This is a genomic window from Hymenobacter artigasi (genome assembly GCF_012275535.1).
Taxonomy (GTDB): Bacteria; Bacteroidota; Bacteroidia; order Cytophagales; family Hymenobacteraceae; genus Hymenobacter; species Hymenobacter artigasi.
Genome location: NZ_JAAVTK010000015.1, coordinates 1 through 86,450, shown reverse-complemented (window position 1 = coordinate 86,450; position 86,450 = coordinate 1). Strand labels below are relative to the sequence as shown.

The window sequence follows — 86,450 nt, the reverse complement described above, 5'->3', positions numbered from 1 at the left end:
TGCACGCGCGGGTCCGTTAAATGGGCAAAGGAAGCGAAAGGGTCCATTCCCGAAACTAGCCTACGACCAGCTTACTTTTGGTGCGGAAGCCCTACTTGTTTGAGAAGATGTGAACCCAGAGTGCAGTTGAGCAGGTGGGTATTCCCAGAAAATACACGTGGCGGTTTTTTACAAAAAATGCACGGAGTGGTTTTCGTAGCAGGCCGGCTGTTTGGTGTTTTTGATTGCACTGGCGGCAAGTGAAACGGCTGTTTTCCAGAGGCTGGGCTGGCTGGACTTTCAAGCACAGGAGCCTTCGTGAAAAATGGAAGAGTAGCAGGGTAAGGTGTTTTAGTGGAGACCGGAGAGTTGGGAAAGTAAGGGATAACCGATGTTTGGCGATTCGGGGAAGAGAGAGGGTGGACCGTTTTGTTGGGAGGCCCGGCTTGTGGCATTCTTGCTTTTTTGTTCTTTCTTCTCGTCCTTGATTTGGGGAAGTTTGTCAGAAAATCGTTGGGGCCAAATAGTCTGCTCGGACAGGTTGGTTCAATGGTGTCTTGATTCGATTGAGCGGATTCTGCTTCGGGCTGGTGAAGGGCGTAGCGGATTTTTAAGAAAATCATTGCCGGTTAAATCGTGCAAGATGTTGACTACAGTAAGGTTTGTCCGGAGCGCACATTACAGAACAAACCGAGGAATTCAATGGGGCTGGTGACTCTGGGTGGCGAGATGGGGGATGGGTACGATGGGTAGCGGATTCTATGGCTTAGGTGTTGCGGTCTTGCGGATTTCCCGGACTAGGAAGACATCGTTAAGGAAAACGGGGAAGCCAAAAATGGACTTGGTAGAGCAGAAGAGATGATGCTAGTGCGGGAACTATTTGGAAATTGAGGCAGTGTAGAGTAGCTTTCAAACGATGTGCGTTTTTAGGGCAGCGGGGGAGGAAGCTCTTTCTGGTAGGTCTTAATTTACTTACAGGTAGCCAGACATGTAATTAACGCTCAAAACCCTCTTCTCTTTAATTTCTTTTGGTCGCAAATACCCTTATTCACTTCATCTATGCACCCGCTTCCGGACCCTTCTGCTCAACCTTCTGCTTCGCCCAATGATGTCCCAGCGTCACCGGGAGTTGCGTCTAGTAATCAACCCGAACCGACTGGCAATCCGTTAAAAAAAGCATCCGATAAAAAGGGCGGGCGGCCAGCAAAGGACCCACAGGAAAAGCTAACGAAAGTGACGATGTACGTTTCGCCGCGCGTTTACGTGCGGCTGTATGAGGGCGCGGGCGTCCTCGAAGTAACCATCTCAGAGTTTGCTGGCGGCCTAGTGGAGGGCTTACTGACCCGGCGTAAGGTTAAGTTTCCTAAGCGAAGCCACCTGACCCTGGCGCAGGAAAACCAGTTGACGCAACTGGCCGGGGGAGTAAATAATCTCAATCAACTGGCCCGGGCGGCCAACCGCGATGGCTATGCCGTCGCCGCCCTGGAAGTGGAGAAAGTGTGCGACGAATTGCGGGGTCTCTTGAGCAAAATGGCCCGCTTATGAACACCCGCAACGTCGTCGGTAAACAGTTTCGGGGCCTGCTCCTCTACCTGCACAACGGGCCGCGCGATGCGCCCCGCGACAAGCAGCCGGAAGTGTTGCTCGCGGTTGGCGTTCGCGAAACGAGCGCGTCCGAGATGCTCGAAGACTTCAACCGGCGGCGGCGTCAGAATCCGAGTTTGGGCAACGCCGTCTGGCATACGGCAATCAGTTTCAACCCGGCCGATGCCGCCCGGCTCGACAGTGCGAAGATGCTGGAAATTGCCGAGCGTTGGGTGGAGGAGATGAAGCTGAACAAGACGCAGTACGTTATCATCCGCCACCATGACCGAGAGGATAATCAGCACGTGCACATTGTAGCCAACCGCGTTGGCAACAATGGAAAGACCGTGGCCGATAACTGGAATTTTCTGGAGGCGCGGCGTATCAATCAATTGCTGGAAAAGGAATTTAACCTGACGCCGGCTCGGGGGAGCAGCCAGCCGGAATTGCAACACCCGGAGCGCATCGAGGGGCCGGACCGGGCGCGGGCGGAGATACGCCAGGCCATTGGTCGAGCCGTACACGCGGGAGTGACGGAGCGCGGGGAACTGCAGAAGATACTCCGGGCGCAAGGCATCGAGTCGCGCGAATTCGTCACCAAGGCAGGCGTCGTGGCAGGCATCAGTTTTGAAAAAGACGGGCATCGGTTTAACGGCAGCGAGGTCGCGCGGGACTACGGACTGGCCGGCCTGGAAAAGCTACTGGTCCGGAATCGGGAATTGCACCAGGAGCAGGTGCGCCAGGAGCAGATGCGGGAGGCGGCGCGGCTGGAAACAATGGCGGCCCTTACGCAAACCCGGGACTCGGGCTTGAACTCCCCGGCGCAGTTTTTTTATCGCCTGCGCACGCAGCCCTACGACCTGATAAGCGACCCGCAGATGCACCAGCTGACCCACGTGCGTCACCGGGAAAGCCAGGAACTGTTTGCACTAGCTGCGGTACTGCCCGGCGGGCCGGAGGCTCCGCCCTTGGCCGACCAACTCAAGATTGCCGTCGAATTGGAGCAGCGGCAGGTCACCACTCGGCAACAGGAAGAGGCGGCCCGCAGCTGGGCGCAGGGACGGGCCCATATAGAAACGGTAATCGCGCACGTGCAAGAGGCGCCGCTCTTGTCCAGCCGTGCCGAACTGACCGAGCGGCTGCAACTGGACGGAATAACGTTGCTGCCGCCGCCGGCACTGGGGCAGGTGGAGCTGTTTCGCCTAGAGGTGACCGGGCAGCTTTATCGCGAAAAGGAAGTCCTGCGTCAGGGAACGGTGGCGGACTTGTTGGCGGATGCCGATGCGCGCCGGGCTGCCCGCCGCGAGGCGGCGTGGGAGCAGACGTGTGAGGCGGTTGCCCAGACTCTGTTGGCTCCGAAGACCCCGCTTACCAGTTACGAAGATTACCAGCAACAAGTGGAAACGCGTGGGTGTGCGTTTCGGCAAGAACCTGGTAATGTCCTAAAAATTGAGCACTTGGAAACCGGCGAACGATTTGCTGTGAAAGAGGTGCAGTTGGGTGGCCTAACCGCCCCCGCGCTCGCCACCCAGGTGGGCGCCGTCGTGGCCGACCAACAGCAAGGCCAGGCGCAGGCGCTCCAGCAGTTGGAACAAGTGCTGGCGGCGGGAAACTTTACTAATCGGGCCGAGTACAACGAGCAAGTGCGAAAGCAAGGGTACCAGGAGGTAACAGGGCTGGACGGCACCGCCCGGCTGTTGCATGTGGAAAGCCACCGGCATTTCCCCCGGGTTGACCTGCAACCCAATGGCCGGGATGAGGACACGCAGGTAACCGAAGTTATCGCTGCCCATCAGGCGGAACGGATGCGCCCTCCCATCGAAGCAATGCCTACGCCGGTGGTGCAGCCGGTGGTGCAGTTACCGGAACGGATACAAGGGCAAATAGAAGTGTTTGCTAGCTTGGCGCTAACAGCGGCCCAGCGGGCGAATAACGTACAGGCGGCCCTTGTGGAAGCTGGCGCTTTGGTTACTCTCACGAATCCACCGGCCATCGGAGCAGCAGGAAGCATTATTTTGACCTACACCCACCCATTACACGGAGCGCAATTGGATGAAGTAAACGCAGTGCTGGTGAAGGTTCAAGACTCGAAAGGCATGACAGTGCGGGAACACATCCCTGGCCTCGGCCATTCACCAGCCGAATGGCCGGTGCGAAGCGGAGAATACGCGCAGGCTACGGTCGCCTTTGCCGACTCCGCAGCCATTCAGGCAGCGGCACCCAATGGGTCGGTAACGGTGCTGCTGCAGCAAACCGGAGCCGTTGCCCGGGAGGTGCCCAGTGCGTCTGCCAGGGCGGTGGAGCTGGAAGTAGCCTACCATACGCAACGCGCGGATGTAAAAACCTTGACCGTGCTACTTGATAAATGGACGCACGAGGAACCGGCCATCGAAGTGCGGGAAACAGACCGGTGCCGAGTAGCCCGCGGCGGCAAATCCCCCGCTCCGGAGAAAGGGGTTGAGTACGGGGACTGAGCCGGGTGAGCGCGACGAATGTGACTGACAAGCGCTACATCGGTGGGGAAACACTGTTGCCGCTAGCAATAGGTGGCGGTGCTGGCCACGAAACGAGCGTCTGCTATGAGGGGTGCTTCAGTGGGCTGTAGTGGCTTAAATAAGCCCGCGCCTCCCGATAGCAGGCTTCGTGCTTGCCCGCCTTTTCCACGACCACGGCGTAATAGCGGCAGGCGGCAGCTACATCCTGCTGCTGGGCCGAAAGACGGCCCAGGGCCGCATTTGCGAACACGTAGTAGCCCGTTGTCGCCTGTACCGTTTCGCAGAACACCAGGCAGCGGCGGTAGTAGTCCGCCGCCTGGACTGGGTCATGGTCGCGGGTTTGCATCAAATAACCTAAATGGTAGGCCGCCACGCGCCCACTGGTGGCTTCGTAGCCGGCTCGGCCCTGGTTGAGCTTTTCCAGGATGTCCCGGCTGATTTGCTCGCAGGCGGCAAAATCCCCCTGGGCAAAGGCCTGAGTGGCGTAGCTGCGGGCAAAACAGGCGTTGTCGGGAAAGTCCCGCGCCAGGGACCGCGCCGCAACCAGGGATTCGGCGGGCCGGTGTTCCCGCGCGCTGCCCAAAATGCGCATTTGGAAGTACCGGGCCTCCGTGCCGGTGTAGAAGCCTTGTTGGGCTGCCGTATTGAGTTGGGCCAGGCCCTGCTGCTGGTTGCCCTTGGGAAAGAAGAGCAGCACGGGCCGCAGCCAGGGATACTCGTCGGCAATCCAGACGGCGTAGTAATTGAACAGGCCCTCCCCGAAGGCAAACTCGGGGCTCAGCCCGTTGGCCGCGCGGCTCTTTTGCAGGTAGGTCAGCGAGCGCTTGCTGCTCATCGTGGCCTTGCGCCAGTCGTTGCGCTCGGCGTGCAGGCGGGCATCGAAGCCGTAGGCCGCGGCCAGGAAGAAGGTGGCCTCGTAGTTCTGGTGGTCGGCGTCGTAGAGGCGTTGGGCTTTGACGATGGCCGTGTCCAGGTAGGAAAAGAACACCCGGTCGTACTGGGTGCTCTGCGCGTTGGAGGGCATGATTTTCCACCACGTGCTCAGGCCCAGCAGAAAGTAGGGCATCGGGTGCTGCGGGTAGCGGCGGCGCAGGGAGCGAAACTGCCGCTCGGCCTTGTCGAACTGGAAGTTGTACAGGTTGTGCACGGCCCCGTCCAGCTCGGTCTTGATATCGGGGTTGAGCAGCAGCCAGCCTTTCGTGTCGAGCGCCTGGGGCGCGACCGCGACGCTGTCCAGCGCCACTGTCGCCGGGGGCGGTACCGCCCGGGCCGTGTCTAGCCGTTGCGCCCAGCCCGCCGGAGCAGCGAGGGCCAGCAGGAATAAGCCAAGCGCCAGCCGTAAGGTGGTAAATGCGGCCCGGCCCGGGGAGCGTAGCGGCCGGCTATTTAAGCGTCGTTTCATGGTAAAAATAGGCCTGGTCGTTCGGGTCGCCGCGGTATTGGCGCAGCCACCAGCAGGGGTTGCGGGTGGCGAAGCTACGCCGGACCACGAGACCGGTACGGGACTATTTTAGCAGTTTGGCCTTCTGCGCGTCGTATTCGGCCTTGGTGAGTACTTTCTGGTCGTAGAGCTGCTTGATTTTGAGCAACTCATCGGCCGTGCTTCGGAACGAGGCCACGCTGGCCGGAGCTGCCGCGGCGGAAACGGCGGCCTGGCGGGTGTTGGCGGTGACGATTTCGCCGGCGTCTTCGGCCGCGTTCAGGTCCACGCAGCTGTTGAGGGTGTTGGCCTTGACGACGGCCACGGTTTTGTTGCCGTAGTTTTTGGACGGCTGGAACCGCAGGTCCTTCACCCGCACGGAGAGGTTGCTCATCTGGGAGTTGAAGTTGATTTGCGGGCTGCCCGTGAATACGTTGGCCGGCACAAACACATACTGAAACTCGCCGCTGGGCAGCGAGCCACGGCCCAGGCGCAGCGTGTCGCCCACGTGCACCACGGTGCCGGCCGTGGTTTTGAATTCCGGGACGGACTTGCCCACAATCTGGGCCTGTAAGGGGGTGGATTAGAGGCAAACGGCCACCAGGCCGGGCAGGAAACGTTTCATAAACAAAGGGTAAGGAATGAACCGGAGGGTACCGTGCGGGATGCGGTGGTAGTTTGGTGTGCGGGGGCTTACTGCGCGTTCTCGGCTTTGAGCTTGGCGCTGGCCCGGGCGGCCAGTTCGGCTTCGTAGGGCTTGCTCAGCACGTCCAGGCGGCCTTCCCGCCCAAAGCCGGCGGCTTTTTCCGCGTATACGGCCCGGGCCCGGCTCCCCTCCCAGAAGAGTTGGGCCTGGCCCTGCGCCAGCCCGGGGCCGAACAGGTAGTTCGCCTCCGGCCGCAACACGGCCGGGTCGCCGAGGGCCACGAAGGCGCAGAATTTGCCATTGAGAAAGGAGTAGAGCTGGGTGGGCACCTGTGCCCGGTGCTTGCCGAACCAGCCGGTGGTTCCCTCGCTGGTGTAGGTCTGCGTCGGGCTAACCGGTACGCCCGGGATGGCCGGGAGCAGCCGCAGCTTGGGAAAGGCGCTCAACGGGTCACCAAACTTGTGGCCTGCGATGCCATCTAAGGAATCGATTTTGCCGCCGAAGGGAAAGGCGGGCGAGGGAGAGGCAGGGGCATCCGCGGGCACTGCGGCATCCGAAGCGGTGGTGGGGCTTGGCGACGAGCAACCCGCCAGCAGTCTGCCGGTCAGGAGCAAAAGGGCAGCGGGGCCGAAAACGGAACGAGAGGAAACCGACATGGGCTAAAAAAGGGGAAGGGTGAGGCGGGAAATATAAGGGGGCACGGGACCGGGCGGCGACTGGGAGTACACTCACCTGAGGCCCGGTACGCTGCGCCGAACCAGGAACAGCCGTTACCCGGGACCCGACACGCCGCGGGCGCGGTCCAGCGCCGCCAAGCGCGCAAGTAGGGCGGCGCGGGCCTGTTTCGGGTCCGTGCCGTCGTCCTCGCGCGGGTCCGGGACCTTGGCCCAGTTCAGCTCGTCGGCCTCGGCGCGGGTCCGGAGCAGGCCGGTGACCAGCTGGTAGACTGCCGGGCCGCTGGCCTGCGGGTGGGCTTCCATTTCGGTCAGGGCACGCAGGAGCTCGGCCGGGCAGCTCATCGGCTGCCGGGTAAAAAAGAGCTTGCCCCGTCCATGCCCCGCCCGGGCGTTGACGATGGCCGGCAAGGCATCCAGGTGTTGCACCAGGCGGGCGAGGTCGTGTTCGTCAAGGGAGACGGATGTTGGGGCCACCCACAGGTCGGGTTGCAATGCTCGAATCGCGTTGGCCCACGTTCCCTTCACTAGTGGGGGGAACTGCGGCCCCACTGCTTGCCGGACGGTGTCCAGGGCCTGAGTGACCTGCGCGGGAGAGGCCTGTGAAAAGGGCACGCATACGGCGGTTGGTTCGGCGGAAATAGGGGTGGGGGACTGCATGAAGAGGGAGAGGTGAGGACCCGGGAAGAGCCGCAAGTTACAAGAAAATGTGTGATTGTAATCATATATGATTACAATGGGGTTGGTTTTTGGTTCCAGCTTGCCGGGGTGAAAAACGAGCTGGTTTTGCAGGCCTTCGGCCAGCACCTGCGGCGGTTGCGCGAGGCGCGGGGCTGGAGCCAGCAGGCGCTGGCCGACGTGGCCGACGTGTCCAAACCGACCATCTACCGGCTGGAGACGGCGCGCTATTCCGTGACGCTCGACGTGCTGGCCTCCCTGGCCCAGGGGCTGGAAATCCCGCTCAGCGAGTTGATGCAGTTTCCCGTGCCGCCGCGCTCCAGCGCGGACTAACGGCTGGCTCGCAACAGTGCGTCCCTGGTCAGGCAACTCGGCGGACCATTGGCCCGGGGAACAGCTGCTTCGCAGGGCCAGGACCGGTTCCCGGGACGAGGCCGCCGGGGCTTCCAGGGAATTTGAGGTGGTTCAGCAGGCGTTCGATTTCGGCACTGTCCGGCCAGGGCGGCGCGCCCGGCATGCCCGGTACGAGGGGCGGCGCGCTGGCCAGGTTCCAGCACCAGGCCTGGACCACTTGCTCGGCAAGAGGGCTAGGGTGGGCCAAGCGGCGGAGCAGCGCATCGAGCCGGGGGCCACAGGCCGTGGCACCCGCCGCTACTTCGCCGAGCGCCCAGACGGCCAGTTCGCTGGCCTGCAGGCTGTGCTGGGCCAGGTGCAGGGCCGGTAGCCCGTAGAGCGGTGGGTCCAGTACGGGCAGCTCCGGGCTGGCAGCCAGATGCTGCGCGAGTTGGGTCAGGTCGGTTTCAGCCAGGGCCACGACGGAGCCCCTGAGCCACAGCTCGGGTTGGTAGTTGGCCAGGGCACGGGTCCAGGTACTGGCGCGCAGGGTGGGAAAATGAGCCCCGAGCCGCTGTTGCAGGTAGTTGCCGGCCAGCGTCCGTTGCGCCGCCGTGGCCCGGTGATAGGGGAGGCGCTGGCCGGCTGGCGGGGCGTGAAATGGGAGATAATAGGGCATAGCGAGGTCATTGACGCGTGAATAGCGAAGCTTGTAGTATCATCAAAAGAGGGGGGCGTGTTCGCATCCCTGGTAGGGCGGGCAGCCGGGGGAGGAGCCGAGGGATGCGCTGGGGATTAGGATGCGGTGGGTTCACCGGTTAGGGACTGGTCGGGCCGCGACGGGCTTCGACCCCGCAACGTCTCGCTTTCCTGCCAGTCCTGGCGCAGCTGCCGGGCCTCCGCTTTTAGCACCTGGCGACGTTCGCGCAGGGCTTGGCCGAGCAGGTCGATGACCTGAACCCCTGCCCCCCGCTCGATGGGAACGGTCAGCGTCCGGGTGGTGGAGTGCAGGGTGATGGCCACGAGACCTTCCAATTCAAGATTGAGCAACTGGTGTTGCTGGGCTTGGGCTACTTTGCGGGCCCGGCGGACTTTCCGCAACTGTTTGCTATACCACATGGCCGGCCGGTTAATTGGTGCGCGAAGAGTTGGTTCGCTGGCACTTGCCCGAGGCACTTAGCATATTGGCTAACCAGAGGGCTAGTTGCCCGGCATCCTCACATTCGTGCACGTGGTGGTCAGCCAGTAGTTGCTCTTCGGGCGAGAAGAGCGGGTTGCCGATGATTACGGCAGACAAAGCGTGGCGGAGTTGGCCAAGCACAGGTTGCCCGGTTACATGTGTTTTCATGTAATTTTGTGGTGTGTATGGTGATAGGGCTTGCCGGCCCTGTTACTTGTTTAAAGGTCATCCCTTGCCGGGGATGGCCTTTTTATGTTACAAATGTAAAGACAAATCAATACAAATCAATCTTTGTTCTACAAGCGAGTAAGCGCCGTCTTTATGCCTTAATGGAGTATTGTATATTTGCGGCATGCCAGAGGAAGCGTCATCCAAGACATTAATCAACTTGCGCGTTGACCGCGAGCTAGCGGAAGCTGGCAAAGCGTTAGCCAAGAAGCGCGGTGCAAACCTGTCGACGCTGTTGCGAATGCTATTGATAAGAGAGCTAGAGGCTGATAAAGCTGCAATCAAGTGATATGCCACCCTCTTGCAACGGCTATAGTTGACTCCTCTAGTCGACTGACTTATAATACTTCTTCTTGTCATTTTGCCGCTAGCGTATTCTTGATTGTATTAAAAGTGTCAAGTTTTTACACGTATAAACTTGACACTTTTCATGGGTTTCGCTGTTTCTTTATCGAACCACCCGCTATTCGATGTCAAATACCGCGCAACGTATTCGTGCTAAGCTTGACCAACTGCCGCCAGGCCAGCCCGTGGGCTACGCTGATTTCGTGCGCGAGCCATCGGAGTTCGGCGCGGTGGCCGCTGCCTTGAGCCGGCTGAGCAAGTCCGGCGAGCTGACCCGCTTAGCCAAAGGCCGCTACTACCGGCCCGCCAGGGGGCGCTTTGGTCCCGTAGCTCCTACCCAGGCGGCCGTGGTGGCCGCCGTGGGGGCGGCTCCTGGTCAGCCTGCGCCGTACCCCACCGGCTTGGCTGTTTACAACGCGCTGGGGTTGACCACGCAGGTGCCGGCAACGCTTACGCTGGCCACCACCCGCCCGCGCCGCCGCCTGCCGGCCCGGCTGCGGGCCGTGGTGCGCCCTGCGCCGGAACAGGCCAGCGACGTACCCCTGCTGCAATGGCTCGAAGTACTGCGCGACGTGCGCCGCATCCCCGATACCACGCCCGACTGCGTGGTGGCCCACGTCCTTGATTACCTCCGGGAGCTACCCGCCCCGGCCCGCCGCCGGCTCACCGCGTTGGCGGCCCGCCAGGCCCCACCGCGGGCGCGCGCGCTGCTCGGGGCGCTGCTGGAAACCGTGCCGGATGCCGCCGGGGCTGCCCGTCTGCGGGCCACCCTTAATCCCCTGACTCATTATCGCCTCGGCCTCGGCGCCGCGGCCCTGCCCAACCGCGCCGCATGGAACATCCGATGACCCTGCACCACGACCCATTGGCCTTCGCTGACGCCGTGGCTGCCACCGCCCAAGAGTTGGGCCTGGCTACCGTGCTCGTGGAGAAAGACTATTGGGTGAGCTATGTGCTGCGGGCGCTGGCTGATTCGCCCTACCGCGACCAAGTGGTGTTCAAAGGCGGCACGGCCCTGTCGAAGGCGTACGGGCTGGTGGAGCGATTCTCCGAAGACGTGGACCTGGCCATCGCCGGCACTGAGGGCTGGACGGGTGGGCAAATCAAGAAGCTGATGGACCAAGCCGCCCGCCAATTGACTCAGGGCCTCGAAGCCGACCCCGGGGCCCCCGGCACCGTGCGCGGCAGTCACTTTCGCAAAACGTCGCACCGCTTTGTGACGGCCCATGACCCAACCGCGTTACTGCCGCAGCTGCGGGCCGGGGCCGTGCTGCTCGAAATTAACGCTTTTGCCCGGCCCCACCCCAGCCAGCTCCGGCCCGTGCAGTCCTACATCGGTCAGGCGCTGGCCCGTCGCGGCCAGTTGGCGGCGGTGGCCGAATTCGGTCTGGAGCCATTCGAGGTCCTGACCCTGGCCCTGGAGCGCACGCTCGCGGAGAAAATACTGGCGCTGGTGCGCGCCGGCTACGCGGCCGACCCGCTGGCCGAGCTGCAAGCCAAAATCCGTCATGTCTACGACCTGCATCAATTGCTGCAACAAGCGGAACTGAAGGCGTTTCTAGCCGGCGCGGACTTTGTCGAATTGCTGGCTGAGGCTCGCGCCGACGATGCCCGCAATCAGGAGTTTCAGGGCGATTGGGCGGCCCGGCCGTTGGGCGAAGCCGCGCTGTTTAGCGATGGCGGTCGCACCTGGCAGCGTCTTGTGCCCACCTATCAGGGAGTGTTTCGGCAACTGGTGCACGGGTCGCTGCCCGCGGCCTCTGCGGTTGCCGATACCCTTGCCCTCATCGGGGCCCGGTTGCAACAGGTGTCCTGAAGTCGGCACGCGGGCATACGCATTCCGACCGCATTACCAGGTGGCGTAACGTGCAGCAAAAAGTGCGTTAAACTGAATAGGCCAATTGGATGGAATGAAACTACATCGGGCGCACTTCACCGATGAGCTGCCGCACGAGCTTGAGCCCCACCCGGGTCAGCAGGATGTGGGGCCATGTTTACCCCCGGCCGAACAAGCGACCTGCCGCCTGACCGCGCTATACGGCCGCGCAGTTGCGACGCGCGCTGGTTTACCAGGCATCGGTGAAGGAGCTAGACGAGCTGCTAGAGCACTGGCCATACGAGCGAAACCACATTCTCTATCTGCTGGCCACGCACGAAGCCTTAGTGCAACGCGGCGGCCGATTGCCGACGAATCCCAGTTGCTTGATGGGTATGAGCTGCGCCAGTGTAAAGCGTTATCGGCGGAAATTTACTGAAAATTAGGCTACCCTTCTGCGGCCGCTCCGTCGCGTGGCACCGCGTGCCGAAGCACGGTAACGCCTGCTTGCCCAATTACAGGGTGCTTGGCGCTGTTGACAACGGCAGGTAATACCTCGGGGTCGGAATGGGTGATGGCCGGGTCGTCGACCAGGTCCCGAACTTCGAGGGCCAGGGCGCGACTCAGAGAGATGAGCAAGTCCAGGGTCGGGGCCAGCTGGCGCAGTTCAATGCGCTTGATGGTGGACTGCTCCACGTTGGCGATATCGGCCAGTTTCTGCTGGGAATAGCCGCAGGCCTGGCGCAGCAGCCGGAGCCGGTTGGCAAATACTTGGAGACCGGCTGGATTTTTCACGAAGCAAGGTGTGTCTCCAAACGGGGGCAATTAAGGGCGTATACGCCCTTAATTGCCCCCGCTGTCGTATCATTGCATCCGTTGCAGTCCTTTTCACCACCTTCCTGGTATCTGTCCCCTGTCTCCTGAGGTACCCAGGGCAGCAACCACAGGGGCCAATCCAATGCGTTTCGCCGATGCTACTTCCTGATTTGCCACCGCCCCATTCCGGTCCCCACCGCATTTCCTTTGCGCACACTTCACTGCGGATGGTGGAGCAGGCGCTGATAGATGCCAATGCGCGGCGGGAGCGCCACTTCCCCGCCCTGAGTTCGGCTACCTGGAGCGAGGTGCTGCGGCAGTTGCAACCCGACGTGCTGGTGCACGGGACCGTGGTAATCTTTGATTGGGAAGGCCTCGCGCGCCGGGTCCAGGGCCTGGCCTGGGAACTGCCCTCGCTGGCCCTGCCGATGGACGCGCCGACCGCCATCGCGTCGACCGCCGACGAAGAACTCCAGGCTTACCAACGACAAGCCGTGGCTGCGTTGGCAGAAATGCAGGAGAATGCACAGGCGTACGGCCCGCTTACGTACGCGTTGCTGATGAAACTGGCCCACGGCCACCCACCGGTCGCGACGTCCGGCAAGGCAGTCGAGGAGGTACGCCAGGACCTGGCAAGTACGGGGTGCCCGCCGGTCCCCGAACCGTTCCTGCCGTTGCCGATTCCTGCCGAGCACCCCGTGGATTCGTCAAAGGAGCGGCGGCAGGGGGTTGGTTTGGCACCGCGGCTGTCCAAAGCAGTGCCAAAAGATGCGCGGGGCCCAGCCCTGCGCCGAAAAAAGGCGAAACAACGGACGTTCCGTGACATCGTCGCGCATCACCCGCGGGGAAACGACAAGTTTGGGTTCACGGTGCGCGAGCTATGCCGCATTATGCGCGTCAGTGCTGCCTCGCTCACCGAAGCGCGCAAAAACCCGGGCCACCTTTCGGTCGAAAAGGTCATGGCGTTGGCCGAGGCGATGGGAGAACACCCGCTACGCGTCCTGCTAGACATCGCAACGGAAGCAGCCTCCAAGAAAAGAAGGATGAGGAAGAAACGGGTAACGCCGCTGCAACAGCTCGCGAACAGCCCAGTGAATTAGCCCAAACGCCGTGACTGCCGCCGTCGACGCGGGGGGCGACGTGGTCCAGGGGGGGAGGGCTTTCGGGGCCGTGACTGCGGAACGCACGCTTACTTGCGGCAACGCAGCCCGACTACGTTTGCGCTTACGGCCGGTGAGGCGACCGCTCTTGGTAGAAAGAATGGGCTCTGGAAAAGTCTGCGACCTAAGGCACCCCTATCTGCCGCCAAAAGGGCTTATTTTGCAGCGTGCATTATACCGACTTTGAATCCCGCTGGCAGAAATCCGGCGGCGCGGAGCGGGCCAACTACGGCCTGTTTCTGCAAGACCTCTGCGACCTGATAGGCGTCCCCAAACCCGACCCCACCACCGACCTGCCCGCGCAGGACCAGTACGTGCTGGAGCGCGCGGTGACTTTCAACGACGGGGCTAAAAAAAGCATTGGTCGCATTGACTTGTACAAGCGCGGTTGCTTTGTGCTGGAAACCAAACAGGGCACCGACTCAGCCGACGCCCAGCAAAAGGCCCAGCAGGCCGACCGCGCCGAGCTGGGCCTGCCCGCTGAGAAGCGCCGCAAGGGACACGCCCTGCGCGGTTCCGTGAAGTGGGAGCACAGATGATGCAGGCCGCCCGCCAGCAGGCCCTGGGCTACGTGCGCGCCCTGCCCGCCGAAGAGCCCCAGTCCCTGTTCGTGCTGGTGGTGGACGTGGGCTACTGCATCGACGTGTACTCGAACTTCGCCGGCGTCGGCGACTCCTTCGTGCCCTTCCCCGACCAGGCCCGATTTCGGCTGCCGCTGGCGGCCCTGGCCGACGAGGGCACCCGCCTGCTGCTGCGCCAGGTGTGGCTGGAACCCCGCGAGCTTGACCCCAGCCGCCGCGACGCCCGCGTCACGCGGGAGCTGGCCGGCTACCTGGCCGGCGTGAGTGCCCAGCTGGAGCGGGCCGGGCACCCGGCCGAAACGGTGGCCCAGTTCCTGATGCGCTGCCTGTTCACGATGTTCTCGGAGGACGTGGGCCTCATCCCCAAGGCCAGCTTCACAGGCATGCTGCGCACCTACTCCACGCCCGAGCTGCGCGAGTTTCTGCCCGATGCCCTGCGCGGCCTGTGGGCCACCATGGACACCGGCGGCTTCTCGCCCGACCTGAAGGCCCGCCTGCGCCGCTTCAACGGCAAGCTCTTCCACGACGCCACCGCCCTGCCCCTCACCGCCGACCAAATGGCCCTGCTGCTCAAAACCGCCGAAGCCGACTGGACCGAGGTGGAGCCCGCCATCTTCGGCCTTGGTTAAAAGTTTGGTACAAAGGTTAAACGAGCGGGCCAGCTGGGGGCTGCCCTCGGGAGGCAAAAAGCACCTCCGCATGGGCAGGCAGGATAGAACCGCCCCGGCCGCCCAGCAACAAGGCATTGGTTAAAGCACCAAACCGGGCCAAGGCTGGCTAGCTCCCGCCGGCAGTAGAAGCGCCTTGCTACCGCCACCGCCCGCAGCACTCGGCCTGTCGCTTCACCCATGCTTATCGGGCAAATAATCAGGTCTTTCCGGCATGGCTGTGGGGCGTTGCAAACAACACGGCCCTCGTCCTCGTTGACTAGGCATTAGGGCCGTGTTACCCTATTGCCGCCGTGAAAACCATTAAATTTCATAAAGCTGAGTGTGGCGTAGAGGTATTGCTCCGGGTAGGATTAGGACGTGAGCTTCCGGAAAGCTACTTGAGCAACGAGGTCTACAATACCGACTTCTTTGAAATCCTGCTCTTTAAAAAGGGCCAGGGCTCCGTGCTGCTCAACCAGCAAATGCTCCCCATCACCGATAATACGATTGTCTTTATCTCGCCTTTCCAGAAAAGGCAGTGGCAGATGGATGCGGACCACCTGGAGTTTACCTTTCTTATTTTTCAGGAAGGGTTTCTCAATGATTTCTTTGCCGATAAGCTGTTTGCCTATCGCCTGCTCTTTTTTTACCAGCTTGATTATCCGCTGGCCCTCCCGGTGTCTGCCGAGCAAATGCTGAAATACTGCGGCCTGCTCACCGAAATCAATGCCGAGCTTCGGCCCATGCGGGCCGATGGCGAGCACCTCATCCGCTCGCTGCTCTATTACTTGTTGCTCTCGCTCAATCGGACCTATGCCGAACGCCATGCGTTGCCGCTAGGCAAAGCCGAAAACCATTACGCCTATCATTTCAAGCGCCTGCTGGAACTGCACATCAAGGAAAAACAGCGGGTAGCCGAGTACGCGGCTATGCTGGGCGTCAGTCGGATAACCCTGAACAAGGCCGTGCGGGCCCAGTTCAACGTCACGGCCACGCACCTGCTCAAACAGCGCCTCCTGTTTGAAATCAAAAACGCGCTGCTGCACGCGGGCCAGCCGGTCACCGACATTGCGCACGCGCTGCACTTCTCGGAGCCCAACCACCTCATGCGCTTCTTCAAAACCCAAACGGGCCAGACGACCTCCGAATTTCTGGCTGCTTATCAAGATGGTAGCCAGCGGTAATTGGCTGTTGTTAAACAAATTAGGGGAAAACCTCCGACTCGTACCCAAGTGGTTTTGCTCAGCGGCGTCCAGGGGGTAATGACGCTATGTCAAACGAAGCTTCGGCCGGCAGGGACTAGTTGGAAAAATTGTACTCGCCGTTCAGGCCTGACCGCCCGGATAGGCCGTTACGGTTTGTAGGCCACCCACCCCCGAAACGTGAAGCCCGCGTAGAAGAGGCTGACATCGGCAAAGCCGGCCTCCCGCAGCAGCGCTTCGTCTTGCGTCGGCGAAAGAACCGATAGCCGGGCCGCCATCACGGCCATGCCCGCCTCAGCCTGGGCGCGGTCGGCCCCCGCGGCCACGGTAAAGGCCGCATAGCACGCAAGCCACACGGCCTGCTCTTCCTGCGGGAAGCTGTGATGGGCCACAACGAAGGGAGCTCCCGGTTTGAGCCGGTGCAGAATCTGCTGCAACATGCGGCGACGATCCTCCAGCGGCAGGAAATGGCAGGTGAGCAGGCACGTAGCGGCATCAAAGGGCCCGGCCGGTGCCGTGTCGGTATAGCCTTCGTGAAGCCGCACCCGGGAGGCCAGCGGCCCAAGCGTGGCCTCGGCCAGTCGCAGCATTTCTGCCGAGGGGTCGACGCCATCAAAGTGCCACCCGGGCTGGAATTCGGCAAACGTTTTTAATTCCAGCCCCCCGCCAGCCCCCACCACGAGTACCCGCCCGGCCGCCGGCGTGCGCTCGGCGAGCAGCAGCGCGCTCATGCGGTGTAAGTCCGCGAAGCCCGGTACGATGCGTGCAGGGCGGGCCGCGTAGCCCGCAACGGCCTGGGGGTCAGAAAAAGGCAACATGGCGTGGGGAAAAAGCGAAATGGGAAAGCATAAGCATGGGCGGGGCCGCCCACCGGAGTCCGGCGGCTACGGCCGGTTAGAGCCAGGCATGGCGCACGGGCAATGGGCAGGCCTCAATAGCCAGAATCTCCAGCCCGAGCCGATACGGCGAGGTCCCGAACTCGTCCACCAGCTCGGCCCAAATCACGTTGAACTCATCGGTTTCAAACAGCCGCACGCACGGTGCCACGTAGGAGGCGACTACCTGGCCCTCAAATAATTCTGCCCCGATGAGTTGATAGCTCACCACGTAGCGCCGGGGCCCCGCCGAGGCCGGCCCGGCGGCCCAACCGCCCGCTGCCGCTGCGGGGGGGAAACGCCGGTGCCGCAAAAGGTGGTTGGCCAAGGCCTGGCGTGCGTTGGACCAGGCCACAAAGGCCGTCTTCTGCCTGGGCCAGCAGGCCCGCAAGGGGAGCGAATGGACGCATAAAAAGGAAGTCAGCTAGCAATAAAAATCCTGTCACACGGCGCAGTAGCCCTTACCAGGTGGGTAGTAGTTCGCTGTTGAGGGCAACGCCGGCCAGGGTGCCGCCCGCGGCGGCCATGCCCACCGCCCGCATGGGCGTGGTGGCATCACCGGCCGCGTAGATGCCCGGCACGCTGGTGTTCTGCATGCTGTCTACTTGCAGGTAGCCCGCTTCAGTGTAGGTGCAGCCCAATTCCTGCGGCAGCAGGCAGTGCTGCGCCATGCCCGGCCGCAGGTAAAGGGCCGCCAGGGGCACTTGTCGGCCATCGGCCAACGCGACGTGCGTGAGCTGGCCGGCGTGGTGGCGCAGCTCCCGCACGGGGGTTTCCTCCACCGACACGCCCGCACGGGCTAGCTGTGCCCGCTCTTGCGGGGAGAACGTCGCCGGGCCATCGGTGAAGACGGTCAGCTGCGTGGTCCACTGGCGCAGCAGGCGGGCGTGGTGCAGGGCGGCCTCGCCGTTGAGCAGCGTGCCGATGGGCTGCTGGCGGTACTCGTAGCCGTGGCAATAGGGGCAGTGAATGACTGAGATGCCCCAGCAAGCGGCAAAACCAGGTTGCGCCGGCAGCAGGTCGCGCACGCCGGTGGCGAAGAGCAGCTTGCCGGCCCTGACCACCCGGCCGGTGTCGGTGGTCAGGGTGAAGTCGCCGTCGGTACCAGTGGCGGCCACGGCCGTTTCGGCCAGCAGGCGCACGGTGGGGTAGGCCAGCGCCTGCGCCCGGGCCTGGGCAGCGAGCTCGGCGGGGCTGGCCCCGTCCCGGGTCAGGAAATTATGCGCGTGCGGCGTTGGGCGGTTGCACGGCTGGCCGCTGTCCAGCACCAGTACCTGTCGCAACGCCCGTCCCAGGCACATGGCGGCCGACAACCCGGCGTAGCTGCCGCCAATAATCACTACTTCCACTTGATTTTCCATGGGAGAGGTAAAGATAGTTGTCTCTATTTTGAGACATAGTGAAACAAAAAAACTCACAACCCGATACCCTTGCTGAACGAGAACCAGGCAAACTGCCGCAGGTGGGGCTCTGTCGCGCCTGTCGCCCGGGCTTCGATGGTGGTTTTTACCACCCCGCCTAGCAGCAGCAATACCCATTCGGTCGGGAGGTGGGGGCTAATACGTCCCTCTTGCTGCAAGCGCGCAACGACGGCGCGGCAGCGGGCCTGCAAGTCGTCGTACTCGGCGCAGTCCGCCGCCTGGCCGGGGGCGTGCTGGTGGTCGGGCCGGGTGTGCAGCTTGGTAAAAAAGGCGTACTTGGCGCCGCAGTCGATGCCCGCGTAGAGCATATTTTCGAGTTGAACCACGGGGTCGGTTGAACTGGTCAAGGCCTGTTCCAGTGCCTCGCGGCAGCTGCGCTGCATGTCGCGGGCACAACAGACCAACAATTCCTCCCGACCAGTAAAATAGCGATGCAGCGTGCGGCGGGTAACGCCCGCCCGTTCGGCCACCTTTTCCAGGGGGGCTGAATAATCCTCGTTGAAGACGAGAATAGCGGCTTCCACAATAGTTTGCTCAGTGGGGCGGGTCATCGGGCGTAAAGGTACGCAGTATGTCTCATATATGAGACAGATTAATAAGTTGTGCCGGTAACGATTAGCAAGCGGTCTGCATCGTGGTTGGAAATAAGTGGACTGCTTTTCCCCCTTCGGAGGAAGGCTGCGGGCCTATCGCTAGCCATTATTTGAGATACAGAACGGGCCTCGCTATTGGCCAAGGCGCCATTAGACTTAACATTAATTAACACCTGGCCACCGCTGAGCAAAACCGCTTGGGTAAGATTCGGAGGTTTTCCCCTTTTTGTTTAACAAAACTCTAAATTCGTTGGCAGGCGGCGGCCGCTTCGCCAGCCGGACCGTTGCAGTGGATTGCTTGTTTGCTGGTTGGTTGGAGCACGAAAACAGGAGGCGACGCAAGCCCGGTAACGGCTAAACGGCTGGGCCGATTGACGTAAGCAGGCCAGTACGTGAACGAAGAACGAGCTATAGGGTCCAAAACGGTCCCAGCTACGGGCAGCTCCCAAGCAGAATGGTTATCAAAATGGTAGGGTGTAGTCGTGGTTTGGTAGGCATCCGGCTTTCTCCTCCCGCTAATTTTGTGCTATCCATTCACGCTAACAGGCCAGAAGAAAATGAGCAAAGCCCTAATTGTCGTAGACGTTCAGAATGATTATTTTGAAAATGGTGCCATGGAGCTCGTAGGCCCCCTGCCAGTCAGCGAAAACGTCAAACTGCTATTGGAAAAATTCCGGGCCGAGAAGCTGCCCGTCGTTCACATCCACCATTTGGGCGTCGGTCCCGATGCCACGTTCTTTCTGCCCGGAACGAAAGGGGCTGAAATTCACGCCAATGTGCAGCCGCTGGACGGCGAAAAGGTGATAATGAAATACTACCCGAACAGCTTTCGGGACACGGACCTGCTGGCGCACCTGCAGGGGCTGGGCATCAAAGAGCTGGTGATTACGGGCATGATGACCCACATGTGCATCGATGCCACCACCCGCGCGGCCCGCGACTTCGGCTTCGAATGCACCGTCATCGGGGATGCCTGCGCCACGAAAGACCTGGAAGTGAACGGGGCGCACGTGAAGGCGGCCGAGGTGCAAACCGCCTTTTTAGCCGCGCTGGCCTTCTTCTACGCCAGCATTCAAACCACCAAACAATACCTGGCGGCCTAAGGGGCTACCCCCACCGTGGGAATGGGGCCTAAGGGATTGCGGCTGTTAGCCCAATCCCTTAGGCCCCATGTGGTTTATCGCCGCCCGCCATACCCTGGCAACTCGGGTTACTACCGGCGCCCAGGGCGTTTTTTCGCGCCTGTTGGGCGAGCCCGGCTGGCAGCAGCGAGCGGCCCGGCGCCGGCCGGCCGCAAGCAACCAGCTGGCCTCTTCCGGGCAAGAGCGGGGAGGTGATGGGCCAGCAGCGCCCCCTATCAAGTCACGAAACACCGTATCGTCATGCAACCTATCGCGACTGCCACGGCAGGCAAAATTGCTGGAACCCGGCAGGGCAACGCGCCGGCGCCCCTCTCTATCCTGGACATTGCGGTTACCGGCCGGGGCCACTCGGCCAGCGAAGCGCTGGCGGCCAGTATAGCGCTGGCCCGCCTAGCCGACCGACGCGGCTTCCACCGCTACTGGGTGGCCGAGCACCACGCCATGCCCGGGGTGGCCACCTCCTCGCCCCCCATTCTGTTGGCGCGGCTCATCAGCGAAACCAAGCAGATTCGCCTGGGCGCGGGCGGCATGATGCTGCCCAACTTTCCGCCCTTGGTCATTGCCGAGCAGTTTGGCCTGCTCGAGGCCCTGGCCCCCGACCGGATTGACCTGGGCCTGGGCCGGGCACCCGGCACCAATGGCCACACGGCTCTGGCCCTGCGGCGGGGAGCCATCGGTGCCGAGGACTTTCCCGAGCAGCTGCAGGAAATCCTGCATTTTCTGGCGGATGATTTTCCCGCGGATGACCCTTATCACGGCCGCGTGTTTGCCGTACCGGGCCCCGGCCAGGACCGCGCCAACGGCCTTGCCCGCTCGTCCCAACGCCCTTCGGTCTGGCTGCTGGGCTCGTCCGGCTACTCGGCGGTGCTGGCCGGGCAGCGGGGCCTGCCCTTCGCGTTTGCCGCCCAGCTGGCCCCCGAAAACCTGGCGATGGCCTTCGCGCTGTACCGGCAACACTTCCAGCCTTCGGCGGTGCTCGACAAGCCCTATGCCATGGTGTGCCTGCCCGTTTTGGCCGCCGAGGATGAAAACGAGGCGTATCAGGAGTCGCGGGCCTTCGCGCACAGCATGCTGCGGATGATGCAGCAGCAATCCTACCTCGTCCCGTCTCCGGCGGAGGCGGAAGCCTATCCCTATGATGCGCAGGAACTGCGCACGCTCGAAGCGTGGCACAGCAAAACGCTCTTCGGCACCCCCGAACAGGTGATGGCCAAACTCAACCATTACCAGGCCAGCGTGCAGGCCGATGAGGTGATGCTCGTGAACGTGGGCCATTCCCCGGCGGCGATTCACCGCTCTGCCGAACTCCTTGCCGACGCCTACCAGCTGCCTGATTTAACGGCCCTGGCAGGCGAGCCATCTTCGTCAGGCCGATGAATAACGCAACCGTTCCGCTGCCACCCCCGCCGCTACCCGAGGTGGCCCCGCCGCCGCGGGCGAGTCCCAAAGAGTGGCTGGGCCTAGCCGTGCTCGCCCTACCCTGCCTGGTGTATTCCATGGACCTGACCGTGCTCAACCTGGCCCTGCCGCAAATCGCGGCCGACCTCAACCCCAGCGCCACCCAGCTGCTGTGGATGGTGGACATCTACGGCTTTATGGTGGCCGGCTTCCTGATTATCATGGGCAATCTGGGCGACCAGATTGGCCGGCGCAAGCTCCTGCTGATTGGCGCGTTGGCGTTTGCCCTGGCCTCCGGGTGGGCGGCGTCTACCACGTCTACCTTCCAGCTCATTGCGGCCCGGGGCCTGCTGGGCATTGCCGGGGCCACGCTGGCGCCGTCCACCCTGTCGCTCATCCGCACCATGTTCACGAACCCGCAGCAGCGGGCGGTGGCCATTGGCGTGTGGATGACCAGCTTCTCGGTGGGCGGGGCCCTCGGGCCCCTCGTGGGCGCCGTGGTGCTGGTGCATTTTGGCTGGGGCGCCGTGTTTCTGGTGGCCGTGCCGGTGATGGCGCTGCTGCTGCTGCTGGGTCCGCTGGTGCTGCCCGAGTACAAAAACCCCACGCCCACGCAGCTGGACCTGCTCAGCGGCGTATGGTCGCTGGGGGCCATCCTCGCGTTTGTGTTCAGCATCAAACAGCTCGCCGAGGGCGACCCGGGCTGGCTTTTCGGGCTGAGCCTGCTAACCACGGGCGCGCTGGCCTGGCTTTTCTGGCGGCGGCTGCTCACGGCGCCCACGCCCTTGCTGGACCGGCACTTGTTCCGGCAGCCCGTCTTAACCACCTACGTGCTGCTGTACGCGCTCGGCGCGTTCGTGCTCTACGGCATGCTCGTGTTCGTTTTCCAGTACCTGCAGCTGATAGAGGGCCTGGCGCCCCTGCAGGCTGGCCTCTGGGCGGCGCCCTCCTACGTGGGCCTGCTGCTGGGCTCGACGGTGGCGGCCGGCTTGGTGCGGCGGCTGGGTTCGGGGCCCAGCAGCATCGGCGCCCTGGGGGTGGCGGCCCTCGGCTTCGGCCTGCTCACGCAGGTGGGCGGGGCCTCCGGCTTTGCCTGCCTGATAACGGGCACGTTCCTGTATAATCTGGGGCTGGCCGTCGTCTTCACGCAGGCCACCGACATCGTGGTGGGGGCCGCCCCGCCCGAGCGGGCGGGCGCCGCCGCCGCCATTTCCGAAACCGCCGCCGAGCTGGGCGGGGCCCTGGGCATCGCCCTGCTGGGTAGTGTGGGCGCCTGGGTCTATCGGAGCCAGACGCTGGCCATCAGCGCGCTGCCCCTGCCGACGGAGGTAGTGCAGGCGGCCCGCCAGACGCTGGCCGGGGCTGCGCTGGCGGCCCAGGGGCAAGCGCCCGCCGTGCACGATGCCCTGCTGGGCACGGCGCAGCACGCCTTTGTGGCGGGCATGGAACTGGTGGCCGGCCTTAGCGGGGTGCTCATGCTCGCGCTGATGGCGTTGGCCTGGGCGCAAGCGCGGCGGGTTCAGCCGGTATCAGGGTTGGGTGCCTGGGTTAAGGACCAATAAGGTATAGCTTCCTGGCCCGGGCCCCCGCCGCCCCCCGGGCGGCAAGCCGCCCGAAAACAAAGGGTCAGAAAGTCGGGCCAAAAATAAACGGAGCGTTAGCTTTGTGAACCTGACTTGTTGACCCGTTATGCACCAGACCTTCGGCTACGCCCGCGTCTCTACCCTCGACCAGAACCTGGACACCCAGCTTAACATCTTGACCAAGGCTGGGTGCGACCGTGTTTTTCAGGACAAAATTACCGGTATGAGTGTGCAGCGGCCGGCCCTCGATGAGCTTCTGGGCTTGCTGCGTGAGGGGGACACGGTGCTGGTGGCGCGTTTCTTTCGGCTAGGGCGCAGCCGCGACCACGTCATTCACCTGGTCAACTCGTTTCACCAGCGCGGCATCCACTTCAAGGCCCTGGACCTGGGCATCGACACGACGACGCCAGCGGGCAAATTCATGCTCTCCATCTTCGCCTCGCTGGCCGAGTACGACCGCGAGAGCATCCTGGAGAAAACCAAGGCGGGCCAGCAACTGGCCGCCGCCCAGGGCAAGCACATCGGCCGGCCTAAAGGGCTGGATGCCGAGAACCTGGCCAAAGTGAAAAAGGCGCTGGAGAAGGGGCTATCCGTGACCGAAACCGTGGACCTGACCGGCATCAGCCTCTCCAGCGTCAAGCGTTACCGCAAACACCTGCGGGCGGCGCTGACCACATCACCCCATTGACTGCCAGGGCTTGCCTGATGCTATTTCCCGCCACTACAAAACGACCCTTTTGCCCGCATATGCCGCCTAGGCGGACCCAGGCCCTACCCCCCGAACCCATCCTCGATGAACGAATGCCTGCCCACCTATCAGCTTCAAGCGTTTAGTAGCCCGCAACCGGCCGCCGCGGACGTGTACTTTCCCGATTATGCGGCCCCCCGGCCCAATCTTCCGCTGAACCGCCCGTACCGCGGCGACTATTATAAAATCAGCCTGTGCCTGCGTGGCCGCGCCGAGCTGAAAGCAAACCTGGCGACGTGCGTCGTGGGTCCCGGCTGCCTGGTGCTGGCCACCCCGGATGTGATAAAGGAATGGCTTTCCATCTCGGAGGACTACGAAACGCTGTCTGTTTTTTTTACTCAGGATTTTATCACCACCAACAACGCCGCCACGGGCCGGCTGCGCTTTTTGGTGAACCCGAGCGCCTACGTGCTCCAGCTCCCGGAACCGGTGGCGGAGAACGTGGCCGCCTCGTTTCGTTTTTTGCAGCAGAAATACAATACCCCGCATACGGAGCGGGAGAACATCCTCAAAAACATCCTTAACAGCTTGCTGTATGAGATAGGGCCTTTGTACGACCAGCCCGCCGCGGCCCGGCCGGCCGGCCACCCCCGCCGCCAGCAGTTGGCGGCGGCTTTTCGGCAGTTGGTGCACACCCATTGCACCACCGCCCGCAGCGTGCAATTCTACGCTGATACGCTCTGCATCACGCCGCGGCACCTCACCGAGCTGGTGAAGGCCGTGACCGGCCGCACCGCCAGCGACTGGATAGCCGAAGCCGTGGCACTCGAAGCCAAAGCCTTGCTGCAAAACCCCGCCTTGGCCATCCAGCAGGTCGCGGCGAGCCTGCATTTTGCCGACCAATTCGCCTTTAGCCGGTTTTTCAAAAACAGCACCGGCCTGTCGCCCACGGCCTATCGGCAGGTGCGCTAACCAGCGCGCCTGCCGCGGGTGCCACCGTTTCGCCACAGTTTGCCACCCTTTGGCCATTGCCTGGCTGGGGCGGCGAGGGGAATTTTGCAGCGCCCATCCGGCAAGTACCCGGCGGCCACTACCTGCCACCAGGTACTTGCCGGACCATTCACGCACGCAACATTTCCCCTTATGATTTTAGTAACCGGCGCAACGGGCCACCTGGGCTCGGCCATCCTTGATTTCCTGCTTCCACAACTGCCAGCCTCCCAAATTGCCGGTTTGGTCCGGGATGAACAGAAAGCCGCGGGGCTACAAGCAAAGGGCGTACAGGTGCGCTTCGGCAGCTACGACGACCCGGCCTCCCTGGGCCGGGCCATGTCCGGCATAAAAAAGGTCCTGCTCATCGCCGGCACAGATGAAGCGCGGCGCGTGCAGCAGCACCAAAACGTAGTGGAGGCCGCCCAAAGAGCGGGCGTGCACTGGATTGGCTATACCAGCCGCACGCTGAAAGACCGGGCCACAATGGCCAACCAGTTGATGGAAGGCCACTTTCAGACCGAAGATGCCATCAAAGCGAGCGGGCTGGACTACAGCCTGTTCCGAAACGTTTTGTATATGGATGCCCTGCCGCAGTTCGTGGGCGAGCAGGTGTTCGAAAGGGGCATCTACCTACCCGCCGGGCAGGGCAAAGTGCCCTTCGCCCTGCGCTGCGAAATGGGCGAAGCCATTGCCAACGTCCTGGCCGCCGACGGCCCCGCCAAGCCAGTGTACCACCTCACGGGCAGCGCGTCGTATTCCTTTGCCGACGTGGCGGCGGTCCTCACGGAGCTAGCCGGAAAGGCAGTGCCGTACACGCCGGCCGAGGTTCCCGCCTTCGAGCAGGGCCTGAAAGCCCGCGGGCTGCCCGACGTGGTGGTGGGACGCATCATCGGGTTTATGACCGATATCAAAAACGGGCAGGAAGACGAAGTAAGCCCCGACTTGGCGCAGTTGCTCGGCCGCCAGCCAGCCTCGCTCAGCGAAGGGTTGCGGACGTTATACAAGCTGTAGGCCTGCTTTCTGTTGCCCTTACCGAAGACCAAGGCCGGGGGCTTAGAATAATTTTATCCCCCCGCTGCTATAAGAAGGCCGATTTGTAAGCCAACGTGGCCCACGTGTAGCGGCGTGTTCGCCACAGCCCGTAGGTAGAAGGACCCAAGTAGGTGAATGGAGCCACACTCCCGGGTGCATGGCGAAGGGGTACGGGCCGAGCAGCGGGATGTATTATAGTTCAAGAAAATGGTTGAAGGTCAAGACGGCGAAGCATCGGGCGCTTTACTTTTGAGCCGTTCCTCTTTCGCACCTTTTCCTTGCTACTTATGGGCCTCTTCGATACCTTGTCTCACCTTTCCTCCAGCGGTCATCTCAGCGAAGCCGAGGCCCTGCTTGAACGCTTGGAGGCATCGCCCTTGACAGCGGAACAACGCGCTTGGGTTCTGCGCTTGCGCGAGTTACTTGAAGAGCTGGACCGGAATAACTCGCTGGGCTTATTTTTTTAACCTCCCCCTGAAGGCGTGCAAAAGCTGAGGCTCTGCTACGTAGAAAGGCTCGGACCCGGCACCTGCTGCCGTCTGCTTAAACAGTGTTGCTGTGAACAGGCTCTGTTTGGTGAAAGGAGGGCTATAACTTTCGGATAGCATGAAAAAGTGGTTAGTCCTCGTTTGCGTAGCGCTTCTTTCCGGGGTGTTGTTTTTCCTGTGGGTAGCTGATAAGCAGGAGTTAGGAGGTAGGTACTTCTACTTGCCGAGCGACGAAGCGGTTGACATGGGGTACCCGGGCGGGCCCGTGGTGTACAAATCCGCGCAAAAGCACCTGTTTTCTCACATCCGAATTGACGGTGACCTGAGGGGCGTCAACGCGAACGGCCGGTTTATTCTAGCTGTGAGGCAACCGCCCGCTGCTTCTGCTGCGGGCAATGCTGTTCCCTCGAAACAGCCCGGCTTGCAGTACTTCGTACTGATTAAGGCATCGGATGCGGTGTACGGGCCCTATAACCGGGAAGAATATGCCCAGCAGCGGACACTATTGGGAGTGCCACAGGACTTGCAGGTAGCAGCAGAGTAGCACCACCGCCCATTCCTAGGCTATAGAAGCATCCGTTAGCAGGTCAGGAAAACGGCACGAAGCTAAACACGCTCCGTTTGGTGAAAGGGAAGCACACGCTTTACTGTGAACTACCGTGCGTTGCCAAGTGAGCTTATCCGTTGGGCGGCAGAAATCATTCGCCAACCCTTCCCCGCTGATGGGTGTGCTACCTTCGCCCCATGCGTTTCTTTGAAACCAAGGACTGGATGGATAAGGTGCCGGGCGTGGCTTGGGTGGTGGCCATCGGCGTCGTGACGAGCGTGGTGGTCGCGGTGGGCGTGGCCATCGTGGCGGGCGGCTTGTGGCTAACCGACTGGCTCGGCTGGAGGACGTAACGGCAAGAAACCCCAGCAGCTTGGTTGCGGTCGGGGCTATGCGCAGCTGCACTTTTTCTCCCGTGTTCGCTACCACTTTGGTGCGGGTGAGCAGCGCGGGGCGCAGCTTCTTTTGAGAAAGCAGCGACAGCTGGTCGCCGATGTGCTTGCTCCCCGGTTGGGTGGCGTTGCCGTAGCTAAGCAGGACCTGTGCTTTCACGGTCGGGTCAAATTCGTTGATGGGCACGTAGCTGTCGCCGTGAAACGCGTAGTTCTTGTTGTCGGCGGGGTTCCGCTTGAAGTAAATGGTTCGGGAAAGGCCGTACTCCGCTGAGCCCCCATTGGCCGGAAAGTCGTACCCGCCCACTTTAAGCCGGTTGACGTCTCCCCAGGTCACGTCCAGGGACCCGTACTGCTTTTCGACTCCGGTGGCCGCTTGGACCAGGAGGGCCACGGCGCCTTGCGGGTCTTTCAACTCGTCGGGCGGACGTGGCGACGAGGTGCGTGGGGTCGAACGGAATAGCCATTATGCTGTTGACAAGCGCGTTGTGCTGGGCTGTTATCTTGCCGGCGTTCTGTTTGGGTGGTGTTTTTATGGTGGGTAAGTCGGGATACCGGAAGTCAACCTAGCGTCCTTTTTGTAGCAACCTGAGCTTATAAATTAATGTTAATCAGTGAGTTCTGAGTAGTAAAATACTAAAATTTGAGTTTAAAGATAAATAGTTGGGGAGCTTTCTAAGCGTTTCTTCTGTGGCAATCACGCCCTCTTAAAAGCATAAATAAGTATAAAAAATATTAAAGAATACAACCATTTGTGCTATTTTATACTATATGCTGTTGGCCAGTGAGTTGTGCTGTTTATACTGAGTTGGAATCACTCTTTTTGCATTGAGATTACACTGCCCTGATAAAGTAAAAATGCAATATCAATAGCACTTCAAGGAGCAGCAGCAGCAGGTAGTTGCTTCAACCCACCCGTGGGTACCTAATAGCAGACATCAAACAAAACCCAATAAAGTCGACTTGAGGAGCCACAGCAGGGGAGGGGAGGGGCAGCCACCAAACACGGGTAGCGTATTGCGACTGATGATGAATTAGCCGGGCGAGGTTATTATCTGCACTTGAACTGGATGGGTGGATTCTCAAACTCGGATGCAGTCACTGAAAACCGGGTTTAAGACCGTTTCTGCAACCAACTCCGCGCCGGTTCTACAGTTACAGGGTCAATCTGGCGAGTAACTGCGGGATTTGTTGGAGCAGCGGTTACAACACCAATCCGTTGCAGGGCGCAGGGCTCCGCGTGATGCCATTTGGCCCCGCGAGGGGTACCTAGGCCAAAGGAACCAAACCGAGCGGGAAGGAGTGTATTATGCTGGCCGCCTGGTTCGCCCAGCGGGACTTTTGCGTAGCTTGCCCTCATGACGACCCCGTTGAGGTGATGCACTTCCTGGTAGGTGACCGAGCCCGCCTCGCGTTCGGGCAGCCCGAGCAGGTGTTCAACGATGCGGCGGGCGGTGGTAGTCCAAGGCTGCGGCCTTCCTTGAAGGATTTGCCGGGTGTACGGCTCCAGGGGCTCCGTGCGAAAGCTGGCCGTTTCATCGTTCCACTTGCACCCCATGACCGCCCCGCAGAGCAATAACGCAACAAGACCAGGACGAACAGAAGCCATGCGAGCAAAAATACCGCTCCTTTCCGTGAACGGCAGACATCAGTCCTCAGTACTGAAATAGCTCCTGCAGCCGGTCACAGACGGCCTGCGCCGTGGTCTTGGGCAGCACCCCCAGGCGGCGTACCAAGCGGGTCTTGTCGACGGAGCGGATATGGTCCAGCGCGACCTGGCCCTCTTTGCCTTGGAAGGTGCACTCCACCCGGGAAGGGTAGTCGCGCCGGGTACTGGTCAGGGCTGCAATGGTGACCGTGCGCAGGTGGCGGTTCATTTCGTCGGGGGAGAGCACCACGCAGGGGCGGGTCTTGTTGATTTTGCTGCCCTGGGTCGGGTCGAGGTTGACAAGCCACACCTCGAAACGCTGCACGCCTACCACTGCCATTCCGTTTCCTCAAAGGCCTCGTCCGAAAAGCCCTCCAGCAACTCGCCCTCCGGGGCTTGTCCCTGGGCCAAGGCGTGCTGGAATCGCTCGTCCCAGCCCTGGCGGCGGGTCTTCACCACCGGCTTGATGAGCAAGCCCTCGGGCGTGGGCTGCAGGTCGACCTCGCCGGTGAGGTGGTACTGCTGCAGTAGTTTCTTGGGCAGCACAATTCCCTGGGAATTGCCTATGCGAATCAGGCGCGTGTTCATGAAAGTAAATGTACGTACAATGTAAGTACATTTACCGGGAGCTGTTGGTTTCAATCGCTCGAAAGCAGCAGCTTTAGAACCGCTAGCGGACCATTCTTGGCCCCATCCGGAAGACTGCAGCTATTCAAATCACCGTTTCGGTAAACTGCCCGTTTCATTTCCTGCAGGTGTTTCAGGGACCTTAAGTGGCCTCGCTCACGATGGTTTTACCGAACAGGAAATGGAAAGGAAACCCCTGCGCCGGCACATCGAGCAACACCGGCGACTCTGGGCAGGAATCGAGAACGACCAGCTGTGGGGCGTGGCCAGGTTCTACCAGTAAGTAGACGGTGCACATCGGCCCAAGGGGTTCGGACCACCATTCTGCGCTGTGGGGCAATTCCCGAAACACCCTACGCAAGCACCCCGCGCTTTGCCGCTGCACACACTGGCAGATGCGATGGACGGTGGCGGAGGAAGCGGCCGCATACCCTAGCAAGTACACCTTTTTCGCCGCCAAGCCGTGATGGGCCAAGCTTCGGCGATGAGACCCGCGGTCGGACCAGGAAGCGACCCGGGTGAACGTCAGGCGGTCAACGAAGCTCCGTTGTTTCATGGCGTCGGTCTATGCAGACCCGAGTGAAACACAATAATACCCTCGTTTTACCAAACAGCGCGTTTATGACAGCACCCTTTCGCTGAACTCCGCTTCGCAGTACGGCGGGCTGGTTCAGGAAGCGGCGGGGAGCTTGAGCTATTGGGGCATGTTTGCGACGTCGGCCAAGGTCAGTGCCTTGTATATCACGTGCAGCCGGGCGGCATTTTCCTCCACCGTCGTGGTGAAGCCGGCCTGTTTGCGGCGCTGGTTCACCTGCGCCGGCTGCTGGATGGGCCAGATGAAGTACGTGTTGTGGGGGTCACTGCGGGCCTGCGTGCCGTACACCTGCTCCTTGCCCTCGAACATAAGTTGGCGGTCCAGCATCGTGGCATAGCGCGAAAAGGGCAGTTCTCCGGCTTCAGCGGCGGCCTTCATGAGCGGCAAGTACTGGGGGATGAGCGCTGGGGCGTGCTGAATGACGTACCACGCGGCCTCGTTGGTGGGAATGCCCACCAAGGACCTGCCAGGGTAGCCGTACTGCGTCAGAATGGCCTGCACGCGCGCCAGGTTCGTGGCGTCCGTCCGCACCATATGGGTCATGATGGCCTGGTTGAGCTGGTCCTTCGCAACGCCCAGTACCTTCGCCAGCGAATCCGGCCGACGGGTCAGCCGCGGGTCAAACAGCATGGCCCGGTAAAGCTGGTCGACCTCGCAGAGGCTATCCAACTCGTGCTTGAGCCGAAGGTTGGGGCTGATTTGTGCCGCCGCCGGCCAGGCCAACCCGCTGAGTAAGGCCACATACAGCAAGTTCTTCATGCCAGGAAGGTAAGTAAATCCTCCAATTTATGAACTAAGCGCGTTTAGCGTCTGACCGTTTCGCTGAACTGACTGATTTGGTGAGAGCTCAGCATTAAGTTTGTCTGCGAATCTTCCCCCTACTGTTCCGCCTCCGCTTCTGTCCCGCGTGCTAAAATGCCCTCTCCTTGGCCTGCACTTCCTTGGTTGGCTCCTGCTCGGAGGGACGGCCTGCGTGGCCCAATCCGCGCCTCCCCAACCCTGCGGCTGCACCCAGGACTTTGATTACGTCGTCAATTATCTGGAGCGCAACCTGCCGGCTTACGCGCACGACGTCACTGCCCTGACCCGCCCTGCCTATGAGCGGTTGAAGCGCCGGCTCCGCCGGGCATCGGCACGGGCGAAAAAAGAGTCCCATTGCTTGCCGGTGCTCGTGGCGTACGTGGAGTTCTTCCACGACCAACACACCGACATCAGCGGCGCCACCCGCCCCGGCGTGAACGACCGGGATGCGACGGCCGTCCAGCGGTTTCAAACCGGAGCCGTCTTTCAACAGGCTGAAACACGCCGGCCCCGGCTGGCCCGGACCTATCCCCTCGCCGCTATCGAAGGCCGCTACCAGACGGTTGACAGTACCTATGTCGTACAGATTCAGCCTTCCCGCACCCGCTTTCGGGATTACGTGGGCGTCATCGTCACCTCCCGTACCCCGCTGTGGCGGACGGGGCAGGTGAAGCTGGAACTGCAACGCTTACCCGGGGAATCGCGGTACCGGGTTATCCAGTACAACCGCAACCATTCGGCGAGCTGCCTGGGCGACGTTTTTCAGGAGCAGGGCTACCTGCGCGGCACCAGCTGGCAGAAGGTGGGCCAGCCAACATCCCCGCCCGTCGCCGGTCCCCTGGCCTACCGCGCCCTCACGGCGAAGACCGCGTACCTGCGCCTCCCCTCCTTTGACGGGGGCTTGCGGACACAACTCGATTCTGTCTGCCAGCAAGTCGCGGCCCGACCGCCCCAGAACCTGATTATTGACGTGCGCGGCAACGGAGGCGGTGCCGATGATGCCGTGGTGCCCTTGGTCCCGTTCCTGTACACCGCCCCGTTCCAAGACGACCAGCGGGAAGAATACTACGTGACGCCCGACAACGTGGCGCGGCTGACGGAGTATTACCGCCGCATGCAACACGACTCGGCGGACTACGGCGCGGACGCCTTGCAGCGGGTGCGGACCACACTGCGCTGGTTGCACCACGTGCCGGCGGGCCAGTTCCGGTCCGACCCCACCGTGCCAGTAAAGACCTTCACCGGCATCGTCGGCCGCCCGGAGCGGGTCGTCATTCTTTACGACCGGGGATGTGCCAGCACCTGCGAAACGCTCTTGTTCTGGGCCAAGCACTCCACCAAGACAACGCTGGCGGGTGAGAATTCTGGCGGCTTCGTGGGCTACGGCAACGTTTTCTCGCTCCCCACGCCGTGCTGGGGCTTACAGTTGAGCACCACCACGCTGCGCCTGCCGAATCAGGTTGCCTACGAGGCCGTCGGCGTCGCGCCGGACGTGCGCCTGGCCCGAGACGAGGACTGGCTGGCACAGGCCCTGCGGTTGCTGGAAAACCCCTAGACCCGCTCGGACCGGTCAGACAATCGCTCCTATTTTTGAACGAAGCGTGTTCAAGGCACGACCGTTTGAATATACAGTGCCTTGAAATTGTTTCTATGCAATTAAGGTCTTATTTCGGTCTGTTTCCTTGCTCTTTATCCCATGGCTGTTTTTCGGCATCCTCGTTTCTGGCTTCTCGCGTTCGCCGGGATAGTCGTGGCGTGTGAACCGATAGGCGTCGCCCTGGAGGCAGAACCGGAGCCCGGGACTGTCTACGCGCTGGACAACGACTTGGCCGACAACGCAAATCCTCCCCTCAGCTTGCGGCGGGTGGAGCAGTCTACCGGCGATACCCTGCTGAATGTGCGCGCCTACGACCGGCACGGCCGGCTCGTGTTCAAGTACTACCGGCAGTATGTGGGCCCATACTGGCCGGGGGGGTACCTCACGATGATTACCGGCAACGTGTACGCCGGCAACCGCTTGGTGCGCCGCTACGAGCTGCATTCCAACGTGGGGGTTAAAATCACGGACTACGACTACAGCTGGTGGGGGCGTACCGTGCGCGAATACGTGCGGGAGACACCCGACGACCCCAGTTCCCTCACCGTGAACACCAACCCGTTTCGGTCCATCGTCCGTCTCCAGGACCTGCCGGCCGTCCTGCACTCCCCGCTGGTGCAAGCGGTACAAGCCACCGGCCAGCCGGCGCTGTTTACCAAGCGCCGGTACGGCGTCGGCGTCGTGCTCCAAGAAGTCCTATTCTTCGACGAACACGGCGAAGAGCGTACGCGGGGTGCCTACACCTACAATGCGCGGGGCCACTGCGTCGCGTACGTCACTACGGACCGCGGAAAACGCGACCAACGCACGCGATACGCCTATGACCGGGCCCACCGGCTCGTCCACGCGCTCACGCTCAGTGCCCGCAACGATACGTCTGCCCTACTGGCCTACCGGTATGATGCAAAGGGACGACTCGCGGAAGAATTACGTTTCGCCGGCCATTCGTCCTTTCCGACGCACTCGGCCGAGCCCGAAGACCAGTTCATTCGCCGCCATTTTGCCTACACAGCGGACGGGCGCTTGCGGCAAGTGGAATCGGCCGAAGTCGTGTTCAAGCGCCGGTGCGCGTTTGCCTGTGATGCTTGGCAGGAAGAGAAGCGGGAGCGCACGCGCTTTCGACGCAACGCAGCGGGCTATGTGGCCGAGGAGGTCACGGATTCGAACGATGACAGGAAGCGGACACGTAAGAGTTATCGCTATTGCTATCGATTTGGGGAAAGCAATAATCTCCTTGTCTGCTACTTTGAAGGTTTTCCTAGACCACAAGCAGCTTTCACAGCTGCCATTCCGCCTTCAGAACCGACATCACGATTTTATCGTGGAACAGGCCGTTGCGACAGCAGGCCGCTCGCAGGCGCCCCTCCACCACAAAACCGGCGTTGGTATACGCTTTCACGCCGCCCAGATTCGATTCGGAAACCGTGAGCATAATGCGATTGAGCCGGTGCACGGTAAATCCCAGGGTGAGCACCTGTTTCGTCACCGCCGTGCCCACCCCTTTCCCCCAATAGGCTTTCTCCCCAATCAGGATGAAATATTCGCCCGACTGGTTGGTGGTGGAAAGGTTCGAGAGGCCCGCGTAGCCAATCAAAGCGTTAGTTTCTTGCAGATAGATGCCGAGATTGATGCTTTTCTCATCCTGTAAGGTCGCCGCGAACCAGTGGTCAATCTGCGCCGGCGTCTTCATCGCTTGGAAAGCGGACAGCGAATAGTGAATGACGTCGGGGTCGCCAATCCACGGGTAAAAACAGGCGCCTTCTTCCGGCTGCATGGGGGCTAGTTTAATCATCGCAGGGTTTTCAGCGAAGGTAATATGCTCCTTCCATTGAACGGAGCGCGTTTACGGCAGGACCGTTTAAGTGAACTACCCCAGCCAGCTTGGTTCTTTGTCTGGGGTACCGGCCAACGCTGTTCACGGGTTCGAGGCCTCAACGATTAGGCTCAACATGTCGACCGAAACCGGGCCACAGCACCTTGCTTAACCAACCGTATCCCTGCGGCTTATTTCCGCTCGAACGCTCTTTAGGTTTTGGGAGTTTTTGTGAGCAATCCAACAAGCAAAAAGCAGCAGCATACCCGTCAGGGCAAACCCTTTATGATGGGTCGCAGACCAAACAGCGAGACCAATCACCACCCCAATGACCAGCGCCGTGATGGTTTTTTGCGCTTTCATTTTTTTCTCTTCTGCCTCTAATTCTTCCCGTGTCATTTTAGCGTGGTCTTTACTGGAGGACCTAGCCGCCTGTGTGGCACTGAATAGCTCCTCAGCCCGTAGTTGAGGCTTAAATCGGTTGAAAAACCCCATAATCGTACCTGTTGAGCGTAGACTGAGTGGTCTGGTGGAGCACCAAAATTAGCTTATAGCGTGTTTGGGAATTGGGCAGGGCAAAAAGAAACGAGCCAGTAAGTTGGGGCAGGAGTTCGTAGGCTCCGGTTCGCATTATGGTTGACGGCTATCAACCCCTCACTGACTCGCAGTGGCAAGTTATTGCGCCCTTGCTGCCGCTGCAACGGAAGCGGCGCTTGTGTTTGCGCCAAGTTGTTGACGCCCTGCGCTACGTGTACCGCACCGGCTGCCAGTGGCGCAGCCTGCCAGCTTGTTTTCCGCCCTGGTCGGCCGTGTACCACTATTTTGCCCGATGGCAAATTACCGGCCTGCTGCAACGGCTCAACGAGGCCGCCAACCGCGCCGACCGGCTGGCGTGTAACCGCCGGCCCACCCCGTCCCTGGCGCTGGTCGATGCGCAAAGCGTCAACCAGGCCCCGCGCCTGAACCAGCAGCGGGGCCTCGACGCGCACAAGCGCGTTAACGGGCGCAAACAGCAAGTGCTCTGCGACACGGGCGGGCACATTTGGCGCGTGCTTGTACACGCCGCCAACGGCCACGATAGCCGGGCGGCCCGGCCCTTACTGCCAGCGGCCAAGCGGACCCGTGCTGGCCTATTGTTTTGCCAAAAGTGGGTGCCGGCAGGCAAGCCGCCGGCCGGGGGCCAGCGGTGAGCGAGCTAAGAGTGACATAACCCGTTTTCGTGCTGGTTTGGGTTCCGTAGGCTGCGGGCCTGTAACGAAACCATGTACGAGCCAGGAGCTGCGCATTGGTGCACGGGATGCTGCTGGGTGGCCGTGCCCCCGTCGCCAAACGACCATTGCCACCCTACCGGCGCGTATTGGCTGGTATCGCGGAACTGCACCAGCCCGTTGCACGCGGCTGGCAGGTCTGCCACAAAGCCGGCACGCGGGGCCACCGGTGGCGGCAGAATAACTACCGTATAGTCCTCTGTCTCGCCCAGTACGGACGCACGCACGCAGCCGCCGGCAAAAACCGTGTGTAAGGGCTGATTGATAACGGCCCGCATCCGTGTAGCGCCGGCCATGGCACCGGGTGGGACGCGAACAGGGAGTTGATACGGATGGCTACCCCGGTGCAGAGGCATTCTGCGCCCCCAGGCGCACCTCGTACACGCCCATTGGCCAGCGCGGGCTACCTCTTGAATTAGTAGTGCAGGAGGAATCGTGCATTGGGCACGGCCGGAGCACATAAGCTACTATCCGGAGCCCGGCGAACGGTTGTCCCGTGCGGCCGTATAGTTTATCAGCTGGATTTTTTCAGCGAATACCTCACACTTACTCCTCCGCGTTATGGATAATTTCATTCGTTTAATTGCCTCGCCCGGTGGCCGGGCGGCCCGCATTGCCATCGGTACCGGTCTGATTGGGACGGGCCTGGCCATGGGCCGGAAAGGCTGGGCGTTATCGGTACTGGGCCTGGTGCCGCTTTCCATGGGAGCTTTCGACTGGTGCCTGCTGGCCCCGCTCAACGGGCTGCCTTTTGACGGGCCGCAGGTGCGCGCCATTCTGGGAGCCGGCCCGGCCGATTCGGCCCGGTAGCCTGCGCCTGCGGCCGCTGGTATATCCCGTGGCGGCTGAAACCAACATGCCACCTGCCCGCCCTGCTCTCAACCGGAGCGTTAGGGCGGGCAGGTGGCATGTTGGGTCTGGGGAGAAACAGGCCGGGCCGGCTGAGGCAATGTAGCCGTCAGGCAACCACAAACGTGTCGTGCGGATGCACCACCAGTGGGTGGTGCTGCGCCAGGTAGGCGCGCATGGCCGCTATGGTGTGGTGGCCGGTTTGGTGGCGGTGGCGGCCAAACCGGTGGGGCACGCCCTGCGAGGTAATGAAGGCCGCCGTATAGGTACGGGCCAGGTCCAGGGCCTGGCCTTGCACAAACACCGCTTGCAGGCGGCTGCCCTTGGGATTTTCTGCCTTGTAATAAGCTTTCATGCCCAGGGTCCGCTTCACGTAGCCGCCCATCTGGTGCAGCGGGTTTTGGCTGTAGGTGCCTTCGAGGTTCTGCTCGAGCATCACTTGCAGCTCGGCGCCGGTAAGCTCCACGGTTTCAATTTCGGGGTCCATCGGCACTAGGTCATATAGGTCGCTGAGCAGCACTGGGCCGGGCGCGATGGGCGCGCCGTAGCGCCAGCCGTTGGAAAAATACAGGTCGGCGGGCACCAGGGCCTGCAGGCTGGCCAGCAAAAAATCATCGGCCGGGCACTCGACTGCCGTAAGGCGGTGCAGGCCGGTAGCCGTGGTGCCCACCACTTCATCCAGCGCGGCAAACGGGACCAGGGCCGCGTCGATGCGGGCCTGCAGGGCCGCATCGGGTGCGATGTGCTCGCCGATTTCATGCAGCTCGTGCGTATGAGAAACCACGCGGCCCTGCTCCACCGTGAGGATGAGGCGTCCCAGGAAAGAACCGTGGGCCCCGGATTGAATCACGAGCGCACCGCCGGCTACAAAAGGCGTATACAGGCGGTTGTGGGTGTGGCTGCTCAGGCACACGTCGATGCCGGGACAGCCTTCGAGCAGGGCTACATCCTGTGGGAAGCCGCAGTGCGAGAGCAGGATAATTACGTCGGCGCGCTCTTCGGTGCGCAGGCGCTGCACGTGGCCCGGCAGCTCGACGGCCCCATTCGTGAAGCGGAGGCCGGTGCTGAACTGGGCCGGCATGGTTTTGTCCACAATGGGGCAAGCCAGCCCGATGATGCCCACGCGCAGCCCCGCCGTTTCCAGCAGCAACGTGGGCGCATAGGCCAGCGCGCCGCCTTCCTGCTGGTAGACATTGGCCGCCAGCAGCGGGTAGTTGAGCTGGCTCACCAGCTCATTGAGCCGGGCCGGGCCGTAGGCAAAATCCCAGTGCGCGGTCATGGCGGCGATGCCCAGCTCATTGAGGATGGGGGGCAGGATGCCGCCCTCGGTGGCTACCACCGGCCGGGTGCCGTGGAAGGTGTCGCCGCCATCAAAAAACAGGTGGTGAGGATATTGCTCCCGCAACTCGCGCAGGAGCGTGGCAATGCGGGAGTAGCCGCCGCAGCGGCGGTATTCGAGCCCTGCCGGGCCAAAAAAAGCTTCCTGGTGCAGGTTCAGGTAGCCGTGCACATCGTTTAGCTGAAACAAGGTGAGCGTGGTAGCCATAGCACAACAGAAAGAGGTGATGAAGATGCCGCGTTAGCCGGCGGCCGGCCAAAGTGGCCGGGCAATGGCCGGCTGCCCGGCGAGTGCAGGGTGCCCGCAGTTACCAGCCGCCACGGGTGGGCAGTACATGCGCCGGCGGATAACCAGCGCCGAGAGCACCGTGAGCCCGCCAATGGCCGCCAGCGCCGATGGCAGCCCGAAAGCATCGGCCAGCAGGCCGGTGAGCAGCGCCCCGATGGCATAACCTGCGTCGCGCCAGAGGCGGAAGATGCCTACGCTGCGCGCCCGCTGCGACGCCGGCGCAAACTCGGCCACGGCGGCCAGAAACGTGGGATACACCAATGCCGTGCCCGCGCCGAGCAGCGCCGCCAGCAGCAGGAACACCGGGTAAGTTGAGGCAAATAGCATGGCCAGCAGCACGGCGCCCTGCAGCAGCATGCCCCAGAACAGCAGGTCCTTTTTGCAGAGCCGGTCGGAGAGCGGGCCGGTCAGGAGCTGGCCCAGGCCCCACACGGCCGGGTACACGGCGGCCACGGTGCCAATCTGCGTGAGAGTGAAGCCTTTGGTGGCCAGCAGCAGCGGCAGCAGGCCCCACACCATGCCATCGTTCAGGTTGTTGACCAGCCCGGCCTGGGTCACGGAGCCCAGGTTGGGGTGGCGCCAGGTCACGTCCCAGAACGAGAGGCGGGGGCCCGCCGGCCCGGCTGGGGCCTGCGCCGCTTCCAGGGCTACGTGGGCGCGGGTGTCGCGCACCAGCAGGCTGCCCAGCAGGCCCAGCACCGCCAGCGCGATGCCCAGGTAGAACGGGTAGGGGCGCAGTCCGTATTCGGTGGCCAGCCAGCCCGAAGCGAAGGCAGTAGCCGCTACGGCTAGGTAGCCGGCCGACTCATTCAGGCCCATGGCCAGCCCGCGCTGCTTGGGGCCCACCAGGTCCATCTTCATAACCACGGTGCTCGACCAGGCCAGGCCCTGGTTGAGGCCCAGCAGCACGTTGGCAAAAATCACCCAGCCCCAACTGGGTGCCCAGAGCAGCAGCAGTGGCACGGGCAGCCCGAAAAGCCAGCCGATGAGCAGCAGGTTTTTGCGCCCCACTTTATTGGCCCAGGCCCCCGCGTAGTAGTTGGCCCCGGCCTTGGTGAGGCCGAATACCACGATGAACGCCAGAATGGCCGTGCGCGCCACCAGGTGAAACTCCTGCTCGGCCAGCCGGGGCAGAATGGTGCGCTCCAGCCCCACCATGCCGCCCACAAAGGCATTGACGATAACCAGCAGGGTAAACTGCCGGGCATTTTCGCGCAGGCCAAGCTGGACGGGCATGGTGAGTGGGTTGGGGAGGATTGAAATAGGGGGAGAAAACATCATGCTGAGCATGAAACAGAGCGCTCAGCATGACGGGCTTTTTTCCTTGATATCGGAAGCCGTCTACGGATGCACCAGCACCCAGCCCTCGGTCTGGCGGATAATCAGCTCGCCGTTGCCGGTGGGTACCACGGAGATGTAGGGCAGCATGTCGTCCTTGGTCAGCTTGTAGGCTTTCATCGAGTTCGCGCACTGGGAGAGGATAACGCCGGCCTGTTGCAGGGCCAGCACGTCGGCCTCGTAGGGCTGGTCTTTTTTGAACACCACCGTGCCACCGCTGAACACCACCAGCTCCAACTCCAGCTTATCCTTCAGGCGCGGGTCCTTCAGGGCATTTTGCATATTGTGCAGCGTCTGGTTGATGAGCTTGGGGTCGTTGCTATCGAGCTGATACACGGCGCGATAATGCTTTTTGGTGGCTGGCGCGCCCTCAAATGCCGCCGCCTTGGCCGCTACAGCCGCATTGGGTGGCGTGAGGACCGGAGCCGGGGTTGGGGTGGCAGCGCCCGCAGCCGGCGGAGCAGCGGGTGTGGCCGGCGTCGTCTGGGCCTGGGCGGTGCCCAGGGTGGCCAACAGGGCGGCAGTAGCGAGCAAGCGGGAAAAGGAGTTCATCGGCAGGCGGGTAAGGGGGTTAGAAATCATAGTTCAGTATCAGGTTCAGCTGGTGCATGTCCACCTTGTTCACCACGTAGCGGGTTTCGCCGTGGGTGTCGCCCAGGGAGGCCTTGTAAAGGTAGAGCAGCTGGCCCCGCAGGCCCCTGGCCCAGCCGCGAAACGGGTAGCTCAGCGAGGCGTTGAGTTGGCTGTACGACGGCATACCGTACTTGTTGAGGCGAAAATCCTTTACGTCGGGCGGGTAGTAGTGGCCGTAGCCCACTTCCGCCTTCAGGCCCGGTACGGCCGGCACGGCGTAGCTGGCCAGCAGCGCGGCCGCGTCGAGGCCGCCGAAACCCTCTTCCCGCTCGCGGGGCAGAAAGGTGTAGAACGGCTCGCGGCCCCACTCGCGCGGAAACAGAAAGCGCCCCGTGCGGGTGATGCGGGTGTAGTTGGCGCTAAGGCTCCAGGGGCCGCGCTGCGCGCCCAGACGGGCGCTCAGCGCGTGGGCCTGGCGGCCGGGCGCGCTGTAGGCCAGGCGCGGGTCGGCGTTGCCGCCGGTGCCCACCGTGCGCTGGTAGTGGTACTGCGCGCCCAGCGTGAGCTGGCCCGCCCCTACGGCCCGCCCGGTGGTCAGCTCCGTGAACAAGCTGTTGAAGAGGTTGTCGGCGTAGTAGTTCCAGGCCTGCACGCGGGTGCGGGGGCCCAGCTGCCGGCTGAGGCCCAGCACGCCCAGGCCCAGGCTGCTTTGGTTGCCGGCGTAGTCGGTCCGCTTGCCGGTTTCGTCCACGCCCGCCCGGTAGAGGCCGAGGGAATTGGCCACCGACGTCCATTCCGAAGTGGAGCGCACGGCGATGTGCGTCAGCCAGCCCGCCGTGATGGTAGTGTGGGCAAGCTCATTCACTTCCAGCCACAGGCCTTGCTCGTAGTTGGGGCTCAGGCGGCCATCCTGCGGATTGAGCAGGGGCGTGACCAGCAGCTGCCGGCCAAAGGTGGCCACCGACTTCCGCCAGCGGTAGCGCACGAACAGCTCCTCGGGCCGGCCCGTGAGCTGGCGGCGGGCGGGGTCGCTCACGTCAAACAGGCCCACTTCGTAGCGGCTCACGGCGCCGGTAGTCGCGTCGGGCGTGGCCAGGTCATTGGCGGCCAGGTTCACCCAGAAAAAGCCGCCGGCGCCCACCGAAAATCCGTGCAGCGGGGCCGTTTCGAACCGCGCCCCGGCCCCCAGGCCGTTGGCGTAGTAGTCGGGCAGGCCGCCTTGGTTGCGCGTGGCCATGAAGTAGTTGCGCACCCGGCCGTGCCACTGCCCGCGCCCGAAGGCTTCGGCCAGCGTACGGGCCGGCAGGGTGTCGGCCTTAGCGGGTTGGGGAGGGTGGGCGTAGGGCACCAGCACCGGCCGGCCGGTGGTGGGCAGGGTGGGGGCGGGCTCGGCCTGTTGCGCCCGCGCGGCGAGGGGAACCAGCAGCAGGGCGGCCACGCGGAGACGCAAGAGAAAATTCATCAGCGGGAATTAGTTGCTTTTGCCGGGGTGGGCGGCCTCAATGGGCTGCCACGGTCCGAATTTGTGCTGCTGTACTGAAAACGCATCGGCGTAGGGCCCGAAGGGATGGTCCACCGGCTTCTTGCTGATGTCGGGCCAGTCGTGCGTGGTGCGCAGGTGGGGGCGGGGCTGCGAGTTCACGAACGCCGCCACGTCCCAGGCCTGCTTGTTGGTGAGCTGGGGGTGGTCAAAGGTGGCGCCGTAGGGCATGGCCGCCTTCACGTATTTGGCCAGGTTGGTGACGCGGAACAAGCCCGCGCCGTCGTTGTAGCTGTGCGGCCCCCACAGCGGCGGGTATTGGTAGCCAGAATTGTCAGCCAGCTGCTGGCCCTGGCCGGCGGGACCGTGGCAGCTCTGGCACTTAGCCGCGAACACGGCCTTGCCAATCACCGGGTCGGCGGCCCGGTCAAGATAAGGCAGCTTCATAAAGCCCGTGCCGTACACCTTCTTGCCTTTGGGAATATCCTTCCCCAGCCACTTGATGTAGGCCACCATGGCGCGCATCTCGCGGCTGCTGTCGGCCAGGGGCTGGCCGTTGAGGCTGCGTTCCAGGCAGTCGTTCACGCGCTTCTCGATGCCCTCCACCTGGCCCGAGCGGGCGCGGAGCTTGGGGTAGGTGGCCGCCACAGCCAGGTAGTTGTTGGCGAAGCCTTGCGTGCCGGCCTGCAGGTGGCAGTTCTGGCAGTTCATGCCGTTGGTCAGGTGCAGGACGGAGCCCTGGGGCCCCAGGTAATGCGCCGTGTTCGCAATCAGCTCGCGGCCGTAGCGAATCTGGCGGCCGGCGGCCGTGCGCGGAATCAGGGCCGTGTCGGGGGCCGGGGTGGCGGGGCGGTGGTAGCTGCCGGCCGGCGGCGGGCCCTGGGTGGCCTCGTCCTCCACCGCAACGGGCGTGGACGCGGCCGGCGGCCCGTAAATTTTAGTGAGCACCACCACCAGGACCAGCACCACGGCTGCCGTCAGCAGCATCAGCAGGCGCACCAGGTGGGGCAGCTGTTGCACCCGTTCTTCCGAGGGTTTCATGGTCAGGTCAGTTTAGTGAGGGGGATGCGTTAGTAAGGCAGCTTTTCGCGCAGGGCGCTGTAGGTCCAGGTGCCGGCCAGTGCGGCCACAATCATCACGGCCGCCGCGCCCACGCCACTGCCCAGCTGGGCAAACAGGGGGCCGGGGCAGGCCCCGGTAATGGCCCAGCCCAGGCCGAAGATGAAGCCGCCAATCCAGATGCCGTGGTTGAATTTCTTATCGGCGAGCGTGATTTCTTCGCCGTCAATGCTTTTCAGGCGGTTGCGCTTGATGAGCTGAATCGAAACCATACCCACCACAATGGCCGAGCCGATGACGCCGTACATGTGGAAGGCCTGGAAGCGGAACATCTCCTGAATCCGGAACCAGCTGATGACTTCACTTTTGGTGAGGATGATGCCGAACAAGGTACCCAGCACCAGGTATTTAAAGTATTTCATATCGAGTAAGTGAGTTCAGTGGATGAGGTAGAATTGGTGGTGCGCCGGGCCAGCAAGCGTACTACATTGGCCGGGCCGGCATGGAAGCTGCCTTCATCAAGTACCACCCCCAATTCGTGATTTTCCAGCAGCGTCAGGCCGGCGAAATCGGCGGCCAGTTGGGCCGGCTCGTAGAGCAGCTCCGCCTCACGCGGGCCGCCCGACGAGAGGCCGAGCTGCCGGGGATTGAAGGCCTCCAACAGCAGGTGCCCGCCGGGGGCCAGGCTGGCCACGGCGGCCGCATGCACGGCCTGCCGCTCAGCGGGCGGAAAATGGGCGTAAATCAGCCCGATGGCATCGTAGGCGGCCGGCTGCTGCCAGGCCAGGTTCAGCAGGTCTTCCACGCGGTAGTCGAGGCGCACGCCCTGGCTGGCGGCCAGGCGCTGGGCCTTGGCGCGGGCCTCGTCGCTGAAGTCCACGGCCGTGACCTGCCAGCCCTTGCGGGCGGCGTACACGGCGTTGCGGCCTTCGCCCTCGGCCAGCAGCAGCAGGCGGCCGGGGGGCAGCGCGTCGAGTTGCCGGCGAAAATAGGCGTTGGGTTCGGTGCCGTAGGCATAGGCCTCGGCCTCGTAGCGGGCATCCCAGAAATCAGCGGCGTGCGTCATGGTCGGCAATTAAAACAGCTTCGGGTAAACCACCCAAGTCATCAACAGGCCGCCGGCAAAGAAACCGATAACGGCCACCAGCGACACCCACTGCAAATTCGAGAGGCCCGAAATGGCGTGGCCCGAGGTGCAGCCCCCGGCGTAGCGCGTGCCGAAGCCCACCAGAAAGCCCCCGAATACCAGAAAGAACCAGCCTTTCCAGTTGGCCAGGTTATCAATAGAGAACAGCTCGCGGGGCAGCAGGCCCGAAAAATCGGTGAGGTGCAGCTGCGTTTTGAGGTCGTGCATGGTCTCGGGCGAGATGCCCACCACGTCGGGGTGGCCCATCACCCGGTAGCCGATAAAGCCGCCCAGGGCCACGCCCAGCACGAACACCAGGTTCCAGATTTCGGCCCGCCAGTTGTAGGTCAGAAACGGGATACCGGCCGGCACGCAGGCCGCGCATACGTGGCGCAGCGAGGAGCTGATGCCCAGGGCCTTGTTGCCGATGAGCAGCAGAGCCGGCACCGTCAGGCCAATCAGGGGCCCGGCCACGTACCAGGGCCAGGGCTTTTGCAAAAGTTCAAGCATAAAATTCGAATCGAAATAGCGCGTCCGGCCCGGCTTGGGGCCGGACGCTGAGAAAAATAAAGGGGGCGACTACTTGGTCTTCAACGGCTCGGGCCAGTCGAGCACCCCGCCGAGCAGGTTGCTCACATTGGCGAAGCCAGCTTGCGTGAGCTGCCCGGCCGCGCTGGCCGAGCGGGCGCCGCTACGGCAATACACGTAGGTGGGCGCGTCTTTGTCGAGGCTGGCCACGCGTTGGGCAAAGTCGGGCGCGGTGACTTCGATGTTTACGGCCGAGGGCAAATGGCCCTGGGCGAATTCCTCGGGGCGGCGTACGTCGAGCAGCACCGCGCCGGGCTGGCGCAGGCCCTCGGCGAACTTTGCGGGGGTGAGGTTTTGGAAGGCGGAATCAGCAGATTTATTAAAACCGAACATGGGAGTGGGTTTTGAGTGGGATGAGAAATGAGAAGATAAACTGGCCTGACGAACACCTCACCCCCTGACCCCCTCTCCTTGGGGAGAGGGGGCACCGGTTTTGGGCGGTTCCGGCTCGTCAGGCTCCCCTCTCCCCAAGGAGAGGGGTCGGGGGTGAGGTGCCGGCGGCCGGAGTTAATGCGCCGCCTTGGCCGTCTGAAACTCCTTCACGGCCTCGCCCAGGTCGAGCACCGTGGTGTTGGGCAGGGCCGGGGCCACAATGCTGCTGCCGGCCGCCGAGCGGTAGCCGCCGGCGCAATGCACCACCACGGGCTTGCCGGCCGGAATCTCGCCCACCCGCTCGCGCAGCTCGGGCAGGGGCAGGTTGAGGGCCCCGGCAAACAGCGGCTCCGCTTTCACCTCCGAGGCATTGCGGATGTCCACGATGGTATAGTTCTCGGGGTGCTGGCGGAAGGCCTCCACGTCGATTTCGGGCATGGTTTCCTGGGTGGAAGGCGTGCCCACCAGCGCGCCCTTAATCAGTGGCTCGTAGCCAATTTTGGCCGTTTTTTGAATCAGGTCCGTCAGCGTGGCATCGTCGGCCGCCAGCAGGTAGAACGACTCCTGTGGCCCAACAATGGAACCCAGCCAGGTTTCGAACTTGCCGCCCTGCTGAATGTTGATGGCGCCGGCCGCGTGGCCCTTTTTGAACTCGGCTTCGGGCCGGGTGTCCACTACCACTACTCCGGCGGCCAACGGTGCGTCGGCGGCCAGGCGGGGTACTTTGACGATGCTCGGGGCGAAGTCGGGCGCGCCGGCTTTGTTGAGGTCCACATCGTAGCCGAAGTACTTGGGAATGAAGGGCTGGTCGGCCAGCAGCTCCTTTACGAAGGCTTCCTCCGACTGCGGGCGCAGGGCGTAGTTGCCGGCCTTTTCGGCCCCAATGGTGCTGCTGTTGGCCGAGTTGGTGGCCTTGCTGCAAAGCGAGCCCGCGCCGTGGGCGGGGTAGACCAGCACGTCGTCGGCCAGCGTCATGAGCTTCTCGCGGGTGCTGAGGTACATCTGCTTGGCTAGCTCCTCGCGCTTGGCGGTCAGGTTGCCGGCCTTTTCGCGCAGGTCGGGCCGGCCCACGTCGCCGATGAGCAGCGTGTCGCCCGTGAACACGGCCACGTCTTTGCCCTCGCGGCTAAGCACGGTGCTCACCGAATCGGGCGAGTGGCCGGGCGTGTTCAGCGCCCGGAAAGTGAGCTTGCCCACCGTGAACGAGTCTCCCTCGTCAAATGCCTCGTGGGCATATTCGGCCCCCAGCAGCTTGCTGACGCGAATAACGGCGCCGGTTTGCTGCGCGATTTCCAGGTGCGACGACACGAAGTCGGCGTGGGGGTGGGTTTCGAGCACGGCCACGATTTTGGCGTCGTGCTGCTTCGCGAAATCGTAGTATGGCTGCGGGTCGCGGGCGGGGTCCACCAGCACGATTTCGCGGGCGCAGTCGCTGAGAATGGCGTAGGAATAATGGGCGAGGCCCTTGTCTTCAAATTGCTCGATTTTCATGGTATTCGATGAGAAACGGGTGAGAGAATGGTGGGAAACAGTTCGTTAAGCGTGATGAAACAGCAGCTCCTTAGTGAGAATAAACGTGCCCATGGCCAGCGTGAACCAGCCGAAAGCCGGCTTCAGCTTGGCCCCGGGAATGAAGCGGGCCAGATAGGTGCCCAGCACGATGCCGCCGAGGGCAAAGGCCAGAAAGCCGGTAATAAACGGCCACGCGATGGGCGTGCCGGCGCTCAAATCGCCGCTGAAGCCGATGAGTGAGTTGAGGGCAATAATGGCCAGGGAGGTGCCCACGGCCAGCTTCATGGGCAGGCGCGCGCCCAGCACCAGGGCCGGAATAATGAGGAAGCCTCCCCCCGCGCCCACGAAGCCCGTGAGCAAACCCACTACCAGGCCAATACCCAGAATGAGCGGGTAATTGAAGGTGGACTTCTGGTGCAACTCCTCATCAAGCACCACCTCGGCCTGCTTGCTGCGAATCATGGAAACGGCCGCGCCGACCATGAGCACGGCAAAGGCCACGAGCACCAGCAAATCCTTGGTGAAGACGATGCTGCCCATCGTGAACAGCTCGTGCGGGATGGCCGGCATCAGCACCTTGCGCACCAGGAACACGGCCGCCAGCGAGGGAATCAAAAATACCACGGCCGTTTTCAGCGACACCAGGCCCTTGCGGAAATAGCCCCAGGCACCCACCACCGAGGTGCTGCCCACCACGAACAGCGAATACGCCGTGCTCAGCACCGGGCTCACGCCCATCAGGTACACCAGCACGGGCACCGTGAGGATGGAGCCCCCGCCGCCCATGATGCCGAGCGAAAGGCCGATGAAAATAGCCGCAAAGTAACCGAGGTAGTGAAGCATGAGGGAATTACGTATGAAATTATGAATGGTTGTTCATGTATTGCGGCAAAAAAAGGGTCGGTTCCTTACAAAAAGGTGCAGCCGGCCAGGCACTGAATCACGTCAATCACCTCCCGCATTTTCAGCGAGTAGAAAATGTTTTTGCCTTCGCGGGTGCTGCTCAGAATGCCCTTAAGCTTCATGCCCGAGAGGTGGTGCGAGAGCAGGCTCTGCTCCACATTCAGCTTGTCGCTGATTTCCGTGACCGACAGGCTTTCCTGCGCCGCCAGCAGCTGCACGATGGCAATGCGCGTAGGGTGGGCCGTGGTCTTGAGTATGAAGGCCACTTTCTCCATCTTCTCGATGGAGAGGCCCATGTCAACGGCAGCGGGGGAAACGGAGAGTGTCATCGGGAGTACAAATGTATGAACAACTTGTCATACGTACAATCATAAGCTCCCAATAAGTTCACGACGTTCGATATTTCTGCTTGGCGCGGTTTCCCAAGTTGGTGTACCGGGCCGGACAGTAGCGCGAACCCTGTAATTCGCGCTACTAGTACGCTTATGCTAAATGTGCTGTAAACATGCACTATGACACGTTTATATTCCTGTTTGCTGACGGGGCTTAACGCGGGGGGGCTGCATTGCCCGCCGCTGCCCCGGTCGGCCGCTAATCAGTGGAAATGCCGGGTGTGTTAATGGTTGATAAAAGACTGTCCGATAGTGTGCTAAAGCGAATGCAGGAGGGTCATCTTGTAGCAAGCGCCAAGACAAATCGGCTGGGGACCAACAAATGAAACTTTGTTCATATTAACTTTGTCACCCAATCAACTCCCTCAACTATGAATCGCAAAACCATCACCTCCTGGCTCCCACTGGCCCTGTTTGCCCTCGTTATGTTCTCGCCCCTGCGGCCCATCGTGCTGGGTGGACTGCAGCGCGGCCTGCTGGCCACCGGCCTTATGAAAGCCGACGTGCCCGTCGCGCCCGCCAACGAAATGCCGGTAGTGCTCGCCAGCGGCAGTGCCTACCCGCACAACCTGCCCATGGCCACCCTCGACGGCAAAGCCGTGAACCTGAGCGACCTGAAAGGCAAAGTGGTGTTTGTGAACCTGTGGGCCAGCTGGTGCCCACCCTGCCGCGCCGAAATGCCCGGCATCGAGGCCCTCTATAAGAAAGTCGACCACTCCAAAGTGGCCTTCGTGATGCTTTCGCTCGACGATGACGTGGCCAAGGCCCAGAAGTTTGTGAAGGCCCAGGGCTACACCTTCCCCGTGTACATGCGCACCGGCGAACTGCCCGCGCCGTTTGATTCTAACTCCATCCCCTCCACCGTCATCCTCGGCCCCGATGGGCAGGTCGCGGCCCGCCACGACGGCATGGCCGAGTATGACACGCCCGAGTTCCTGGCCGCGCTGGATAAGCTGGCGAAAGGAGCAACTCGCTAAACATACCCCGAATCCGAAAGCAAAAGCGGGACCCCCAGCTAGTTAGCCGCGCAAAAAAAACGTCATGCAGAGCATTCTGCATGACGTTTTTTTTGTTCAGGCACAAGGTTAATTACGGGGACTTTTCCTGCTTATTATCAGGCCAGTATGGCTATTGGTGGGGGTGGGGCCAGCTCGTTGAGTGTGGGCTGCCCGGCCAGCCAGCAGCTCAGGGTTTCGAGGGAAGTGGTGGCGATGTTGGTGAGCGCGTCGTGGGTCAGGAAGCCCTGGTGGCCGGTTATCAGCACGTTGGGGTGGGCCAGCAGCCGCACCAGCAGCGCATCCTGGAGGGGCTGCTGGGAATGGTCGTTGAAAAACAGGCCTTTTTCGTGCTCGTACACATCGAGCCCCAGGTAGCCCAGCTGGCCCGATTCCAGCGCCGTAAGGGCGGCTTCCGTGTCCAGGAGCGCGCCCCGGCCCGTATTGATGAGCATAACGCCGCGCTTGGTGCGGGCCAGCTGCGCCGCGTTCATCAGGTGCCGGGTAGCGGGCGTGAGCGGGGCGTGTAAGGTGATGACATCGGCCTGCGTGCACAGCTCGTCCAGCGACACGTATTCCAGGCCGTAGCGCCGGGTCAGCTCCGCATCGGGCTGGATATCATAGCCCAGCAGGCGGCAGCCAAAGCCGTGCAGCAGGCCCGCCAGCGTGCCGCCAATGGTGCCGCAGCCGATGATGCCCACCGTTTTGCCGTGCAAATCGAAGCCCACGAGGTTGTCGAGCCGGAAGTCGGCGCGGCGCACCTGGGCATCGGCCTGGCGCAGGTGGCGGTTCAGGGCCAGCATGAGGGCCAGGGTGTGCTCGGCAATGGCGAAAGGGGAATAGTGCGGCACGTTGGCCACGCGCAGGCCCAGCCGGTGGGCGGTGGGCAGGTCCACGTTGTCGTGGCCGGCGGCGCGCACCAGCAGGTAGCGCACGCCCAGCGCCCAGAGTTTTTCGAGCACCGGCGCGGAGGCATCGTCGTTTACGAATACGGCCACGGCGGTGCTGCCGGCGGCCTGGGCCGCGGTGTCCATTGTCAGGGCTGCGTCCAGGAAATGGAAGGTGTGCTGGCCCTGCGCGGCGGCTGTGAGGTAGGGGCGCTCGAAAGGGTAGGCGCTGAAAATGGTGATGGTCATGGTCATGAGATTGGGTTGAAGAAAAGGGTGGGGCAGAAAGTGTCGGGGGAGGAGTGGCGCGCCGGCAGCTGTGCCCAGGGAATAGCGCAAAGTGGTGGAAATACAAGAATACGCCGCGCGCGCAGCCGGCTTATTGATGAAAGTCATGCCCGGGGCCTGACCTTGCGCATGCCGTTTGCCGCCCGCTGCCCGGTTCTTTGCCAGTGCTGTTACCTCCGTCCCAAGCACCGCCCCATGACGCCTTCCCTGCTGATTCTCACCGATTTTTTTCGGGCCGCCAACAAGGCGCTCGACTACGCCACCAACCTGGCCCGGCCCCTGGGGGCCCGGCTGGTGCTGCTGCACGTGCGCCGCGACTCCATCCTCGACCCGGAGATGTTCACCGGCGAGCTGTCCGACCTGAGCAAGGAGGCTACGGCAATGGCCCTGAGCCGGGTAGCCGATGACCTGGCCGTGCCGGTAGTGACCGAAATCGGGCACGGCCGCGTGGCCTTTGCCGTAGCCGATGCCGTGAGCCGGCACCATCCGCTGCTGGTGGTGCTGGGCCGGCCCGACTATTCGGCCACGCCCGATGAGCTGGTGCAAACCACCGCGCTCGACCTGCTGCGCACGGCACCCTACCCCATGCTTATTGTGCCGCACACGCTGGCCAGCAGCGCCTTGCCCCGGCGCGTGCTGCTGGCCGTCGATGGGGAGGACTTCACCATCGGCCCGCACGCCGGGGTTATGCGCTACCTATCGCGCACCCTGGGCGTGGAGCTGACGGTGCTGCACGTAGCCCCTGATGCTGCCGCAGATGTTTCGGAGGACGAGGTAATGGCGTCGGTGCGGCGCACCGGGCTGGGCGTTGATTTGCCGGTGCCGATGCGCTACCGGCACATGGCGGCGGCCCGCCCGGCCGACGGCATTCTGCAGGCTGCCCAGGCCGGCGACACGGACCTGGTGGTGCTGCTGGCGCGGCCCCGCAGCTTCTGGGGACAGCTGTTTCACCAAAGCGTGACGGCTGAAGTACTGCTGCACAGCCCGGTACCGGTGCTGGTGCTCCCCACCATTGCCTGACGCTGCACGTAAAAGAACTAACCCGCCAAGGCCCGGCAATGAAGCCTGGGTGATAATGAGTGCAGAAGTAACCGTATGCTCCGGTCTGACCGCCCTAGGCGGTCTGACCGGTTGAAGCACCCCCGATTTAGTCCTCACGAAAACCGGTTGAAGCACCCCCGATTTCGTCCTCACGACAACCGGTCGGGCCGCCTCCAATTTCGTCCGCACGACAACCGGTCAGACCGCCTAGGGCGGCCAGACCGGAGCATACGGGTGCCCGGCACAGTTTCCTTTTTGCCTCGCCCGGCTTCTCCCTCGCGCACCAGCGGGCATTCGGGCAAATTCAACTTAACATCTTTCTATGGACTACTGCCTGACCCCCGTGACCGACGTGGCTGCCGCGCTGACGACCTCGCCGGCCGGCCTCGACGCGGCCACGGCCGGGCAGCGTTTGGCCGAGCACGGCCCCAACCGGCTGGACGACGCGGAGAAAAAAACCCTCTGGCAGTTGGTGCTGCACCAGCTGGCCGACGTGATGATTCTGGTGCTGCTGTCCGCCGCCGGGGTGTCGGTGCTCATCGGGGAGGCCAAGTCGGCCTACGTCATCCTGGCCATTGTGGTGCTGAACGCCGTTATCGGTTTCGTGCAGGAATACCGGGCCGATAAGGCCATGGAGGCCCTGCAAAAGATGGCCGCCAGCCACGCCCAGGTGCTGCGCGACGGCCAGCCGCAGGAAGTCCTCACCGCCGACCTGGTGCCCGGCGACGTGGTGCTGCTCGAAGCCGGCAACGTGATTCCGGCCGATGTGCGCTTCCTGGAAACCCACGCCCTGAAAGTGGACGAGTCGTCGCTGACCGGCGAATCGGGCGACGTGGAGAAAACGCCCGATGCGCTGCCGCCCGGCGACTACCCCCTCGGCGACCGGCTGAACCTGGGCTACAAGGGCACCTCCGTGACCAACGGCCGGGCCACAGCCTACGTGGTGGGCACCGGCATGGGCACCGAGCTGGGTAAGATTGCCGCCCTCATTCAGACGGCCGAAGTGGTGACACCGCTGCAAAAGCGGCTGGGCACGCTGGGCAAGCGCCTCTCAGTGGCCGCGCTGGTGGTGGGCGGGCTGTTTTTTGGCGTGGGCTGGCTGCGGGGCGAACCCTGGGAAAACCTGCTGCTGGTGTCCATCTCGCTGGCCATCGCGGCATTGCCCGAGGCGCTGCCGGCGCTGGTCACCGTGTCGCTGGCGCTGGGCGCGGGCCGGCTCATGCAGAGCCATGCTCTCATCCGCAAGCTGCCGGCCGTGGAAACGCTGGGCTCGGTTACCTACATCTGCACCGATAAAACCGGCACCCTCACCCTCAACCAGATGACGGTGCAGGACCTCTACGAGGTGCCCGCCGTGACCCTGCCCGGCCTGGCCGACCGCAACGCCCTGCTCACGGCCCTGGCCCTGAACACCGACGCCACCTGCGACCCCGAAAACCAATGGCTAGGCGACTCGACCGAAGTAGCCTTGGCCCGGTACGCCGCCGACCGGGACTATACCCGCCCGGCGCTGGAGCAGCAGTTTCCACGGCTGGCCGAGCTGCCCTTCGACTCGGAGCGCCGGTGCATGACCACGCTGCACCAAACCCCGGCGGGCGTGCTGGTGCTCACCAAAGGCGCGGCGGGGGCGCTCTACGAGCAGCTGGCCGGCAGCCAGCAGGCCAGCATTGCCGACCTCACGCGGCGCGTGGACGAAATGGCCGCCCAGGGCTACCGGGTGCTGGCCTACGGGGCCAAAGTACTACCCGCAATGCCCGCCGACCTCACCCCGGCCGCCGTGGAAACCGGCCTCACCTTCCTCGGCTTCGCCAGCCTGATGGACCCGCCCCGCGAGGAAGCCCGCCAGGCCGTGGCCGAGTGCAAAACGGCCGGCATCATTGCCGTCATGATTACCGGCGACCACAAGCTCACGGCCAAGGCCATTGCCGAGCAGCTGGGCATCATTTCTTCCGAAGAAGAGCTGGTGCTCACTGGCCCCGAGTTGGGGGCGCTGGACGAGGCCGGCTTCGCGGCCGTGGTGGAAAAAGTGCGGGTGTATGCCCGCGTCGACCCCGCCCAGAAGCTGCGCATCATCAGCGCGCTGCAGGCTCGGCACCAGTTTGTGGCCATGACCGGCGACGGCGTGAACGATGCCCCGGCCCTCAAAAATGCCGACATCGGCATTGCCATGGGCATCAACGGCACGGAGGTGGCCAAGGAGGCAGCGGCCATGATTCTGCTTGATGATGACTTCGCGACCATCGTGGAGGCGGTGCGGCACGGGCGGCGCATCTACGCCAACATCCTCAAGTTTATCCGCTACATCCTGGCCGGCAGCGTGGGCGAAATTACGGCCTTGTTCTGCGCGCCGTTTTTCGGCTTGCCCGTGCCGCTGCTGGCCATTCACATTCTGTGGATTAACCTGATAACCGACGGGCTGCCCGGCCTGGCCCTGGCCTACGAGCCGTCGGAAAAGAACAGCATGCAGCGCCCGCCCATCGACCCGCGCCAGACCATTTTCTCCGATGGCCTGGGCTGGTTCATCCTGGGCATCGGGCTGCTGGTGGGCGGCCTCACCATCGGCATGCAGGCCTGGTCCATTCGCCGGGGCCTGCCGCACTGGCAAACGATGGCCTTCACCGTGCTTTGCTTCAGCCAGCTGGGCATGGCGCTGGCCATTCGCTCGCGGCGCGAGTCCATTTTCACCCTCGGGCTGTTTTCCAACAAGGCCATGCTGGGGTCGGTGGTGCTCACCGTGGGCCTGCACCTCACTATCTTGTATGTACCCTTCTGCAACGAGCTGTTCAGCACCCAGCCGCTCACCGTGGCCGAGCTGGGCATCACGGTGGCCGTGGCCAGCGTGGTGTTCTGGGTGGTAGAAATCCAGAAGCTCATCATCCGGCGGCGTGGGGAGGCCGTGGTGCGGTAACCACAGGCCCCCCGTGCCACGTTATCAAGCAGGTAGTCAGTCATCAGCAATCAGACTTCATACATCTAAAAATCAGTCTATTGATTCCGGTCTGACTGCCGATTACGGCAGACTGACTACTTACCTCACCGGACTACCTGAGCCCGGCCTGGTTCGCCCGCCTTTGCAGGCTGGGCGCACGGGCCGGCAACTCGTACTCCTTCACCCTACCGCCATGGCCATCGTCCGATTCATGCGCCCCCTGGTGCGGCCTTTCGCCCAGTTCTTCCACCTCAAGGCGGCCAGCTGCCTGTTGCTGCTGGCCAGCGCGGTGCTGGCCCTGGTGCTGGCCAACATCAGCTGGGGGCTGGGGCTGCACTTCCCGGCGGTGTGGCACCAGCACCTGCGCATCACGGTGCACCAGCTTGTGCTCGACCACTCGCTGCTGGACTGGATAAACGACGGGCTGATGACCCTGTTTTTTCTGATGGTTGGCCTGGAAATCAAGCGCGAAGTGCTGGGTGGCGGGCTTGCCACGCTGCACCAGGCGGCCCTGCCGCTGGCCGGGGCGCTGGGGGGCATGGTGGTGCCGGCGCTGCTGTTCATCTTCTTCAACCACGGCACGCCCACGGCCAACGGCTGGGGCATTCCCATGGCCACCGACATTGCCTTTGCCCTGGCCGTGCTGCAGTTGCTGGGGCCGCGCGTGCCGCTGGGCCTCAAGGTGTTTCTCACGGCCCTGGCCGTGGTCGATGACATGGGGGCCATGGTCATCATTGCCGGCTTCTACACCAAAAAACTGTATCTGAGCTACCTATACCTGGCCATCGGTACCTGGGCTTTGCTACTGGCTTTCAACTACCTGCGCGTAAGTAGTTTATGGGCCTACCTGCCGCTGGGGGTGCTGCTTACGTACTTCATGCTCGAATCGGGCATTCATACCACGCTGGCCGGGGTGCTGCTGGCGGTGGCCATTCCCTTCCGCGACGCCTGCCCGCGCCCCGAAATGCTGGAGCGGCTGCACCGGCAGTTGGGCCGGCTGCAAGACCGAACGCAGCACAAAAGCGCCGACCCGCACGGCATCGGGGCGGAGTTGGAGGCGCTGGGCCGCCGCAGCAGCTCGCCGGCCCAACGCCTGGAGAGCCAGCTCTACGTCGTGGTCGGCTTCGTGGTCATCCCCCTGTTTGCCTTCGCCAATAGCAGCCTGGTGATTGCGCCGGCGGCCGTGCGCGGCCTGCTCTCGCCGCTGGGCTTGGGCATTGTGGTGGGGCTGCTGGTGGGCAAGCCCTTGGGCGTTGGGGCCGTGTGCTGGCTCACGGTGCGCCTGGGCTGGGCCAAGCTGCCGCCCGGCGTGAGCTGGCCGCAGATATGGGCCGTGGGCGTGCTGGCCGGCATTGGCTTCACCATGTCCATTTTCATCACCTTGCTGGCCCTGGGGCCCCACTCGCCCGATACCGACACGGCCAAGCTGGCGGTGCTGGTGGCCTCCGTGTGCGCCAGTGGGCTGGGCTACGCGCTGCTACGGCGTACGCTAACCGCGCCAGCGTAATCTGAGGGGTGTGTTATCTGTTGGTGCGGAGTTGCTGTTGCGGCTGCGGCCTTGTTTCTTAGGGCTATTATGTGTCTGATTATAAGTGGTTAAATAGCAGCCTGCAATAAGAGCCCAGCAAACTGGTTAGTTGACAAAGCTCATGCCCCGGGGATAAGCTTCGTCAACCAATGCCGGAAGCGCCGCCCGTAAGTTTGAATAATTAAGCCGGGCCCGACAAGCGTTTGATGCTCATTCGGTTTGGGAGACTTCCCTGCTGCCCGACGTCACTTTTAGACTTATTAGCCATGACTAATATCCTTTTTGAACGCCTCGGAGGTACAACTGGTATCAAGTCGATTGTTGATGATGTTGTCGAAGCACACATGTATAATCAAGCAATCAGCGCCCGGTTTTTGCCTTATAAAGAGCAACCGGAGAAGTTGGCCATCATAAAAAAACACACCGTTGATTTTTTCAGTGCCGGGAGTGGTGGTCCGGTCACTTACTCAGGCAGAGACATGGTTACCACCCATACAGGAATGAACATAAGCCCTGCGGAATACATCAACGTGGTTGATGATATATTGACGGTTTTGAGTAAGCATAAAATTGACGACCAGTCCAGAAATGGTGTTCTAGCCATCCTTTGGTCGTTAAAAGACATGATTATTGCCAGATAAAACGGGCGCGGCGGCGTGGCGGTCTCGGCTTCGAACGCGGTATTGCGCGTACTCTTGTACTGAATCCTCCTCCTGGCATCCATACTACTCAATGAAGCCCACAAACACTGCTATTCGCCGCAAACCCCGGCCACATTTCCGGGACATTGTGGTCATCGGCGCTTCGGCTGGCGGCGTCACCGCTTTGCTGGCGCTGGCCAAAGTCCTGCCGGCCGACTTTCCGGCCCCCATTTTCATCGTGCAGCACGTAGCCCCGGATTCGCCGAGTATTCTGCCCCAGCTGCTCAGCTCCGTGTCGGCTTTGAAGGCCCGGCACCCCCGGAATGGCGAAACCGTGGAGCTTGGCGTCATGTACGTGGCTCCGCCCGACCACCACCTGCTGCTCGAAGACGACAAGGTGCTGGTGACGCGCGGACCGAAGGAAAACCGCTTCCGGCCGTCCATCGACGCATTATTTCGCTCGGCGGCCTACACGTTTGGGCCCCGCGTGATTGGAGTGGTGCTCACGGGCTATCTCGACGATGGCACCTCCGGCCTGTGGAGCGTTCAGCGCATGGGCGGGGTAGCCATTGTGCAGGACCCCTACGATGCCGAGCAGCCGGCCATGCCCACCAATGCGCTCCAGTTCGTCGAAGCCGATTATGTGGTTCCCCTGGCCGAGCTGGGGGCCTTGCTGGTGCGGCTGACGCAGGAGCCGGCGCCCGCCCGGCCGCACCTGCCCGCCGAGCAGCTCGACCTGCTCAAAATCGAGCTCACCATTGCCAAGCAGGGCGGGGGCTTCGAGCTGGGCATCATCGAGAAAGGGCTGCTCACGCCCTTCACCTGCCCCGAATGCCACGGGGCGCTCACCCAGCTCATCGAAGGCAACCTGATTCGGTACCGTTGCCACACGGGCCACGCCTACACGGTCAGCTCCCTGCTCAGCGAAGTCACTTCCTCGGTCGAAAGCCTGCTCTACCAGTCCATGCGCGGGCTCGAAGAAACCAAGATGCTGCTCCACAACCTGGGCATGCACTTCACCAAAAATCAACAAACCGATGTTGCCGAGCTGTTTTTTCGCAAAGCCGATGAAACCGGCCTGCAGGCCCGCATCGTGCACCAATCCATCCTCACGCAGGAAGCCCTGAGCGGGGACCTGCAGTTCCGCCAAAACAAGCTGCCCGTTTCCTGACCAGCCCGGCATCCCGCCCGCGTCTGCAGGCTCGGGAACACGGGTAAATGCACGTTGGCTGTGCCCGGCTGGGGCCCATGGCAGCCGGCCGGATTGCGTTTTGGCCGGGGCCCGCAGCATCTTGCATTGCCTGGCCGCTCGTCAGGTGCGGCCCGTAGGTTTCCGTAGTCCTGCTTCGTGCCTTCCCACTCTTTGCGCTGGTTACTGCCTGATTACGTGCTGATTCCATAATCATTCCTTTCGAGCCCGGTCCGGCCTGATAAGCCAACCCAGTTACGACAATACACAAAAAAAGGCTCCTCAGCAGTTGCTGAGGAGCCTTTTGCTGCGCTGCGGGGCGGCCGGTTATATCGGGTTGTCGGCATCGCCGATTTTGCCGCCGTCGTTGGCTGAGCTGGGGGAAGCATTGCCCACGGTGTTATCGGTGTTGTAGGCCGTGGTGTTCTTGGCTTGGTTCTTCCGCTCCTGGTCGGAGCCGCCGCCGCTATTGCGCTGCTCGGCGCTGAGCTGGGAGCCTTTGTTGCTGCTGCCCTTGGCGGTGTAGGCCGGCTGGCCATCGTCGTTCACGTCGTTGCCGTGGTTGCCGCCGTGGTGGCCTTCGCTGCTCGCCGTTTTGGTCAGTTTGTGCGCGCCTTGCTGCTGCACGCCCGCGCCGTGCACGTTTGCGTCGGTGGGGGCATCGCTGCCGTCGTTGGCCACCTGGGCCTGCGTCCGGTGGTGTTCGTTCTTCACTTTAGTAGCCATGATTGAAAAAGGAAATGGTGAGAATGGGAATTGCGGGACCCTGCCCGAAACGGGCTTAGGCATAGGGCTGGTGGTCGTTGTCGGGCTTGTCGAGGTTGCGGTTGGGGTGGCTCAGGGGGGCGTTGGCACCGGGCTCGTCGGGGCCGTCGGTGTACTCCTGGCTCAGGTCCAGCGTATCGGCCAGCTCCTCCAGGTCAGGAATGGTTTTCACGCTGGCTTTCGAGAGGCCCTCGCCGGCCGGAATGCCTTTGGCGCTGCGCGTAGTCGAGCGGGGCAGCACGGGTTGTTTGCTATCGGGATTGATGGGGGGCTTCGACATGGTGGAGGGGGTTTAAAAAGAATGAAACTCAGTTGACACCGCCCAGATTGCTCCGGGGCTGGCTGTATCAAAAGTACCGGCCCCACCAGGCCCCGGAAATGCAAAAGCTCATCCCCAAGGATGAGCTTTGTTAACGAAAGCGTGAGCTGCCCCCCCGCCGCGCGGTGCCGTGGCCTACCAATGCGCCCGGCGCAGCTTTTCGGGTTCCAGCACCCGGATGGTGTTGGGAGTGAGCGCAATCAGGCCGTCGTGCTTGAATTCGTTGAGGGTGCGGCTCAGCGACTCCGGGGCGGTGCCCACCATGGCGGCCATGTCGTCGCGGGTGAGCTGGATGCCCACGTCGGCGACATCGGTGCTGGCCTGCTGCTGGTGCAGCTGCACCAGCGTATCGGCCACGCGCCGGCGGATGGAGCTGTAGGCCAGGGCCAGCAGCTGCTCGGCCTGCCCGCTCACCTGGCCGGCCAGCAGGCGCACAAACTGCTGGCCCACGTCGGGGTTGCGCAGCAGCAACGCCATGAAATCATCCTTCGGAATGTAGAGCAGCTCGGCCTCGTCCACGGCAATGGCCGAGTCGCAGTGGGGCGTGTGCTGCAGCAGCGGCAGGTAGCCGAAGAACTCGCCGGGGCCGTAGAGGCCCACAATCAACTCCTTGCCGGTATCGGTGGTTTTCACGGTTTTCACCCGGCCGCTCTGCACGTAGTAGAGCCGGATAGCTTCGTCGCCTTCGAGGTAAATATCCTGTTTCTTGCGAATCAGGTGGGCTTTGCGGTCCAGCGAGAGGCTGGCCAGGTCGCCGGCCTGCTGCGCCTCGTCCAGAAACCGGTGCAGGCGCTCCCCGTCGGGGTTTGGTTCCGGCTTCAGGTGCTGAAAGCGGCTGAGCCGCCCGCTCACGGCACTCAGCAAATCGGCTTTTTCGAAGGGCTTGCTCAGGTAGTCGTCGGCCCCCAGGGCCATGCCGCGCCGGCGGTCGGCCCGGTCGGTTTTGGCGGTGAGAAAGATGAACGGGATGCCCGTGAGCTGCGGGTGCTGGTTGAAAATCTGGAGCACCCCGTAGCCGTCGAGCACAGGCATCATGATGTCGCAGATAACCAGGTCGGGCCGGGCACTCAGGGCCAGCTGCACGCCCGCTTCCCCGTTTTCGGCCGTTTGCATGGTGTAGCCGGCCAGCTCCAGTAGCTGCGCCGTGTTTTCCCGGATGATTTGATGGTCTTCAATGAGCAGAATGGTGGGCATGACAGGGGAGGTTAAGGGTGGAAGGGAGGGTTCTGGGGCTTGTTCAACGGGTGGCCTCACCGCCCCTAATCGGGCGTGGAGAGGGGCAGCCTGATGGTGACCAACGTGCCCTCGTCGAGGACGCTGTGCAGGTCGATGGTGCCGCCCATCAGCTCCAGGTATTTGGCAATGATGTAGAGCCCCAGGCCGGTGCCGGGCACGCCCACGACGTTGGGAGCCCGGAAAAACTGCTCGAACAGGTGCGCCTGGTCTTCCGTCGAAATGCCCACGCCCTGGTCCTGCACGGTTATCGTCAGCTCCCGGGGCTGGCAGCTGGCCCGCACGGTAATAACCGAGTTTTCGGCCGAGTACTTGAGGGAATTGGAGAGCAGGTTCATCAGGATTTTGCGCAGCAGCGAGGCATCCAGGCGCACCGGAATGGGGCAATGCACCTGCCAGTCGATGGTTTGGCCGGTTTTGAGCAGGCCCTGCACATCGGCCACCGTGTCGCGCACCAGGCTGGTCAGGTTCAGGTTGCCGGGGTGGGCCTCAATTTTGCCTTCCTCGATGCGGCCCACCGACAGGAATTCTTCCAGAATGGTGTTCAGATGCTGCACCGAGGTACGGATGTGGGCCACGTACTTCAGCCGCTGGGCCTGCTGGTGGCCGCCGGGAAACTCGGCAATCAAATCGGCGGAGGTGAGCACGGCGGTGAGGGGCGTGCGGAACTCGTGCGAAGCCATGCTTACGAAGCGCGATTTCAGCTCGCCCAACTCCTGCTCGGCCTGCAGGGCCAGGGCCAGCTCGTCGCCGCGCTTTTCCAGCTGCTCCAGCGTGACCATCAGGGCGTTGGTGCGGTCGATGACCTTTTGCTCCAGCTCGGCGTTGAGGCGGGCCACGCGCTGGTGCTGGGTGCGCAGCTCCTGCTCGGCGGCCTGCTTGGCGGTCAGGTCCAGGATGTAGGCCACCACGTAAAGCTCCTCGTCGAGATAAAAGTAGCTCAGGCTGGCCTCGACGGGAAAAGTGGAGCCGTCGCGGCGCTGGCCGGCCAGCGGGCGGTCGTGGCCCATGTTTCGCACCTGCGGGTCGGCATTGTAGGATTCGCGCAGCTGCGCGTGGTGCCGGCTGGCGGCATCGGGCACCAGCATTTCAATCTGCTGGCCCAGCAGCTCGGCCGGGGAGTAGCCGAACAGCTGCCCGGCCCGCGCATTGACGGACACCATGCGGCCCGGCCGGTCGCAGACGATGATGCCCAGTGTGGCGTTGGTAAACACGGCCTCGAAACGGCGCACGCTGTGGGCCAGGGCGCGCTCGGCCTGCTGCAAGCGGCTGTGCTCGGTGAGGTTGACCAGAAACAGGGACCGGCCGTTGAGCTCGAAATACGTTAGCTTGACGTAGGCCCGAAACGGCGCGCCGACGTGGCGCCGAATGTCGGCTTCGAGCTCGTGGTGGCCCTCGCGGCGGGTAATTTCGCACAGGCGCAGCCACTGCTCGGGCGTCCAGGGCGGCGTGCGCAGCGAGTGGTTGGGGTCGGTGAGCAGGGCTTCCTCCGAAGGGTAGCCGAGCAGGTGCACGCCGGCCGGGTTTACGTGCGTGAACCAGCGCAGGTCCAGGTCGTAAATGCCGGCCATTTCCTCAGAATGGGTATATAGTAGCTCGGCCACCACGTCCGTGTAGGCACCTGGAAGCATGGGCATAATGACAAAATGAGCCGCGCGGAGGCCCGGGGGGCGGCAGGTACGCGCGGGCTTATGCTACCGGGCTTGACAAACGTCACCACGGCTCCCTGATATCCATCATACGGCCCAGCGGAAGCCTCGGGTAATTTTGCGGCTACTTATTCTGTAGCGCTTACGGTCTGTCACGGTGCAGCTTACTTTTCCCTGGCCTATGTTCTCTTCTGCTATTGTTCCGTTTCTGCCCGCCCACGCGGCCATGCTGCTCGTGATGCTGCCCACCGTGGGCCCCGGCAACCGGCAGGAAAGCCCACTCGCCCGCACCACCACCAATCAGCTGCTGAAAGGCTTGCAGCTCCAGCTCGGCACCGCTATTCACGTGCTGAAAGTAGACGAAGGCAGCCACCCTGCCGTGGTGCACGCCTTCGATGGCCGGGGCGTGCCCGCCTTCGTCCTGCTGCGCGACGGCGCGGAGCTTTGGCGGCAGCAGGGCCTGCCCGAAGGTGCCCCCATGGCCGCCTTGCTGCTAAGCAAGCTGGCCGAGGCCGGGGGATAAGTAATCTGTGCCGGCAGGGCCTGCCGCCCTTCCTGAATTATTCGGAGCGAATCAAGCCGTTTTCCAGTTTGCGCCGCCATCCAACTTTCACAGGCACCTGGCAGGGGGTGTCGTACGCTTGTAACGGACTTTGCTTAGTCCATTTAATTGCTGATTATATGGATGTTAACCTGCAATTTCTGGGGGCCGCGCACTGCGTCACCGGCTCCAAATACCTGCTCACGCTCGACGACCATGCCAGCCGGCCCCACCAGGTGATGGTGGACTGCGGCCTGTTTCAGGGCCTAAAGGAGCTACGCCTGCGCAACCGCGAGCCCCTGCCGCTCCCGGTGGCCGATGTGGAGCTGGTCATCCTCACTCACGCCCACATCGACCACAGCGGCTACCTGCCCAAGCTGGTGCGCGACGGCTTCCGGGGCCGCATCCTGTGCACCGAGGCCACCGCCGACCTGCTCAGCATCATGCTGTTAGATTCGGCCAAGCTCCAGAAAGAAGAAGCCGCCTATGCCAATAAAAAAGGCTACTCGAAACACCACCCCGCCGAACCGCTCTACACCCAGACCGACGTGGAGCACATGCTGCCGCTGGTAGAAACCGTGGCCTATGACGCCCCCGTTACCCTGCTCGATGGCCTGCTCACGCTCACCTTCCGCGATGCCGGCCACATCCTCGGCTCGGCCATAGTGGAGCTGGCCGTGCAGGGCGCGCAGCAGCGCAAGCAGCTGGTGTTCTCCGGCGACCTGGGCCGCTACGACAACCCGGTACTCTTCGACCCCACGCCCATAGCCACGGCCGACGTGCTGCTGGTGGAGTCCACCTACGGCGACCGCGACGCGCGCATCGAAGACCCCGAGGCCGAGCTGGTACGGGTGGTGACAGAGGCCATGGCCCGGGGCGGCGTGCTGCTCATCGCTGCCTTCGCCGTGGGCCGCACCCAGACCCTGCTCTATTACCTCAAAAAGCTCATTGCCGAAGGCCGCCTGCCGCAGGTGCCGGTGTACGTGGACAGCCCGATGGGCATTCGCGTGTCTGACCTGTACCCGCGCCACCCGGCTGCCCACCGCCTCGGACACGGCAACGTGTTCGACTTTCCGGGCGTGCGCTTCATCACCGAAGCCCGCGAATCGAAGGGGCTGAACTCGAAAACCGGGCCGGCCATCATCATCTCCTCCAGCGGCATGTGCACCGGCGGGCGCATCGTGCACCACCTCTTCAATCGCCTGACCCGGCCCCAGGATACGCTGCTGCTCGTGGGCTACCAGGCCGAGGGCACCCGGGGGCGCCGCCTGCAAAACGGCGAAACGGAAATCAAAATGTTCGGCGAAATGGTGCCCGTGCGCTGCCAGGTCAAGCAGCTCGAAGGCTTCTCGGCCCATGCCGACCGCTCGGAGCTGCTGCGCTGGCTCGGCCAGTTTCAGGCCCCGCCCAAGCGCACCTTTATCGTGCACGGCGAACCCGCGCCCGCCGAGGCTCTGGCGAAAACCCTGCGCGAAGCCCACGGCTGGCCCAACGTGGAGGTGCCCGACTATCTGGACCGTAAAGTGCTGTTCGAAGGCATTTAGAGCAGTTTTCAGGTTCGTGTACACGTAGCGCGAACTTTGTCGTTCGCGTCCCCGCGCCGTTAGAACTACTCTGACGGCGCGGGGACGCGAACGACAAAGTTCGCGCTACTGCCTGCTGGCCTCCTAAGCTGTACACAATCCCGAAAACTGCTTTAGCGCGGGAATAAACCCCGGCCACCAGCAGCGCGAAAGGCTTATTCGCCCAGCCACCACCAGCGCCGGGGCCGCCGCCGGGCCGCCAGCTGGTACTTAACCACGGCGTACTGCTCGATGTGGGCCAGGGCCTCTTCCACCGAATCGGTGTAGGTGAGCAGCCGCAAATCGGCCGGCGCTACCATGCCCTGCGCCTCCAGGTGGGTGAGCAGCTCGCGCAACGACTGCCAATAGTCGCGGCCCACCACTACCACCGGGAAGTCGCGGATTTTTCGGGTCTGAATCAGCGTGAGGGCCTCAAACAGCTCGTCGAGGGTGCCAATGCCGCCGGGCATGATTACGAATGCGTAGGAGTATTTGACCAGCAGCACCTTGCGCACAAAAAAGTGCCGGCAGGCCAGCCAGTGGTCCAGGTACGGGTTGGGATGCTGCTCCTTCGGCAGCACGATGTTGCAGCCCACCGAAAGCCCGCCCACGTCGTGGGCCCCGCGGTTGGCGGCTTCCATAATCCCCGGCCCGCCGCCGGTGAGCACCGTGAAGCCCTGCCGGCTCAGGCCGGCGCCCAGCTGCCGGGCCAGGGCATAAAACGGCGAGTCTTCGGTGACCCGCGCCGAGCCGAATACCGACACGCACGGCCCCACAAAGTGCAGCATCCGAAACCCGCGCAGAAACTCGCGCAGCACCGTCCACAGAAAGCGCAGCTCCCCCCGGCGAGTGCCCGGCCCGGCCATAAAGCGCCGCTCGGCCCGCTGGCTGGGTGGGGACGCGCCGTGCGCCGGGGGTAGGTTTGAAAAGCCCGCGTTGCCTCCGAAGCCGGCACGGTGGTCATGGGGTACAGGCACAGGAATATTCTGTTAGGTAGGTAGTCCGTAATAAGTAGTCAGCAATCAGACCTCATCTATTTAATAATCAGTCAATTAATTCCGGTCTGACTACCGATTACGGAGGACTGACTACTTAATGAGCGAGGCGGGCGCTGTCGCGGGCCCGGCGCGCCTTTTCGCAGGCGGCTTTGCGGGCCTGGCGGCGGAAGTAGCCGCGCAGCAGGAAGTTGTGCTGCAGGGCCGTCATGCTTTGGTTGAGCTTGGCGGTGCTTTGCGCCACGCTGCCCATGGTCTGGCGCAGCTGGCGGGCGGCGGTGGTGTCGGTGAGCAGCGTTTGCACCGGGCCGCCGCCGCTTTGCACCTGCCGTTGCAGGCCGTTGAGGGTGGCGGCCAGCGTGTCGGAAGTGCCGGCCAGCTGCCGGGCGGCGTGCCCGATTTGGCCGGCAAATGCCTCATCGGTAAGCAGGTAGCCCAGCGGACCCCGGCCCCGCCGCACGCCGCTGGTGAGCTGGCGCACATCGGTGGCAGCGGCGTTGAGCTGGGCCGAAGCGGCGGCGGCGTTGCGCACGCTCCGGCTCACATCGGCCGGGAGCTGCTCGTTGCCCAGCAACTCCCACAGTGCCTTGCTGTCGTTGAGCTTGTCCGTGACCTGGCGCAGGCCGGCGGTGATGCCGACCAGGTTTTGGTTGGACACGTCGAGCGTGGCCAGCATGGCGTCGATACTGGTTTTTTCGTGGGTGGGCAGCTGGTCGCCAGCCTGCACGGCCGGGGCCGGGCCCCGGCCGGCCGTGAGGTTGATGATGGTGTTGCCCACCAGGCCGTCGGTGCCGATGCTGGCCACCGCGTTGCGCCGCACAAAGGGCTGCACGTCCTTGTTCAGGCTCATACTCACGCGCACCGTGGTGTCGTTTATAATGCTGATATCCTTCACGGTGCCCACCGTAATGCCCCCCAGCCGCACGTTGTTGCCGGGCAGCAGGCCGGCCACGTTGCGGAAGTCGGCCTGCACCGGCAGGCTGCTTTGAAACAGGTTTTGCTGGCGGCCCAGCAGGTACAGGATGACGAGCAGGCATCCCATCCCCACCACGACGAACAGGCCGAGGCGCACTTGCTTGCTGGTGGAAGAATCGGGCATGATGATGGAAATTAGCTATTTAAATAGGTGAGGGAGGCGACCGGCATCAGATGAAAAAGTCGTGCACGCGCGGGTCTTCATGCTTGGCCAGTTCCGCGTAGGTTCCCTGCGCATAGCAGCGGCCGTCGGCGAGCAGGGCCACGCGGTCGGCCACGAGGCGCACGCTGTCCATGTCGTGGGAGATGATGAAGGCCGCCGTCTGGTATTTCTGCTGCACCTCCCGGATGAGGCCGCTGATTTCGCGCGCCGTGATGGGGTCGAGGCCGGTGGTGGGCTCATCGTAGAGAATAATTTCGGGCTGCAGGATGAGCGTGCGGGCCAGGGCGATGCGCTTGCGCTGCCCGCCCGAAAGTTCGGCCGGCATCTTTTCGGCCGTGTCGCCCAGGCCTACGTCTTCCAGCGCCTGCTGCACCAATTCCTTTTCCTTGCCCCGGCGGTCGGCCAGCCACTGCCGGCGCAGCGGAAACAGTAGGTTCTCGCGCACCGTCATCGAGTCGTACAGGGCATTGCTCTGGAAGAGGAAGCCCAGCTTGGCCCGCAGCTGGTCCATGGCCTCGTGGTCGAGGGTGCTGATGTCCTGCCCCAGCACGGTGATGCGCCCGGCATCGGGCCGCAGCAGCCCAATGATGCACTTGACCAGCACCGACTTGCCCGAGCCCGACTTGCCCAACACCACCACGTTTTCGCCCCGGTGCAGGTCCAGCGAAAAGTCCCGCAGCACATGGTTGTCGCCAAACGATTTGGCAATGTGCTCCAGCGTGAGCACCACCTCGGCGGGGCCGGTGGGGGCAGGGGGCGGAGCCGGCGCGGTGAGGGTTTTCATGGGGCAGGTGGATAGTTGGTCAGGAGCATAACGTTCATTTACAGGCAAATAAACTCTAGTTTAAGCCCAGCAAACCGGTAATCTGCACGGCCAGCAGGTCGATTATGAAGATGAGCAGCGACGATACCACCACGGCCGAGTTGGCCGCCGCCCCCACACCGGCCGTGCCTTTGTTGGCGTAGTAGCCCTTGTAGCAGCCCACAATGCCCACCGCGAAGCCAAAGAAGAAGGTCTTGAAAAAAGCGGGCAGCACATCGGCAAAAGTCAGCCCGCTGAGGATGTTGTTGATGAAAAGAGCCAGCGTCGTAACGCCTCTGGTGTTGATGCCCACGTAGGAAGCGTACAGGCCAATGGCATCGGCCAGCACCGTGAGCAGCGGCAGCATGAGCGTGGTGGCCAGCACCCGCGTCACCACCAGGTACTTAAACGGATTGGTGCCCGATACTTCCATGGCGTCAATCTGCTCCGTCACGCGCATCGAGCCCAGCTCGGCCCCGATGCTGGAGCCGATTTTACCCGCAAAAATCAGCGCCGTGATAATCGGCCCCATCTCCCGGATAATGGTCAGCCCGACCATCGTCGGAATCCAGGACTCGGCCCCGAACTGGGCCATGGTGGGCCGGCTTTGCAGGGTGAGCACGAGGCCCATGATGAAACCCGTAATGCCCACCATCGGCAGCGACTGGTAGCCCACCACGAAGCACTGGTACAGAAACTCGCGCACCTCGTAGCGCGGCCGGAATCCCTCGCGGAAAAACCGCCCGGTAAACTGCGCGATGGCACCGGTTTCGGCAAGGAAAGGGCTTTTGAACACGGAGCAGGAGTTGCAAAAAGTGGGTTAAGGAGCGATGTGAATCAGGCGTATTAATGGGCTGGTAAGCAGCCGCTAGGCGACTGCTGCCCGCGCAGCTGGCACGGCCGCTTCGGCTGCCACCATGTTGGCGAGGCCCTGCAGCAGCGCGTCGGGGGTAAAGGAAATGCTATCGATGCCCTGCTCGACCAGGAAGCGGGCAAACTCGGGGTAGTCGCTCGGGGCTTGGCCGCAGAGGCCAATGGGCCGCCCGCTGGCTTTGGCTTTGCCGATAACCTGCGCCATGAGCTGGGTCACGGCCTCATTGCGCTCATCAAACAAATGGCTGATGATGGCCGAATCCCGGTCGATGCCGAGCGCCAGCTGGGTCAGGTCGTTGGAGCCGATGGAAAAGCCGTCGAACACTTCGGCGAATTCCCTGGCCAGGATGACGTTGCTCGGGATTTCGGCCATGACGTAGATTTCCAGCCCTTCCTCGCCCTGCTTCAGGCCAAACTCCTCCATAAGGGCCACCACCTGCCGGCCCTCGGCCACGGTGCGGCAGAAGGGCACCATGGCTTTCACGTTGGTCAGGCCCATGTCGTGGCGCACCCGGCGCAGGGCCGCGCACTCCAGCCGGAATCCCTCGCGGTACTGGGGGCTGTAGTAGCGCGAGGCCCCGCGAAAGCCCAGCATGGGGTTTTCCTCGTGGGGCTCAAACTGCCGGCCGCCCAGCAGGTCGGCGTACTCATTGGTTTTGAAATCGCTCAGCCGCACAATGACTTCGCGCGGAAAGAACGTGGCCGCCACGAAACCAATGGCCTGCGCGAGCTTCTCCACGAAGTATTCGGGCTTGCTGGAGTAGTGGGCAGTGAGCTGCTCAATCTCGGCGCGGGCAGCTTGGTCGGTCAGCTTATCGAACTCAACCAGCGCCATGGGGTGCACGCGAATAGTGTTGTTGATGACGAACTCCATGCGCATCAGCCCCACGCCCTGGCTGGGGTAACGGGCCAGTTGCAGGGCGCGGTCGGGGTCGGCGAGGATGAGCAGGGCCTTGGTGGCGGGCCGGGCCACCTGGGCCAGGTCGAGGTCGGTTTCGGTCCAGGCCAGCTGGCCCTCAAACACCTGGCCTTCGTCGCCCTCGGCGCAGGAAACGGTTATCACCTGCCCGTCCTTAATCCTGGTAGTAGCATCCAAGGTGCCCACCACGGCCGACAGCCCCAGCTCGCGGGCCACAATGGCTGCGTGGCTGGTGCGCCCGCCCCGGTTGGTCACGATGACGGCCGCGTTCTGGAGCACGGCGTTCCAGTCGGGGCTGGTGATGTCGGTGACCAGGATTTCGCCCGGCTGCAGGCGGTGGCCATCGGCCGGCGAGTCGATGATGCGCGCCACGCCCGACACAATCTGACTGCCCACGGCCTTGCCGGTAGCCAGCACCGGGCCGGTTTCGGTGAGGTGGTACTCGTGCAGGCGCAGGGCCTCGCGGTTCTGGCTGATGGTTTCGGGGCGGGCCTGCACGATGTAGAGCTGGTTGTTGAGCCCGTCTTTGGCCCACTCAATGTCCATGGGCATGCCGTAGTGCTCCTCAATCACGAGGCACCAACGGCCCAACTGTTCAACTTCCGCATCGGTGAGCACAAATACCTCGCGCTGCGCGGCCGGCGTGTCGGTGTTCACGATGGTATCTGCCCGCTGGTCGTGAGCATTGGCCGGGGGGGCGGCGTAGCGCATGGTTTTGGCCTTGTCGCCCAGCTTTTTGGTCACCAGCGCGCGGTGGCCGTCGCGCAGCGAGGGCTTGAAGAGGTAAAACTCGTCGGGGTTCACCGCGCCCTGCACCACGTTTTCGCCCAGCCCCCAGCTGCCGGTGAGGTAGATGAAGTGCTCATGCCCCGTTTCGGGCTCAATGGTGAAGGCCACGCCGGCGGAAGCCAAATCCGAGTGCACCATGGTCTGCACGCCCACCGACAGCGCTACCTGCATGTGGTCGAACCCATTGGTAACGCGGTACTTGATGGCCCGGTCGTTGAACAGCGACTCGAAGCAGCGGTGGCAGGCGTCGAGTACCCCCTGCTCGCCCTCAATGTTCAGAAACGAGTCGTGCTGACCGGCAAAGCTGGCGGTGGGCAGGTCTTCGGCCGTGGCGCTGCTGCGCACGGCTACTTCCGTGCGGTCGGGGTTTTCGGCGGTCAGCTCGCGGTATGCTGCCCGAATGGCGGCGGCCACGGCCACGGGCATCACGGCCCCGTGCACCAGCGAGCGGGCCCGGGCCCCCACGTCGGGCAGGTTGCTGAACTCCTGAGTGTCCAGGGTATTCAGCAGCTCGGTGAGCGGCGCCCGCAGGCCGTTTTCGTCCAGCAGCAGCCAGTAGGCGGCGGCCGTAGTGGCAAAGCCATCGGGCACCCGGATGCCCTGGTCGCTGAGCTTGTTGAACATCTCCCCCAAGGAAGCATTCTTGCCACCCACCTGGGCCACTTTGTCGTTGGTTAATTCCCGGAAAAAGAGCGTGTAAGCTGGAAGTGCCATGGTGTGGGGCTGAAAGTTGGGTGAGGTTGGCGGCCTGACTGTCGGCGTAGGGCAAAGGACCGGCGCGCCCCCGGCAACGGGAATGCCCAATGTCAGGCCCCGGCCATGACTTTCGTCAAGGGGACGCGGCTGGGGCGGCCGTAATCTTGTGCCGGGCTATAGCATTAGTAGCCAGCAGTGTCGCAACGCGCATGCCTCAGCCAGAAAACTGCGCTGCCCCCGGCCACCTCGTGTAGCGAGTGGCCGGGGGCAGCCGCCTTTGCGAGTCCCAATCGTGAATGCCCATGAACCATCAAACGCATATACCGGCAGCAGCACCAGCCCCCCGCCCCGCGGGCCGCATCATCTCCGTGCGGGGCAGCGTGGTAGACGTGTGGTTTGAGCACGACCTGCCCGCCATCTTCTCCGTGCTGTATGCCGGGGCCGGGCAGCAGGTCGTCATCGAAGTATTGACGCAGCTCGATGAGCACCGGGTGCGCGGCATTGCCCTCAACCCCACCCAGGGCCTCACCCGGGGCCTGCGGGTAGATACTGAGGGAAAGCAGCTTGAGGTGCCCGTAGGCAATGAAATCCTCGGCCGGATGTTCGATGTGTTTGGCAATACCATCGACCACGGGCCACCCCTGACCGGGCTGGCGCAGCGCACCATTCACCGGCTGCCCCCGCCCTTGCTGCACCGCTCCACCAGGTCCGAAATTTTCCGTACCGGCATCAAGGCCATCGATGTGCTGATTCCGCTGGAGCGGGGCGGCAAGGCCGGGCTGTTTGGCGGCGCGGGGGTGGGCAAAACGGTGCTGCTCACGGAGATAATTCACAACATGGCGGGCCATACGAACGGGGTCAGCCTGTTTTGCGGCATTGGCGAGCGGTGCCGCGAAGGCCTCGAGCTGTACCACGAAATGAAGGAGGCCGGGGTGCTGCAAAATATGGTCATGCTGTTTGGCCAGATGAACGAGCCGCCCGGCGCGCGCTTCCGGGTAGGCCACGCGGCCCTGACCATGGCCGAGTACTTCCGCGACGACGAGCAGCGCGACGTATTGTTGCTAATTGACAACATCTTCCGCTTCATCCAGGCGGGCATGGAGGTATCGGGGCTGCTGGGCATGATGCCCTCGCGCCTGGGCTACCAGCCCACGCTGGCCACGGAGCTGGCCAAGCTCGAAGAGCGCATCGCCAACACCGAAGCCGGGGCAATTACCTCCATTCAGGCCGTGTACGTGCCGGCCGACGACCTTACGGACCCGGCCGCCGTGCACGCGTTTTCGCACCTGTCGGCCACCATCGTGCTGTCGCGCAAAAGAGCGAGCGAGGGCCTGTTTCCGGCCATCGACCTGCTGCAGTCCAATTCTAAAATGGCCACCGCCGACATCATCGGGCCGCGGCACTACGCGGTGGCGCAGGAAATAAAGCGGGTGCTGGCCCAATACGAAGAGCTGCAGGATATTATCGCCATGCTGGGCCTGGAGCAGCTCTCCACCGCTGACCGCAACCTGGTGGGCCGGGCCCGGCGACTGGAGCGGTTTCTCACGCAGCCGTTTTTCACCACCGAGCAGTTCAGCGGCCTGCCGGGCAAAGACGTCGGGCTGGAGGACGCCCTCAGCGGCTGCGAGCGGATTCTGGCCGGCGAGTTCAACGACCTGCCCGAGAGTGCCTTTTACATGATTGGGACGATTGAGGAGGCCCGGCAAAAGGCTGGTAAGGAGAAAAAGGCGCAGCCGGAAAAAATAGAAAACGCTGTAGTTGCGGATGGCTGACCACCCTCCGCATCAACCTCACCCCCAAGCCAATGAATACCATGAACCTCAAAGTGCTGCTGCCGTTCCGCGTGTTTCTCGACATCGGCCAGGTTAGCCGCATAGTACTGGAAACCAGTGCCGGCGCGTATGGCCTGCTGCCCCGGCGGCTCGATTGCGTGGCGGCCCTGGTGCCCGGCATTTTCACCTATGAAACCACCGATGGCCGCGTGCATTACCTGGCCGTGGACGAAGGTGTGCTGCTCAAAGCCGGGCTCGACGTGTCGGTGTCGGTGCGCAACGCCATCGGCGGGGTCGGCCTCGGCCAGCTCCGCGAATTGGTGGAGCAGGACTTTCGCCGCCACGATGCCGAGGAGCAGGCGGCCCGCACCACCCTGCGGAAAATAGAAACCGGCCTGCTCACCCGCCTCGAAACGCTGCAACAGTCCTAGCCTCCTGCCCATGAAACCCGCCGCCGACAAGCCGGACGCATCGCTCAGCCAGCGCATTGGTGCCCTGGAAACGCGCAAGCTACACGCCCTGCACAACCCCAAAAAGGGCGTGTGGTACGGCCTGGGCATGTTCGGCATGATTGGCTGGTCGGTGGCGGTGCCGGTGCTGGCGGGCACGGCGTTGGGCGTGTGGCTCGACCGCCGCTACCCGCAGACGTTCTCCTGGACGGTAACCCTGCTCTTTGCCGGGCTGGTAGTGGGCTGCCTCACCGCCTGGGTCTGGGTGACGAAAGAAGGCAACGAACCCCCAGCGCAAACCACTAAAACCCCTTCCGATGACTGAATTCTTTCCACTCGCGCTGGCCCTGATGGCGGGGCTGGCCCTGGGCACCCTGTTTTTCTATGGCCTGTGGCTCACGGTGCGGCGCGCCCTCACGGCCCGCTACCCGGCGCTCTGGCTGCTGGGCAGCCTGCTGGGCCGGCTGGCCCTGGCCGGGGCCGGCTTCTATTACGTGGGCCAGGGCAGCTGGCCCCGGCTGGTGGCCTGCCTGGCCGGCTTCGTGGCGGCCCGCTACCTGGTGGCCCACTTCACCCGGCCGGCCGCCGCGCGGCCGTTCTCAAAACCCCTCGCCCATGAATCTTAGCCCCGACGAAGTCGTTTTCTGGCGTTACGGATTCGTGACGATTAACCTCACGCTGGTCACCACCTGGGGCATTATGCTGCTGATGGTGGGGGGCTCTTTCCTGATTACCCGAAAGCTGAAAACCGGCCTGCTGATTTCCCGCTGGCAGTGTGCCCTCGAAATCGTGGTGCAGGGCATCAACACCCAAATTGCGGAAGCGGGCCTGCCCCGGCCCGAAAAGTACATCGGCTTCATCGGCACCCTGTTTTTGTTTATCGCCATTGCCAACGTGGGCATTGTCCTGCCCTGGTACCAGCCGCCCACCGGCTCGCTCTCCACCACAGCGGCCCTGGCCGTGGCCGTATTTCTGGCCGTGCCCTTCTTCGGAATCGGGAAAACCGGGGTGCTGGCCTACCTCAAAACCTACCTGCAGCCCACTTTCATCATGCTGCCCTTCAACCTCATCAGTGATGCCACCCGGACGCTGGCGCTGGCCGTGCGCCTGTTCGGCAACATCATGAGCGGAGGCATGATTGTGGGCATTCTGCTGAGCATTTCGCCCCTGTTCTTTCCCATTATCATGAACGTGCTGGGGCTGCTTACGGGCCTGGTGCAGGCCTACATTTTCAGCGTGCTGGCCACGGTGTACATCGCCGCGGCGGTGGCCAAGCCTGCCCCGCCGGAACCACTTCCCGTTTCTAACTAATCAACCAACCAACCCATGGACAGCACCGCCCTTATCGCCATGATTTCCATTATCATGGCCGGCTTTACCACCGCCATCGGCACCATTTTTCCGGCCGTGAGCGAGGGCAAGGCCGTGGCCACCGCCCTCAGCGCGCTGGCCCAGCAGCCCGATGCCTCGGCCACCATCACGCGCACCCTGTTTGTGGGCCTGGCCATGATTGAATCGACGGCCATCTACTGCTTCGTGCTGTCGATGATTCTCATTTTCGCCAACCCCTTCTGGAACCACATGATTGGCCAGTAAGCTCCCGACCCCATGGAAATCAACTGGTTTACCGTCGTCGCCCAGCTGCTGAATTTTCTGCTGCTGGTGTGGCTCATGAAGCGCTTTCTGTACCAGCCGGTGTTGGCGGCTATTGAAGCGCGCGAGCAAAAAATAAAGGCGCAGCTGAACGACGCCAGCATGCAAAAAACCGAGGCCCAGGCCGAGCGCGAGCAGTACCAGCAGAAAAACGCCGACTTCGACCAGCGCAAGCAAACCCTGCTGGCCACGGCCCACGCCGAAGCGCAGGCCGAGCGCCAGCAGCTGCTGGACGAAGCCCGGCAGGACGCCGACACGCTGCGCACCAAACAGGCCACCGCCCACCAGCAAATGCAGGAAAAAATGCACGACGACCTGACCCATCAGACCCGCCAGACCGTGCTTTCCCTCACCAAAAAAGCCCTGACCGACCTGGCCTCCGCCGGCCTGGAAGCGCAGGCGCTGGCCGTATTCATCGGGCGTATCGAACACCTGCAAGGGACCGAAAAACAAGGGTTTATCGACGCATTCCAGGCCGGCGCCAAGCGCGTGCAGGTGCGCAGCGCCTTTGCGTTATCAGCTGAGCAGCAGGCTGAGCTTGCCGCCGCCCTCACGGCCCTCATCGGTACCGAAGCCGCTTGCACCTTCACCACCGCGCCCGAGCTCATCAGCGGCATCACCCTGAGCGCCAACGGCTACCAGCTGGCCTGGAGCGTGCCCAACTACCTCGCCGAGCTCGAAAGCAGCCTTGCGGCCGCCACTCCGCCGCGTGAGCCAGCAGGCGAATCCGAATCCGAACCCGAACTGCGCCACCATGCCAGCAACTGAACTACTTGCCCATCTGACCGATACGCTCGCGGCTCTGAGCGCGGGCAGCGCCGCGTTCCGGCCCGCGCTGGTTCCCCGCGAAATCGGGGTGGTGCTGAGCGTGGCGGCCGGGGTGGTGCGCGTTTCGGGGCTGCCGGGCGCGGGCGCGGGCGAGCTGTTGCAGTTTGCCGGCGGGTTATATGGCCTGGCCTACAACCTCGACGAAACCGAAATCGGCGTTGTTTTGCTGGGAGAAGATGCGCGGCTGAGCGTGGGCGACGAAGTGGAGCGCACGGGCCGGGTGATAGACATTCCCGTAGGTGATGAACTGATTGGCCGGATAATCAACCCCTTGGGCGAGCCGCTGGACGGCGGCGGCCCGCTGCTCACGCGGCAGCGCCTGCCCATTGAGCGGCCCGCGCCGGCCATCATGGACCGTGCGCCGGTAACCGTGCCGCTGCAAACCGGCCTCAAAGTGCTCGACGCGCTGCTGCCCGTGGGCCGGGGCCAGCGCGAACTGATTCTGGGCGACCGGCAGACGGGCAAAACGGCTTTGGCACTCGATGCCATTCTCAACCAGCACGATAAGCAGGTGCTGTGCATTTACTGCGCCATCGGCCAGCGGGCGGCGTCGGTGGCCAGGGTCGTGGCCACGCTGCGCGAAAAGAAGGCCCTGGCCTACACCATCGTGCTGGTGGCCGAAGGCAACGAGGCCCCCGGCCTGAAATACATTGCCCCCTACGCCGCCACCAGCGTGGCCGAGCACTTTATGGAGCAGGGCCGCGACGTGCTGATTGTGTACGACGACCTCACCAACCACGCCCGGGCCTACCGCGAGCTGTCGCTGCTGCTGCGGCGCCCCCCGGGCCGGGAGGCGTTTCCGGGCGATATTTTCTACATCCACTCCCGCCTGCTCGAACGCGCCACCCACCTGAGCCCGGCGCTGGGCGGCGGCTCGCTCACGGCCCTGCCCATCATCGAAACGGAGGCCCAGAACATCTCCGCCTACATTCCCACCAACCTCATTTCCATCACCGACGGGCAGATTTACCTCTCGCCCAAGCTCTTCGAAGCGGGCATTCTGCCGGCCGTCGATGTGGGCAAATCCGTGTCCAGGGTGGGCGGCAAAGCCCAGCTGCCCGCCTACCGCACCACCACCGGCAACCTGAAACTGGCGTATTCGCAGTTTGAGGAGCTGGAAAACTACGCCCGCTTCGGCACGCGCTTGGACGAACACACGCAGCGCGTCATCGACCACGGCCAGCGCATCCGGAGCTGGCTCAAGCAGCCGGAGCTGCACCCCATGTCGGTGCCCGAGCAGCTGGTGGTGCTGCTGGGCCTCACCAGCGGCTATTTCGACAATATCCCCGTCGAAAAAATGCCCGAAGCCGAGGCCCTGCTGGCCCGCAGCAGTCTGGGGCTACCCGCCGAGCTGCTGCTGCGCCTGAGTGCGCAACAGCCCCTGAACCCAGCCGACCAGGCCGCGCTATTGGCCTGCGCCAAAACGGTGCTGGCCCCTTTCCAGGAGCAGCCCGCTGCGGAAAGCGACTAGCTGACACATCATTAGGTCCTCTTGCTCATCCCGCGCCCTCCTCCCTGAGCAAATTACACCCCGAACAAATGCAAACCCTGGAAAGCCTGAGCCGAAAAATTGAAGGTGCCAGGGACATCAAATCCGTGGTGCGGACCATGAAAGCCATGGCGGCGGCCACCATCGGGCAGTACGAGCTGGCGGTGGGCTCGCTCGGCGATTACTACCAAACCGTGGCGCTGGGCCTGGTCGCCTACTTTCAGTCGGAGCCCGCCAGCAACCCCACACCACCGGCAAAGGAGCCGCAACAAGTAGCCGCGCCCGTGATAGGGGCCGTGGTTTTTGGGTCCGACCAGGGGCTGGTGGGCTCGTTCAACGACACCCTGGCCGCTTTTGTGGCCCAAACGCTCGGCGCGCTGCCGGGCCGCAAGGAGCTCTGGACGGTGGGCGAACGGGTGCAGCACCTGTTAACCGATGCGGGCCTGCCCGTAACCACGCATTTTCTGGTGCCCACGGGCATCAAGGCCATTACGCCGCTGGTCGCGCAGATGCTGCTAAAAGCGCAGGAAGCCCTCGACAACGGCAGCCTGACCGCGTTCTACATCTTTCACAACCGGCCCCGGGAGGCCACGGGGTATGGGCCGGTCTATCAGCGCCTGCTGCCGCTGGACGCACAATGGAAGCAGGAGCTGCGAGCCCTGCACTGGCCCACGAAAACGCGGCCCCAGGTAGCGGGCGCGCGGTTTCCCACGTTACGGGCCCTCGTCGGGGAGTTTCTGTTCGTTTCCTTGTTCCGGGCCTGCGCCGAGTCATTGGCCAGTGAAAATGCCAGCCGCCTACGAGCCATGCAGCGGGCCGAAAAAAGCATCGACGAGCTATTGGGCGAGTTGGCACACCAGTACCACCGCAAGCGCCAAAGCGCCATCGACGAGGAGCTGTTCGATGTAGTATCCGGCTTCGAAGCCCTGAACGCCGACCACGCCAGGGAAAAGCGGGGCTAGGATTGGTGGCCCGGTCCAGTTATTCTGGTGCGGAAACCCGAGCGGCGGGGCCATGCCTAGTCATCCGCTGAATCACTGGGGTATATTTTAAGTAGGTAGTAATCAGATTTTATCTAACTAAAAACCAGTACATTGATTTCGGTCTGACTACCGATTATGGATGACTGACTAATTAGAGCATTTTCGGGTTTAGATACAGCTTGTGAGGTAAGCAGGCAGTAGCGCGAACTTTGTAGTTCGCGCTACCTGTACACGAATCTGAAAACCGCTCTAGGTTAATGAAAGGAAGTATCGCGCCGCTACACCCCGACTCTTCAGATTTGCTCAAAATATCATAAAATTGCGCGTCAGGAAGCTGGCGTGAGGCCGGTAAGTACCGTGTTGGCAATGCCGGCGGCAGCCACAAAAGCAGACGTTTCGGTAGCGACTCCCGGGGCGGCGGCGGGCAGTACGAGTACGGGTACCGGGCAGTTTTCCAGCAGCTTGGCCGTGACGCTGCGGTGAAACAAGTTGCCGAAATAGCTGCGATGACGAGCCAGCACCACTACCAAATCGGCCCGCGAATCGAGGGAGGCCGCCAGCACTCCCTGCTCGTAGTGCTCGTGCTGAAAGCCCCGTAGCTCCGGCGTGGGCAGCCCCTCGACCAGGCCACTGGCCTGCACGGCCCGCAGGGCCAGGGCGCAGCCTTCGTCGTCCTCCACACCACTCGTAACGTGGGCCACAATAATCTCGACGCCGGGCTGGGCCAGTAGCGGGCGCAGGGCCTGGGCCTCCGGGGTTAGCGTGAAGGGTTCGCGGTCGGCGGCAATAAGGATGCGGCGGGGCGGGTGGTCGGTGGGGGACGTGGGCGACACCACCAGCAGCGGGTAGCCGCCGGCCCGCAGAATCTCCACGCAGGAGGTGAGCATGTCGGCAGCAACGGGGCGGTCCTCATCCACCTGGCTGAGAACAAAGAGGGCCGGCTGGTAGCGGTTGGCCAAATCCTGGGCCGTGGCGGGCAGCAGGTCGGTGGCTACTTCCACGGTGGCCGTGGTTTGCAGGCTTTGGGCCTGTTGGTAGAGAATGGCGGCCGTATCGGCTTGGCGCGCCAGCTCCTCCTGGTGGTAGCCCTGGGCCACCAAATCGTTGGGGTCGAACAGGGAGGCGCGGTTGACGTGCAGCAGCACCAACTGGCCCGCCACGGCCTGCGCCATCACGTCGGCGTATTTAATAGCGCGGCGGGCGGGCGGATAAAAACCGGCGAAGACGATGAGGGAAAGGGCCATGGGGAAGTGAAGTTTAAGTAGGTAGTCAGTAGTCGGGTTTCAGCTAACTAAAAATCAGTCGATTGATTCCGGTCTGACTATCGATTACTGATGACTGATTACTAAGGGTGAAATATATTGTTGGGAGCGCTCGGCGATGGGGGAGGAAACCCGCCATCGCGAGCCGCTTAATCCAGCCCGGTTTCCTGCGTGGCCAGCAGCAGCACCGGCACCTGGGTGTGTCGCAGCACCTCGTCGATAACGCTGCTGCCGAACAGCTTGCTTATCCAGCCGTGGCCGGGGTCGAGGAGCACTAGCATATCGGCCGACAGCTCCGCCACGGCCTGCTGCAGGCCCGCGGCCGGTGCTTCGGCTACCACCCGGTGCAGGCTGCTGGCGGCCAGGGCCGGAGTCAGGCCACATTCGCGCGCCGCCATGAGGCCGTGCCGGCCGGCGGTGGGCTCGTCGGGCCGGGCCACGGTAGCGGGCACCACGGTGGCCCCCAGGGCCGCCAGGAGTGGGGTGAGGGCCAGGGCCTGGGGCGTGAGGGTGAAGGACTGGTCGCGCACGGCCAGGGCCAGGCAGCGCGGCGGGCGCAGGGCGGCCGTGGGCAGGTCCTGCGGCACCAGCAGCAGCGGGTAGCCCGTTTCGTGGGCCAGCGGCAGGGCGCGGTTGCTGAGCCATTCGTCCAGCAGGCCGTCGGTGGCCGTGAGGCCGGCGATAACCAGCAGCGGCTGATACTGGTGCAGGGCTTCCTGCACGGCCTCGTCCCAGACCTGCGCCACGGTGGTGGCGGTGGTGGGCACGGGCATGGCGGCGGCTACTTCCTCCAGCGCGTGGCGCTCGCGCCGCACGTAGCCGGCGTTGGTGGCGCGCATCACCTTGCCTACCCGGGCGGTGGTGGGCGGTGTGGGGTACACGTGCAGCAGGTGCACCTCGGCCCCCAGCGGGGCGGCCAGCACGGCGGCGTAGGCCCGGGCCCGCTCGGCGGCGGGCGAAGAGTCGGTGAGGACGAGCAGATTAGGTTTCATAGTGAAGCGAAGTTTAAGCAGGTAGTCAGTAACAAGTAGTCAGTTATCAGATTTCAGCTAGCTAAAAATCAGGCAGTTGATTTCAGTCTGATTACTGATTACTGATGACTGACTACTTAATGAGAGTAGCTTGTGACAACCCGGGGGAGGGAAAAAAGGGGCCGGCCGGGCGGCGTGTCAGCTCATAATGAGCAGGTAGTCGGGCTGGTCCGGGGCATTGGTGGGCAGCAGCAGCACCGGCACGGGGCAGCCGCGCAGCACCTGCGCCGTGACGCTGCGATGAAACAGCCGGCCCAGGAAGCTGCGGGGACGGGCAATGAGAATCAGCAAGTCGGCCTGCGTTTCGGCCACGGCGCGCAGTACCCCGGGAGCCGGAGCGTGGCCGGCATCGTCGTACAGCGCCAGCGGCGCGGCCGTGGGCAGCAGCTTGCGCAGCGGCCCGCCCAGCTGCTCATAGCCATCGGGCCGCACGCCTCCGCTCGCAAGGGTTCGAACGTGCACCACCGAATAAGTTGCCTGCCAGCTCGCCAGCAGCGGAGCCAGGGCCAGGGTGGCAGCACTGAGGGTAAAAAAATCGCCATCGATGGCTACCAGCACGCGGCGCGGCCGGCTGGGGGGCGGGCCGGCTTCGGGCACCAGCAGCAGCGGGTGGTGGGTGGCGCGCAACACGGGCAGCACGTGGTTGCGCAGCAGGTAGTCGAGCAGGTCCTGCTCGGGGCTCAGGCTCATGGCCAGCAGCAGCGGGCGGTGGTGCGCAATGGCTTCCTGCACGGCATCGGCAATGGGGGCCGCGACTACCGTTGCTTCGGTGGGCGCGGGCAGGCGCTGGGCCAGCGCCTGCAAGGCGTCTTCGGTCTCGGCCTGCATCTGGGGGAAGTAGTGCATCGGCACCGCCGCCAGCCCGGAGGCCAGGATGGGGGGCTGATAAACGTTGACCAGCTCCAGGTGCACGTGCAGCGGCGCGCCCAGCACGGCGGCGTAGCGAGCCGCCTGCTCCGCCGCCTCAGAAAGATTGACCAACACCACAATTGAAGGATTCATATCGGAAAATTCTAAGTGATAAGTCATCAGTAATCGGCAGTCAGACCGGAATCAATCGCCTGATTTTTAGCTGGCTGACATCGGGCTACTGACTACTTGTTACTGACTGCCTGCTTAAGTGATAAGCGGTTGCAATCAGCCGCCGGGGCTAGTCGCGGGCCGGCAGTGCCAGCACCGGAATCGGGCTTTGCTCCAGGAGCCGGGCCGTGATGCTGCGGTGAAAAAAGCTGCTGATAAGGCTGCGTTGCCGGGCCACGACCACCAGCATATCGGCCTGCTGGCGCACGGCTTCGGCCAGAATACCGGCCACCACATCGGGTGCGTGGTGCAGGTGCAGGCGGCTGAGCGGGATGGCCGGCACCACCCCATTGAGGCGGATGGTATTGAGCACGGCAACTGGGTCGGGACGGTCCGTCGCGCTTTCGGGTATATACACCACCTGCAGCGCGGCCTGCGGGCCGGCCAGCAGCTGGTGCACCAGCGCCGGGAGTGGGTGCAGGTCCAGGGGCTCGCCGTCCACGGCCAGCAGCAGCCGGCGGGGCGGCAAGCCCTCCGAGGCCGTGGGGGGCACCACCAGCACCGGGCACAGGGCTTGCTCCAGCAGCAGCTGGGCCACGTCGGCTACTATTTCCACGGGTTGCTCGGCCGCGCCGGGCTGGCCCAGCACCAGCAGCTGGCCCTGCTGAGCCCGCACGGTCTGGCCAACGGCCTCAGTAAAAACATCTTCCGATACCACCAGCTCCGTGGGCACGGGCCGGTTAGTGGTCAGCCGGGCTAGCTCCCGCTGTTTTTGCCGCTTGTTCCATTCGGTGCGCGGGCTGCCTTTCTCGCCGGGACCGTGCAGGCCATTGTGGCACACGTGCAGCAGCACCACGCGGGCCTGCTGCGCGGCCGCCAGGCTGGTGGTGTAGGCCAGGGCCTGCGGATATACCGTGAAAAAATCGGTGAGGACAATGAAAGATGCTTCCATGGCAAGTGTTTGGGCAACAGGATAAAAGTCGCACTAGTCTTCGGCGGGTAGCACCAGCACCGGAACCGGGCTGTGCTCCAGCAGCTGGGCCGTGACACTGCGATGAAACAGGCTGCCGATAAGGCTGTGGTGCCGGGCCACGACCACCAGCAGGTCGGCTTCCTGCCGGGCCGCTTCGGCCAGTATCCCGCTCACTACCGAGCGGTCATACACTTCATATAGCTGGCTGGGGGGCAGCACCTCGGTAAGGTCGTTGTCGGCCACCGTGCGCAAAATAGCTTCGGCCCCCAGGCGCGCGTGGCTGTCGTCGGTTACGCGCACCACGTTCAGCGTGCCCTCCGCCAGGCGCAGCAGCTGCCGGACCACGTTCTGATGCCGGAACAGCACAAACGGCTCGCCGTCTACGGCCAGCAGCAGGCGGCGGGGCGGGAAGGTTTCGCCGGCGGGGGGCGGCACCACCAGCAGCGGGTAGGGCACGGCGGTGAGCAGGTCCATGGCCGTGCCGGTCACGATTTCCACGGGTGCGTCGGCCGTTTCGGGGCGGCCCAGCACCAGCAGCAGGGGGTGGTGGCGGCGCACGGCGGCGCGCACGGCCTCGGTCAGCTCCTGGTCCGACACATCTACCTCGGTGGGCACGGGTTGCGCGGCGGCCAGCGTTTGCAGGGCCCGGTCGGTGGCATTGTCGCTGACGGGCGAATAGGGGCCGTAGTCGATGGGAGCCAGCAGCACGTCGTGGCGGGCGTGCAGCAGCACCAGCTCCGTTTTCATTGACACCGCCAGCCCCGCCGCGTAGGACAGCGCCCGGGCGGTGACGGCGTAAAAATCAGTCAGTACGACAAGGGGGGAAGCCATAGTAGTAGGAGAAAAAAGGGGTGAATTGGAAAACCCGTGGGCGGCCCGGACACTCCGGGTGCTGGCGCTAGCGGTGGGCGTTGGTTAGCAGATGAGCAGGGGGATGAGTGCCCTGCTGCCCGGGGCCTGCCGGGGCCAGCACAAGCAGGTGGTTGCTCACGTCGTGGGCCCCGGCCTCATAGGCTTCGATGGTGGCCTGCTGGCGCTCGGGCCAGCTATCTACGGTGCCGGTGAGGGTGGCGCGGCCGTGGCTCACCTGCACTGCAATGTCCTGGTCGTGCAGGCTGGCCGACCAGAAGTGGCGCTCCCGGATGCGGCCGGCCAGTGCGTAGTCGGAGTCGGGGTCGGGGCTGCCCGGCCGGGCAAGGGCTTCGGGCCGCGCTTCGGCGGGCTCGGCTACCAGGTTGGCCACGGCCAGCACACCGCTGGCCCCGGCGGCCACATCGCCCACCCGCTCGCGCTCAAACGCATGGTCTACCTGCCCGTGCACGGTAGCCTGGCCGTTGCTCATGCTCACGGTAAAATAGAAGTGCCCCACGTAGGGGTCGCGGGCCAGCGCGGCCAGAATGGCCTGGCGAATAGCGGCATCGGGCACCAGGTGTCTGGGCCGTACCTTCAATAGGTTGTGTACTTCGGTCACGCCCACCACGAGGCGGGCGTCGTGCTCGGCTTCCTGGCGGGCGCGCAGGTTGCTCACTGTGCCGGCCAGCGTCACAACGCCTTCATGGGCCTGCACCAGCGTTTCGGAGCAGCGCCCGCGGGGGTTGCGGTGCAGGACGCCGCGCACGGCCTCCACAATGGCCTCGTCGGCCCGGAGCGCAAACTTCCCGCGCCGCAGCTCGCTGCTCAGCGCCCAGTAGACCACAGACAAGTCGCGGGCATCTACGTGGGCGGCTCCGGTCTGGTAGGCTATGGCCACCACGTGGTCCCGCTCCGTGGCCGTGCCCACCGTACCCGACAGGTGCACCACGGACTCGGTGGTGCACACCTGCACCAGGGCGCTGTTCACCCGAACATCCCAGTCGAGCAGCTCCTGAATCTGAATGGTGATTTCCTCATCAGAATTCACAATTTCGCCCTTTTGAATGGCCAGGTCCTCCGTTAGGAGGCTCGTTACGCCCCGCACGCCCTGCACCACGCGCAGCACCAGCTGCTTCTCGGCCCACGACTGCACCATGCCCGTGAGCGTGACTACGCCCCCGGCCGCAGTGCCCTGCACCTGGTAGTCGCCGGTGGCGGGGTCGTCGGCCAGGGCGCCGCACACGTCGCGCTGCAAGTCGGCATCGGGCCGGGCGGGGGTACGCACGGCCACCGTGCTGGCAACGCCGCGCACGCCGCGCACGGCCAGGGCAATGTCCTCGGCCCGCTGCCGGGCCAGCAGGTTGTCGGTGAAACCAGTCAGCGTCACCAGGCCCTCGTGCGTGGCCACATCCAGCAAATGCTCGTTCAGGCCTTTCTGGTTGGTAAATAGCCGTTTGATGGCCATGGTGATGTCGGCATCGGCCATGGTTTCGGCGGTGGCTGGTATAATCAGGAGGTGAGGCGCAATCATAGCATTTGGAGGAATAATATATTGTAGTTCAATGGATTGACAGGTACTTTGCGGCTTTTTAGGAGCAACTGCGACCGGCCGTCGTACACTGCTGACGATGCAGGTGCTCGTAAGCGGCACCGGCGGCGCATATCTCGGCGCGCGCCGGGTTGCGGGCCATGAGCCGCAGGATGAGGTCGATGCCCCGGGTCAGGGCCTGCAGCATCGTCGTTCTGCCAGTAGACGGCAGCGCAGTACTGGCAAGCCCCCACCGCAGTACTCCAGGTATCTGGGAAGCTTTAGCTATGCGCCGGCATCGCGCTGAAAGTCAATTGAAAGCTGGATTGATACAAAAATCAATCAAAAGCGTGGCCAGCCCCATGACAATAATTGCCGCAGCGCATGATATTCATCAAATGAAGAATTAATGACGCCAATTCGTCCGTTCTATCCCTGCACCAACAGCCAGGCCCCGCCCGCCCACCACAGAACCGGCAGGAAATGGCCGGGCTTCATCAAGGCAAAAGGCCGGGGGCACGCGGTGCCCGGCGGGCGCGTAGCTGTCAGGGTTACAAGCCCAACGCCTGCGCGGCATTGTACGAAACCACATTGTTGAGCTGGGTATAGCGCTCAATCATGGCATCCGTTTTCTGTTTGGTCTGGTTTTTAATCGCCTTGTGAGATTGTCCGTTGAGCACGGCCACCGTCACGAAAGACACGCGCAGCGAGTGGGCCGAATAGTCCGGCCCCAGCCGCTTTTGCACCAGCTTGTTAATGGAGATATCCGAGAGCCGCTTTTCCGACGGGGTAGCCATTTGATTAGGAGCGGCCCGAGGAATCTTCACGAACAGCGGCCCCGTGGTGCGGCCCAGCAAATTCAGCCAGGCACGCAGGCTGCGCACCGGGCAGAAGTCCATATTGGGCGCGTAGAAAATGGCTTTGTCCTCCACCGCGCCGTACTGGTTGGTTTTGCTTTTGGCCAGGTGCACCAGCAAAGCGCGCTCGGTGAATTCCAGCTGCTCAATGTTCAGCCCCACCAGCTCGGAGCGCCGGAAAGCCCCCGCGAAGCCCAGCAGCAGCAGCGCCCGGTCCCGCAGGCCGGCCGCCGTTTCCAGGTCGATGCGCCGAATGGCCTGCTTCAGCTCCTCGACCGTGAACGCCTGCGCCTGGTCCTGCCGCTTACCCAGGGTACGGGCGATGCCTTCCATGACGGTGTTCAGGGCATCGAGCGTGGCCGGCAGCCGGTGGCCGGCCAGCTGGTGGGCTTTGCGGATGGCCGCCAGGTGCCGCTTGATGGTCGCCAGCGCGTGCGGCCCGGTGAGCGGCTGCTGGCCCTTCTTTTTTTTGTGCCGGTCCTCGGCGGCTGGCTCCGCTTTTTCCGTGGCGAGATAGGCCACGTACTCGGTGAGCGTTTCCACGTCGGCCGGCAGCGCCCGCAAGCCCTGATGCTCGCAGAAGGCCACGTAGCTTTTCAGGTCCGAGGTGTAGGCGCGCTCCGTATTGGCCGCGCCCTGCAGACCGGTTTCGAGAAAGCCCGCGACTTTGGCCGAGGCCCGGGCCAGCTGGGCGCTGACCGATTGGTTGCCGGTTGATGCCGGGATGATGGAAAGGTCTTCGCTCATGGAAGGGATTTGAGGCGTCGGTAAAGCGAGCTGATTCAGACCGCGAATTGATACCTTATATATAGGTTTCGAAAACGTCCGAAAAGCTTCCTTTTTTATCCCTCAAATATAAGTTATGATAAGTAAATGTTATCATAACTTATATTTGGAAGCCTTGTGAATTATTGAAAAGGGTATTGCAAGGAAGTTTAAGCAGTCAGATACGTTTTGGCTTGCATGCCATGATGCCGTGATATCGGGCATGTCCGAAAGTGGCCGCCGCGCACTACGCGTTTTGTAAGGCCGGAGCGAGCCGGGCGACTACGGCTCCAGCGCCACCAATATCAAAACTATGAAAATCCCTTTCGTGCCCGTGCTGGCCATCATCGCCATCGGAGCCGCTGCGGTGGCGGCCTTCGCCACAATGAATCCGGCCCTGTTGCCGGCAACTACTTATGCGATGGCCACGGCCGGCCCCGCAATGGACCACAGCGGCTTCGACCGGCTGCTGAAAAAACACGTCACCGAAAAGGGCCTGGTCAACTACAAAGGCTTTAAGGGGTGCTCTCAGAAAACGGATAAAATAGCACGTTAAGCGATTTCTGGCATCTGATTCAAATAGTAATCCTCCGATGATGGCGCAAGAGTTGGTTGTTGCTCAGTTCCTTGAAAAAGTCGAATAACATAAGAATGCTTCTCGGACAACTCCCGGAATAAGTACCGCTTTGGGCTGCCCGCTGTGACGCGGCCCGGCGGGTACTTTTCCAGGTTGTGCCCGCACTTTGTCGGTTGCGGTTCGGCTCGACCAGGGGGGGGGCTACCCACCCGGGAGGGACCGCCTCGTGCGGGTGCTCGGCTGGCGCATCGGATACGGCCCCCAACCCAAACCGGCTGGCGGCACGTGGCAGGGAGACGAGGCCCGCGGGAAGGAGCGAAAAGCTGGGCGGCCCATCGCGTCGCAGGAACCGTAGGGCGTACCTTTGGGGTCATAATCAGCCTGTTATTTTTTTCTGCATGAAACATACGTATCTGATAGTGGCGGCCTGGGCCGCCGTATTAGCGGGGTGCGCGGCACCGGCACCTTCGCGCACCTCGGCTGGTACGGCCCCGCGCTCCCCGGCCGGCCCCTACCAGCCGGCGGCCTTGCGCCCAACCGGACCCGGCTTCCCCGGCCGGCCGCGTCCGTCAGTCCACGCCCACGCCCACGCCGCGCCCGTCCCGGCCGATACCTCGGCCAAAGGCATGGCGGCCGTATGGGCCGACGTGCGCCGCCGCTCCTACTTCCTCTACGCGGCCGCCGACCAGCCGGCCGGCACCCGCGTGGCCGGCAACGCCGCCCAGCGCCTGGTGGCCACCCTGGCCTCCGACCGCTACGCCGTGGCCGCCGTGCCCGACCGCGACACCCACCGCTCGGCCTGGCAGGTAGGCTGGCAGCTGCGCGGCATCGGCCGGGTGGGTGGCCCGGCGCTGCCCGCCCCGGGCCGCACGGCCCCGGTGGTGGCAGAAGCCACGGCCACCTACGGCACCGGGCAGGCCGTGGCCGTGGAGTATGAAAATACCCCGGCCGGAGTACGCCAGACCTTTCACCTGGCCCACCGCCCGGCCGGCACCGGCCCCGTGCAGGTGCGCCTGCACCTGGCCACCGCCCTGCGCGTGACGGCCGCCCCCGACGGCTCAGCCCTGAGCTTCGCCCCGGCCAATGGCAAGAGTGGCCCGGTGCTGCGCTACGCCGACCTGCGCGCCTGGGATGCCACCGGCCGCACCCTGCCCGCCCGGATGGCCCTGCACGGCCGGCGGGAGCTGGCCCTGGAAGTGAGCGACGCCGGGGCCACCTATCCCGTCACCATTGACCCGCTGGCCAGTGCACCGGCCACCACCCTGACCGACCCCGCTGCCACCGCCAATGACCTATTTGGCCGCAGCGTGGCGGGGGCGGGGGACGTGAACGGCGATGGCTACGCCGACGTGCTCGTCGGGGCCTACGGCACGAGTAGCGGCAAGGGCAAGGCCTACCTCTACCTGGGTGGCAGCGCCGGGCTCGCCACTACCCCCGCCACCACCCTGACCGACCCCGCTGCCACCGCCAATGACTACTTTGGCTTCAGCGTGGCGGGGGCGGGGGACGTGAACGGCGACGGCTA

General features: G+C 63.1%; 87 protein-coding genes and 2 pseudogenes. 40 read left to right on the top strand and 49 right to left on the bottom strand.

The annotated features are described in order from the left end of the window. Positions 1-1,038 precede the first annotated feature (1,038 nt). Positions 1,039-1,524: a MobC family plasmid mobilization relaxosome protein gene (locus HBN54_RS19620; protein ID WP_168674925.1), complete on the top strand. Its 486-nt coding sequence runs from the start codon at positions 1,039-1,041 to the stop codon at positions 1,522-1,524. Continuing rightward, on the top strand, positions 1,521-4,037 hold the full coding sequence (locus HBN54_RS19615; RefSeq protein ID WP_168674924.1) for a relaxase/mobilization nuclease domain-containing protein: 2,517 nt from the start codon (positions 1,521-1,523) through the stop codon (positions 4,035-4,037). The genes HBN54_RS19620 and HBN54_RS19615 overlap by 4 nt, the downstream gene beginning before the upstream one ends. Before the next feature lie 103 nt (positions 4,038-4,140). Here HBN54_RS19615 and HBN54_RS19610 read toward each other — a convergent pair whose 3' ends face one another. The 4 genes from HBN54_RS19610 to HBN54_RS19595 all read right to left on the bottom strand — a co-directional run bounded on the left by HBN54_RS19610 (position 4,141) and on the right by HBN54_RS19595 (position 7,458). Next, a complete protein-coding gene (locus HBN54_RS19610; RefSeq protein ID WP_168674923.1) occupies positions 4,141-5,460 on the bottom strand; it encodes a tol-pal system protein YbgF in 1,320 nt (439 codons plus the stop codon). 103 nt (positions 5,461-5,563) lie between these two features. After that, a complete protein-coding gene (locus HBN54_RS19605; protein ID WP_210428123.1) occupies positions 5,564-6,037 on the bottom strand; it encodes an SHOCT domain-containing protein in 474 nt (157 codons plus the stop codon). A 134-nt stretch (positions 6,038-6,171) separates the two neighbouring features. After that, entirely contained in the window at positions 6,172-6,780 is a 609-nt protein-coding gene (locus HBN54_RS19600) for a hypothetical protein (RefSeq protein ID WP_168674922.1), read from the bottom strand. Positions 6,781-6,894: 114 nt separating this feature from the next. Next, a complete protein-coding gene (locus tag HBN54_RS19595) occupies positions 6,895-7,458 on the bottom strand; it encodes a hypothetical protein (protein WP_168674921.1) in 564 nt (187 codons plus the stop codon). Positions 7,459-7,509: 51 nt separating this feature from the next. Here HBN54_RS19595 and HBN54_RS19590 point away from each other — a divergent pair, with 51 nt between their 5' ends. Next, a complete protein-coding gene (locus HBN54_RS19590) occupies positions 7,510-7,809 on the top strand; it encodes a helix-turn-helix domain-containing protein (protein ID WP_210428122.1) in 300 nt (99 codons plus the stop codon). Between the two features lie 28 nt (positions 7,810-7,837). Here HBN54_RS19590 and HBN54_RS19585 read toward each other — a convergent pair whose 3' ends face one another. The 3 genes from HBN54_RS19585 to HBN54_RS19575 form a co-directional block, all read right to left on the bottom strand. Then, positions 7,838-8,488 carry a hypothetical protein gene (locus tag HBN54_RS19585; protein ID WP_168674920.1) on the bottom strand — a complete coding sequence of 217 codons (651 nt, stop codon included), beginning with the start codon at positions 8,486-8,488 and terminating at the stop codon, positions 7,838-7,840. A gap of 116 nt (positions 8,489-8,604) precedes the next feature. After that, complete coding sequence (locus HBN54_RS19580; protein WP_168674919.1) at positions 8,605-8,928, bottom strand: hypothetical protein; 324 nt, start codon at positions 8,926-8,928, stop codon at positions 8,605-8,607. Between the two features lie 10 nt (positions 8,929-8,938). Continuing rightward, complete coding sequence (locus HBN54_RS19575; RefSeq protein ID WP_168674918.1) at positions 8,939-9,106, bottom strand: hypothetical protein; 168 nt, start codon at positions 9,104-9,106, stop codon at positions 8,939-8,941. Positions 9,107-9,687: 581 nt separating this feature from the next. On the opposite strand from HBN54_RS19575, the gene HBN54_RS19570 reads away from it, so the two are divergent. Together HBN54_RS19570 and HBN54_RS19565 are read left to right on the top strand one after the other, a co-directional pair. Next, entirely contained in the window at positions 9,688-10,410 is a 723-nt protein-coding gene (locus HBN54_RS19570; RefSeq protein ID WP_168674917.1) for a DUF6088 family protein, read from the top strand. Continuing rightward, a complete protein-coding gene (locus tag HBN54_RS19565) occupies positions 10,395-11,378 on the top strand; it encodes a nucleotidyl transferase AbiEii/AbiGii toxin family protein (RefSeq protein ID WP_168674916.1) in 984 nt (327 codons plus the stop codon). The genes HBN54_RS19570 and HBN54_RS19565 overlap by 16 nt, the downstream gene beginning before the upstream one ends. A 447-nt stretch (positions 11,379-11,825) precedes the next feature. Here the strand turns inward: HBN54_RS19565 and HBN54_RS19560 are convergent, their stop codons facing one another. Next, positions 11,826-12,173: a helix-turn-helix transcriptional regulator gene (locus tag HBN54_RS19560; protein ID WP_168674915.1), complete on the bottom strand. Its 348-nt coding sequence runs from the start codon at positions 12,171-12,173 to the stop codon at positions 11,826-11,828. 176 nt (positions 12,174-12,349) lie between these two features. Here HBN54_RS19560 and HBN54_RS19555 point away from each other — a divergent pair, with 176 nt between their 5' ends. The 4 genes from HBN54_RS19555 to HBN54_RS19545 all read left to right on the top strand — a co-directional run bounded on the left by HBN54_RS19555 (position 12,350) and on the right by HBN54_RS19545 (position 15,769). After that, positions 12,350-13,294 (top strand): hypothetical protein, encoded by a 945-nt coding sequence (locus HBN54_RS19555; protein ID WP_168674914.1) that lies wholly within the window; start codon positions 12,350-12,352, stop codon positions 13,292-13,294. 227 nt (positions 13,295-13,521) lie between these two features. Next, entirely contained in the window at positions 13,522-13,893 is a 372-nt protein-coding gene (locus HBN54_RS23685; RefSeq protein ID WP_235955612.1) for a type IIL restriction-modification enzyme MmeI, read from the top strand. Beyond that, positions 13,890-14,564, top strand: coding sequence for a type IIL restriction-modification enzyme MmeI (locus tag HBN54_RS23680; protein WP_235955611.1), 675 nt, complete (start codon positions 13,890-13,892; stop codon positions 14,562-14,564). The genes HBN54_RS23685 and HBN54_RS23680 overlap by 4 nt, the downstream gene beginning before the upstream one ends. Before the next feature lie 332 nt (positions 14,565-14,896). Next, positions 14,897-15,769, top strand: a complete 873-nt coding sequence (locus HBN54_RS19545; RefSeq protein ID WP_168674913.1) for a helix-turn-helix domain-containing protein — start codon at positions 14,897-14,899, stop codon at positions 15,767-15,769. Positions 15,770-15,936: 167 nt separating this feature from the next. Here the strand turns inward: HBN54_RS19545 and HBN54_RS19540 are convergent, their stop codons facing one another. The 4 genes from HBN54_RS19540 to HBN54_RS19525 all read right to left on the bottom strand — a co-directional run bounded on the left by HBN54_RS19540 (position 15,937) and on the right by HBN54_RS19525 (position 18,634). Further along, positions 15,937-16,605 (bottom strand): class I SAM-dependent methyltransferase, encoded by a 669-nt coding sequence (locus HBN54_RS19540; protein WP_168674912.1) that lies wholly within the window; start codon positions 16,603-16,605, stop codon positions 15,937-15,939. Positions 16,606-16,681: 76 nt separating this feature from the next. After that, entirely contained in the window at positions 16,682-16,990 is a 309-nt protein-coding gene (locus HBN54_RS19535; RefSeq protein ID WP_168674911.1) for a hypothetical protein, read from the bottom strand. A 133-nt stretch (positions 16,991-17,123) separates the two neighbouring features. Continuing rightward, positions 17,124-18,023, bottom strand: coding sequence for an NAD(P)/FAD-dependent oxidoreductase (locus HBN54_RS19530; RefSeq protein WP_168674910.1), 900 nt, complete (start codon positions 18,021-18,023; stop codon positions 17,124-17,126). 53 nt (positions 18,024-18,076) lie between these two features. Continuing rightward, positions 18,077-18,634: a TetR/AcrR family transcriptional regulator gene (locus HBN54_RS19525; RefSeq protein WP_168674909.1), complete on the bottom strand. Its 558-nt coding sequence runs from the start codon at positions 18,632-18,634 to the stop codon at positions 18,077-18,079. A gap of 599 nt (positions 18,635-19,233) precedes the next feature. On the opposite strand from HBN54_RS19525, the gene HBN54_RS19520 reads away from it, so the two are divergent. From HBN54_RS19520 to HBN54_RS23675, 9 genes are all read left to right on the top strand, one after another. Beyond that, complete coding sequence (locus tag HBN54_RS19520) at positions 19,234-19,779, top strand: cysteine hydrolase family protein (protein WP_168674908.1); 546 nt, start codon at positions 19,234-19,236, stop codon at positions 19,777-19,779. Between the two features lie 279 nt (positions 19,780-20,058). Continuing rightward, a complete protein-coding gene (locus HBN54_RS19515; RefSeq protein WP_168674907.1) occupies positions 20,059-21,195 on the top strand; it encodes an LLM class flavin-dependent oxidoreductase in 1,137 nt (378 codons plus the stop codon). Further along, a complete protein-coding gene (locus tag HBN54_RS19510; RefSeq protein WP_168674906.1) occupies positions 21,192-22,778 on the top strand; it encodes an MFS transporter in 1,587 nt (528 codons plus the stop codon). The genes HBN54_RS19515 and HBN54_RS19510 overlap by 4 nt, the downstream gene beginning before the upstream one ends. Before the next feature lie 127 nt (positions 22,779-22,905). Next, entirely contained in the window at positions 22,906-23,487 is a 582-nt protein-coding gene (locus tag HBN54_RS19505) for a recombinase family protein (protein WP_168674905.1), read from the top strand. Between the two features lie 105 nt (positions 23,488-23,592). Next, positions 23,593-24,459 (top strand): AraC family transcriptional regulator, encoded by an 867-nt coding sequence (locus tag HBN54_RS19500; RefSeq protein ID WP_168674904.1) that lies wholly within the window; start codon positions 23,593-23,595, stop codon positions 24,457-24,459. A 171-nt stretch (positions 24,460-24,630) separates the two neighbouring features. Beyond that, positions 24,631-25,491: an SDR family oxidoreductase gene (locus tag HBN54_RS19495; RefSeq protein WP_168674903.1), complete on the top strand. Its 861-nt coding sequence runs from the start codon at positions 24,631-24,633 to the stop codon at positions 25,489-25,491. A gap of 308 nt (positions 25,492-25,799) precedes the next feature. After that, positions 25,800-25,979, top strand: a complete 180-nt coding sequence (locus tag HBN54_RS19490; protein ID WP_168674902.1) for a hypothetical protein — start codon at positions 25,800-25,802, stop codon at positions 25,977-25,979. A 139-nt stretch (positions 25,980-26,118) separates the two neighbouring features. After that, positions 26,119-26,544 carry a hypothetical protein gene (locus HBN54_RS19485; RefSeq protein WP_168674901.1) on the top strand — a complete coding sequence of 142 codons (426 nt, stop codon included), beginning with the start codon at positions 26,119-26,121 and terminating at the stop codon, positions 26,542-26,544. 200 nt (positions 26,545-26,744) lie between these two features. Then, positions 26,745-26,900, top strand: coding sequence for a hypothetical protein (locus HBN54_RS23675; protein WP_235955610.1), 156 nt, complete (start codon positions 26,745-26,747; stop codon positions 26,898-26,900). Between the two features lie 85 nt (positions 26,901-26,985). Here HBN54_RS23675 and HBN54_RS24145 read toward each other — a convergent pair. The 5 genes and pseudogenes from HBN54_RS24145 to HBN54_RS19460 form a co-directional block, all read right to left on the bottom strand. Continuing rightward, positions 26,986-27,333, bottom strand: a pseudogene (locus tag HBN54_RS24145) (penicillin acylase family protein); the annotation flags it as partial. A 1,261-nt stretch (positions 27,334-28,594) separates the two neighbouring features. Then, positions 28,595-28,927: a type II toxin-antitoxin system PemK/MazF family toxin gene (locus tag HBN54_RS19475; RefSeq protein WP_168674899.1), complete on the bottom strand. Its 333-nt coding sequence runs from the start codon at positions 28,925-28,927 to the stop codon at positions 28,595-28,597. Continuing rightward, positions 28,915-29,175 (bottom strand): AbrB/MazE/SpoVT family DNA-binding domain-containing protein, encoded by a 261-nt coding sequence (locus tag HBN54_RS19470; RefSeq protein WP_168674898.1) that lies wholly within the window; start codon positions 29,173-29,175, stop codon positions 28,915-28,917. The genes HBN54_RS19475 and HBN54_RS19470 overlap by 13 nt, the downstream gene beginning before the upstream one ends. 181 nt (positions 29,176-29,356) lie before the next feature. Beyond that, complete coding sequence (locus HBN54_RS19465; RefSeq protein WP_168674897.1) at positions 29,357-29,512, bottom strand: hypothetical protein; 156 nt, start codon at positions 29,510-29,512, stop codon at positions 29,357-29,359. Positions 29,513-29,908: 396 nt separating this feature from the next. Then, positions 29,909-30,568, bottom strand: coding sequence for a DUF6624 domain-containing protein (locus HBN54_RS19460; RefSeq protein ID WP_168674896.1), 660 nt, complete (start codon positions 30,566-30,568; stop codon positions 29,909-29,911). A gap of 214 nt (positions 30,569-30,782) precedes the next feature. Between HBN54_RS19460 and HBN54_RS23890 the strand changes: the two genes are divergently transcribed. Continuing rightward, positions 30,783-32,165 carry a S41 family peptidase gene (locus HBN54_RS23890; RefSeq protein ID WP_168674895.1) on the top strand — a complete coding sequence of 461 codons (1,383 nt, stop codon included), beginning with the start codon at positions 30,783-30,785 and terminating at the stop codon, positions 32,163-32,165. A 1,318-nt stretch (positions 32,166-33,483) separates the two neighbouring features. Here HBN54_RS23890 and HBN54_RS19450 read toward each other — a convergent pair. Continuing rightward, the gene (locus HBN54_RS19450; protein WP_210428121.1) at positions 33,484-33,981 is read right to left on the bottom strand and encodes a GNAT family N-acetyltransferase; all 498 of its coding nucleotides are present in this window, start codon (positions 33,979-33,981) and stop codon (positions 33,484-33,486) included. Positions 33,982-34,188: 207 nt separating this feature from the next. Next, positions 34,189-34,515, bottom strand: coding sequence for a hypothetical protein (locus HBN54_RS19445; RefSeq protein ID WP_235955609.1), 327 nt, complete (start codon positions 34,513-34,515; stop codon positions 34,189-34,191). A 137-nt stretch (positions 34,516-34,652) separates the two neighbouring features. On the opposite strand from HBN54_RS19445, the gene HBN54_RS19440 reads away from it, so the two are divergent. Then, positions 34,653-35,210, top strand: a complete 558-nt coding sequence (locus HBN54_RS19440; RefSeq protein ID WP_168674893.1) for an IS5 family transposase — start codon at positions 34,653-34,655, stop codon at positions 35,208-35,210. A 5-nt stretch (positions 35,211-35,215) separates the two neighbouring features. Here HBN54_RS19440 and HBN54_RS19435 read toward each other — a convergent pair whose 3' ends face one another. Next, positions 35,216-35,584 carry a PKD domain-containing protein gene (locus HBN54_RS19435; RefSeq protein WP_168674892.1) on the bottom strand — a complete coding sequence of 123 codons (369 nt, stop codon included), beginning with the start codon at positions 35,582-35,584 and terminating at the stop codon, positions 35,216-35,218. Between the two features lie 265 nt (positions 35,585-35,849). Here HBN54_RS19435 and HBN54_RS19430 point away from each other — a divergent pair, with 265 nt between their 5' ends. Continuing rightward, positions 35,850-36,098, top strand: a complete 249-nt coding sequence (locus HBN54_RS19430; RefSeq protein ID WP_168674891.1) for a YgaP-like transmembrane domain — start codon at positions 35,850-35,852, stop codon at positions 36,096-36,098. A 148-nt stretch (positions 36,099-36,246) separates the two neighbouring features. Here HBN54_RS19430 and HBN54_RS19425 read toward each other — a convergent pair whose 3' ends face one another. From HBN54_RS19425 to HBN54_RS19370, 12 genes are all read right to left on the bottom strand, one after another. Continuing rightward, positions 36,247-37,683, bottom strand: coding sequence for a bifunctional metallophosphatase/5'-nucleotidase (locus HBN54_RS19425; protein WP_210428120.1), 1,437 nt, complete (start codon positions 37,681-37,683; stop codon positions 36,247-36,249). A 33-nt stretch (positions 37,684-37,716) separates the two neighbouring features. Continuing rightward, positions 37,717-39,000 (bottom strand): MFS transporter, encoded by a 1,284-nt coding sequence (locus tag HBN54_RS19420; RefSeq protein WP_168674890.1) that lies wholly within the window; start codon positions 38,998-39,000, stop codon positions 37,717-37,719. Positions 39,001-39,105: 105 nt separating this feature from the next. Then, positions 39,106-39,654, bottom strand: coding sequence for a DsrE family protein (locus HBN54_RS19415; RefSeq protein ID WP_168674889.1), 549 nt, complete (start codon positions 39,652-39,654; stop codon positions 39,106-39,108). 19 nt (positions 39,655-39,673) lie between these two features. Continuing rightward, positions 39,674-41,137: an OprD family outer membrane porin gene (locus HBN54_RS19410; protein ID WP_168674888.1), complete on the bottom strand. Its 1,464-nt coding sequence runs from the start codon at positions 41,135-41,137 to the stop codon at positions 39,674-39,676. Between the two features lie 9 nt (positions 41,138-41,146). Further along, positions 41,147-42,196 carry a c-type cytochrome gene (locus tag HBN54_RS19405; RefSeq protein WP_168674887.1) on the bottom strand — a complete coding sequence of 350 codons (1,050 nt, stop codon included), beginning with the start codon at positions 42,194-42,196 and terminating at the stop codon, positions 41,147-41,149. Positions 42,197-42,225: 29 nt separating this feature from the next. Beyond that, positions 42,226-42,636, bottom strand: a complete 411-nt coding sequence (locus HBN54_RS19400; protein ID WP_168674886.1) for a DUF6691 family protein — start codon at positions 42,634-42,636, stop codon at positions 42,226-42,228. After that, the gene (locus HBN54_RS19395) at positions 42,633-43,280 is read right to left on the bottom strand and encodes a class I SAM-dependent methyltransferase (protein ID WP_168674885.1); all 648 of its coding nucleotides are present in this window, start codon (positions 43,278-43,280) and stop codon (positions 42,633-42,635) included. The genes HBN54_RS19400 and HBN54_RS19395 overlap by 4 nt, the downstream gene beginning before the upstream one ends. A gap of 9 nt (positions 43,281-43,289) precedes the next feature. Then, positions 43,290-43,850: a YeeE/YedE family protein gene (locus HBN54_RS19390; RefSeq protein WP_168674884.1), complete on the bottom strand. Its 561-nt coding sequence runs from the start codon at positions 43,848-43,850 to the stop codon at positions 43,290-43,292. Between the two features lie 69 nt (positions 43,851-43,919). Then, positions 43,920-44,261 (bottom strand): rhodanese-like domain-containing protein, encoded by a 342-nt coding sequence (locus tag HBN54_RS19385; RefSeq protein ID WP_168674883.1) that lies wholly within the window; start codon positions 44,259-44,261, stop codon positions 43,920-43,922. Between the two features lie 174 nt (positions 44,262-44,435). Next, positions 44,436-45,791, bottom strand: coding sequence for an MBL fold metallo-hydrolase (locus HBN54_RS19380; protein ID WP_168674882.1), 1,356 nt, complete (start codon positions 45,789-45,791; stop codon positions 44,436-44,438). Between the two features lie 45 nt (positions 45,792-45,836). Next, positions 45,837-46,655, bottom strand: coding sequence for a sulfite exporter TauE/SafE family protein (locus HBN54_RS19375; RefSeq protein ID WP_168674881.1), 819 nt, complete (start codon positions 46,653-46,655; stop codon positions 45,837-45,839). Positions 46,656-46,720: 65 nt separating this feature from the next. Then, the gene (locus tag HBN54_RS19370) at positions 46,721-47,044 is read right to left on the bottom strand and encodes an ArsR/SmtB family transcription factor (protein ID WP_235955608.1); all 324 of its coding nucleotides are present in this window, start codon (positions 47,042-47,044) and stop codon (positions 46,721-46,723) included. 434 nt (positions 47,045-47,478) lie between these two features. Between HBN54_RS19370 and HBN54_RS19365 the strand changes: the two genes are divergently transcribed. Continuing rightward, the gene (locus tag HBN54_RS19365; RefSeq protein WP_168674880.1) at positions 47,479-48,084 is read left to right on the top strand and encodes a TlpA family protein disulfide reductase; all 606 of its coding nucleotides are present in this window, start codon (positions 47,479-47,481) and stop codon (positions 48,082-48,084) included. 137 nt (positions 48,085-48,221) lie between these two features. Here HBN54_RS19365 and HBN54_RS19360 read toward each other — a convergent pair whose 3' ends face one another. Then, entirely contained in the window at positions 48,222-49,244 is a 1,023-nt protein-coding gene (locus tag HBN54_RS19360; protein ID WP_235955607.1) for a 2-hydroxyacid dehydrogenase, read from the bottom strand. 228 nt (positions 49,245-49,472) lie between these two features. On the opposite strand from HBN54_RS19360, the gene HBN54_RS19355 reads away from it, so the two are divergent. From HBN54_RS19355 to HBN54_RS19335, 5 genes are all read left to right on the top strand, one after another. After that, the gene (locus HBN54_RS19355) at positions 49,473-50,297 is read left to right on the top strand and encodes a universal stress protein (RefSeq protein ID WP_168674879.1); all 825 of its coding nucleotides are present in this window, start codon (positions 49,473-49,475) and stop codon (positions 50,295-50,297) included. Between the two features lie 343 nt (positions 50,298-50,640). Further along, a complete protein-coding gene (locus HBN54_RS19350) occupies positions 50,641-53,226 on the top strand; it encodes a cation-translocating P-type ATPase (RefSeq protein ID WP_168674878.1) in 2,586 nt (861 codons plus the stop codon). 214 nt (positions 53,227-53,440) lie between these two features. Further along, positions 53,441-54,754 carry a Na+/H+ antiporter NhaA gene (nhaA, locus tag HBN54_RS19345; protein ID WP_168674877.1) on the top strand — a complete coding sequence of 438 codons (1,314 nt, stop codon included), beginning with the start codon at positions 53,441-53,443 and terminating at the stop codon, positions 54,752-54,754. A 287-nt stretch (positions 54,755-55,041) separates the two neighbouring features. Continuing rightward, positions 55,042-55,416, top strand: coding sequence for a group I truncated hemoglobin (locus tag HBN54_RS19340; RefSeq protein ID WP_168674876.1), 375 nt, complete (start codon positions 55,042-55,044; stop codon positions 55,414-55,416). Positions 55,417-55,507: 91 nt separating this feature from the next. Continuing rightward, positions 55,508-56,587 (top strand): chemotaxis protein CheB, encoded by a 1,080-nt coding sequence (locus tag HBN54_RS19335; RefSeq protein WP_168674875.1) that lies wholly within the window; start codon positions 55,508-55,510, stop codon positions 56,585-56,587. A 345-nt stretch (positions 56,588-56,932) separates the two neighbouring features. Here HBN54_RS19335 and HBN54_RS19330 read toward each other — a convergent pair whose 3' ends face one another. From HBN54_RS19330 to HBN54_RS19315, 4 genes are all read right to left on the bottom strand, one after another. Next, positions 56,933-57,331: a hypothetical protein gene (locus HBN54_RS19330; RefSeq protein ID WP_168674874.1), complete on the bottom strand. Its 399-nt coding sequence runs from the start codon at positions 57,329-57,331 to the stop codon at positions 56,933-56,935. A gap of 55 nt (positions 57,332-57,386) precedes the next feature. Continuing rightward, a complete protein-coding gene (locus HBN54_RS19325) occupies positions 57,387-57,650 on the bottom strand; it encodes a hypothetical protein (RefSeq protein WP_168674873.1) in 264 nt (87 codons plus the stop codon). A 174-nt stretch (positions 57,651-57,824) separates the two neighbouring features. Beyond that, positions 57,825-58,883 (bottom strand): response regulator, encoded by a 1,059-nt coding sequence (locus HBN54_RS19320; protein ID WP_168674872.1) that lies wholly within the window; start codon positions 58,881-58,883, stop codon positions 57,825-57,827. 65 nt (positions 58,884-58,948) lie between these two features. Beyond that, positions 58,949-60,559, bottom strand: coding sequence for a sensor histidine kinase (locus tag HBN54_RS19315; protein ID WP_235955606.1), 1,611 nt, complete (start codon positions 60,557-60,559; stop codon positions 58,949-58,951). 193 nt (positions 60,560-60,752) lie between these two features. On the opposite strand from HBN54_RS19315, the gene HBN54_RS19310 reads away from it, so the two are divergent. Continuing rightward, complete coding sequence (locus HBN54_RS19310; protein ID WP_168674871.1) at positions 60,753-61,094, top strand: thioredoxin family protein; 342 nt, start codon at positions 60,753-60,755, stop codon at positions 61,092-61,094. A gap of 158 nt (positions 61,095-61,252) precedes the next feature. After that, complete coding sequence (locus HBN54_RS19305; protein ID WP_168674870.1) at positions 61,253-62,656, top strand: MBL fold metallo-hydrolase RNA specificity domain-containing protein; 1,404 nt, start codon at positions 61,253-61,255, stop codon at positions 62,654-62,656. A gap of 194 nt (positions 62,657-62,850) precedes the next feature. Here HBN54_RS19305 and HBN54_RS19300 read toward each other — a convergent pair whose 3' ends face one another. The 5 genes from HBN54_RS19300 to ppsA all read right to left on the bottom strand — a co-directional run bounded on the left by HBN54_RS19300 (position 62,851) and on the right by ppsA (position 68,904). Further along, positions 62,851-63,651 carry an LOG family protein gene (locus HBN54_RS19300; protein ID WP_317170254.1) on the bottom strand — a complete coding sequence of 267 codons (801 nt, stop codon included), beginning with the start codon at positions 63,649-63,651 and terminating at the stop codon, positions 62,851-62,853. A gap of 115 nt (positions 63,652-63,766) precedes the next feature. After that, positions 63,767-64,768 (bottom strand): MlaD family protein, encoded by a 1,002-nt coding sequence (locus HBN54_RS19295; protein ID WP_168674869.1) that lies wholly within the window; start codon positions 64,766-64,768, stop codon positions 63,767-63,769. Positions 64,769-64,814: 46 nt separating this feature from the next. Continuing rightward, entirely contained in the window at positions 64,815-65,591 is a 777-nt protein-coding gene (locus HBN54_RS19290; protein ID WP_168674868.1) for an ABC transporter ATP-binding protein, read from the bottom strand. Positions 65,592-65,646: 55 nt separating this feature from the next. After that, on the bottom strand, positions 65,647-66,405 hold the full coding sequence (locus HBN54_RS19285) for an MlaE family ABC transporter permease (RefSeq protein ID WP_168674867.1): 759 nt from the start codon (positions 66,403-66,405) through the stop codon (positions 65,647-65,649). 72 nt (positions 66,406-66,477) lie between these two features. Next, entirely contained in the window at positions 66,478-68,904 is a 2,427-nt protein-coding gene (ppsA, locus tag HBN54_RS19280) for a phosphoenolpyruvate synthase (protein WP_168674866.1), read from the bottom strand. A 284-nt stretch (positions 68,905-69,188) separates the two neighbouring features. Between ppsA and atpD the strand changes: the two genes are divergently transcribed. The 9 genes from atpD to HBN54_RS19235 all read left to right on the top strand — a co-directional run bounded on the left by atpD (position 69,189) and on the right by HBN54_RS19235 (position 76,039). Then, positions 69,189-70,658: a F0F1 ATP synthase subunit beta gene (gene atpD, locus HBN54_RS19275; RefSeq protein ID WP_168674865.1), complete on the top strand. Its 1,470-nt coding sequence runs from the start codon at positions 69,189-69,191 to the stop codon at positions 70,656-70,658. A 32-nt stretch (positions 70,659-70,690) separates the two neighbouring features. After that, positions 70,691-71,089, top strand: coding sequence for a F0F1 ATP synthase subunit epsilon (locus HBN54_RS19270; protein WP_210428119.1), 399 nt, complete (start codon positions 70,691-70,693; stop codon positions 71,087-71,089). Positions 71,090-71,099: 10 nt separating this feature from the next. Next, positions 71,100-71,432 (top strand): AtpZ/AtpI family protein, encoded by a 333-nt coding sequence (locus tag HBN54_RS19265; RefSeq protein ID WP_168674864.1) that lies wholly within the window; start codon positions 71,100-71,102, stop codon positions 71,430-71,432. Beyond that, positions 71,425-71,733: an ATP synthase subunit I gene (locus HBN54_RS19260; protein ID WP_168674863.1), complete on the top strand. Its 309-nt coding sequence runs from the start codon at positions 71,425-71,427 to the stop codon at positions 71,731-71,733. Before HBN54_RS19265 ends, HBN54_RS19260 begins: the two co-directional genes overlap by 8 nt. Then, positions 71,723-72,418: a F0F1 ATP synthase subunit A gene (locus HBN54_RS19255; RefSeq protein WP_168674862.1), complete on the top strand. Its 696-nt coding sequence runs from the start codon at positions 71,723-71,725 to the stop codon at positions 72,416-72,418. The genes HBN54_RS19260 and HBN54_RS19255 overlap by 11 nt, the downstream gene beginning before the upstream one ends. A gap of 15 nt (positions 72,419-72,433) precedes the next feature. Next, positions 72,434-72,703 (top strand): F0F1 ATP synthase subunit C, encoded by a 270-nt coding sequence (locus HBN54_RS19250; protein ID WP_168674861.1) that lies wholly within the window; start codon positions 72,434-72,436, stop codon positions 72,701-72,703. Positions 72,704-72,715: 12 nt separating this feature from the next. Further along, on the top strand, positions 72,716-73,528 hold the full coding sequence (locus HBN54_RS19245; RefSeq protein WP_168674860.1) for a F0F1 ATP synthase subunit delta: 813 nt from the start codon (positions 72,716-72,718) through the stop codon (positions 73,526-73,528). Next, the gene (locus HBN54_RS19240) at positions 73,515-75,059 is read left to right on the top strand and encodes an alternate F1F0 ATPase, F1 subunit alpha (RefSeq protein WP_168674859.1); all 1,545 of its coding nucleotides are present in this window, start codon (positions 73,515-73,517) and stop codon (positions 75,057-75,059) included. The genes HBN54_RS19245 and HBN54_RS19240 overlap by 14 nt, the downstream gene beginning before the upstream one ends. A gap of 68 nt (positions 75,060-75,127) precedes the next feature. Beyond that, on the top strand, positions 75,128-76,039 hold the full coding sequence (locus tag HBN54_RS19235; RefSeq protein WP_168674858.1) for a F0F1 ATP synthase subunit gamma: 912 nt from the start codon (positions 75,128-75,130) through the stop codon (positions 76,037-76,039). Positions 76,040-76,386: 347 nt separating this feature from the next. Here HBN54_RS19235 and HBN54_RS19230 read toward each other — a convergent pair whose 3' ends face one another. The 7 genes from HBN54_RS19230 to HBN54_RS19200 all read right to left on the bottom strand — a co-directional run bounded on the left by HBN54_RS19230 (position 76,387) and on the right by HBN54_RS19200 (position 84,330). Beyond that, complete coding sequence (locus HBN54_RS19230; protein WP_168674857.1) at positions 76,387-77,304, bottom strand: universal stress protein; 918 nt, start codon at positions 77,302-77,304, stop codon at positions 76,387-76,389. Positions 77,305-77,471: 167 nt separating this feature from the next. Further along, positions 77,472-78,314, bottom strand: coding sequence for a universal stress protein (locus tag HBN54_RS19225; protein WP_168674856.1), 843 nt, complete (start codon positions 78,312-78,314; stop codon positions 77,472-77,474). A gap of 177 nt (positions 78,315-78,491) precedes the next feature. Next, entirely contained in the window at positions 78,492-79,355 is an 864-nt protein-coding gene (locus HBN54_RS19220) for a universal stress protein (RefSeq protein WP_168674855.1), read from the bottom strand. Between the two features lie 148 nt (positions 79,356-79,503). Further along, entirely contained in the window at positions 79,504-80,325 is an 822-nt protein-coding gene (locus HBN54_RS19215; protein ID WP_168674854.1) for a universal stress protein, read from the bottom strand. Between the two features lie 33 nt (positions 80,326-80,358). After that, positions 80,359-81,177 carry a universal stress protein gene (locus tag HBN54_RS19210; RefSeq protein ID WP_168674853.1) on the bottom strand — a complete coding sequence of 273 codons (819 nt, stop codon included), beginning with the start codon at positions 81,175-81,177 and terminating at the stop codon, positions 80,359-80,361. 67 nt (positions 81,178-81,244) lie between these two features. Further along, positions 81,245-82,729, bottom strand: a complete 1,485-nt coding sequence (locus HBN54_RS19205; protein WP_168674852.1) for a BON domain-containing protein — start codon at positions 82,727-82,729, stop codon at positions 81,245-81,247. Between the two features lie 548 nt (positions 82,730-83,277). Beyond that, positions 83,278-84,330, bottom strand: a complete 1,053-nt coding sequence (locus tag HBN54_RS19200) for a tyrosine-type recombinase/integrase (RefSeq protein WP_168674851.1) — start codon at positions 84,328-84,330, stop codon at positions 83,278-83,280. Positions 84,331-84,661: 331 nt separating this feature from the next. Here HBN54_RS19200 and HBN54_RS23665 point away from each other — a divergent pair, with 331 nt between their 5' ends. Together HBN54_RS23665 and HBN54_RS19190 are read left to right on the top strand one after the other, a co-directional pair. Next, entirely contained in the window at positions 84,662-84,904 is a 243-nt protein-coding gene (locus HBN54_RS23665) for a hypothetical protein (RefSeq protein ID WP_235955605.1), read from the top strand. 419 nt (positions 84,905-85,323) lie between these two features. Beyond that, positions 85,324-86,450: pseudogene (locus tag HBN54_RS19190) on the top strand (FG-GAP-like repeat-containing protein); the annotation flags it as partial.

Excerpts from the sequence above, each read along its gene's own strand:
- HBN54_RS19500 (WP_168674904.1), top strand. The coding sequence starts at position 23,593 with ATGAACGAATGCCTGCCCACCTATCAGCTTCAAGCGTTTAGTAGCCCG.
- HBN54_RS19570 (WP_168674917.1), top strand. The coding sequence starts at position 9,688 with ATGTCAAATACCGCGCAACGTATTCGTGCTAAGCTTGACCAACTGCCG.
- HBN54_RS19520 (WP_168674908.1), top strand. The coding sequence starts at position 19,234 with ATGAGCAAAGCCCTAATTGTCGTAGACGTTCAGAATGATTATTTTGAA.
- HBN54_RS19380 (WP_168674882.1), bottom strand. The coding sequence starts at position 45,791 with ATGAAAATCGAGCAATTTGAAGACAAGGGCCTCGCCCATTATTCCTAC.
- HBN54_RS19600 (WP_168674922.1), bottom strand. The coding sequence starts at position 6,780 with ATGTCGGTTTCCTCTCGTTCCGTTTTCGGCCCCGCTGCCCTTTTGCTC.
- HBN54_RS19620 (WP_168674925.1), top strand. The coding sequence starts at position 1,039 with ATGCACCCGCTTCCGGACCCTTCTGCTCAACCTTCTGCTTCGCCCAAT.
- HBN54_RS19360 (WP_235955607.1), bottom strand. The coding sequence starts at position 49,244 with ATGACCATGACCATCACCATTTTCAGCGCCTACCCTTTCGAGCGCCCC.
- HBN54_RS19565 (WP_168674916.1), top strand. The coding sequence starts at position 10,395 with ATGGAACATCCGATGACCCTGCACCACGACCCATTGGCCTTCGCTGAC.
- HBN54_RS19495 (WP_168674903.1), top strand. The coding sequence starts at position 24,631 with ATGATTTTAGTAACCGGCGCAACGGGCCACCTGGGCTCGGCCATCCTT.
- HBN54_RS19595 (WP_168674921.1), bottom strand. The coding sequence starts at position 7,458 with ATGCAGTCCCCCACCCCTATTTCCGCCGAACCAACCGCCGTATGCGTG.
- atpD (WP_168674865.1), top strand. The coding sequence starts at position 69,189 with ATGAACCATCAAACGCATATACCGGCAGCAGCACCAGCCCCCCGCCCC.
- HBN54_RS19370 (WP_235955608.1), bottom strand. The coding sequence starts at position 47,044 with ATGACACTCTCCGTTTCCCCCGCTGCCGTTGACATGGGCCTCTCCATC.
- HBN54_RS19290 (WP_168674868.1), bottom strand. The coding sequence starts at position 65,591 with ATGAAAACCCTCACCGCGCCGGCTCCGCCCCCTGCCCCCACCGGCCCC.
- HBN54_RS19255 (WP_168674862.1), top strand. The coding sequence starts at position 71,723 with ATGAATCTTAGCCCCGACGAAGTCGTTTTCTGGCGTTACGGATTCGTG.
- HBN54_RS19375 (WP_168674881.1), bottom strand. The coding sequence starts at position 46,655 with ATGCTTCACTACCTCGGTTACTTTGCGGCTATTTTCATCGGCCTTTCG.
- HBN54_RS19240 (WP_168674859.1), top strand. The coding sequence starts at position 73,515 with ATGCCAGCAACTGAACTACTTGCCCATCTGACCGATACGCTCGCGGCT.
- HBN54_RS19585 (WP_168674920.1), bottom strand. The coding sequence starts at position 8,488 with ATGCCCTATTATCTCCCATTTCACGCCCCGCCAGCCGGCCAGCGCCTC.
- HBN54_RS19310 (WP_168674871.1), top strand. The coding sequence starts at position 60,753 with ATGTTCTCTTCTGCTATTGTTCCGTTTCTGCCCGCCCACGCGGCCATG.
- HBN54_RS19410 (WP_168674888.1), bottom strand. The coding sequence starts at position 41,137 with ATGAATTTTCTCTTGCGTCTCCGCGTGGCCGCCCTGCTGCTGGTTCCC.
- HBN54_RS19610 (WP_168674923.1), bottom strand. The coding sequence starts at position 5,460 with ATGAAACGACGCTTAAATAGCCGGCCGCTACGCTCCCCGGGCCGGGCC.
- HBN54_RS19440 (WP_168674893.1), top strand. The coding sequence starts at position 34,653 with ATGGTTGACGGCTATCAACCCCTCACTGACTCGCAGTGGCAAGTTATT.
- HBN54_RS19260 (WP_168674863.1), top strand. The coding sequence starts at position 71,425 with ATGACTGAATTCTTTCCACTCGCGCTGGCCCTGATGGCGGGGCTGGCC.
- HBN54_RS19355 (WP_168674879.1), top strand. The coding sequence starts at position 49,473 with ATGACGCCTTCCCTGCTGATTCTCACCGATTTTTTTCGGGCCGCCAAC.
- HBN54_RS19475 (WP_168674899.1), bottom strand. The coding sequence starts at position 28,927 with ATGGCAGTGGTAGGCGTGCAGCGTTTCGAGGTGTGGCTTGTCAACCTC.
- HBN54_RS19425 (WP_210428120.1), bottom strand. The coding sequence starts at position 37,683 with ATGGCTACCACGCTCACCTTGTTTCAGCTAAACGATGTGCACGGCTAC.
- HBN54_RS19245 (WP_168674860.1), top strand. The coding sequence starts at position 72,716 with ATGGAAATCAACTGGTTTACCGTCGTCGCCCAGCTGCTGAATTTTCTG.
- HBN54_RS19325 (WP_168674873.1), bottom strand. The coding sequence starts at position 57,650 with ATGTCGAAGCCCCCCATCAATCCCGATAGCAAACAACCCGTGCTGCCC.
- HBN54_RS19215 (WP_168674854.1), bottom strand. The coding sequence starts at position 80,325 with ATGGAAGCATCTTTCATTGTCCTCACCGATTTTTTCACGGTATATCCG.
- HBN54_RS19540 (WP_168674912.1), bottom strand. The coding sequence starts at position 16,605 with ATGTTGCCTTTTTCTGACCCCCAGGCCGTTGCGGGCTACGCGGCCCGC.
- HBN54_RS19315 (WP_235955606.1), bottom strand. The coding sequence starts at position 60,559 with ATGCCCATGCTTCCAGGTGCCTACACGGACGTGGTGGCCGAGCTACTA.
- HBN54_RS19415 (WP_168674889.1), bottom strand. The coding sequence starts at position 39,654 with ATGAACTCCTTTTCCCGCTTGCTCGCTACTGCCGCCCTGTTGGCCACC.
- HBN54_RS19490 (WP_168674902.1), top strand. The coding sequence starts at position 25,800 with ATGGGCCTCTTCGATACCTTGTCTCACCTTTCCTCCAGCGGTCATCTC.
- HBN54_RS19305 (WP_168674870.1), top strand. The coding sequence starts at position 61,253 with ATGGATGTTAACCTGCAATTTCTGGGGGCCGCGCACTGCGTCACCGGC.
- HBN54_RS19270 (WP_210428119.1), top strand. The coding sequence starts at position 70,691 with ATGAATACCATGAACCTCAAAGTGCTGCTGCCGTTCCGCGTGTTTCTC.
- HBN54_RS19390 (WP_168674884.1), bottom strand. The coding sequence starts at position 43,850 with ATGCTTGAACTTTTGCAAAAGCCCTGGCCCTGGTACGTGGCCGGGCCC.
- HBN54_RS19485 (WP_168674901.1), top strand. The coding sequence starts at position 26,119 with ATGAAAAAGTGGTTAGTCCTCGTTTGCGTAGCGCTTCTTTCCGGGGTG.
- HBN54_RS19220 (WP_168674855.1), bottom strand. The coding sequence starts at position 79,355 with ATGAATCCTTCAATTGTGGTGTTGGTCAATCTTTCTGAGGCGGCGGAG.
- HBN54_RS19295 (WP_168674869.1), bottom strand. The coding sequence starts at position 64,768 with ATGCCCGATTCTTCCACCAGCAAGCAAGTGCGCCTCGGCCTGTTCGTC.
- HBN54_RS19435 (WP_168674892.1), bottom strand. The coding sequence starts at position 35,584 with ATGGCCGGCGCTACACGGATGCGGGCCGTTATCAATCAGCCCTTACAC.
- HBN54_RS19395 (WP_168674885.1), bottom strand. The coding sequence starts at position 43,280 with ATGACGCACGCCGCTGATTTCTGGGATGCCCGCTACGAGGCCGAGGCC.
- HBN54_RS19430 (WP_168674891.1), top strand. The coding sequence starts at position 35,850 with ATGGATAATTTCATTCGTTTAATTGCCTCGCCCGGTGGCCGGGCGGCC.
- HBN54_RS19385 (WP_168674883.1), bottom strand. The coding sequence starts at position 44,261 with ATGTTCGGTTTTAATAAATCTGCTGATTCCGCCTTCCAAAACCTCACC.
- HBN54_RS19420 (WP_168674890.1), bottom strand. The coding sequence starts at position 39,000 with ATGCCCGTCCAGCTTGGCCTGCGCGAAAATGCCCGGCAGTTTACCCTG.
- HBN54_RS19505 (WP_168674905.1), top strand. The coding sequence starts at position 22,906 with ATGCACCAGACCTTCGGCTACGCCCGCGTCTCTACCCTCGACCAGAAC.
- HBN54_RS19465 (WP_168674897.1), bottom strand. The coding sequence starts at position 29,512 with ATGTGCACCGTCTACTTACTGGTAGAACCTGGCCACGCCCCACAGCTG.
- HBN54_RS19350 (WP_168674878.1), top strand. The coding sequence starts at position 50,641 with ATGGACTACTGCCTGACCCCCGTGACCGACGTGGCTGCCGCGCTGACG.
- HBN54_RS19365 (WP_168674880.1), top strand. The coding sequence starts at position 47,479 with ATGAATCGCAAAACCATCACCTCCTGGCTCCCACTGGCCCTGTTTGCC.
- HBN54_RS19580 (WP_168674919.1), bottom strand. The coding sequence starts at position 8,928 with ATGTGGTATAGCAAACAGTTGCGGAAAGTCCGCCGGGCCCGCAAAGTA.
- HBN54_RS23680 (WP_235955611.1), top strand. The coding sequence starts at position 13,890 with ATGATGCAGGCCGCCCGCCAGCAGGCCCTGGGCTACGTGCGCGCCCTG.
- HBN54_RS19400 (WP_168674886.1), bottom strand. The coding sequence starts at position 42,636 with ATGAAATACTTTAAATACCTGGTGCTGGGTACCTTGTTCGGCATCATC.
- HBN54_RS19330 (WP_168674874.1), bottom strand. The coding sequence starts at position 57,331 with ATGGCTACTAAAGTGAAGAACGAACACCACCGGACGCAGGCCCAGGTG.
- HBN54_RS19205 (WP_168674852.1), bottom strand. The coding sequence starts at position 82,729 with ATGATTGCGCCTCACCTCCTGATTATACCAGCCACCGCCGAAACCATG.
- HBN54_RS19470 (WP_168674898.1), bottom strand. The coding sequence starts at position 29,175 with ATGAACACGCGCCTGATTCGCATAGGCAATTCCCAGGGAATTGTGCTG.
- HBN54_RS19555 (WP_168674914.1), top strand. The coding sequence starts at position 12,350 with ATGCTACTTCCTGATTTGCCACCGCCCCATTCCGGTCCCCACCGCATT.
- HBN54_RS19340 (WP_168674876.1), top strand. The coding sequence starts at position 55,042 with ATGACTAATATCCTTTTTGAACGCCTCGGAGGTACAACTGGTATCAAG.
- HBN54_RS19235 (WP_168674858.1), top strand. The coding sequence starts at position 75,128 with ATGCAAACCCTGGAAAGCCTGAGCCGAAAAATTGAAGGTGCCAGGGAC.
- HBN54_RS19445 (WP_235955609.1), bottom strand. The coding sequence starts at position 34,515 with ATGGGGTTTTTCAACCGATTTAAGCCTCAACTACGGGCTGAGGAGCTA.
- HBN54_RS19510 (WP_168674906.1), top strand. The coding sequence starts at position 21,192 with ATGAATAACGCAACCGTTCCGCTGCCACCCCCGCCGCTACCCGAGGTG.
- HBN54_RS19320 (WP_168674872.1), bottom strand. The coding sequence starts at position 58,883 with ATGCCCACCATTCTGCTCATTGAAGACCATCAAATCATCCGGGAAAAC.
- HBN54_RS19225 (WP_168674856.1), bottom strand. The coding sequence starts at position 78,314 with ATGAAACCTAATCTGCTCGTCCTCACCGACTCTTCGCCCGCCGCCGAG.
- HBN54_RS19405 (WP_168674887.1), bottom strand. The coding sequence starts at position 42,196 with ATGAAACCCTCGGAAGAACGGGTGCAACAGCTGCCCCACCTGGTGCGC.
- HBN54_RS19460 (WP_168674896.1), bottom strand. The coding sequence starts at position 30,568 with ATGAAGAACTTGCTGTATGTGGCCTTACTCAGCGGGTTGGCCTGGCCG.
- HBN54_RS23675 (WP_235955610.1), top strand. The coding sequence starts at position 26,745 with ATGCGTTTCTTTGAAACCAAGGACTGGATGGATAAGGTGCCGGGCGTG.
- HBN54_RS19615 (WP_168674924.1), top strand. The coding sequence starts at position 1,521 with ATGAACACCCGCAACGTCGTCGGTAAACAGTTTCGGGGCCTGCTCCTC.
- HBN54_RS19200 (WP_168674851.1), bottom strand. The coding sequence starts at position 84,330 with ATGAGCGAAGACCTTTCCATCATCCCGGCATCAACCGGCAACCAATCG.
- HBN54_RS19230 (WP_168674857.1), bottom strand. The coding sequence starts at position 77,304 with ATGGCCCTTTCCCTCATCGTCTTCGCCGGTTTTTATCCGCCCGCCCGC.
- HBN54_RS19335 (WP_168674875.1), top strand. The coding sequence starts at position 55,508 with ATGAAGCCCACAAACACTGCTATTCGCCGCAAACCCCGGCCACATTTC.
- HBN54_RS19530 (WP_168674910.1), bottom strand. The coding sequence starts at position 18,023 with ATGGAAAATCAAGTGGAAGTAGTGATTATTGGCGGCAGCTACGCCGGG.
- HBN54_RS19450 (WP_210428121.1), bottom strand. The coding sequence starts at position 33,981 with ATGCAGCCGGAAGAAGGCGCCTGTTTTTACCCGTGGATTGGCGACCCC.
- HBN54_RS19250 (WP_168674861.1), top strand. The coding sequence starts at position 72,434 with ATGGACAGCACCGCCCTTATCGCCATGATTTCCATTATCATGGCCGGC.
- HBN54_RS19265 (WP_168674864.1), top strand. The coding sequence starts at position 71,100 with ATGAAACCCGCCGCCGACAAGCCGGACGCATCGCTCAGCCAGCGCATT.
- HBN54_RS19525 (WP_168674909.1), bottom strand. The coding sequence starts at position 18,634 with ATGACCCGCCCCACTGAGCAAACTATTGTGGAAGCCGCTATTCTCGTC.
- ppsA (WP_168674866.1), bottom strand. The coding sequence starts at position 68,904 with ATGGCACTTCCAGCTTACACGCTCTTTTTCCGGGAATTAACCAACGAC.
- HBN54_RS23665 (WP_235955605.1), top strand. The coding sequence starts at position 84,662 with ATGAAAATCCCTTTCGTGCCCGTGCTGGCCATCATCGCCATCGGAGCC.
- nhaA (WP_168674877.1), top strand. The coding sequence starts at position 53,441 with ATGGCCATCGTCCGATTCATGCGCCCCCTGGTGCGGCCTTTCGCCCAG.
- HBN54_RS19210 (WP_168674853.1), bottom strand. The coding sequence starts at position 81,177 with ATGGCTTCCCCCCTTGTCGTACTGACTGATTTTTACGCCGTCACCGCC.
- HBN54_RS19515 (WP_168674907.1), top strand. The coding sequence starts at position 20,059 with ATGCAACCTATCGCGACTGCCACGGCAGGCAAAATTGCTGGAACCCGG.